This is a genomic window from Flavivirga sp. 57AJ16, from assembly GCF_028736925.1.
GTDB lineage: Bacteria > Bacteroidota > Bacteroidia > Flavobacteriales > Flavobacteriaceae > Flavivirga.
Map to the genome: position 1 here is coordinate 230,685 of NZ_JAQZAT010000001.1, position 115,343 is coordinate 346,027.

Annotated in this window: 100 protein-coding genes and 1 riboswitch (2 of these 101 cut by a window edge); of the genes, 45 read left to right on the forward strand and 55 right to left on the reverse strand. The window is 34.5% G+C overall.

Annotated elements, in window-relative coordinates; all coding sequences use genetic code 11:
* From PQO00_RS00955 to PQO00_RS00975, 5 genes are all read left to right on the forward strand, one after another.
* Positions 1 to 827, forward strand: partial view of a RagB/SusD family nutrient uptake outer membrane protein gene (locus PQO00_RS00955; protein WP_274182944.1) — the 3' portion only. 586 nt of this gene lie to the left of the window's left edge; only the last 827 of its 1,413 coding nucleotides appear in the window; the start codon falls outside the window, past its left edge; the stop codon is at positions 825 to 827.
* A 105-nt stretch (positions 828 to 932) separates the two neighbouring features.
* Entirely contained in the window at positions 933 to 2,051 is a 1,119-nt protein-coding gene (locus PQO00_RS00960; protein ID WP_274182945.1) for a TlpA disulfide reductase family protein, read from the forward strand.
* 922 nt (positions 2,052 to 2,973) lie between these two features.
* On the forward strand, positions 2,974 to 3,585 hold the full coding sequence (locus PQO00_RS00965; RefSeq protein ID WP_274182946.1) for an IS982 family transposase: 612 nt from the start codon (positions 2,974 to 2,976) through the stop codon (positions 3,583 to 3,585).
* Between the two features lie 68 nt (positions 3,586 to 3,653).
* Complete coding sequence (locus PQO00_RS00970) at positions 3,654 to 4,331, forward strand: ComF family protein (RefSeq protein WP_274182947.1); 678 nt, start codon at positions 3,654 to 3,656, stop codon at positions 4,329 to 4,331.
* A gap of 230 nt (positions 4,332 to 4,561) precedes the next feature.
* Positions 4,562 to 6,169: an Ig-like domain-containing protein gene (locus PQO00_RS00975; RefSeq protein ID WP_274182948.1), complete on the forward strand. Its 1,608-nt coding sequence runs from the start codon at positions 4,562 to 4,564 to the stop codon at positions 6,167 to 6,169.
* Here the strand turns inward: PQO00_RS00975 and PQO00_RS00980 are convergent.
* From PQO00_RS00980 to PQO00_RS01025, 10 genes are all read right to left on the reverse strand, one after another.
* On the reverse strand, positions 6,156 to 6,935 hold the full coding sequence (locus tag PQO00_RS00980) for an amidohydrolase (RefSeq protein WP_274182949.1): 780 nt from the start codon (positions 6,933 to 6,935) through the stop codon (positions 6,156 to 6,158). The genes PQO00_RS00975 and PQO00_RS00980 overlap by 14 nt on opposite strands.
* Before the next feature lie 4 nt (positions 6,936 to 6,939).
* Entirely contained in the window at positions 6,940 to 8,082 is a 1,143-nt protein-coding gene (locus tag PQO00_RS00985; protein WP_274182950.1) for a methionine aminotransferase, read from the reverse strand.
* A gap of 16 nt (positions 8,083 to 8,098) precedes the next feature.
* Positions 8,099 to 8,572, reverse strand: coding sequence for a GNAT family N-acetyltransferase (locus PQO00_RS00990; RefSeq protein ID WP_274182951.1), 474 nt, complete (start codon positions 8,570 to 8,572; stop codon positions 8,099 to 8,101).
* A gap of 85 nt (positions 8,573 to 8,657) precedes the next feature.
* Positions 8,658 to 9,353, reverse strand: a complete 696-nt coding sequence (locus PQO00_RS00995; protein WP_274182952.1) for a LytTR family DNA-binding domain-containing protein — start codon at positions 9,351 to 9,353, stop codon at positions 8,658 to 8,660.
* A 109-nt stretch (positions 9,354 to 9,462) separates the two neighbouring features.
* Positions 9,463 to 10,431 (reverse strand): sensor histidine kinase, encoded by a 969-nt coding sequence (locus PQO00_RS01000; protein WP_274182953.1) that lies wholly within the window; start codon positions 10,429 to 10,431, stop codon positions 9,463 to 9,465.
* Between the two features lie 372 nt (positions 10,432 to 10,803).
* Positions 10,804 to 12,573: a DNA mismatch repair protein MutS gene (locus PQO00_RS01005; RefSeq protein WP_274182954.1), complete on the reverse strand. Its 1,770-nt coding sequence runs from the start codon at positions 12,571 to 12,573 to the stop codon at positions 10,804 to 10,806.
* Between the two features lie 226 nt (positions 12,574 to 12,799).
* Positions 12,800 to 13,495 carry a zinc metallopeptidase gene (locus PQO00_RS01010; RefSeq protein ID WP_274182955.1) on the reverse strand — a complete coding sequence of 232 codons (696 nt, stop codon included), beginning with the start codon at positions 13,493 to 13,495 and terminating at the stop codon, positions 12,800 to 12,802.
* Positions 13,496 to 13,563: 68 nt separating this feature from the next.
* Positions 13,564 to 14,670 carry an alanine dehydrogenase gene (ald, locus tag PQO00_RS01015; protein ID WP_274182956.1) on the reverse strand — a complete coding sequence of 369 codons (1,107 nt, stop codon included), beginning with the start codon at positions 14,668 to 14,670 and terminating at the stop codon, positions 13,564 to 13,566.
* Between the two features lie 171 nt (positions 14,671 to 14,841).
* Positions 14,842 to 15,102: a SemiSWEET family sugar transporter gene (locus PQO00_RS01020; RefSeq protein ID WP_274182957.1), complete on the reverse strand. Its 261-nt coding sequence runs from the start codon at positions 15,100 to 15,102 to the stop codon at positions 14,842 to 14,844.
* 240 nt (positions 15,103 to 15,342) lie between these two features.
* Positions 15,343 to 18,699 carry a DUF559 domain-containing protein gene (locus tag PQO00_RS01025; protein WP_274182958.1) on the reverse strand — a complete coding sequence of 1,119 codons (3,357 nt, stop codon included), beginning with the start codon at positions 18,697 to 18,699 and terminating at the stop codon, positions 15,343 to 15,345.
* Between the two features lie 384 nt (positions 18,700 to 19,083).
* Here PQO00_RS01025 and PQO00_RS01030 point away from each other — a divergent pair, with 384 nt between their 5' ends.
* The 6 genes from PQO00_RS01030 (at position 19,084) to PQO00_RS01055 (ending at position 23,840) form a co-directional block, all read left to right on the forward strand.
* Complete coding sequence (locus PQO00_RS01030) at positions 19,084 to 19,998, forward strand: DMT family transporter (protein WP_274182959.1); 915 nt, start codon at positions 19,084 to 19,086, stop codon at positions 19,996 to 19,998.
* Positions 19,999 to 20,094: 96 nt separating this feature from the next.
* Positions 20,095 to 20,970: an ABC transporter permease gene (locus tag PQO00_RS01035; RefSeq protein ID WP_274182960.1), complete on the forward strand. Its 876-nt coding sequence runs from the start codon at positions 20,095 to 20,097 to the stop codon at positions 20,968 to 20,970.
* A gap of 154 nt (positions 20,971 to 21,124) precedes the next feature.
* Complete coding sequence (locus PQO00_RS01040; RefSeq protein WP_274182961.1) at positions 21,125 to 21,376, forward strand: DUF3098 domain-containing protein; 252 nt, start codon at positions 21,125 to 21,127, stop codon at positions 21,374 to 21,376.
* Positions 21,377 to 21,427: 51 nt separating this feature from the next.
* Positions 21,428 to 22,222 (forward strand): undecaprenyl-diphosphatase UppP, encoded by a 795-nt coding sequence (uppP, locus tag PQO00_RS01045; protein WP_274182962.1) that lies wholly within the window; start codon positions 21,428 to 21,430, stop codon positions 22,220 to 22,222.
* Positions 22,223 to 22,226: 4 nt separating this feature from the next.
* Complete coding sequence (truB, locus tag PQO00_RS01050) at positions 22,227 to 22,946, forward strand: tRNA pseudouridine(55) synthase TruB (protein WP_274182963.1); 720 nt, start codon at positions 22,227 to 22,229, stop codon at positions 22,944 to 22,946.
* Between the two features lie 207 nt (positions 22,947 to 23,153).
* Positions 23,154 to 23,840, forward strand: a complete 687-nt coding sequence (locus tag PQO00_RS01055; protein WP_274182964.1) for an energy transducer TonB — start codon at positions 23,154 to 23,156, stop codon at positions 23,838 to 23,840.
* Here the strand turns inward: PQO00_RS01055 and PQO00_RS01060 are convergent.
* Positions 23,824 to 24,441, reverse strand: coding sequence for a thioredoxin family protein (locus PQO00_RS01060; RefSeq protein WP_274182965.1), 618 nt, complete (start codon positions 24,439 to 24,441; stop codon positions 23,824 to 23,826). The genes PQO00_RS01055 and PQO00_RS01060 overlap by 17 nt on opposite strands.
* A gap of 95 nt (positions 24,442 to 24,536) precedes the next feature.
* Between PQO00_RS01060 and PQO00_RS01065 the strand changes: the two genes are divergently transcribed.
* Positions 24,537 to 25,103, forward strand: a complete 567-nt coding sequence (locus PQO00_RS01065; protein ID WP_274182966.1) for a DNA-3-methyladenine glycosylase I — start codon at positions 24,537 to 24,539, stop codon at positions 25,101 to 25,103.
* A 176-nt stretch (positions 25,104 to 25,279) separates the two neighbouring features.
* Here the strand turns inward: PQO00_RS01065 and aat are convergent, their stop codons facing one another.
* The 3 genes from aat to PQO00_RS01080 all read right to left on the reverse strand — a co-directional run bounded on the left by aat (position 25,280) and on the right by PQO00_RS01080 (position 27,266).
* Positions 25,280 to 25,903, reverse strand: coding sequence for a leucyl/phenylalanyl-tRNA--protein transferase (gene aat, locus PQO00_RS01070; RefSeq protein WP_274182967.1), 624 nt, complete (start codon positions 25,901 to 25,903; stop codon positions 25,280 to 25,282).
* Between the two features lie 89 nt (positions 25,904 to 25,992).
* On the reverse strand, positions 25,993 to 26,370 hold the full coding sequence (locus tag PQO00_RS01075) for a DUF3127 domain-containing protein (protein ID WP_274182968.1): 378 nt from the start codon (positions 26,368 to 26,370) through the stop codon (positions 25,993 to 25,995).
* A 26-nt stretch (positions 26,371 to 26,396) separates the two neighbouring features.
* Positions 26,397 to 27,266, reverse strand: a complete 870-nt coding sequence (locus PQO00_RS01080) for a flavin reductase family protein (protein ID WP_274182969.1) — start codon at positions 27,264 to 27,266, stop codon at positions 26,397 to 26,399.
* Between the two features lie 214 nt (positions 27,267 to 27,480).
* Here PQO00_RS01080 and PQO00_RS01085 point away from each other — a divergent pair, with 214 nt between their 5' ends.
* The gene (locus PQO00_RS01085) at positions 27,481 to 28,635 is read left to right on the forward strand and encodes a PAS domain-containing sensor histidine kinase (protein WP_274182970.1); all 1,155 of its coding nucleotides are present in this window, start codon (positions 27,481 to 27,483) and stop codon (positions 28,633 to 28,635) included.
* Positions 28,636 to 28,637: 2 nt separating this feature from the next.
* The gene (locus PQO00_RS01090; RefSeq protein WP_274182971.1) at positions 28,638 to 28,988 is read left to right on the forward strand and encodes a hypothetical protein; all 351 of its coding nucleotides are present in this window, start codon (positions 28,638 to 28,640) and stop codon (positions 28,986 to 28,988) included.
* On the opposite strand, the gene PQO00_RS01095 is transcribed toward PQO00_RS01090, so the two are convergent.
* Positions 28,983 to 29,372, reverse strand: coding sequence for an HIT family protein (locus tag PQO00_RS01095; protein ID WP_274182972.1), 390 nt, complete (start codon positions 29,370 to 29,372; stop codon positions 28,983 to 28,985). The two genes, PQO00_RS01090 and PQO00_RS01095, sit on opposite strands and share 6 nt — an antisense overlap.
* A 73-nt stretch (positions 29,373 to 29,445) precedes the next feature.
* Positions 29,446 to 29,919, reverse strand: coding sequence for a transcription elongation factor GreA (greA, locus tag PQO00_RS01100; RefSeq protein ID WP_274182973.1), 474 nt, complete (start codon positions 29,917 to 29,919; stop codon positions 29,446 to 29,448).
* Positions 29,920 to 30,181: 262 nt separating this feature from the next.
* Between greA and PQO00_RS01105 the strand changes: the two genes are divergently transcribed.
* Positions 30,182 to 30,610: a hypothetical protein gene (locus PQO00_RS01105; protein ID WP_274182974.1), complete on the forward strand. Its 429-nt coding sequence runs from the start codon at positions 30,182 to 30,184 to the stop codon at positions 30,608 to 30,610.
* A 48-nt stretch (positions 30,611 to 30,658) separates the two neighbouring features.
* Here PQO00_RS01105 and PQO00_RS01110 read toward each other — a convergent pair whose 3' ends face one another.
* From PQO00_RS01110 to PQO00_RS01145, 8 genes are all read right to left on the reverse strand, one after another.
* Entirely contained in the window at positions 30,659 to 32,914 is a 2,256-nt protein-coding gene (locus PQO00_RS01110) for a TonB-dependent receptor (RefSeq protein WP_274182975.1), read from the reverse strand.
* A 52-nt stretch (positions 32,915 to 32,966) separates the two neighbouring features.
* A riboswitch (TPP riboswitch) is annotated at positions 32,967 to 33,117 on the reverse strand.
* Positions 33,118 to 33,168: 51 nt separating this feature from the next.
* Positions 33,169 to 33,576: an alternative ribosome rescue aminoacyl-tRNA hydrolase ArfB gene (arfB, locus tag PQO00_RS01115; RefSeq protein WP_274182976.1), complete on the reverse strand. Its 408-nt coding sequence runs from the start codon at positions 33,574 to 33,576 to the stop codon at positions 33,169 to 33,171.
* Between the two features lie 3 nt (positions 33,577 to 33,579).
* Positions 33,580 to 35,127 (reverse strand): DUF4301 family protein, encoded by a 1,548-nt coding sequence (locus PQO00_RS01120; protein WP_274182977.1) that lies wholly within the window; start codon positions 35,125 to 35,127, stop codon positions 33,580 to 33,582.
* A gap of 3 nt (positions 35,128 to 35,130) precedes the next feature.
* Positions 35,131 to 35,694, reverse strand: coding sequence for an ATP-binding protein (locus tag PQO00_RS01125; RefSeq protein WP_274182978.1), 564 nt, complete (start codon positions 35,692 to 35,694; stop codon positions 35,131 to 35,133).
* On the reverse strand, positions 35,655 to 36,287 hold the full coding sequence (gene pnuC, locus PQO00_RS01130; protein WP_274182979.1) for a nicotinamide riboside transporter PnuC: 633 nt from the start codon (positions 36,285 to 36,287) through the stop codon (positions 35,655 to 35,657). The genes PQO00_RS01125 and pnuC overlap by 40 nt, the downstream gene beginning before the upstream one ends.
* A complete protein-coding gene (locus tag PQO00_RS01135) occupies positions 36,271 to 36,531 on the reverse strand; it encodes a thiamine-binding protein (RefSeq protein WP_274182980.1) in 261 nt (86 codons plus the stop codon). The genes pnuC and PQO00_RS01135 overlap by 17 nt, the downstream gene beginning before the upstream one ends.
* A gap of 102 nt (positions 36,532 to 36,633) precedes the next feature.
* Complete coding sequence (locus PQO00_RS01140; RefSeq protein ID WP_274182981.1) at positions 36,634 to 37,353, reverse strand: geranylgeranylglyceryl/heptaprenylglyceryl phosphate synthase; 720 nt, start codon at positions 37,351 to 37,353, stop codon at positions 36,634 to 36,636.
* Complete coding sequence (locus PQO00_RS01145; RefSeq protein WP_274182982.1) at positions 37,354 to 37,980, reverse strand: 4'-phosphopantetheinyl transferase superfamily protein; 627 nt, start codon at positions 37,978 to 37,980, stop codon at positions 37,354 to 37,356.
* 131 nt (positions 37,981 to 38,111) lie between these two features.
* Here PQO00_RS01145 and ahcY point away from each other — a divergent pair, with 131 nt between their 5' ends.
* Together ahcY and PQO00_RS01155 are read left to right on the forward strand one after the other, a co-directional pair.
* Entirely contained in the window at positions 38,112 to 39,428 is a 1,317-nt protein-coding gene (gene ahcY / locus PQO00_RS01150) for an adenosylhomocysteinase (RefSeq protein ID WP_274182983.1), read from the forward strand.
* A 153-nt stretch (positions 39,429 to 39,581) separates the two neighbouring features.
* The gene (locus PQO00_RS01155) at positions 39,582 to 40,058 is read left to right on the forward strand and encodes a very short patch repair endonuclease (RefSeq protein WP_274182984.1); all 477 of its coding nucleotides are present in this window, start codon (positions 39,582 to 39,584) and stop codon (positions 40,056 to 40,058) included.
* A 332-nt stretch (positions 40,059 to 40,390) separates the two neighbouring features.
* Here the strand turns inward: PQO00_RS01155 and PQO00_RS01160 are convergent, their stop codons facing one another.
* The 7 genes from PQO00_RS01160 to PQO00_RS01190 all read right to left on the reverse strand — a co-directional run bounded on the left by PQO00_RS01160 (position 40,391) and on the right by PQO00_RS01190 (position 48,438).
* Positions 40,391 to 40,663, reverse strand: a complete 273-nt coding sequence (locus tag PQO00_RS01160; RefSeq protein WP_274182985.1) for a hypothetical protein — start codon at positions 40,661 to 40,663, stop codon at positions 40,391 to 40,393.
* An 865-nt stretch (positions 40,664 to 41,528) separates the two neighbouring features.
* The gene (locus PQO00_RS01165; RefSeq protein WP_274182986.1) at positions 41,529 to 42,545 is read right to left on the reverse strand and encodes a phytase; all 1,017 of its coding nucleotides are present in this window, start codon (positions 42,543 to 42,545) and stop codon (positions 41,529 to 41,531) included.
* Positions 42,545 to 45,370, reverse strand: coding sequence for a TonB-dependent receptor (locus PQO00_RS01170; RefSeq protein ID WP_274182987.1), 2,826 nt, complete (start codon positions 45,368 to 45,370; stop codon positions 42,545 to 42,547). The genes PQO00_RS01165 and PQO00_RS01170 overlap by 1 nt, the downstream gene beginning before the upstream one ends.
* Positions 45,371 to 45,791: 421 nt before the next feature.
* Positions 45,792 to 45,938 carry a hypothetical protein gene (locus tag PQO00_RS01175; RefSeq protein WP_274182988.1) on the reverse strand — a complete coding sequence of 49 codons (147 nt, stop codon included), beginning with the start codon at positions 45,936 to 45,938 and terminating at the stop codon, positions 45,792 to 45,794.
* A gap of 395 nt (positions 45,939 to 46,333) precedes the next feature.
* Entirely contained in the window at positions 46,334 to 46,594 is a 261-nt protein-coding gene (gene rpmA / locus PQO00_RS01180; protein ID WP_274182989.1) for a 50S ribosomal protein L27, read from the reverse strand.
* A gap of 26 nt (positions 46,595 to 46,620) precedes the next feature.
* A complete protein-coding gene (gene rplU, locus PQO00_RS01185; RefSeq protein ID WP_274182990.1) occupies positions 46,621 to 47,235 on the reverse strand; it encodes a 50S ribosomal protein L21 in 615 nt (204 codons plus the stop codon).
* A 747-nt stretch (positions 47,236 to 47,982) separates the two neighbouring features.
* Positions 47,983 to 48,438 carry a DUF4199 domain-containing protein gene (locus PQO00_RS01190; protein ID WP_274182991.1) on the reverse strand — a complete coding sequence of 152 codons (456 nt, stop codon included), beginning with the start codon at positions 48,436 to 48,438 and terminating at the stop codon, positions 47,983 to 47,985.
* A gap of 518 nt (positions 48,439 to 48,956) precedes the next feature.
* On the opposite strand from PQO00_RS01190, the gene PQO00_RS01195 reads away from it, so the two are divergent.
* Positions 48,957 to 49,355, forward strand: a complete 399-nt coding sequence (locus PQO00_RS01195; RefSeq protein WP_274182992.1) for a heavy-metal-associated domain-containing protein — start codon at positions 48,957 to 48,959, stop codon at positions 49,353 to 49,355.
* A gap of 130 nt (positions 49,356 to 49,485) precedes the next feature.
* On the opposite strand, the gene gldD is transcribed toward PQO00_RS01195, so the two are convergent.
* The 4 genes from gldD to mutY all read right to left on the reverse strand — a co-directional run bounded on the left by gldD (position 49,486) and on the right by mutY (position 53,159).
* Positions 49,486 to 50,091 carry a gliding motility lipoprotein GldD gene (gene gldD, locus PQO00_RS01200; protein ID WP_274182993.1) on the reverse strand — a complete coding sequence of 202 codons (606 nt, stop codon included), beginning with the start codon at positions 50,089 to 50,091 and terminating at the stop codon, positions 49,486 to 49,488.
* A 45-nt stretch (positions 50,092 to 50,136) separates the two neighbouring features.
* Positions 50,137 to 51,465, reverse strand: coding sequence for a gliding motility-associated protein GldE (locus PQO00_RS01205; protein ID WP_274182994.1), 1,329 nt, complete (start codon positions 51,463 to 51,465; stop codon positions 50,137 to 50,139).
* Between the two features lie 26 nt (positions 51,466 to 51,491).
* A complete protein-coding gene (locus PQO00_RS01210; RefSeq protein WP_274182995.1) occupies positions 51,492 to 51,941 on the reverse strand; it encodes a single-stranded DNA-binding protein in 450 nt (149 codons plus the stop codon).
* 177 nt (positions 51,942 to 52,118) lie between these two features.
* Positions 52,119 to 53,159, reverse strand: a complete 1,041-nt coding sequence (gene mutY / locus PQO00_RS01215; protein WP_274182996.1) for an A/G-specific adenine glycosylase — start codon at positions 53,157 to 53,159, stop codon at positions 52,119 to 52,121.
* Positions 53,160 to 53,298: 139 nt separating this feature from the next.
* Between mutY and PQO00_RS01220 the strand changes: the two genes are divergently transcribed.
* Together PQO00_RS01220 and PQO00_RS01225 are read left to right on the forward strand one after the other, a co-directional pair.
* Positions 53,299 to 53,589, forward strand: coding sequence for an HU family DNA-binding protein (locus tag PQO00_RS01220; protein ID WP_019386001.1), 291 nt, complete (start codon positions 53,299 to 53,301; stop codon positions 53,587 to 53,589).
* Positions 53,590 to 54,060: 471 nt separating this feature from the next.
* Positions 54,061 to 55,605, forward strand: a complete 1,545-nt coding sequence (locus PQO00_RS01225) for a ribonuclease E/G (protein ID WP_274182997.1) — start codon at positions 54,061 to 54,063, stop codon at positions 55,603 to 55,605.
* Between the two features lie 236 nt (positions 55,606 to 55,841).
* On the opposite strand, the gene PQO00_RS01230 is transcribed toward PQO00_RS01225, so the two are convergent.
* The 3 genes from PQO00_RS01230 to PQO00_RS01240 all read right to left on the reverse strand — a co-directional run bounded on the left by PQO00_RS01230 (position 55,842) and on the right by PQO00_RS01240 (position 59,004).
* A complete protein-coding gene (locus PQO00_RS01230; protein ID WP_274182998.1) occupies positions 55,842 to 56,873 on the reverse strand; it encodes an NADP(H)-dependent aldo-keto reductase in 1,032 nt (343 codons plus the stop codon).
* A 301-nt stretch (positions 56,874 to 57,174) separates the two neighbouring features.
* Positions 57,175 to 58,137, reverse strand: a complete 963-nt coding sequence (locus tag PQO00_RS01235; RefSeq protein WP_274182999.1) for an OmpA family protein — start codon at positions 58,135 to 58,137, stop codon at positions 57,175 to 57,177.
* A 102-nt stretch (positions 58,138 to 58,239) separates the two neighbouring features.
* Positions 58,240 to 59,004 (reverse strand): exodeoxyribonuclease III, encoded by a 765-nt coding sequence (locus PQO00_RS01240; protein ID WP_274183000.1) that lies wholly within the window; start codon positions 59,002 to 59,004, stop codon positions 58,240 to 58,242.
* A 311-nt stretch (positions 59,005 to 59,315) separates the two neighbouring features.
* On the opposite strand from PQO00_RS01240, the gene PQO00_RS01245 reads away from it, so the two are divergent.
* The gene (locus PQO00_RS01245) at positions 59,316 to 62,738 is read left to right on the forward strand and encodes a hypothetical protein (RefSeq protein ID WP_274183001.1); all 3,423 of its coding nucleotides are present in this window, start codon (positions 59,316 to 59,318) and stop codon (positions 62,736 to 62,738) included.
* 142 nt (positions 62,739 to 62,880) lie between these two features.
* On the opposite strand, the gene PQO00_RS01250 is transcribed toward PQO00_RS01245, so the two are convergent.
* The 7 genes from PQO00_RS01250 to PQO00_RS01275 form a co-directional block, all read right to left on the reverse strand.
* The gene (locus PQO00_RS01250; RefSeq protein WP_274183002.1) at positions 62,881 to 63,795 is read right to left on the reverse strand and encodes a M28 family peptidase; all 915 of its coding nucleotides are present in this window, start codon (positions 63,793 to 63,795) and stop codon (positions 62,881 to 62,883) included.
* Between the two features lie 87 nt (positions 63,796 to 63,882).
* On the reverse strand, positions 63,883 to 64,626 hold the full coding sequence (locus PQO00_RS01255; RefSeq protein ID WP_274183003.1) for a succinate dehydrogenase/fumarate reductase iron-sulfur subunit: 744 nt from the start codon (positions 64,624 to 64,626) through the stop codon (positions 63,883 to 63,885).
* 251 nt (positions 64,627 to 64,877) lie between these two features.
* Positions 64,878 to 65,090 (reverse strand): four helix bundle protein, encoded by a 213-nt coding sequence (locus PQO00_RS20370; protein WP_369128008.1) that lies wholly within the window; start codon positions 65,088 to 65,090, stop codon positions 64,878 to 64,880.
* A gap of 24 nt (positions 65,091 to 65,114) precedes the next feature.
* Positions 65,115 to 67,127, reverse strand: a complete 2,013-nt coding sequence (locus tag PQO00_RS01260) for a fumarate reductase/succinate dehydrogenase flavoprotein subunit (protein ID WP_274183004.1) — start codon at positions 67,125 to 67,127, stop codon at positions 65,115 to 65,117.
* A gap of 16 nt (positions 67,128 to 67,143) precedes the next feature.
* Positions 67,144 to 67,815 carry a succinate dehydrogenase cytochrome b subunit gene (locus tag PQO00_RS01265; RefSeq protein ID WP_274183005.1) on the reverse strand — a complete coding sequence of 224 codons (672 nt, stop codon included), beginning with the start codon at positions 67,813 to 67,815 and terminating at the stop codon, positions 67,144 to 67,146.
* 111 nt (positions 67,816 to 67,926) lie between these two features.
* The gene (locus tag PQO00_RS01270) at positions 67,927 to 70,764 is read right to left on the reverse strand and encodes a sialidase family protein (protein WP_274183006.1); all 2,838 of its coding nucleotides are present in this window, start codon (positions 70,762 to 70,764) and stop codon (positions 67,927 to 67,929) included.
* 78 nt (positions 70,765 to 70,842) lie between these two features.
* Entirely contained in the window at positions 70,843 to 72,684 is a 1,842-nt protein-coding gene (locus tag PQO00_RS01275; RefSeq protein WP_274183007.1) for a T9SS type A sorting domain-containing protein, read from the reverse strand.
* Positions 72,685 to 72,883: 199 nt separating this feature from the next.
* Between PQO00_RS01275 and PQO00_RS01280 the strand changes: the two genes are divergently transcribed.
* Entirely contained in the window at positions 72,884 to 74,176 is a 1,293-nt protein-coding gene (locus tag PQO00_RS01280; RefSeq protein WP_274183008.1) for an aminopeptidase P family protein, read from the forward strand.
* A 63-nt stretch (positions 74,177 to 74,239) separates the two neighbouring features.
* Here the strand turns inward: PQO00_RS01280 and PQO00_RS01285 are convergent, their stop codons facing one another.
* Complete coding sequence (locus PQO00_RS01285; protein WP_274183009.1) at positions 74,240 to 75,562, reverse strand: aspartate kinase; 1,323 nt, start codon at positions 75,560 to 75,562, stop codon at positions 74,240 to 74,242.
* A gap of 97 nt (positions 75,563 to 75,659) precedes the next feature.
* Here PQO00_RS01285 and PQO00_RS01290 point away from each other — a divergent pair, with 97 nt between their 5' ends.
* From PQO00_RS01290 to PQO00_RS20305, 4 genes are all read left to right on the forward strand, one after another.
* Positions 75,660 to 76,316, forward strand: a complete 657-nt coding sequence (locus PQO00_RS01290; RefSeq protein ID WP_274183010.1) for a hypothetical protein — start codon at positions 75,660 to 75,662, stop codon at positions 76,314 to 76,316.
* A gap of 439 nt (positions 76,317 to 76,755) precedes the next feature.
* Positions 76,756 to 77,535 (forward strand): alpha/beta fold hydrolase, encoded by a 780-nt coding sequence (locus PQO00_RS01295; protein WP_274183011.1) that lies wholly within the window; start codon positions 76,756 to 76,758, stop codon positions 77,533 to 77,535.
* 58 nt (positions 77,536 to 77,593) lie between these two features.
* Positions 77,594 to 77,860, forward strand: coding sequence for a hypothetical protein (locus tag PQO00_RS01300; RefSeq protein WP_274183012.1), 267 nt, complete (start codon positions 77,594 to 77,596; stop codon positions 77,858 to 77,860).
* Positions 77,861 to 77,931: 71 nt separating this feature from the next.
* Positions 77,932 to 78,267: a hypothetical protein gene (locus PQO00_RS20305; RefSeq protein ID WP_337992821.1), complete on the forward strand. Its 336-nt coding sequence runs from the start codon at positions 77,932 to 77,934 to the stop codon at positions 78,265 to 78,267.
* On the opposite strand, the gene thiL is transcribed toward PQO00_RS20305, so the two are convergent.
* Positions 78,257 to 79,303, reverse strand: a complete 1,047-nt coding sequence (thiL, locus tag PQO00_RS01310) for a thiamine-phosphate kinase (RefSeq protein WP_274183013.1) — start codon at positions 79,301 to 79,303, stop codon at positions 78,257 to 78,259. The two genes, PQO00_RS20305 and thiL, sit on opposite strands and share 11 nt — an antisense overlap.
* A gap of 218 nt (positions 79,304 to 79,521) precedes the next feature.
* On the opposite strand from thiL, the gene PQO00_RS01315 reads away from it, so the two are divergent.
* From PQO00_RS01315 to PQO00_RS01330, 4 genes are read left to right on the forward strand one after another with little or no spacing between them, the layout of a single operon-like run.
* Entirely contained in the window at positions 79,522 to 80,787 is a 1,266-nt protein-coding gene (locus tag PQO00_RS01315; RefSeq protein WP_274183014.1) for a choice-of-anchor B family protein, read from the forward strand.
* A 47-nt stretch (positions 80,788 to 80,834) separates the two neighbouring features.
* A complete protein-coding gene (locus tag PQO00_RS01320; protein ID WP_274183015.1) occupies positions 80,835 to 82,181 on the forward strand; it encodes a hypothetical protein in 1,347 nt (448 codons plus the stop codon).
* Between the two features lie 4 nt (positions 82,182 to 82,185).
* Entirely contained in the window at positions 82,186 to 82,956 is a 771-nt protein-coding gene (locus PQO00_RS01325; protein ID WP_274183016.1) for an MbnP family protein, read from the forward strand.
* Between the two features lie 14 nt (positions 82,957 to 82,970).
* Positions 82,971 to 84,023, forward strand: coding sequence for a cytochrome-c peroxidase (locus PQO00_RS01330; protein WP_274183017.1), 1,053 nt, complete (start codon positions 82,971 to 82,973; stop codon positions 84,021 to 84,023).
* A gap of 2,256 nt (positions 84,024 to 86,279) precedes the next feature.
* Here the strand turns inward: PQO00_RS01330 and PQO00_RS01335 are convergent.
* Genes PQO00_RS01335 through PQO00_RS01345 form a run of 3 tightly spaced genes read right to left on the reverse strand, consistent with a single transcriptional unit; the run spans position 86,280 to position 93,737 of the window.
* Positions 86,280 to 86,534: a hypothetical protein gene (locus PQO00_RS01335; RefSeq protein ID WP_274183018.1), complete on the reverse strand. Its 255-nt coding sequence runs from the start codon at positions 86,532 to 86,534 to the stop codon at positions 86,280 to 86,282.
* Between the two features lie 10 nt (positions 86,535 to 86,544).
* The gene (locus PQO00_RS01340) at positions 86,545 to 90,354 is read right to left on the reverse strand and encodes a DUF6443 domain-containing protein (RefSeq protein WP_274183019.1); all 3,810 of its coding nucleotides are present in this window, start codon (positions 90,352 to 90,354) and stop codon (positions 86,545 to 86,547) included.
* 5 nt (positions 90,355 to 90,359) lie between these two features.
* Positions 90,360 to 93,737 carry an RHS repeat domain-containing protein gene (locus PQO00_RS01345; protein WP_274183020.1) on the reverse strand — a complete coding sequence of 1,126 codons (3,378 nt, stop codon included), beginning with the start codon at positions 93,735 to 93,737 and terminating at the stop codon, positions 90,360 to 90,362.
* A 395-nt stretch (positions 93,738 to 94,132) separates the two neighbouring features.
* On the opposite strand from PQO00_RS01345, the gene PQO00_RS01350 reads away from it, so the two are divergent.
* The 10 genes from PQO00_RS01350 to PQO00_RS01395 all read left to right on the forward strand — a co-directional run bounded on the left by PQO00_RS01350 (position 94,133) and on the right by PQO00_RS01395 (position 102,593).
* Entirely contained in the window at positions 94,133 to 94,462 is a 330-nt protein-coding gene (locus PQO00_RS01350; protein ID WP_274183021.1) for an iron-sulfur cluster assembly accessory protein, read from the forward strand.
* Positions 94,463 to 94,513: 51 nt separating this feature from the next.
* A complete protein-coding gene (gene sufB, locus PQO00_RS01355) occupies positions 94,514 to 95,965 on the forward strand; it encodes a Fe-S cluster assembly protein SufB (protein WP_274183022.1) in 1,452 nt (483 codons plus the stop codon).
* A gap of 162 nt (positions 95,966 to 96,127) precedes the next feature.
* Positions 96,128 to 96,880: a Fe-S cluster assembly ATPase SufC gene (gene sufC / locus PQO00_RS01360; protein WP_274183023.1), complete on the forward strand. Its 753-nt coding sequence runs from the start codon at positions 96,128 to 96,130 to the stop codon at positions 96,878 to 96,880.
* 149 nt (positions 96,881 to 97,029) lie between these two features.
* Positions 97,030 to 98,343, forward strand: a complete 1,314-nt coding sequence (gene sufD / locus PQO00_RS01365; protein WP_274183024.1) for a Fe-S cluster assembly protein SufD — start codon at positions 97,030 to 97,032, stop codon at positions 98,341 to 98,343.
* Between the two features lie 14 nt (positions 98,344 to 98,357).
* Positions 98,358 to 99,572, forward strand: a complete 1,215-nt coding sequence (locus PQO00_RS01370; protein WP_274183025.1) for an aminotransferase class V-fold PLP-dependent enzyme — start codon at positions 98,358 to 98,360, stop codon at positions 99,570 to 99,572.
* A gap of 142 nt (positions 99,573 to 99,714) precedes the next feature.
* Positions 99,715 to 100,143 (forward strand): hypothetical protein, encoded by a 429-nt coding sequence (locus PQO00_RS01375; protein WP_274183026.1) that lies wholly within the window; start codon positions 99,715 to 99,717, stop codon positions 100,141 to 100,143.
* 38 nt (positions 100,144 to 100,181) lie between these two features.
* Positions 100,182 to 100,604: a SufE family protein gene (locus PQO00_RS01380; protein WP_274183027.1), complete on the forward strand. Its 423-nt coding sequence runs from the start codon at positions 100,182 to 100,184 to the stop codon at positions 100,602 to 100,604.
* Between the two features lie 76 nt (positions 100,605 to 100,680).
* On the forward strand, positions 100,681 to 101,007 hold the full coding sequence (locus tag PQO00_RS01385; RefSeq protein WP_274183028.1) for a DUF59 domain-containing protein: 327 nt from the start codon (positions 100,681 to 100,683) through the stop codon (positions 101,005 to 101,007).
* Between the two features lie 86 nt (positions 101,008 to 101,093).
* Positions 101,094 to 101,600 carry a DUF2480 family protein gene (locus PQO00_RS01390; RefSeq protein WP_274183029.1) on the forward strand — a complete coding sequence of 169 codons (507 nt, stop codon included), beginning with the start codon at positions 101,094 to 101,096 and terminating at the stop codon, positions 101,598 to 101,600.
* Between the two features lie 63 nt (positions 101,601 to 101,663).
* Positions 101,664 to 102,593: a DUF3078 domain-containing protein gene (locus PQO00_RS01395; RefSeq protein WP_274183030.1), complete on the forward strand. Its 930-nt coding sequence runs from the start codon at positions 101,664 to 101,666 to the stop codon at positions 102,591 to 102,593.
* A gap of 147 nt (positions 102,594 to 102,740) precedes the next feature.
* On the opposite strand, the gene PQO00_RS01400 is transcribed toward PQO00_RS01395, so the two are convergent.
* Positions 102,741 to 103,094 (reverse strand): toxin-antitoxin system YwqK family antitoxin, encoded by a 354-nt coding sequence (locus PQO00_RS01400; protein WP_274183031.1) that lies wholly within the window; start codon positions 103,092 to 103,094, stop codon positions 102,741 to 102,743.
* 387 nt (positions 103,095 to 103,481) lie between these two features.
* Between PQO00_RS01400 and PQO00_RS01405 the strand changes: the two genes are divergently transcribed.
* Positions 103,482 to 104,672 (forward strand): porin, encoded by a 1,191-nt coding sequence (locus tag PQO00_RS01405; protein ID WP_274183032.1) that lies wholly within the window; start codon positions 103,482 to 103,484, stop codon positions 104,670 to 104,672.
* Between the two features lie 69 nt (positions 104,673 to 104,741).
* The gene (locus tag PQO00_RS01410) at positions 104,742 to 107,030 is read left to right on the forward strand and encodes an inorganic phosphate transporter (protein WP_274183033.1); all 2,289 of its coding nucleotides are present in this window, start codon (positions 104,742 to 104,744) and stop codon (positions 107,028 to 107,030) included.
* Between the two features lie 550 nt (positions 107,031 to 107,580).
* On the opposite strand, the gene PQO00_RS01415 is transcribed toward PQO00_RS01410, so the two are convergent.
* The 3 genes from PQO00_RS01415 to PQO00_RS01425 all read right to left on the reverse strand — a co-directional run bounded on the left by PQO00_RS01415 (position 107,581) and on the right by PQO00_RS01425 (position 112,114).
* The gene (locus PQO00_RS01415; protein ID WP_274183034.1) at positions 107,581 to 110,064 is read right to left on the reverse strand and encodes a ribonucleoside-diphosphate reductase subunit alpha; all 2,484 of its coding nucleotides are present in this window, start codon (positions 110,062 to 110,064) and stop codon (positions 107,581 to 107,583) included.
* A gap of 203 nt (positions 110,065 to 110,267) precedes the next feature.
* A complete protein-coding gene (locus PQO00_RS01420; RefSeq protein WP_274183035.1) occupies positions 110,268 to 111,248 on the reverse strand; it encodes a ribonucleotide-diphosphate reductase subunit beta in 981 nt (326 codons plus the stop codon).
* Between the two features lie 293 nt (positions 111,249 to 111,541).
* Positions 111,542 to 112,114 carry a DUF3109 family protein gene (locus tag PQO00_RS01425; protein ID WP_274183036.1) on the reverse strand — a complete coding sequence of 191 codons (573 nt, stop codon included), beginning with the start codon at positions 112,112 to 112,114 and terminating at the stop codon, positions 111,542 to 111,544.
* Positions 112,115 to 112,205: 91 nt separating this feature from the next.
* Here PQO00_RS01425 and PQO00_RS01430 point away from each other — a divergent pair, with 91 nt between their 5' ends.
* Genes PQO00_RS01430 through PQO00_RS01440 form a run of 3 tightly spaced genes read left to right on the forward strand, consistent with a single transcriptional unit; the run spans position 112,206 to position 113,672 of the window.
* A complete protein-coding gene (locus PQO00_RS01430) occupies positions 112,206 to 112,793 on the forward strand; it encodes a MarC family protein (protein ID WP_274183037.1) in 588 nt (195 codons plus the stop codon).
* Between the two features lie 12 nt (positions 112,794 to 112,805).
* Complete coding sequence (locus tag PQO00_RS01435) at positions 112,806 to 113,009, forward strand: hypothetical protein (protein WP_274183038.1); 204 nt, start codon at positions 112,806 to 112,808, stop codon at positions 113,007 to 113,009.
* Between the two features lie 54 nt (positions 113,010 to 113,063).
* Positions 113,064 to 113,672 (forward strand): NAD(P)/FAD-dependent oxidoreductase, encoded by a 609-nt coding sequence (locus tag PQO00_RS01440; RefSeq protein ID WP_274183039.1) that lies wholly within the window; start codon positions 113,064 to 113,066, stop codon positions 113,670 to 113,672.
* A 130-nt stretch (positions 113,673 to 113,802) separates the two neighbouring features.
* Here PQO00_RS01440 and PQO00_RS01445 read toward each other — a convergent pair whose 3' ends face one another.
* A protein-coding gene (locus PQO00_RS01445; protein ID WP_274183040.1) for a S41 family peptidase crosses the window boundary here: on the reverse strand, positions 113,803 to 115,343 show its 3' portion. Its footprint extends 52 nt past the window's final position; only the last 1,541 of its 1,593 coding nucleotides appear in the window; the start codon falls outside the window, past its right edge; it ends in the stop codon at positions 113,803 to 113,805.

Sequence of the window (115,343 nt, forward strand, 5' to 3'; positions counted from 1 at the left end):
ATGCGATAGAAGTTTTACCAGACAATTATGGAGCTTATGAAGGTAAAAAAACCAGAGCAACTACTTGGGCAGCAAAAGCCTTATTGGCAAGAGTGTATTTATATAATGCGGATTGGGAAAATGCAGAAATTGAAGCGACTCAAGTAATTAATAAAACGGCATTATTTGATCTAGAACCCGATTTAGAAAAGGTTTTTTTAGCAAATAGTCAAGAAGGAATCTTACAGTTTCCTCCGGCATTTAGTTCTTCTATTTGGATGGCTTCCACATTTTACCCATCATTTTCAGCTAATTTTGTGCTTAATGAAGAGCTTACAAATGACTTTGAAGCTGGGGATAAACGCAGAGATTCATGGACAATTAATTATAGTTCTCAAGGTGTTATTTATCCACATTCAGCAAAATATAAAAGAACTTTCTCTAATCCTTCTGCAGTTGAGTATAACCAAGTGCTTCGTATATCTGAACAGTATCTTATACGCGCAGAAGCCAGAACCCAACAAGGTAAATTTGATGAGGCAAGGGCAGATATTAATAAAATTAGAGAACGTGCAGATTTAGATGATCTAACAATCCCAAATACAAAGGAAGCCTTAATGGTAGCCATAGAACAGGAAAGAAGGGTTGAGTTATTTTGTGAATGGGGACATCGTTGGTTCGATTTAAAAAGATGGTCTGCACGTAATAATCCATCTCAAACTAGAGCGGAAGAAGTGTTATCTGTGTTAAAAGTTGATAATTGGCAATCAACAGATCTGCTGTTTCCTATCCCAGAAACCAGTATTGTAAATAATCCAAACTTATCCCAAAACCCTGGTTATAATTAAAATTTGAACATTACAATATGGAATACCTAATAAAATAAAGCTTTATATAAGTGTATAATTTATTAGGTATTCCATATAATTTTTAAAATAATAAATACAAATATTATGAAAGAAAAAATGTGTTTGTTATGGCTGGTATGCTTTTTTAGCACTGCTATGGCACAGAAAAAAGAATTTACAATTAAGGGGCATCTCACTGGTGCCAACGTACCTTTGAAAGTGTTTTTGTACTACCGGGATGGCAATAGCAAATTTGCAGATTCCACGATGGCCAAAAACAATACATTTACTTTTACAGGAACAATAGAACATGCTACCCAAGCTTCAATATATGCCCATTGGCTTTATCCAAATAAAGCAAAAGCTCCTGAGAATGCCAATGAAGGCATTGAGTTGATGTTAGACAACGGCGACATTTCCATTGAAGGTGAATATTTACGAACAGCTCAAATTAATGGAGGTAAAACTCAAGAAGAATTTATTGCATATAGAAAGAAAACAGATTCTTTAGGTAATGCCGTCTACCAAATATGGAAAGAGCAACAAGATGAACTTCCAGAAGACTCTATCGCTTCCTTTAAACGCTTAATTTATGCTAGAGGAAAATTGATTAAAGAAACCGTAAAGAGTTTTATAAATACACACCCAAAATCAGAACTGTCTTTTAGTATTTTACAATCGAATACATTGGTTATTGAAGATGTAGAATATGTGGAATCCATTCTTAATACTTTAAGACCAGAATTTGGAAAATTTGATAGATTTAAAGAAATTGAACAAAAGGTAATGCTTACTAAACGCCTATCCATAGGTCAAAAAGCTATAGACTTTACGCAATCTAATGATAAAGGAGACATGGTATCATTATCTGATATGAAAGGAAAATATGTGCTGATTGATTTTTGGGCTAGTTGGTGTGGACCATGTAGAATGGAGTATCCGTACCTTAAAAGTGCCTATAAAAAATATAAGAATAAGAATTTTGAAATTATTGGTATTTCGATTGATGACAAAGAATCCTTGTGGCTAAATGCTATTAAGTCTAATAATTTTGAATGGATACAACTTTCAGATTTAAAAGGAAAAGATAATGCTGTAGCAAAAATGTATGGTATTTCAGCTATTCCACAAAATTTTCTGATAGACCCTCAAGGGAAAATATTAGCTAAAAACTTGAGAGGTGATGAGCTGAATGATAAATTAAAAGGGATTTTTAAAGAATAATATTTTTTTAAAAAATGATGTATTGAAAATGAGTTTTAGATTGAAAAAGGAAATGGTTATTTAAAATTTTAATAAAACATTTAATAGTAGACAACATTCATTATTGCGTCATAGCATAAGAATAAGGTATTTTAAGGTAAAATAGAATTATTTTAGACCCATACTTTTAAATTTTGTTTTAAGTATTTGAATTGTCACTCGATATTGAATAAAGAAAGAAGATAAGGGCTGCTTATAAGCAGCCCTATTTTATTAAAACTATCTTAAAAAGATTGTCTCTTCGAAGCGACAAAATAGTGGTTCTTAATGGCTATAAGTCTAAAAAACTATATCCAGAACCTCTCAAGGCTGGTGGAGTATTATGATAAGAAAAAAGATGTTATTCTATTATTCTTGACTAACAATATGGAAGTATCTGCACTTGAAGTAGCAAAACTCTACCGGAATCGGTGACAAATAGAAATATTATTCAAATGGATAAAGTAAAACTTGACTATGAAAAAACTTTGGGGACATTTCAAAAATGCCATTAATATCCATGTTTGGATAGCTATCTGTACATATCTAATAATAGCCCATATAAAATCATTCTTTAAATAGTGAGCTTCCTATTTATAAAATAATACAAATATTGGGCGTATCCTCAATGGATAAAACACCAGTAAACGAATTGATTACTAATACAATTTCAAATCAAAATGTCAATGAACAAATAAAATTATTTGATGATTAAATTTTAACACATCAGTACTAATGTCGAAAAGTAAAATAGTTACCATAACCGTTTTATTTCATTTAAGTGGCTTTTAGAACATTTAAACACTTTTATCTTTTATATGTTCAAAAGCATTTAAGACAAGTATTTCCAAACACAGTATCTTATAATCGTTTTGTAGAACTTATGCAGAACAATATTTAGCCATTGGCCTTATATATAAAGACCTGTTGTTTAGGAAGATGCACAGGAATATCATTTATAGATTCTCCCCCCATACGTGCTTGTAAAAATAAACGGATAAAGCAGCATAAGGTTTTTGATGGTATTGCCACAACAGGTAAATCTACAATGGGGCGGTTTTACGGTTTTAAACTCCACATTATTGTTAATGACAAAGGTGAACTTCTGGATTTTATAATTACCCAAGCCAATGTGGATGATAGAACACCTCTAAAACATGATAATGTTTTAAAACGGATATTTGGTAGGCTATATGCAGACAAAGGTTATGTTTCTAAAGAACTTGGGGCTCTATTATTCCAACAGGGGATACATTTAGTTACTGGTATTAGAAACAATATGAAAAATGTAATGATGACCATGAGGGATAAAATTTTGCTTAGAAAACGTTCTGTAATTGAAACCATAAATGACCAACTAAAAAATATAGCTCAGGCTGAACACTCTAGACACAGAAGCTTTGCTAATTTTATAACAAATTTAGTCGCCAGTCTTATTGCTTATTCTTTTCTAGAACAAAAGCCTTGTATCAAATTTGAAACCCATAACACAACGCTATTAGCGCTTTTTTACTAAAAACTTACGCCGAACTCAGATTATTGGTTACTTTTAATCAAGTTCACAAACGTAATATTCTTAAATAAATGCTCAAACCAATCATCAACCTATTCTTCCCCAAAGTATGCTATGCATGCCATCATTTACTAAACGATAACGAAAAGATCGTTTGTGTTGATTGTAGACATGATCTACCTGTTACAAATTTCCATTTTAACAATGATGATACGGTTGCAAAAGTGCTTTATGGGCGTGCTAAAATTGAAAGCGGGACAGCTCTTTTTCGATTTGAAAAAAAAGGGATCGTTCAACAGCTCATTCATGGATTAAAATACAAAGGTTACGAAAACATTGGTTTTTTTCTAGGGAATTGGCTGGGAGGCGAATTAAAAAATATAGAACCCTATAAATCTATTGATCTAGTGATTCCCGTACCGCTTCATAAAAAAAAGCTTAAAAAAAGAGGGTTTAACCAGGTCGCAACGTTTGGACAACAAATTGCTGGGGCTATAAAAGCAGATTATAAAGCCGATGTGCTTTTAAAAGTAACCGCTACAAAATCGCAAGTCAATAAAAAACGATTGGCACGCTGGCATAATAGTGATGAATTATTTACGCTTGTCAATTCTGAATCCATTGAAAACAAACATATCTTGTTAGTAGACGACATTATTACTACTGGCGCCACTTTAGAAGCTTGTATAGCGGTATTAAATCAGGCAAAAAACATAAAAATAAGTATCGCTACTATGGCAATAGCTTAGTGAGTTTCGTCGTTATATCTATAAACTCAAAGTATGCACTAGAAAACCTATTACATCTTAAAACTACTGCAAAATATAATGTTTCACTACTTTTTAAAGTTTAACCATAAAGATGTTATGCTAAAACTTATAAAAAGTCATATTTTATTGTAGTTTTCACCTTCATAACGGCTTACTAGTACATATTTTGAGTTAAATTGCTTAGGTTTGTGCAAAATTTAAAATGGGTAATGAATAAAACACTTTCAAATTTTATTTTAATAGTTTTTTTAAGTTTGTTTTTTATAAACTGTGCCAACCGGGGTACTCCTGGAGGAGGCCCAAAAGATGAAGATCCTCCTGTTATTATTAAATCTATTCCAGAGAATTATTCTACCCATTTTAGCGGTAACGAAATAAAGATCTATTTTAACGAATATGTTAAAATAAAAGACCTACAAAAGCAGCTCATTATTTCACCTCCTATGGAAACACAACCTGAGGTGACGCCTTTGGGTGGTGCAAGCAAATATATTACCATTAAAATCCACGACACACTGCAACCCAATACAACGTACGCATTTAATTTTGGAAACAGTATTACCGATAACAATGAAGGAAACCCCTATCCGTATTATAGATATGTACTATCAACGGGCGATTATATTGATTCCCTTAGTGTAAACGGCAATATAGTAGATGCTCTAAAAAAACAACCGGAAACTTTTGTTTCGGTAGCTTTATATGAGGTCGATTCGACCTTTAACGATTCCATTATTTATAAAAAACCCCCTAAATATATTACCAATACATTAGACAGCGTTACGACCTTTTCTATTGAAAACCTTAAAGAGGGAAAGTACATGCTTATCGCTTTAAAGGATGGCAATGGCGATAATAAGTTTCAACAAAAAACAGATCAAATAGCCTTTTATAAGGAATTTATTGATGTGCCTACGGATTCGACTTATACTTTAAAATTATTTACAGAGGATCTGGATTTTAGGAGCACCAGACCCCGATTATTATCTGGTGAAAAAATCGCTTTTGGGTATGAAGGTGATTATTGGAATATGGCTATTAATATAACGTCTAAAACGCCTCCTGAGTTTGAATACCGCATCACAAAAGACCCAACGGCAGATAGTCTTTTGTATTGGTACAAACCACGTCTTGAGGTTGACTCCCTACTTTTTAAGGTAGCGCATCCTACACTTGAAAAAGACTACACTGTTAGAATTAGCGAGCAAAAAAGAGACTCTTTAACAATTCAAGCATCGCCATCTGGCACCATTCATTTTGATGAGCCTTTTAGAATTGCCGGTAGCACACCTTTTACCAGCATAGATCTTTCTAAAATTACGTTAATCGATAAGGATTCTACTCAAATTGCTTTTACGACCGACTTTGATACTATTACAAACACATATGCTTTTAATTTTGATAAAAAATTAGATAATGCCTACAGTATCCAAATACTTCCTGAGGCTTTTGTAGATTTTTTTGATAACAAAAACGATACTTTAAATTATTTTATTAAAACAAAAAAGGCTTCCGATTTTGGTTATGCACGTTTTACATTAGTGAATGTAAAATATCCAGTTATTATACAACTAACTAATAAAGATGGTGATGTGAAATTTGAAAAGTTTGTTGAAAACCCTGATCCTGTAGATTTTTTAAATTTAGATCCTGGCACTTATTACATTCGTGTGATACATGATGCTAATGGCAACAAAAAGTATGACCCGGGAAATTACCTTAAAAAAATCCAGCCTGAACGGGTTAGTCATTTCAAGGAAATGGAAATTAGAGCAGATTGGGGCAACCCTGAAACGCTTCAATTTATTTCAAAGTAAACGCATCTCTATCATCTAAAAACTTAAGTTTATTTCGATAAGCTTTAATATGTCTTTTTTCTAAAATGACTAGTTGGGTTTGCTCTTGACCGGGTTCTATGGAAGTGATTATATTTCCCAGTACATCATATGCTGCCGAATGTCCTGAATATTCGCTATTAACACCATCCATACCAACACGATTTACACCAAGGCAGTAACTCATGTTTTCAATGGCGCGTGCTTTTAATAAGGCATCCCAGGCCGACACTCTGGGTTTTGGCCAGTTGGCAACATATAATAAAACATCATAATCCTGTGTATTTCTTGCCCAAACGGGAAATCTTAAATCGTAACAGATTAACGGGCAAATCTTCCAACCTTTATAATCAATAATCAACTTTTCAGCGCCTGCTGTGTAAATTTTATCCTCGCCAACCAATGTAAAGGTATGTCGTTTATCGTAATGCTGCACAACTCCAGAGGGTTCTACAAAAAGCAATCGGTTATAATAGTTGTTTTCTTCTACAACCACAATACTCCCCACAATGGCAGTTTTTAATTTCGATGCCATAGATTGCATCCATTTAACCGTTTTTCCATCCATAGGCTCCGCGACATCTTTTGCATTCATGGTAAAACCAGTTGTAAACATTTCTGGAAGCACAATTAAGTCGACTGCTTCTGAAATGTCGTTTATTTTTTTAGAAAAATTCTCAAGATTCTGCTTAGGGTTTTCCCAAACTAAATCAGATTGCATTAATGCTATTTTAAGAATCTCTTTCATACGTTTAAATATTGTTTAATATCCCTGCTGCTTTTCTTAAGGTGTCATCGGTCTTCGCAAAACAAAATCGAAGGACTTTATGATCTAAATGATGACTATTAAAAACCGATAATGGAATGGAAGCAATCCCAGATTCAATGGTTAATCGTTTTGCAAAATCCACATCATATTCCTTGGTGATTTCCGAATAATCCAACACTTGAAAATAGGTGCCTTTTGATGGCGTAAATTTAAACCTGGAATCTTTAATAAGGTTTAAGAACAAATCTCTCTTCTCTTGATAAAAATCGGGCAAATCCAAATAATGACACGGCTCCTGCATATAATCTGCAATCCCTTTTTGTGTTGGGTGGTGCACACAAAAGACATTAAACTGATGCACTTTCATAAATTCTTCCATGAGTTCCTTTGGCGCACAACAATAACCAACTCGCCACCCTGTATTATGAAACGTTTTTCCAAAAGAAGCGACCACAAAACTCCGTGATTTTAAATCGGGAAACAAACAGGCACTTTGATGTTTTTTGGCATCAAAAACCATATGCTCATAAACCTCATCGCTCAACACAATAATGTTCGTATTTCTAGTGATCTCTTCTAATTGCAGCATGTCTTCTTTGGAGAACACCGTACCAGAAGGGTTATGTGGTGTATTGATAACAATCATTTTTGTTCGGCTATTTACTTTGGCTTTTACGGCATTCCAATCCACACTAAAGCTTGGTGCTTCTAATTGGATCGAAATCGTTTTACCTCCATTAAGTGTTATGGTGGGTTCGTAGCTATCGTAAGCAGGTCTAAAAATGATAACCTCATCATCTGGGTTTATAAATGCTGTAATAATGGTAAAAATAGCTTGAGTTGCTCCAGCTGTGACCATTACTTCGGTCTCTGGATGATAACTTGTATGATATAATGACCCTATTTTTTTAGCAATGGCTTCTCTTAGTTCTAAATTTCCGGCCATGGGCGCATAATGGTTGTACCCTGAATTCATCGCCTTACAAACTAAATCGGTTAATTTTTGATCACTATCAAAATCCGGAAACCCTTGAGATAAGTTAATGGCATGGTGCTCATTGGACAACTTGCTCATGATTGAAAAAATAGTGGTTTCTATATTAGGAAGCTTAGATGCATGCCGCATAACGTCTCTTTATTTTTTAGGAATGCAACGAATCGTGATCTAAATGCATTTTCATGCCTTCATGAGATTGAACAAATCCTAAATCGTTATAAAATTTAATGGCCTTGGGTCTTCTTTTATCAGTAGTTAACTGTAATAGATGTGCTTTTCGTTCTTTCGATCTTTTAATCGCCCATTCAAACATTTCTTTTCCAATGCCCAATCCCCTTTTATCTTTTTTAATTCGAACAGCTTCAATTTGAGCCCTAATGCTACCTCGGTAAGTTAGGTACTGGATAAATGTGAGCTGTAAAGTTCCAACAATTTCGGAATTTACATCTTCTACGACCATTAATTCCTGATTTTCATCTGAATTAATTTTATTAAATGCTTCTATGTATTCGGGGGCTAAAGACCCCTGAAAATATTCTCTTTGCTTTCCAAGTTCATCATCAACAAGCATCTCTATAATGGGTAGGACATCTTCCCTTGTTGCCTTTCTAAATTTCATATACTCGGTTTTAATCGTTACCTAATGTAAATATAACAACTTACAAATTGGTATCATGATGATTTTGAATGAATATATCTAAACTTTACACCCCTAATGCGCTCAATAATGCTTGCTTATAAGTTCTGCCAATAGGAATCTTATTGGCTTTTACAAAAATGGTGTTACCCGAAAGCTTATCTACAAACTTGCTGTTTATAATGTATGATTTATGGACTTGAATAAAATGAGTTTCGGGAAGTTTTACTGTCCAGTTTTTTAACGAGTCTATATAGGATAGTTTTTGGGTTTCTGTTACTACCGTGATATAATTTCTATCTGATTCAATGTATACTATAGAACCCAAAACAAGTTTATGAAGTGTCTTATCAACATTTAAAAAGATCGTTTCCTCAAGATCTTCTTCCAATATATTTTTTGGCACCTCTATTCTATTCTTTGCTTTATTGATAGCTTTTAAAAAGCGATCGAAAGAAAAAGGCTTTACCAAATAATCAACAATAGTTGGTAATTCAAAACTGCTTACCGCATACTCCGGATATGCGGTGGTCATTATTATTGCTGGTGGATTTTTAACCGTTTTTATAAAATCCAGCCCAGACATGTCCGGTAGGTTGATATCTAAAAAAATGATATCTACCTTACTTATATTTAAAAACGAATTCGCTTCAATGGCTGCTTTAAAGGTTTCAATTAAACTAAGGTTAGGTATTTTACCTATAAAATTCTTTAAGATTTTTTGAGCAGGAATTTCGTCTTCTATAATAATACAATTTATCATGTCTGTTTTAATGCCGTTAATAATTTGACTGTTGTAAAGGTCTCGATTGCGCTCGACCAATATGATTAAGTTAAGATTTTAATGTCATGATGCGTGTCCTAACCTTTTATTATAAATTAAGCTTTAAATACACTTTAAAATTTTTGCCTTTATCGATTCTAAATATATGCCTATCCTTATAAATAAGCGCTAGCCTTTTTTCTAAGTTTTGTAAACCAATTCTAAAATCGGTTGTACTTACTTTTTCTTTATCATAATCATTTTCACAAACACATTCCAAAATACCGTTTTCAACCTTAATAAAAATAGAAACATCACTATGCAGTACACTGTGCTTAAAAGCATTTTCTATAATGGTAATTAAAAGCAATGGGGCTATTTGATGACTATAAGAATCTATATTCTTTTTATAACTGACCTGCTTTGTCCCTTCTGTTCTTAGCATTTGGAACTTCATATAATTATCTATAAACCTAATCTCTTTTTCTAAAGAAATTGTTTTAGAATTGCTTTCGTACAATACATGCTTAAGATTATCGGATAACATTAAAATCATCTCTGGAACTTCCTTTGGGTTTTCTAATGCATATGAATAAATAGTATTCAGATTATTAAACAACACATGTGGATTTATCTGCGATTTTAAAAATTTCAATTCCATTTCGACATGCTCTTTTTTAATAGCTTCAATCTCATCCTCTTTATCAATAAAGCGATATAGAATCCATATAAAAGAAAGAAAAATCAAAGGCACCAGTGACTGCCATAAATAGTCGCTTAAACATTTAATAATAGTACACCCGCACTTAGCAAATGAATAGCAATATAACTGCGTTGCCAAAAAGGAAATTGTGGCAAATACAAGCGTATAGAGCAAGTACATTTTTTTCTTAACAAAAAAAGGAAGCAATAAAAAATGATTCCCGTAAACTATAATAACTAAAAGTGTGAGATATTGAAGAAAGGGATTTTCCTTCCAATAAAAATCTGAAAACAAAAACAGGGATACAAATACAAACAACATCCAAAATAGGATATGAACTAAAATTTGCGAGCTATGTTTTTTTACAAAAGTCATTGTTTACTAAATGATACCAATTTGAGTATAAAATGTCGTATTAAAGCCGATGTTATTTTTAAATTTAAAAACGCTGTGATTAGATTGCATAGTGTTGCTACGGAATTTATGAACAAGGCTTTTAAATTTAAAAAGAGCGAGTCGACATGCAACATTTTATATTCAAATTGGTATGAGTCCAATGAAAGTAAACAGAAAAGCTATAACTATCAAAAAATATGTACAAAAATCAGTTTTGTAGTTACAAACGCCAAAAACGTAGTTTGTAAACAGACCATGATCGTTTACATCATTAATTAAAATATTTTTTGTAGTGAAAGTAACGCTCGAACCAACCCCTAAGTGCTTTTTATACAGCCTCCTTAAATTGGTTTAAACAATATTCATTTTCTTCAAAAGAAAGGAAGCATTCATATTTTGACAAATTCCAACTTTTAATTTATAATCAAAGTGAAGCTCATCATTGATAATTTCGGCATCGAAATAATAATTTTTCACACCTTCCAATGCTTGTTCAATTTCACATAAGCTTAAATCGTGCGTAGCAATAATTCCTGTAGCGTTTGATGCGACTAGTTTTTCCACAAATTTTCTGGAACCTATAGCCTTATCGGTACTATTTGTGCCTTTTAAAATTTCATCTAAAACGATAAAATAAGGTTCTCTTTCAATGGCATCCACGATATATTTTAAACGTGTTAATTCTGAAAAGAAATACGAACTATCATCTGTTAAGGAATCTGTTGTTCGCATGCTGGTAATTAATTTAACTGGTGAATATTCACTTGCTTTAGCACAGATAGGAAGTCCGACATTAGCCATGACAATATGCAAAGACACTGTACGTAAAAATGTACTTTTCCCTGCCATATTTGCCCCAGTCACAATAAAAAACTGCTCACGCTCTATCGTTAAATCACTATCTACACGTTTGTTCTTGTCCAATAAAGGGTGTCCTAAACGATTCGCATTAATAACCGCCCCCTTTTCCTGTATTTCCGGATATATAAAATCTGGGTGATTAAAGGCAAAATTCCCTAATGAATTATAAGCATCAAAAAACGAGACAACTTCAAACCAATCGGCTACCTTATTCGCATATTGTTCCACCCATTTCTCTATTTTATAACTATTTTTTATATCTGTTAAAAACAGCCCATTGCCAAAAATGGCACCTATAATATTATTTCTATTGTCTAAGGCATCTAAAGATTTTGAAAGCTTTTTAAAACTATGAGAAGCTTTTTCTGTATCTAATTGAATTTGTCGTTGTTTCTGTTGCAATAATTCTGAAGTAAACGTTTCATGCTCTATTAAATCCAATAACAGCGCATATTGACGAAACGTGTCTTTAACCCTATCTGTATTTGAAGACAGCACATTCGTTTTTTTAACATAAATACCAGTAACCCCGAGCCCTAAAAGCAGCCAGTACCCAATAAATTCCGGGTTTATAAAATTTAAAACCGTGAATCCCAATATGACCATTGAAAATATAACAAAGGTTATTGGTAACCATCGCATCATTTTTGGTAAAAAAGAGTCATAATTTTGTAACCAATTTATAATATTCTTTGCAGGTGTTTCAACTTCTACCAAGCTTGATGTCGCCGAATAATATTGCCTCCATTTGGGTTTAGAACTTAGTTCCTTTATAGCTTCTTGGCGTAATTTAACGGCATCAATGTCGTTTGCTTTTAAGGTATCCGCCAGTTCTTGAGCGCCTTCTTTAATGGTTGTTCTGTTTATAAATTGGAAAAAAGAACCACGACCAAACAAATCAATATCCAAACTGTAAAAGTGATTAGGGTCTTGAAACTGCAAACCCTTATCCCGTTCGTGAAAATCGCCGGAAGCTATTTTAATTTCTTCTTTGTTTATTTCAACTAAAGCTTTATTGAAGTTTCTTTGTAATTTTATATCGGTGTATTTTGATAACAAATAAACAAATACAGCAATCCCTACCATAGCAATACTGATAGCAACCTGCCAATGCCCAAACGCAAAATAGATACCAAATCCTGTTGTAAAAAACACTAGCAACCTTAACATACTTAAGGCTGTCATTTTTTTGAATAATCTTTGAGCTTCAGATTTATATTTTTCCGAATGTTGTTTATAATATGATATTGGGCTATCCATTTTTAATTTTGATTTAGATTCCCGCGCTCGCGAGCATGCAATGTCATGGGGAATCTCGAAACATTTTTTAGAAATGTTTTTTGCAAAAAAACAAAAGAGACTCTCTAAAAAGTAATATGTTTTGTCATTCAGAGCACAGCGAGGAATCTTATATTTTTAAGAGATTCATCATTGAATTCAGAATGGTACTTTTTAGACAGCCTCCCAATTATTTATAATCTTACTATTAGTCTCGGCTTCCAAATACCTGAAGTCCCCAATATACTAAAGATGCTAAAGCACCAATAGCGGCAACTAAATAGGTTCTTGCTGCCCATTTGAGCGCTTCTTCCGAACCAGCATATTCTTGCTGAGATACCATATTTTTGTTTTTTAGCCATGCCAAAGCACGGTTACTAGCATCGTATTCTACAGGGAGTGTTATAAAACTAAATAAGGTCGCAAATCCCATCATTACTAAACCGGCAACTGCTACATAATACCCAAATCCTAAACCGGCCGCAGCCCCCAACATTAAGCCCCCAATCACGACCCATTGGGACATCCCTGATGTGACACTTACCACTGGAACCAACGTAGATCGCATTTGTAACCAACTATAGGCCTGCGCATGTTGTACAGCATGACCACATTCATGTGCTGCCACGGCTGCTGCAGCCGCATTACGTTGATTATAAACCGCTTCACTTAAATTAACCGTTTTATTTTTCGGATTATAATGATCGGTTAGACGCCCAGGTGTTGAAATAACTTCAACATCAGTAATACCATGGTCCGCCAACATTTTCTCTGCAATTTCGGCACCACTCATACCATTACGTAACTGTACTTTCGAGTATTTTTCGAACTTTCTTTTTAAAGTACTGCTCACTAACCAGCTTACTAAAGCAATAGCCCCTAATAATATATAATATCCTAACATTGTTTTCTTTTTTTAAATTATAAATAAATATAGCAAAAATAACGCCAATGTTGAGTTCTGAAATAATGTCAGTTTTGTAAAACTTTAGTATTCCAGTTAAAAGCTTCTGCTATTTCTCCATAAACGATCTCTCCTTTTACAATATTAAGTCCTTTTGCTAATAAAGGATTCGTATCACAAGCTTTTTTCCAACCCAGATTGGCCAGCTTAATAACATATGGTAAGGTTACATTGGTTAATGCTACCGTTGAGGTGTAAGGTACTGCTCCAGGCATATTGGCAACACAATAATGAACCACATCATCAATAACATAAGTTGGGTCTTCATGCGTGGTTGCTTTGGTAGTTTCAAAACACCCTCCTTGGTCTACTGCTACATCTACGATTACTGTTCCTGGTCGCATATCTTTAAGCATGTCTTTGGTTATTAATTTTGGGGCTTTTGCTCCTTTTATTAAAACGCCACCCACAATCAAATCAGATTCTTTAATGCGTTTTCTAATATTATACTCACTCGAAAATTCTGTAACGACATGATTTGGCATCACATCATTTACATAACGTAATTGTTTCATATTAATATCCATAATAGTAACATGAGCTCCTAATCCAGCAGCCATTTTAGCTGCTTGAATACCAACAACACCAGCTCCTAAAACTAAAACTTTACCTGGTGGCACCCCTGGCACGCCACCTAGCAATACGCCTCTTCCTTTTATAGGTTTCTCTAAATATTTAGCGCCTTGTTGAATAGACATTCTCCCCGCCACTTCAGACATAGGGATTAATAACGGCAAAGCACCGTTAGTATCCTCAACCGTTTCATAAGCAATACAAATCGCATTACTTTTTATCATAGCTCTTGTTAGTGTTTCACTTGAAGCAAAATGAAAATAAGTAAAAACGACTTGATCTGGTTTTATTAGCGTGTATTCTTCTTCTATCGGTTCTTTTACCTTCACGATCATATCACTAGATGCATATACCTCCTCAATGGAATTCAAAATAACAGCTCCAGCTTCTTGATAATCTTCATCGAAAAAGCCGCTTCCGAAACCAGCATTAGCTTGTACATAAACCGTATGACTATTTTTTGTAAGTTCAAAAACACCGGCAGGTGTCATACCCACTCTGTTTTCATTGTTTTTAATTTCAATAGGAATACCAATTTTCATAACTGTAATTTTTAGGTTATTTTACTCCTACAAATTACAATGAAATACAGAAATTAAGATACTAGACTAGGAAGATTGAATGATTTTTATGAATTTAATAAAACTATAAAAGCTATTTTATTAAATAGGAAATCTAGTACCAAAATTTAGCTTCGAAATTATCAAGTTGATTTATTTTTTATGGTATCTAGCTTTAAAATACACCAATAGAAATACAGATACGATGGTAATAGTATTTGCAAAAATTATAGGTGTGCTATTTTTTAGAAAACCATAAATTAACCACATTAAAACACCCACAAAAAAGATAAGTAGCATAGGGAACGATAAACTAGAAACATCTTTGGTTTTCCAAGTTTTATAAACTTGAGGTAAAAAGGCTGCGGTTGTTAAAATTGCCGCTATAAAACCTATTATTTCTGTGTAATTCATTTCGTGTTTTTTATAAATAATACCCGTTCTGCTACAAAGCTGTCATAATGAGAAGGTAGACATGATTATCTTTTTAATTAAAAGCATCTAATTAATTGATAGATTGCCACGTCGTACCTCCTCGCAATGACATTCCATTTGTATCTTCGAGTGTCCCGAACTTATTTCAAGGTGTATCGAGAAAATTTATTGAATGTTCTTAGTACTTAATTCTTTTCAGGAATTTCACTTGAACCGGCCTTAACCTACAATGTTGACAATTTTACCTGGAACGACAATTACTTTTTTAGGTTCGCGTCCCTGTAATTGTTCTTTTGTTTTTTCGTTTTCTAAAACTGTTTTTTCTATATCGTCTTTACTCATATCCAATGGCAACTCGAGTGTAAAACGCATTTTTCCATTAAATGAGATCGGATAATTTTTACTGCTTTCTACTAAATGACTGGCGTCAAATTTCGGAAAGTCTGCCGTTGAAATGGATGTTTCATGCCCTAACTTGTTCCATAACTCCTCAGCAATATGTGGAGCGTAAGGTGATATTAAAATCAACAACGGTTCTAGTATTTCTTTTGAAATACATTTTTGTGCTGTTAACTCGTTTACGGCGATCATAAAAGTAGACACCGAGGTATTAAACGAGAAGTTCTCTATATCTTCTTCTACTTTCTTAATTGTTTTGTGGAGGGTTTTGAGAGCTTCCCTGGAAGCCTCCCCTAGCCCCTCCGAAGGAGGGGAACTTGTAACGTAAAAAGCTCCGTTATCTCCCTGATGGTATAGTTTCCAAAGCTTTTTAAGGAAGTTGTGTACCCCTGTAATCCCAGCAGTATTCCAAGGTTTGTATTGTTCTAAAGGTCCTAAGAACATTTCGTATAGGCGAAGACTGTCTGCACCGTATTGTTCGCAAATGTTATCTGGATTAACGACATTAAACCAACGTTTTGACATTTTCTCTACTTCTCTGCCAACGATGTAATGCCCTGCTTCCAAAATAAATTCAGCATCATTGAATTGCGGTTGCCATTTTTTTAAGGCTTCAATATTAATTTCATCTGAGGCATTAACCATATTAACATCCACTCGAATTTCTTCAACATCATAACTGTCTTTTAATCCTTTAGAAACATATTTATTAGTTCCTGAAATACGATATACTATAGCACTAGTCCCCAAAATCATGCCTTGATTAATCAGTTTTTTTGCAAACTCATCATAAGGTACAAACCCTTTATCGAACATAAACTTTTGCCAAAAACGTGCGTATAACAAATGCCCCGTAGCATGCTCGCTTCCGCCTATATATAAATCTACTTGTTGCCAATAATCAATAGCATCTTTAGAGAAAATCGCATCTTCGTTATGTGGGTCCATATAACGATTAAAATACTGCGAACTTCCTGCCCAGCCTGGCATGGTGTTCAACTCTAAAGCCCCTCCTAGCCTCCCCAAAGGGGAGGAATTCTCAAATTCCTCTTTAGAAACTATTTCGGCTTTATCTCCATACTGTAACCAATGCCACTTTTTAGCATTTCCCAGAGGAGGCTCACCTGTTTCAGTTGGCAAGTATTTATCTACTTCAGGTAGCTCTAGTGGCAAAAACTTCTCATCAATCATTTGTGGCATGCCATTATCATCATAGTAAACCGGGAATGGTTCTCCCCAATAACGCTGTCTACTAAAGACGGCATCACGCAACCTGTAATTGGTTTTGCCTTCACCTTGCCCTAATTGCTCCAACTCATAAATAACGCGCTTAGTAGCTTTTTTATAGTCCATGCCGTTTAAGAAATCACTATTGGCTATAACGGTTTTTTCTTTATCGGCAAACGCTTCTTCAGAAATGTCTACACCTTCAAAAATATTAGGAATCGGAATATTAAAATGTTTTGCAAAATCATAATCACGTTGATCGCCACAAGGTACCGACATCACCGCTCCCGTACCATAACCAGCCAATACATAATCGCCAATCCAAATAGGAATAGGGGCTTTTGTAAAAGGATGTTCAGCATAAGCACCTGTAAATACGCCCGAAATGGTTTTTACATCTGCCATTCTATCACGTTCACTACGCTTTGCTGTAGCTAGGATATAAGCATCAACGGCTTCCCTTTGTTCCGGGGTTGTTATCTGCGGTACCAGTTCGTGCTCTGGAGCCAGGGTCATGAACGAAACCCCGAAAATGGTATCGGGTCTTGTTGTGAAAACGGAGATCCCCCTAACCCCCGAAAGGGGAACTTGCATCCCCCTAACCCCCGAAGGGGGAACTTGCTCACTCTGCTGTAATTTGCTCGCCTCTAAATCACTCTGAATTGATTCTCTTTCTGCTAATTCCTTTTTTATATTTTCTAAAACACTTTCAATATTTCCCAAAACTTCTTCGTTTGTAAAACGGATAACTTTGTAGTAGTCATTTTCAAGAATTTCTGTGCGTTTTGCATCTTCTTCTATTTGGGATTCATGGATTTTTCCATCAACTTCAATAATTAATCGCTTTTTTAAACATACAAAGTCAACAATATAGTCCCCTATTAAATGCTGTTGTCTAAATTTTGCTCCTAGATTTTTGTTTCTAAGCTGCTCCCATAATACTGCTTCCGCCTGAGTTGGATTAGCACGCATCTCTTTAGCTCGTTCCAATAATAAGTGTGAATTATTTCCCCCTGTCATATACCCCGCACGAGTATGCGTACCAGCTTTCTCTTCCCCTTGGGAGAAGGGTAGGATGGGGAACTCTACTTGGGCCCCAACCGACTTTCCAATCCAATTACGTTGGCTTTCTTTTAAAGAATCTGTCCAATCAATAGTATCCAATCCTTGAAGCAAGCGTTCTGCATAGGCAGAAATACGCATACTCCATTGGGTCATTTTTTTACGAATTACAGGATGCCCGCCACGTTCGGACACACCATTTACAATTTCGTCGTTTGCTAAAACAGTGCCTAATGCAGGACACCAGTTTACTTCTGTTTCCGCTAGGTATGTTAATCTATATTGTAATAATATTGTTTGTTGTTTTTCAGGTGAAAACCCTTGCCATTCATCTGCAGAAAACAGTTCGACACCATCATCGCAAACTGCATTCACCTTTGTATTTCCTTCTGTTTCGAAAATGCTTACTAAACCTGAAATATCTTCAGCTTTGTTAGTCTCATTATTATACCAGGATTCGAACAATTGAATAAAAATCCATTGTGTCCATTTGTAATAACTCGGATCTGATGTTCTAACCTCTCGGGACCAATCGAACGAAAAACCTATTTGGTCTAACTGTCTACGATATGTTTTTATATTCTCAGCAGTTGTTACAGCAGGATGCTGTCCTGTTTGAATGGCATATTGTTCTGCTGGCAAACCAAAACTATCATACCCTTGTGGATGCAGTACATTGAAGCCTTTATGACGTTTATAGCGTGCGTAAATATCTGAAGCAATATACCCTAGTGGATGTCCAACATGCAACCCAGCACCACTTGGGTAAGGAAACATATCTAACACATAATATTTTGGTTTTTCGCTATTATTAACAGCTTTAAACGTTTGGTTCTCTGCCCAGTACTTTTGCCATTTGGCTTCAATCTCGTTGAAATTGTATTTCATTACATCTCTTTTATAAGGCTGCAAATTTACGTTTTAAATAGAAAACGGTAAAGGGATTACTTTATGAAGTGGTTTAAATTTTTTTCAATTGGCTGCAACCTGCCGGCAGGCAGGCAGGAACGCTCCTTTTCATCCTTTTTTCGTCTTTTTATTACTTCGTAACGCTGCTATGAAGCGCAAAAAAGGCTTCAAAATGAATAAAAATTAGCTATTTTTCGCTTCAATCAAAAAAGTTCAGACCACTTCTATTAATACATTTGCTTTTGTTACTAATGAACTCATTTAAATTTTTTAGCCAATCCAAAAAGTTTAAATGAGTTCAATATGTGTTTGTAGAATAAATAGAATTACTTTTGATCCCTAATCGTTTTAATCAGCTAAAAATTGCCCATTAAAAATATCTATAAAGCACATGCGGCCCTACTTGGAGCTAATTTAATTTATGGTGTAAACTATATAGTAGCAAAAGGGATCATGCCCGACAAAATTGGTGCTTCGGCTTTTGTTTTTATTCGCCTTTTTTTTGGAACCATTTTATTTTGGGTTATAAAATCTTTTATTAAAGAGAAGGTCGCATCTAAAGACATGCTACGAATAGTTGCTTGTGGTTTATTAGGTGCGGCAGCCAATCAACTTTTATTTTTTAATGGCTTGAGCCTGACATCTCCTATCGATGCCTCCATTATTATGACCTCAACACCTGTATTGGTCTTAATTTTTAGTTTTATATTTCTTAAAGAAAAAATTACCCGCAATAAGGCATTAGGCTCTGCCATTGCTGGTATTGGAGCTGTATTCCTAATCTGGTATGGAAATAACGCAGGAGGAACCAGCTCATTTCTTGGTAACCTTTTTATCTTTTTAAATGCCTCTTCTTATGGTCTTTATTTAGTCATTGTAAAACCACTTATGAAAAAATATCATGCCATTACCATAATAAGCTGGGTGTTTTTATATGGATTTATTTTTATGCTGCCTTTTGGGTTAGGTGATTTTATAACTACAGACTTTACCGCTTTTAATTTGAACACCTATTTAGTGATTGCCTTTGTGGTTATTTTTACTACCTTTCTTGCATACCTGTTTAATATTTATGCTTTAAATTATGTATCGCCTTCGGTAAATAGTAGTTATATTTATTTACAACCGGCAATAAGTTTTATTATGGTAAGTATGTATGCTTACATTTTAATGCAAGACCAGTATTATAAGGATATTAATATCATTAAAATTTTAAGTTGTTTAATGGTGGTATCTGGTGTGTATTTAATTAGTAAAACGCCAAAAAAGTTGGTTTAAACTTTTTATTGTAGACAACAAAGTTGATATGTTTTTGTTTATATAAATAGAGATTGCTTATACTTTATTATTTTTACGTCATCAATCCGTTACTTTATGAGCTCATCATTTGAAAAACATCAAAAACGCAGACTTATCTCATCTTACTTCTCAGTGGTATTAAGTATTGCTTTAGTACTGTTTTTATTGGGTTTATTGGGGATGTTGATTCTAAATGCCAAAAAGGTATCTGATCATTTTAAGGAACAGGTGGTTGTAACCATTTATTTAAAAGATTCTGCCAAAGAAGTTGAAACGAAGCAACTTGAAAAAAGTTTAGCGATGGCAGATTATGTAAAATCTACCGAATACGTATCTAAAGATCAGGCTGCCGAATTTATGAAAGCTGAAAACGGAGAGGATTTCATGGATTTTGTTGGCTATAACCCGTTACAAAATTCCATCGATGTTCATTTGAAAGCTGATTTTGTAACTTCTGAGCATTTAGAGAAAATCTCCGCGGAAGCATTGAACAAAAATTTTGTTGACGAGGTAAACTACGATAATGACTTGGTTAATTTGATGAACGATAATGTAAAAAAGATTAGTTTTTGGGTGCTTATTATAAGTGCTATTTTCACCTTAATTGCTGTTTTACTTATTAATAGTTCCATAAGGTTATCTGTTTACTCTAAGCGTTTTACTATTAAAACCATGCAAATGGTCGGTGCCACAAAACAGTTTATTAGGCTTCCTTTTATTTGGAAAAGTGTTCGCTTGGGGATGATTGGAGCTGTTCTGGCATTAATAGGCATGGCCATTGTTTTATATTATCTTAATAGAACATTTTTAGAACTGGAGTTATTAAGCAACCCTATTTTAATGGCCCTGTTATTTATTTTTGTTTTTGCTTTAGGCATCATTATTACATGGATAAGTACACATTTTGCAACACAGCGTTTCTTGAACCTGAAAACAGATGAACTGTATTAACAATAACATGGATTAAATTTAGATGCTCTTAACATAAAAGTTTTAAATAAAACAGTTACTTTGCACTTAGCTAAAACCCTTGGAGGTGCAAACCTCCAGATATGTTTCGCAAATAGACCATTTAAAAGGATATTATAACTGAATCTAATTAGTTATGGGAGAAAAAAAACGAAAAGAAGAGACTAAAAGTATATTTGTTTTTGGAAAGAAAAACTATAAATTTATGTTTATTGGTTTAGCTTGTCTTGCTTTGGGCTTTATTTTAATGGCTGGCGGTGGCAGCGACGATCCCAATGTTTTTAATCCTGAAATCTTTCACTGGAGACGTATAAGACTTGCTCCTGCCATTATTCTAATTGGATTTGGTATTGAGATTTATGCTATTTTATTAAATCCTGATAAATAAAATTTAAAACTTTCTAAGTTTAGCTATTCCAATTTTAATATTTTTGCGCCCATGGATATAATCGATGCAATTATTTTAGGTATTATTCAAGGGCTTACCGAGTTTTTACCTGTATCATCAAGCGGTCATTTAGAGCTAGGAAAAGCCATTCTTGGAGACAACTCAATTCCCGAAGAAAGTTTATTATTTACAGTAGTACTCCACTTTGCCACAGCTTTAAGTACTATGGTTGTTTTTAGAAAAGATATTTTGGATCTTATTAAAGGAACCCTAAAATTTGAATGGAATGAAGATTTACAATTCGTTTCAAAAATTATAGTATCTATGGTACCTGCCGTTATTGTAGGGTTATTTTTTGAAGAACAATTGGAACAACTTTTTGGAAACAATATTTTACTGGTAGGTTGTATGCTGATCATAACAGCTATTTTGCTTTTTTTAGCAGACAAAGCCAAGGACACTAATAAAAAAGTATCTTTTAAAAACGCCTTTATTATTGGAGTTTCTCAAGCTGTCGCTATGCTGCCAGGTATTTCACGCTCTGGGGCCACTATTTCAACGTCCGTACTATTAGGAAACGATAAAACAAAAGCGGCCCGCTTTTCCTTTTTAATGGTCGTACCCCTAATTTTCGGTAAAATTGCCAAAGATATTTTTAGTGGTGATTTAACTTATAATAGTGGAAACTTTACCTCACTATCTATTGGCTTTATTGCTGCCTTTATTGCTGGGTTATTCGCTTGTACTTGGATGATTTCTTTGGTAAAAAAGAGCAAGTTAAGTTACTTTGCCATTTACTGTATTATTGTTGGTATTATTGCCATTGCATTTTCATTATTAAATTAATAGGATGATTACGAAAGAGGACTATCTTTCTGGACAGGTCTTGTTAATAGACAAACCTTTAAACTGGACTTCCTTTCAAGTGGTCAATAAATTGCGTTGGGAAATCCGGCAAGCTTTCAACATTAAAAAAATAAAAGTAGGGCATGCTGGGACTCTTGACCCTCTAGCGACAGGGTTATTGGTTATTTGTACGGGTAAAATGACCAAGCAGATCGATACCTTTCAAGGACAAGCTAAAGAATATACAGGAACTATTGTTTTGGGCAGTACAACACCGTCTTATGATTTAGAAACTGAAATTAACGAAACATTCCCTACTGGTCATATTACCGAAGCATCCGTGCTTGCTACAACGAAACAATTTATTGGGGATATTCAACAATATCCACCTGTTTTTTCTGCATTAAAAAAAGACGGGAAGCGATTATACGAATTTGCCAGAGCTGGCGAAACCGTTGAAATAAAACCAAGAACCGTGCATATTTCGGAATTCGAAATTACAAAAATTGATACTTCGGCCGCGCTCAGTACTGGCTCGATAAATATTGATTTTAGAGTGGTTTGTAGTAAAGGCACTTACATTCGTTCTTTAGCAAACGATTTTGGCAAAGCATTAAATTCTGGAGCACACTTATCTGTGCTAAGACGCACTAAAATTGGTGATTTCCATGTTGATAATTCGGTTACTATTGAAAATTTCATCAAGAATCTTGATTCGGAATAATTATTGATAGTTACTTAGCAAGAAAATAGTTTAGACATAAAATCTTATAAAAACAATAAATTATTAATACTTTTCTTATTTATTTATGCTGTTTTAAACTTTTTACTGCATTTTATCGTATATAAAGTGTATTTTGCCGTATATTACATTGAATAACTCTCAAGGATTAGACACGATTTGAACTTAACAAATCAACATAAAGCCCTATTGATTACTTTCTTTATTACAGGAACGGTGATTATGTCTGTATTTAATCTAAGCCTTAAAAAGCAGGACAAATTTGCTTCGGAAAGCTATTATGAAATAGAACCCGAAAAAGAGCTAACTGAAGAAGAAATCAAAGTATTGGAAGCTTTAGAGAAACTAAATGGAAGTAAGGCAGAAACAAATAAAGCTTTTAACGAAACAAGCAAAAACAAACATTTTGCTGAAGCTTTTAAACCTATTGCCCCTCCCGAAGATTATGTACCAAAATCCCATAGTGATTCAGAGGACGCGGAGTCTTATACTAAAAAGTATGAAGCCACCAATGATTCTAAAGTAAATCAAGACGAAATATCATCATTTAGTAAAGTAAATGATTTATTGAAAAAACAGCAACAAAGTGGGGCCAACACTAAAAGTACAATTAGTTTTTCGTTAGTGGATAGAGACAAAATATATATTCCTATTCCTGTTTATTTATGTGAGGTCGATGGTAAAATAGTTGTAAATGTTACAGTTAATGAAAACGGAAACGTTATAGATGCGTATATAAACACCTCTTCAACTTCAAATAACGAATGTCTTATAGAGCACGCCTTAGAGTATGCCAAAGATTCTCAATTTAGCAAAAGCCCTACAAAGAAAAAACAATTAGGAACTATCACCTTTCACTTTATAGGCAAACACTAGACTGCAATTCGCAAAGTATATCGATTAAATCGCCTATAATATTTTGTCCCTTATTGGCATTATACCAATGTTGTAGATCTTCTTTAAATTCAGGAGTCAACTGGCCATGTTTTGCCTTGAATCTATTAACATAATTAGTCGCTTCACTTGGTCTTGGCCCGTATGTACCAATAACTTTCCCTGTATTATTGTCCAACATGATCAATTTGGGAATGGCCTTGCTACCATGAGTTAAAAAGGCATCCATTAATTCAGGATTTTCGTCACGAAGTACCACTCTAAAATCAATATTGTCATTTAATTCAGAGACTTTGTTCAGAACAGGTACAATATGCGCAGCATCACCGCACCAACTTTCTGTAATGACCAACCAGGTAATTGGTTCTTTAAAAGCTGCTATCTTATTTAAGGCTTCATCGGTTACTTTAATAGTTTTATCCCAACGGTTCATACGTCGGTCATTAAGCTTTGTATAATTAGCTAAAGCTTCTGTTTTTTCATTTCCAGTAGTCGAATTGTCTTTGGCCAATTGCTTTACCAAAGCCCTATAAGCTTGATAAGAAATACTTTTATCTAAACTATTTTTAATAATGATGTCCATAATCTTCTTTTAATGAATACCACAAAATTAGCATCTTGATTTTTTAATTAAGATGATATTTGTCATACTTTTACGTGAAACATTACGAGATTTTCATGAAAACAAAACATAAATGCAATTGGTGTGTTGGGGATGATCTATACGAGGCGTATCATGATGAAGAATGGGGCAAACCTATTTATGATGATGACACCCTTTTTGAATTTTTAATTTTAGAAACGTTTCAAGCTGGCCTAAGCTGGATTACTGTTTTACGAAAACGTGAAAACTTTAGAAAAGCATTTGATCTTTTTGATTATAAAAAGATCGCCCGTTACAAACAGGATAAGATTGACTTACTGCTGCAAGACGCGGGCATTATTAGAAATAAACTAAAAATAAACGCCACAGTTACCAATGCACAAGCTTTTATGAAAGTTCAAGAAGACTTTGGCAGCTTTAGCAAATATATTTGGGGTTTTGTAAACGGAAAACCTATAAAAAATAGCTTTAAAAGCTTAAAAGAAGTTCCTGCCAATACGCCTTTAAGTGATACTATTAGTAAAGATCTAAAAAAACGGGGCTTTAAATTTGTAGGTACCACCGTTGTTTATGCCCATATGCAAGCTACGGGCATGGTAAACGATCATGTAACGGATTGTTTTAGATACAATGAGATCTAGTTTCTTATAACTATCCTAATATATCGATCTGGTCTTCAATTTTTTTAATACGCTGTTTCCAAACTTTATTTAAAAAATAAACTTATATAGCAATCGTAATAATAAAAAACACGGAACAAGTCCAAAGGAGAGGGATCGTTTTATATCCAACGTTAAACGAATTTAGCTTAAAGTTTTTATAAATACCCTAAAAAAGCAGCTCTTGAAATCTCTTCAGCTCCCAAACTTTCCAGATGATTCGTGTATATTTGACAATCTATAAGTTTATAATGCGTATTTTGGATAAACGTGATAAAACCCACTTTACTGGCATTACTTTCTTTAGCAAACATACTTTCTCCACTAAATACATTATTACCTAAATCGACGCCATAAAGTCCACCAACTAAAGCATCATCTTTCCAAACCTCAATCGATTTTGCATAACCTAGTTCGTAAAGCTTTATATAGGCATCCCTCATATGCTCTGTAATCCAGGTGCTTTCTTGGCCATCCCTCTTTATTTTGGCACATAACGTGATCACTTCTTTAAAAGCCTTATTAACAGTAACAGTATAATGCCTATTGCGCAAAACCTGTTTCATACTTTTTGATATTCTTAATTTATCTGGAAATAGTACAAAGCGAGGGTCTGGGGACCACCACAAAATAGGTGCTTCACCTTCAAACCACGGAAAAATGCCTCTTTGATAGGCATACACTAGACGCTCAACAGATAAATCACCTCCTATAGCTAATAAACCATCTTCGGTAGCTTCATTGATATCTGGAAACCAGATATTTTGTGTTAGGTATTGCATTATCGTTTTATTTTAAAAATAAAAACCTCCAAGTTTCAATAAACAAAGAGGTTTGTATCATAAGATTCCCGCCTTTGCGGGAATGACAATTAAAAAGGGAGATCGTCGTGATCGTCTTCTTTTAAATCTCCAGCAGGCTCAAAAGCATCTGCTGGTGGCACTGGCGGTAAATTTTCACCTGAAGCTTCAGCTTGCAAAGCTTCAATTCTCCAACCTTGAATAGAGTTAAAATATTTAGTTTCTCCTTGTGGGTTCACCCACTCTCTACCTCTTAGATTAATGCTAATCTTAACTTGTTGGCCTACCTGATAACTGTTTAACAATTCCGTTTTGTCCTGAACGAACTCCACCATAATATGCTGTGGGTACTGCTCTTCTGTAGTTACTACAATCTCTCTCTTTCTAAACCCATTACTCCCAAAAGTTTGAGTTTCTCCTATCATTTTTATTCTTCCTTGAACTTCCATTAATTATTATTTATATCTATTTAAATTTAACTTAGCAATATTTTCCAAGCACTTTCAATGTCACCAAAACTCAGGTAATTACGTGCCAACTTATGTTTTTGTCTATGAGTAGCCGTTTTAATATTCGAATACCGTTTCCCTAAATCTTCAACAAAAAGCTTTACGCTCTCAGCTGTGGGCAACGCTTCTATATTAGCCAGCATCCCTAAATCATTTCCGGTTAAAACCATACTGTTTTTAACATGGTCCGGAAAATTATCAACACCAATTCCTAATGTTGACAATGGTTTTGGTATCTCAAAAAAGCCTTTTTTAGCACGCGTATAATAACTACCACCTGCCCTTGCGACCAAATCTAGCTTTTGCTGATTTATAATACCATTTTCATCAAGCACATCGTTATCTATATGAAATTTAACAACTTCACAAATAATTAAATTTCCTGCACCTCCTTCTTGTCCTAACTTAACAATGTCGTTCACCTTGCATTCAAACTGTATTGGTGCTTCTGCAACACGAAATGGTTTAACAATATCTGATTTTAACATAGTTAATCCCGATTTGTCAAACTCATTAACTCCTTCAGGGTATTCCGTACTGCTTAACGACATTTGATGAACCATATCGTAATTCACCACATTAATAACCACTTCTTTTGTCGCTTCAACATTTTGCAATGTATGCTTTGTTGTATTGTCCCTAACACGTCTCGCAGGCGAAAATATCATAATAGGCGGATTCGCGCTAAACACATTAAAAAAACTAAATGGTGACAAATTTGGCCTTCCATTTATATCTACTGTACTTGCAAAAGCAATTGGTCTCGGTGCAACGGCACTCAATAAATAACCATGTAGTTTACTGGTAGATAAGCTTTTTGGCTCAAACGATGTCATTAACTTTTTTTAGTTTCAACAAAACTAATTAAAAAAATCGTTAAAACTTAATCTAGTGGTTATTATTAGTTTACCCACTATAAAAATAAATAATTTATCCCATCTGAAAAAAAATGCAAACAAATACCTTGTTCTACTAAAAACCAATTTACTAACATCTTGAACAATAATTTTAAGAGATTTGCATTATATTACAGGTTCAATCTGATTATTAATGATTTTCACAAAACATGGTAACGCATTTCGTTGGATTATTATAATAGCGTCTTTCGTTATTGTTTCTCTTATTTTATGGAAAACCTATGAGTTTTTTCAACACTTTAAAGAGGAAGAGCGCACCAAAATGGAAAATTGGTCTTTGGCTCAAAATGAAGTGATCAATTCTGATGTTGATTCTAACATGGGGGAACTTACATTACAGGTCTTAAGCAGTAACAAAACAACTCCAATGATCCTTATAAATGAAGATGGGAGTTTAGGAACTTATAATAATATAGATGCTACCAAAATTGCTGATCCTTTATATGTTAAAAAACTGATTTTAAGATTTAAAAAAGAGAACAGCCCTATTCCTATAAAAATAGGAAACAGTATTGTTAGTACTATTTACTACGGAAATTCCCCCTTGCTGAACAAATTAAAATACTATCCACTAGCACTGTTACTTATTGTCGTTCTGTTCGGTGCTGTTATTTTCTTTTTTTATAGCAGTAACAAGAATGCCACCCAAAACAAATTATGGTCTGGTATGGCCAAAGAGACGGCCCACCAGATAGGAACCCCTTTATCGTCTTTAATAGGTTGGACAGAAATTTTAAAAAGCGAACATGTTAATCCAGATTATATTGCTGAAATTGAAAAAGATGTAGACCGATTACAAACCATTACCGAACGCTTTAGTAAAATTGGCTCCCTACCTACTTTAGAAGTCACCGATATTATTAAAGAAACTATAGATTCTTACGATTATTTAAAAGCTAGGTCTTCAAACCTTATAGACTTTGAAATTATAACCCCTGAGGGAGATATTCCCGTAAATCTTAATAAACAATTGTACAGTTGGTGTATTGAAAATCTGGTTAAAAATGCTATTGATGCTATGAAAGGCAGAGGGAAGATTATCATTGAAATTTCTCAACTAGAAGACAATATAAAAGTTAGCATTACTGATACTGGAAAAGGGATCGCTAAAAAAGATTTTAATAAAATTTTTACCCCTGGGTACACTACAAAAAAGCGTGGCTGGGGATTAGGTTTATCGCTTACCCGTCGCATTATAGAAGATTTTCATAATGGAAAAATAAAGATTCTACAATCTCAAAAAGAAAAAGGAACCACTATACAAATTAGTTTAAAATGTGCTCCATGATTATGTCTGAAAAACTAGTTACCATAAAAGAAGTCGTATTAAAAAATAACTGCCCCGAATGTTATAATAATGAAGGCTTGCGCTTAATTTTTAAACAAAAAATAATTGACACTAAGCTTTATAGATCCACGACTTCCCAAATGAGTCATGAAATTGCCTGTAAAACATGCCATAACATTATTTATCCAGTAAAATGGACAGATGATATTGAACGTGTTTTCGAATATCAGAAAAAAGCATTTGTTCCCCAAAAGTCATCAATCTATTTAAAGAAAACATCATGGATTGCTATTATTTTAGCTATTATTATAGCTATTGCTGTCATCCTGATAGTCGTGTATCCTAATTTATAATTGCGCTTTGATAGCTTCTGCCAAGTTTTGGAATTCTTCTGTTGAAAGTTTCACCTTTTTAATAAAACGCGCATCTTCCATAGTATGTAATGGAATTAAGTGTACATGTACATGTGGGACCTCTAAACCAATAACAGACACCCCCACTCGCTTACAGGGTATGGCCTTTTCTATAGATAGAGCAACATGTCTTGAAAAGCTCATTAAGCCACTGTAAGTAGCTTCATCTAAATCAAAAATTTTATCAACCTCTTGTTTAGGAATACAAAGGGTATGTCCTTTACTATTTGGGTTAACATCTAAAAATGCTAAAAAGTCGTCTGTTTCGGCAACTTTATAACAAGGGATTTCTCCGTTAACTATTTTTGTGAAAATTGAAGCCATATCTTAGAGCGTGTTTTTGTTAGCATTTCTCGTCATCACTTCACCAAGTCTAATATGACGTGAGGAATATCAATTATCTGGAAATTTCTATGATATCAAATTTCATAACCCCATTTGGCACTTGAATTTCAGCAACATCTCCAACAGATTTACCAAGTAACCCTTTCCCAATGGGAGAATTTACAGAAATTTTGCCCGAAGCCAGATCTGCTTCACCATCGGCCACCAAGGTATAATTCATTTCCATGCCATTGGTCTGGTTTTTTATTTTGACTTTAGATAACACTAATATCTTAGAGGTATCCAACTGAGATTCATCAATAACACGAGCTCCAGCCAAGGCATCTTCTAATTTAGAAATACGCATTTCCAACATTCCTTGCGCTTCTTTAGCCGCATCATATTCGGCATTTTCACTTAAATCACCTTTATCCCTAGCTTCAGCTATCGCTTTAGAAGCCTTTACACGCTCCACATCTTTTAGCTGTTTTAGCTCTTCTCTTAATTTTTTTAACCCTTCTGGTGTATAGTATGATACTTTACTCATGACTTCATCGTTTTACTTTATAAAAGATGCTGAAAACACACGTCGACATTGCTCGGTGCAAGAGTTCAGCATAAAAAAAATCCCGCTTACACGAGATTGTATAACAAAAGTACAAAATTTTTAGTTAAATATTTATAAATGCTTTAAAAGTACTTTACCTCAGACTTTAGAATTAAAATAAATATACCCTGAGGAAATACACAAAATATTTAACTCAATTTGCTTTTTGTTGTAAATTGCATACTTAATTTTTAGAACTATTATGAAATCCTTTTTCTGCCTTATTGCCCTCATTATTTTATCATCTTGCAGTAAAAACTCTGTTGATAATGAAAATTGTAAATTTTTATTAGACTTAGGGGTCAACCTTAATATCAATCTTAGCTTACCACAATATAGTCAATTGCCCTTTGCAGGAAACTCCGTATATATAGAGAATGTGGGAAATGCGGGAATTATCGTTGCCAGTACGGGTAATGATTTTTTTGCATGGGATGCCAGTGACCCAAATCATGCCCCCAGTGCTTGTTCAGCGCTTGTCCCTTCTGGACTAAATGCTACTTGTGGCTGTGATGATAAAAATGAATATAGTTTAGTTACCGGACAACCACTAGGAAGTGATGACTTGCCATGTGGTTTAAAAAACTATAGAGTAGAAAAAAACGGAAATAACCTCTTAATATTTAATTAACACCTCCCCTAACCCCTCCAAAGGAGGGGAATTGAAGGATTTATTTTTTTATAATTTTAGTGTCATACCTAATAAGAAATTAGTGGTGGCCTGTGGGTAATAAAAATTCTCGGTCACTGGTGCATCAGAGGATCCTACAGGTCTATAATAATAACTGTAGGTATAACCGTTAGAAACATACTCTGAATTAAATAAGTTGTTCACTAACAAATTAAGCCCTATTTCTTTAATCCATTTTGGTTTCATTTTATAAGATACATTTAAATGATTCACAAAATAGGCATCCATGCTTTTGTCGTCACTGGATGTATTATCTAAATACTGCTTCCCAACATATTTGGACAATAATGCAATACTTCCATTTTTAACCGGGGCATAGGTTAATGTGCTTCCAAAAATAACACTTGGAGAAAAGGAAATATCGGTATCTTCAAATGGTGTGACTACAGGCTCATAAGAAACGCTTTCAAATGTATTTGGATCATATTGCGTATCATAAATAACATAATCGAATGCTTTTATTTTATTTTGACTGAGCGTAGCATTCGCATCAACCCTAAATTGATCGGACACTTTATAGCCCGTTTGTAATTCTATTCCTGCTCTATAACTCTTTGAGACATTTTGTCTAATAGGATCTCCTACATCGTCTAAATCCCCTGTTAAAACCAGCTGATCGTTATAATTCATATAATACAGATTGGCAGTGGCATAAAAGCTTGCCTTTTTTAGTTTGTAACCAAACTCAAGATCATGCAATTGTTCTGATTTTGGACGTACCGGGTTTTTGGTCAAATCATCTCTATTCGGTTCTCTGTTGGCAATAGCATAAGAACCATAAATACTATTATAATTATCTATGGTATATGTTAATCCTATTTTAGGATTGAAAAAATTATACGATTCCTTTACATTAATATTTAATAGGTCTGAGCTGGTTCCAACAGATTCATAATTTACGCTTCTATATTGTAAATCTAAAAGCGCAAATAAATGGTTTCCAATATTATATTCTGCTTTTGCATAGGTATTAAAATCTGTTTTATCCCCATAGCTAAAATAGTAGTTACTTCTAATCGGTATCGAAGCGGCAAATGAATCCCAAATAACCTCACCAAAATGATCGCCCTTATACGTATTATAACCACCCCCTAGATATAAGTTTAGATTATCTTTTGTATAGTTAAAAGAATATACCAGTGCATAAAAATCGTTATCTAACCAACGTCTCCTAACAACATCGCCCTCATCGGATGCGTTTGCATTATTAGGGAAGTAATCGCCTAATGTCTCGCCCTCTTTATACTGCTCAAAATAGCCTTTCCCCCTAGTAAAATTTCCCGAAATATTTGCAGAAAAATGACCGTTAAATCGTTGGGAAAAATGTAACTGATAATGTGTTTGCTCATAATTATCTACCTCATTGTCGTAAGTGTAAAAATTATATGTTCTTCCGGAATTTAATAAATTCTGAGCTTCTTCATCAGAAGGGAAATTTCTATCAATAAAATCCTGTATGCCATCTCTGTCGTTATTTACAACGGCTTCTGGTGTACCATACCAAGACTGATAGGTGACTTCTTTTCCTCCAAAAACAAGGGCTTTTAATGCCGTTTTTTCATTTAAAAAACCAGCTTCCAAATAATAGGAGTTTAAATCTGCGCTTGCTCTATCTATATAACCATCACTTTGAATATTAGACAACCTTCCTTCTGCATAAAAATTATTTTTAAGCCCCGATCCCATGCTAATGTTATGTTTTCTGGTTCCAAAACTTCCAACAGCATGCGTCGTTGTAGCATAACCTTGGGAGGAAGGGTTTAAGGTTTTTAAATTCAGGCTTGCTCCAAAAGCACCCGACCCATTTGTTGATGTGCCTACACCGCGTTGTAGTTGTATGTCTTCTACAGAGGATACAAAATCCGGCATATTAACCCAAAATGTCCCCTGGCTTTCCGCATCATTATAGGGGATACCATTAATAGTTACGTTTACTCGGGTGGCATCACTACCACGCACACGAATCCCTGTATATCCTACTCCTGCTCCTGCATCGCTTGTAGTAACCACCGATGGTAATTGATCTAACAAAATAGGTAAGTCCTGACCTAAATTGATAGATTCTAATTTCTCGTTTGTAATGTTAGTAAAAGCGACTGGCGTTTTATCTTTAGCCCTGGTCGCCGAAAGCAGCACTTCGTCCAGTTTTTCTATTTTAGTAGAATCTTGTTGTTTTTGATTTTCTTGTGCACTGGCGCTGACTGACAACACTAATAGTGTTAAAAAAAGAAATAAATTTTTCATTACGATTATATCTTATAATCGAATAAAAAGAGGTAATTATTCTTTATGGTTATTAATTAATTTTTTAAATCCCTAAACAGCATTACCTGTTCTAGGTTCATTGGGTATGATCTCAGCTCTTTCGTAGTTAAAAACCAAAAGTATAAAATCAATATGTTTTAAACTGATGGCTATTAACTTGAAAAGCACCCCTTTTTGAGAACGCCGCAAAGATATGTTCTATTTTAGAATTACGAATTACGATTTTAGATTTTTTAATCTAAATCTGGTTTCTTTCTATTTGCTTTTTTATTGGAAAGATTACGTTTGTTTTTTAATCGTTTTCTAATAACTGCTTTTGGAACTTTAGTAGGGATACGCTTTTTTGGAACAACCAACCCTAGGCGGATTAATTCTAAAAAGCGTTTTATAACAAGTTCTTTATTTTTATGCTGGCTTCGGCTTTCACCGCATTGTAATATTAAAACACCTTCTTTAGTTAACCGTTGCCTTAACTTATTTTGAAGACGTTTTTTTTGTGCTTCGTTAAATGCGAGTGATTCTGTTAAATTAAAGGTTAACTCAACTTTTGAAGACACTTTATTTACATGCTGCCCACCACTTCCTGAACTTCTAATGGCCTTAAAGCTCAATTCTTGCAGTATGGCTTCTTCATTAAACATGGTTTATACTTGGTGTGCAGCTTTAAGTAAGTCATTAACTGTTTTTACAGGATTGAAAGTACTTAAAGGAACCTCAACAAAAATAGAGTTCCAATAGGCCATACTGCCATTCCATAATCCAGGAAGTTCTAATGCTTTTATATCTATTCCATTTTGAGTTTTTAGGGTTATAAAAGCGGCCTCTGGGTCTACAAACTCTTTAAGGTTGAACTTTTCTCCTTTATAGTTTTTAACACCACAGACCAAATCTGTTGGATTAAAATGAGTGGCATTTTTCACAATGTCCTGCTGTGCTTTATCTTGAATATTGATTTGGGCAAACTCTACTATTTGTAATGATATTTCGCCACTTTCGTCTTTTACCCAAAATGGCCCTCCTCCTGGCTCCCCTTCATTCTTAACCATGCCACATACCCGAATGGGGCGATTTAGTTTTTCTTTTAGATATACTTTTTTCTCTTCCAAAGTAAAATCTTCAAAGTCTGCGTTAATGGTAACATGCATCTTATTAGATAAAAATAATGCTATATCTAGAAGTGCTTCTTCTAAAACAACAGGAGCATCAAGCTTGCGCAAAAAAGCAAAAACCTGTTCCTGAACTTTTATTAGAACGCCTGCAAGCAGTTTTTTGTACTCTGAAACCTCAATATTTTTATCAGAAACCACAATATTGTCTACATTTTTAATAAAAATAATGTCGCTATTTAAATCGTTTAAATTTTCCAATAACGCGCCATGTCCTGCTGGTCTGAATAAAACAGAGTCATCCCCATTTCTAAAAATAGCCCCTTTAGCTGTTAATGCAACCGTTTCTGTCGCTTCTTTTTGATATGAAAACGATACATTAAAAGTCGTATTGGTTTGTTGTTCCAAATCTTCCTTAAAACGATTTAACTCATCCATAAAATACGCATGGTGCTTTTCTGATACCGTAAAATGAAGGTTTGCCTTATTGTTTGATGATGCGTACAATGTCGATTCAAATAAATGCTCTTGAAAAGCTGTTATGGCCTTGTCTTCATATTGATGAAAAGGAAGTAATCCTTTAGGTAAAAAACCATAGTTAAGGCTATTTTCATTCAACATGGTTTTTACAAATTGCAAATATTTTTCATCTGGCGACAAGTTATCAAAATTTGACTTTTCTTGTTTGGCCTTCGATACTACCTGATTATAAAAAGGGAACTTTTCTAAATTGGATACAAAAGTTTTAATAGCTATATCATGGTGTTTTTTGGCATAATCTTCAATACTTTCTTTTGAAGGATCAAAGTTTTTCAAAAACTGAAATAAAAACTTAAACATTCTGGTGGCCGCTCCAGATGCAGGCACAAACTTTAATGAGGATAAAGCACTTCGCTTTGATTCGTACAGCCCTATAAAATCTTTCTTTTCGTGCTCACTAAAACTCTCAATCCCTTTTCCTATAGTCGCTGCGGCTGCTAAGTTAGAATAGGACATACCATTTTTTATACGGGACACCTGTGCATTAACTTGCTCTAAAGTCATGCCTTTATTTTGTATTTGTTGAAGATCTTTTTCGGTAAACATGCATTATTTTTTTAATAGCTTATCAATATGTTTAATGGCCGTTTCCAAGCGTTGTTTTTTATCACCTTTAAGTAGCACATAAGGTTTGTTGTTTTCTATTAATTCATTTTGAAACGCTTGAAACATCTTTTCCCTATGCTCAGGTTTATCTCGCAAATCATCAGCTTCCCAAGGCGTATCGGTATAAGTCAAAAAATATAAATGGTAAGTATTCTCTACTGCGTATTTTTCAAGTGTTGGGTCACAACTTCCTGAGTAATAAGCTTCAGAATACACTTTGGTTTCTAACAAATCGGTGTCACAGATTAAAATGGAATCGGTTTTTTTTGCCAACTCATTTTCTAATCTCATCTGTCCTTCTGCAATGGGCAACAAATCATCTGGCTCACAAGTTTTACGCTCATTATTCCATTTGTTTTGAAGATATTCCCGTGCATATTCTGGTACCCAAACAGAATTGTAATGCCTAGCCAACTGTTTAGACAAGGTTGTTTTACCAGTAGATTCTGGACCGAACAAAACTACTTTTATACAGTTTGCAGGTTCTTGTTTATATTTTTCTTCCATGCTAAATAACCAAATAGTGCTATAAATGTAAACATTAAATATTGGAGACTGGTAAACGTGAACCCTTTATAAAAATATAGTGGTACTGATATAATATCCCCCACTATCCAAAAAAGCCAATTTTCTAATTTTCTTCTTGCCATTAACCACATGCCAACAAAAAATATGGCTGTTGTAAGTGTATCTACATAAGCCACCCAACTGGTCCATTTATCAAAAGTTTTGTAAACTAAAAACACAAATAATAAGGTTGCTAAAAATATAAGCCCGCTAATCTTTTTTTCTTTGACTGTTGTTGTTGAAATTGGTGTTACGTGTGTGTCATCTGTTTTTCTTGTCCAAATATACCAACCATAAACGCTCATTATAAAATAATACCCATTTATCATCATATCTCCCAAAAGTTCCCATTTGAATAATAAATACACAAATATTATGGTACTGATCATACCTGTTGGAAAAACCAAAACCTTATTTTGTTTTGAATACCAAACAGAAAGAAACCCGAAAATAATCGCTATGACTTCTAATAGTATATCGATTGTCTCATAATCAGAATATTGTCCGAAAAAAAAATCAAAAATGGGGTTCATAATCGTGTCTGTCCGATTTTACAATCTTCATATATAACAAGCCTCTTTCCATAAGTTCAAAAGCTTCTTTAATCTCTGTGGTAAGGAGTTCCATCACCTCATCATAATCACCATACACTTGTGTACTTAAAGGGTTTTCTAAAACCTTAAAGTTTGAAGCTCTTAGTTTTTTTATAAAATGAATAATGGCAGGCTCAAAATCGTTCTGCAATGGGGTTATAGTTAACTCTACTGATATTTTCATTAAAATTTTTATTTTCATTTCCACGAAAGTGGAAATCTTTTACTTATCCTAATTATTACTTTTTATGAGATACCGAAACAAGTTCAGTATAACAATTTACTCTCATAAATTGTCAAAAAAAGACTCATCTTCTTCAAAAACTGTACCAATGACTACTAAATCGGCCCCCGCATGATATGCATTTTCTAACTGCTTTTTACTTCTAATACCACCACCAACTATTAACGGAATATTTACTGCTTTCTTTACACATGATATAATTTCTTTTGAAACCGCAAGTTTTGCACCACTCCCTGCTTCAAGATAAATCAATTTCATTCCTAGTAATTCGCCTGCTTTTGCCGTATCAACAATATTTTGAACATTAGTTCTTGATAGAGGTTCTGTTCCTGTTACTTTTTCAACGGCCGTTTCTTTTCCGCTTTCAATTAAAATATAACCTGTTGAAATGACCTCAAGATTTGTTTTTGCTAATTTCGAAATAGACCTTATATGTTTGCCTATTAGATACTCCGCATTTCTTCCTGAAATCAAAGAAAGGAATAAAATAGCATCTGCTCTGCTCGTAATTTGGGTGACATCTCCTGGAAATAAAACAACAGGGAGTTGGGTATGTCTCTTTATTTCTTCGACCAGAACACTAGTGGCATACCGATCAACAGTACTACCTCCCACAAAAATATGAGTCGCTATAGATACATTCACCTTTTTAATAATACCTGATACTTTATCAAGCTTTATTTTATCAGGATCTATTAAAACAGCCAGTTGCTTTTCTCCATTGGAAACCAATGCCGATATGTCGTTATAAATATGTTTCATTTAAGCAATGGCATAGGCACAGGTAAATCCTTCAAACTCTAAAAATCGAATATTATAACGATGCTTTTTTGCTTTATAATCAACCCAAGCGATCGTTTTATCATCATTATTAGAAAACGGAATGACCAAACAGTGTTTTTGAAAACTCAACCCAGGGGTTGCGAATAGTTTATAAAGTGATTCTTTTACACACCAAATAGCGGTCAACTTCTCTATATAATTTTTATCGTCCTTAACTAAATAATCATGCTCATAACCAATAAATTTATGAGCTATTATGGTAATCTTATCCCGTTGTTTTTCAATATCTATTCCAACAATTAAATCACTAATAATAATTGCCGAAAAATGAAAAGAATGCGTAATAGAAATTTGCTTGCCATCTTGTAAATGTGGCTTCCCATTTTCATCGTAAAACAAATCTGAATCTTCATACCCAAATTCAGCTAATAAACAGCGAACGCTTAAAAAACCGCGCCGATGTATGTCGCTTTTCATACCTAAAACACGCTCTAAACTTTTAGGTTTTAATCGTATGGATTGCATTAAATGATCATAAGACTCATCAATCTTCCAGATTTTAACAGTTGTTTGCGAATTTGGCCTTATGGTTTTATATAGCGGCATTTACTTTTGTAAAAGTTATTAGTTATCTTTGCACCTCATAATTAAGGTTGTGTTTTTTGATAAGCGAATTTAACTATTTAAGAGCTAATCACAATCTTGTTTGGGTTTAAAAACTAAAAGAAAATATTGATATGAGTACAAAAACAATTCCTTATATAGCCAACAAAGTAAAAGATATTTCTCTTGCTGAATGGGGGCGAAAAGAAATAGAATTAGCCGAAGCAGAAATGCCTGGGCTTATGAGTTTGCGTGAAGAATACAAAGACTCGCAACCTCTTAAAGGAGCCAGAATCGCTGGATGCTTACACATGACCATTCAAACGGCTGTTTTAATTGAGACTTTACAGGCTTTGGGAGCAGAGGTTACTTGGAGTTCTTGTAACATATTTTCTACGCAAGATCAAGCTGCTGCTGCGATTGCTGCTGCTGGAACGGCTGTTTATGCTTGGAAAGACATGACAGAAGAAGAATTTAACTGGTGTATAGAGCAAACGCTTTTCTTTGGTGAAGACAGAAAACCGCTCAATATGATACTGGACGATGGTGGCGATCTAACCAATATGGTTTTAGATAAATATCCAGAATTAACTTCTGGAATCAATGGTTTATCTGAAGAGACTACAACAGGTGTACACAGACTTTACGAACGTGTAAAGAAAGGGACATTACCAATGCCTGCCATTAATGTTAATGATTCGGTTACAAAATCGAAATTCGACAACAAATACGGTTGTAAGGAAAGTGCTGTTGATGCTGTTCGTCGTGCAACAGACATCATGCTTGCTGGAAAACGAGTAACCGTTTGTGGTTATGGTGATGTAGGTAAGGGCACTGCCGCTTCTTTTAAAGGCGCAGGAAGTATTGTTACCGTGACAGAAATAGATCCTATTTGTGCATTACAAGCTGCTATGGATGGTTTTGAAGTTAAAAAACTGGAAACTGTTATTGGTAATACTGATATTGTGATTACTACGACAGGAAATAAAGACATTGTTCAAGCACGTCACTTTGAAGCTTTAAAAGACAAAGCTATTGTTTGTAATATTGGGCATTTTGATAATGAAATAGATATGGCTTGGTTAAACAAAAATCATGGCCATACTAAAAATACCATCAAACCTCAAGTGGATAAATATACGGTAAACGGAAAAGACATTATCATTCTTGCCGAAGGTCGTTTAGTAAACCTAGGTTGTGCTACTGGTCACCCAAGTTTTGTAATGAGCAACTCATTTACCAATCAAACTTTAGCACAGATAGAGCTTTGGAACAATGCCGATGCTTACGAAAACAAAGTATATATGTTACCAAAAGCTTTAGATGAAAAAGTAGCTAAATTACACTTAGCCAAAATTGGCGTTGAGTTGACCGAGCTTCGTGAAGAACAAGCTGAATATATTGGCGTTACTGTTGAAGGCCCTTATAAGCCAGAGCATTACAGATATTAATCTGTTATTCCCACGAAAGTGGGAATCTCATGAATAAATTTAAATTATTGACCAGTCCTAAAAAAAACTGTAACGTTTTTTTTAGGACTGGTCACAACTTAGCTTTGGTTTATTTTTGATTGACTCATAGTTATTTATACTTTAGAAATAATTATGTCCTATGAAGATAAGAAAATAAAAGTCCCTAGATTCAATGAAGCATCTGGGTTTTATACCACAAAGAAACGCTCTAAAATAATGAGCAGGATCCGTGGTAAAAACACCAAGCCCGAAATGCTCTTTCGCAAAACACTTTGGAAAAAGGGCGTTCGGTACAGAGTGGATAACAAACAACTTCCCGGACGGCCAGATGTAAGCATAAAAAAATATAAGCTTGCTATTTTTATCGATGGCGAATACTGGCACGGTTATAATTGGCATGAGCGTAAGGACAAGTTAAAAACAAATCGTGATTTTTGGATTCCTAAGATCGAAAGAAATATGCAACGCGACAGGGAAGTCAACCAACAATTAAAAGATATGGGGTATACCGTATTTCGATTTTGGGCTTACGAAATAAAAGACAATCTAAAAACCTGTATCAATGATGTTATGGTATATTTAGATATTGAAAAGTTTAAAATTTATTAAATTCCCTTTTACTTATAAATAAACTTTTTAAATCACATTAATAAAAACTGAATGCCCGTAATCATACATAGTGCCCTTTTTTCTTTCGGAACGACGTGAAGAATCTCTTAAAAATTCAATATATTGTTTTACAGCAACATAAGATGCTTTTCTCTGAAAGACAAATTATCCCTTGGTTTATATTATCGCACAAGGCTTCATAAACATGGATTGTTTTATTCTGAGCCAAGACTAAACCATGTAAAAAAAAACGATTTTTTTCATTTTATTTTAACGAAAAACCAGAAAATATCGCAAGCATTTAAGAGCTTGTTATGTCATAAAAATACTCGTTAATCATCAACGATATCCTTCTCAAAATACCACCACAAACTAGATTCAATAGACGTTTTCATTTTATTAATATCTACATCATCTTTTAAAAACACAGTAATGTTTTCGTCCGCTCGATTTTGACCAACACTTTCCCTTATTTCTATAAAATCTATTTCAACAAAATGCTCTAAATGAGCTTTAATTTCATTGTCTAAAGATTCATCAGCTAAAAAAATTTTGATAGTTTGCTGACTCGGCGAGTTTCTTATTTCAGATCTAAAAGGTAGCATACTATATAGTTTTAAGTAAGACAATTTACATATTGCGACTACATACCCCCAAGTTAAGAATTTATTCCTATTTTTTATAATTATTTTTAACAATGCACCATAAAAAAACAGCTATTTTAAATATACTTTTATCTCAAATAGGACAAAATATTCCCTATAAGGATAAAAGCAACTCAATAGTTTCTAAAGCTAATATATAGCTAAATCCATATAAAATAACATGAACCTTCAGAGTAAAAAACCGAATTTCTTCGTTAAAAATACTCGCCGTAACTAAGTTATGCCTACGCTTTTTATCTTGAACTTCAATTTTTTATTTCTAAATATTCTATGCCATTTTATATCGACCTAGCTATAGGTTGGCAATTAGACCATTCTTTAAAAGTAATAAATAGGGTTTGCGAGTCTTTAGAGCGATCTGACCCTAAGGTATTACAAAAAAAATAATGCCATAAGAAGTATATTATTTGCTTTCTGTTACATACCAAGAGGCCGAGCTAAAGCCCCAAAAATTGTGAAGCTTCCAAATTTAATTTCAACAAGCGATTTGCAAACACAACTCGATGAAGCAAAGAAACATATAAACAACATACCCTTTCTTGACAAAAACGCTCATTTTAAACATTTTATATTTGGAGTTCTATCAAAAAATAAAACGCTTCGCTTTTTAGAAATGCATACGAAACACCATTTAAAAATAGTCTATGATATTTTGAATAGATGAAAGAGACCTGAAAAGTAAAACACATGTCATATTGAGCGCGTCGAAATATTTTATCTTTTTAGATCATCAATATCGGGTTTCGACAAGCTCCTTTAGATTTGTATAATACCTTTTCAGGTCTTTAAAACAAACTTGGGTATTCTATTCCAATAATTTAAGTTTTTTTAAATCGTGATAAAAGAAATTCTTTTCATCGTTCATGGAAACAAATAATCCATTAGGAAACTTATTTCCTAATGCGGTAGTTGTAACATCGCACCCATCAGTCTCGATAGTTCCTAAATTAATTTCCTTAATAAATGCATTCGTCTCTAAATCGAAAACATTAAACGTATGTGCTTGCTGGTTTGACACAATTAAAAATCCCTTATCCTGATATTTAGCAATAGCTATCCCTTCAATATCCTCTTTAAAGTACTCGCTTCCAAAACAGTAAATTTCCTCATCTCCTTTAGAGGGCTCTGCATGATATTTACGAATACAATGCATCTCATCGGAATAATACACAATGCCTGCCTCGTTATCTACAGCTATAGCTTCTATTTCTTTTTTACCACTAAATTCGCCAAACTTTCTAACGAGTTTAGAGTGCACACCTAAGCTATCTGAAGTTAAATAATATTGATATAAATACCCCTTTTTAGGACCTGTCTTTCTACCCACAATAGCATACAATTTTTGGGTTTCTGGTGATTTGTAAAGTGCTATGCCCATTGGTAAATTTGTTTCAGGTTCTTGTGCATCTGTAAAAACAGGAAAACCGCCATGATCCAACGGTTTCATATCTGGGACAGAAAACAAGCGTATTTGTTGACGTTCTCTTTCTGTAAATGCAATAACATCGACTTTAGTGGAGTCATTCAATTGAAAACCATATTCCAAATCAATATTATTTGGTCGCTTTAAATTCCTTATTGTTTTGTCTTCAATAATTTTACCATCTAAATCAAAGGCATAAATAGCACCTTCTGTATTTTTATCGGTGCCAAAAACAATACTCTTGGAGGCATCTTTCGAATTAATCCATATAGCAGGATCGTCTGTATCATACAATGTTGTTTCGGTAATGACATCGGCTATAATTTCAGGTAATTTTTTAGCGCATGCCATTACTATAACAAAACAAACAAAAATAATGTTCACTCTAAGCTTTTCCATTATTGTTTTTTATTAAATAAGTCATATTTTATACCAAACGTGATGCGTCTTCCATAATACTCTACTTGCATGGTTCTATTTTTAACACCCTGAAAATAACGTAACGGCTGGTCGGTGATATTATTTAAATCGAAGTAGATACTAAGTCCTTTGTTAAATGCATAAGAAACATTAAAATCCAACAAGAATTGTTCATCGTAATACCTATCTTCGAAAGTACTTCCTCCAATTTCATCTATATAAGCATCAGAATAGTTAGCTGATAAACGTAGATTTAATTTTTTATCAGAATAACCCAAAGATCCATTAAACATATTAGGCGCTGTACCTGGTAAATCCAAATCTGTTCTTTCTTCTCCATCAGAATTCCTAATACCATCTGCACTTGATGTTAAATAAGTATAATTTAACATCAAGCTAAAGTTTTTAGCAAACCCTGGCAAGAAATCCAACTGACGCTGAAAACCAACCTCTGCTCCAAATATATTAGCATTATCACCATTTTGTGGCTGGAAACTATCAAATCCTGTCCCTGCATCCTCAAACTGAAAGGTATAAATAAAATCTTTTATGCTTTTTTGAAATATACCTCCAGAAATAATGCCAACACTACTAAAATAGTGCTCCATCATTAAATCAAAGTTCATAGATGTCGTAGCACTTAACTCTGGGTTTCCTAAGAATATTTCTTCATCATCTGCAACAATATCTATACTAGGTACAACATCTACATAATTTGGTCTAGCTAATGTGTTAGTCCATGCAAATCGTAAAATCGTATGATCATTTACATGATATTTAAAATGAACCCCAGGCAGTACATTTATATAATTCTTATTGGCAGTTATAAGCCCTAAAACATTTTCTTCATCTTCAATTTGGTTTCCCGTAGCTTCAGTCTTGGTACTTTCTACTCTCACACCAACTAATACATTCAATTTATCTGATAGTTTTTGATTTGTCATGATATAACCAGCATAAACATGTTCTTTTACTTCATAATTAGCTCTAACATATTCGCTTGGTACATCTGAAATATCAAATAGCGATGTATTGTTTAAATCTAATTTCCCTAAAAATGCAGGATCTACAAACATGCCTGCCGCATACTTACTTCCTGCTAAAAAATCGGGATCTGTTTGGTCTGTTAATGGTAAAGCACTTAAATCATCAAATGCAGCGTTTGTAGGTTCGAATTCGAAAAAATTATTAGTTCTTTCTTTATCCTTTATTTTTAAACGCCCTCCAAATTTTACGAAACCGTCTCCTTTATTAAAAAAATCGGCCTGAAGTGTAAAATTTGCAAAAAAGTTAAAATCTTTTTCTTCCGTGAACTGATTTTCTTCTGTAATTTCTTTTAGACTAAAGTTACTTAATGCAACATCACTAGCATTTACTGGTGTAATTAATGGGAATTTTTGATTGGCAAAATCTGTATTAAAAGGAATAGGGTCGCCTCCGTTGGTTTCCTCTAATTCATATTCAACATAACGCTCGTTTAATCGCTCTTCTGAGGCACTTGCGTAAGATGCCAACCAATCAAATTCTATTTCCCCAAATAAATGCTCCCCTCCCAAGCTATAATTTTGCATACGCTGATCTTCAAGACGTGCATTTTTATTTCTGTTATTATCGATGCCTCCTTTTGTTTGTCTACTTATTTCTCCCTCGTAACCAGTAATAGTTTCTGTACCACTAGCAAATATTGGTTCAATACTTCCATATTGAAGTGCAAAACGATTTTCCCTATCATCCCTCCAATTATACATTGATTTTAGATGAATCGTATTATTAACATCGAAAGCATAATCTAAATTCGCAGAAAAACTTCTTCTAATACGTTGTACCAAATACGTTCTAATATCCGATTCTTCTACAAATGGATCTACCTGGATATCTTCTCCAGAAACTGGGCTTTCTACTTCATTTACCCATTCTGCTTCTACGTTGTCCGAACCAAAATCACTATCATTGATAGATGTAGAAAGCATCCATCCAAATTTATTATCTTTTGATCTATCTCCTACTAAAAATGATCCGTTTATAATTCTTTTGTCTGTAATAAAATTAACTCCAGAGCCTACAGTTGCCGCTACCCTAAATCCGTTTGGAGATGTTCTTGTTACCAAATTTACAGAGCCCCCTAGCGCATCGGCATCCATATCTGGTGTCACAGCTTTATTAACTTCTATAAGCTGAATCATATCTGATGGAATTAAATCCATTTGTACATTTCTGTTATCACCTTCGGCAGAAGGAATTCTACTCCCGTTTAACGTCACCGAATTTAATTGAGGCGCTAAACCTCTAACAATAATATTACGTGCTTCTCCCTGATCTACTTGCATTGTAATTCCTTGGATACGCTTTATGGCATCTCCAATATTTGCATCGGGAAACTTACCTATCTGGTCTGTTGAAACGACATTTGTAATATTCTGTTTATTTTTTTGAGCATTAAGTGCTTTTGCCTGGCCACTATTATACCCTGTTATTAGAACATCATCCAACTCCAAGTTTTCTGGAGATATGGCTATGACAACTTCTGCTGTTGTTCCTGCTTCAACATGAACTTCTTTTTCTGTATCTGCATATCCTAAATAAGTGATTTTTATTGTTTGGGTTCCGGAAGGAATATTAACCAACAAAAAGCTACCATCAAAATCTGATGTAGTCCCTTTATTCAGTGATTCGATCAATACATTTCCAAAAGGAATTGATAAGCCATTTTCGTCAATAATTTTCCCTTGAATATTCCCTCCTTGAGTGAATCCAAGAAAGCCAAACGATAATGTAATAAATAATAATACGTAATTTTTTCTCATGATTTTTTGTTAGTTGAATACTAGGCGAAATAACAAAAATGATGAGCAAAGAATTTTAAGTGTTTTTTATATAATTGTTATGGATACATATAAAAAAATCTTGTTTTACTATTACTTAACATTAAAATTAACTTTTAGAAATGTGCCAATAAAAAATTTCTAACAGGTTACTTCAAGATAAATTCAGGCTACTGAGTACACAAAAAAAGATTGGACACGAATGGCACAAATTTTCACAAATTATTCAGACTATTGACAGGTTTCAAGGGATCAAGAACAAAAGTTGTGTGTGCGAATTAATTTAAAAAGTCATACTCTAAATGAATCATGCTGTTTAATGATTAACTTTTCTTTGCTCGTCCAAAGAAAAGTAACAAAAGAAAGGACGCCCCTTCGTAGGAATTTCTTCTTTTGCTAGCGCTCAAGAAGAACCAAGCCCAAAACTTGGCGTCGCCCCATCGCTCCATCCTAGGCGGTGCTCCTGGTTTTCCAAGTTTTGGGCTTTATTCTTACGAAGGGTCTGGCTTGCCTCATGGCCTGTTCTTAACGATGATCTTGGAGTCTTCATCGCGAGGACGTTTAGGACGTAGAAATCTGTTTTTTTATAAACACAACAATTAGTCTTGATCCGTTTCAAGCCTATATAGTCTAGGGATTCTTATTCATGCCATGTCCAATCTATTCCATAATGTATTGGATTCGTGTGAATTTGTGCCATTCGTGTCTTTTTTATAGATGTGTACTCTCGGTAGTTTTGAAAAGGGAGGATAATTTCGATCTTGTCGAAATTTAGGAGGGTCAAACCAAAATAGGTCAATGACAGGTTTTCTCTTTAGATAAACCAAAACTTTTACCTGCACACAACTTTTTGAGCATGGTCCCTTCTGTGCAACAAACGTGGGCCAATAAAAAAACCCTTCCTGTTTCCAGAAAGGGTTTATGCTTTAAAAAGAAAATGGTTTCTTAAGCCTCAAAAGGCTCAATAGAAACATAAGATTTATTGTCTTTTTTCTTTGTAAACTTTACAACACCATCAACTCTAGCGTGTAATGTATGATCTTTTGAAGAGTAAACATTCTCACCAGGGTGGTGCGTGTTACCTCTTTGTCTAACGATAATGTTTCCAGCTATTGCAGCTTGACCACCAAATATCTTTACACCTAAGCGTTTCGATTCTGATTCTCTACCGTTTTTCGAACTTCCGACTCCTTTTTTATGTGCCATTTTATTTCGATTTTAGTTTTTTAAAATTAACTTAAAGCAGCAATTAAATCAGCTTTCTTCATAGAAGAAATTCCTTCAACACCTTTAGCTTTAGCCATCTCTTTTAATTCAGCAACAGTAAGTTTACTTAAATCTTGAGTAGCTTCTGCCTTTTTAGCAGCAGGCTTTGCTTTAGGTGCAGCAGTTTCTGCTTTTTTAGTTGCTTTTGCCGGAGCAGCTTTTTTAGCTCCCTCGCTTTCAGCTTTGGCAGCTTTCTTAGCTCCCTCGCTTTCAGCTTTGGCAGCTTTCTTAGCTCCCTCGCTTTCAGCTTTGGCAGCTTTCTTAGCTCCCGAAGCAGCAATGCTTTCTATTACGATTTCTGTTAAAGATTGACGGTGACCATTTTTAACACGGTATCCTTTACGTCTTTTCTTCTTAAAAACTATAACTTTATCACCTTTAAGGTGTTTTAAGACTTTTGCTCCTACTTGAGCTCCGTCTATAGCTGGGGCGCCTACAGTTACTTTGTCACCATCTGCTACTAGAAGTACATTATCGAAAGAAACTTTCTTACCTTCTTCTGTTTGTAAACGGTTAACAAAAACTTTTTGGTCTTTTTCAACTTTAAATTGATGCCCTGCTATCTCTACAATTGCGTACATAGCGTAACGTTTTTATTAATTAATTTGTTCAAAAAATGAGTGCAAATATACTGCTAATTAATTAAACTGCAAACGTTTTATTGATTTTGAACGATTATTTCTGCTTGTTTTTTTACCAAAAAAACTTCTAAATAAAAAGTATGATCCCAATTCTAATTTAAAATGGCTCAAATATAAGGTACTAAACCCGAGATCCTACGTGAATACTGAAACAAGTCCAGCACATGAAGCAGGGTTAACTCTACGATCTGTTTCGAATACTTTGCTTTGCAACTTTTCCAAACCAAGTTTTCCTGACACGCAATAAGCGTGGACTCATAATTTACCAGCATAGAAAATAAAATCCCCTAATAACGAAGAGGGATTTTTTATTATCAGTCGTTTCATAGATAAAAATGCTATTATTGAACTCATCTTGACTTTTACTATTTCCTAAAACCTGCCGGCAGGCAGGAATGGCTAAAATCTGTCCTTATTTCGTTACTTTTATTATCCGTAGCGATGCTATGCCTTTCTAAAAGTGCCTCATCTGGACAAATTTTATCTCATTTTAATTCACTAAATTCTTATTATCATAAATCGGAGTTCATGAATCTTCGATTTCGGTAAAACACATAAAGTCAAGATGAGTTCGTTATGAAAAACTTAAAAGAACAACTCAAAGTAAAAACAAAAACAATTAGTGAATTTATTAAAGGGCTACCTGCGGCAGCTTCTTACGTCTTAAGACATTAAACTGGAAACCACTTATAGGTGGTTTTGATTGAGATTACTGGTCTTTTTAAAAAACTGCATAACGGCAAGCACAACTACTATTGTTGTTGCAAATCCCATAATGGCAACTATAAAAGTCACCATACCAATGTCTATATTAAAACCACCTTTTATAGTTTGGAGCAATTCCGATAAAAAAGTAGGATGGATTTCTGTAGCATAAAGCAAGAAAAAAACAGTGAAGACCAATGTAGCGATAAAGCCTGTAACAACGCCCGTTTTAAATCCTTCTCCATAAGTAAAGGTTTCCAGGTTCTCATTTTTTTTCAAACGTACAGCTTCACAAATTCCGAAAGCAGTAATAACAGCATTAAAAAAACTAAAAGCTGGATTAATATGCTTATGGAATGCTGCTAAAATTAAAAAATAAGCAATTAACATAGAACTTGTAAGGAGTCCAAATCGAATGGAGTGCGGTATTCTTTTCATCTTTTTTACAAATTTATATGTACTTAAATTTCGTAAAAATTTATGTATTAAAATAATTTTGAAGCTGTTTTTTCAATTTAACCCATTGTTTATGAAGATAACTAACTACAATTTGGTGGTTTTTTGTACAATAAATATACCTCTCAAAAAGTAAAAATCTTGCCACTATTAATGTACTCAATAAATAGGGCTTAATTCTAACAATGGGGTTTTAATAAAGATTTTTTTGAAACGAACTCTCTCTTCTAAGCAGACGGTCACAGGTTCGAATCCTGTCGCGATCACTTCAATCCTCACTAGGTGGGAATTTGTTGTTTTTACAGGTTTCTGTACATGGGTACAACATTTTTTGAATTCCGTATTATTTAATATACTTTGTTATTTTTGATTTTCTAATACTTAATCTGGGCTTAATGCCATTCCTTCAAATCAACTTTAGTAATCACAAAATTTTGTTTTTTAATACAATAAACAGCTTTATTTAGTAGTTTTGTAAATAAATTAATACTTACAAAATAATGAATACATTAAAAAATATTATGGGCATAGCAATGATAGCATTCATGACTATTAGTTGCAAAAATGAAACAAAGCCAGAAGTAAAAACTATAGAAATTGCTAACGAGGCTTATAAAAAACTGGATCCAAATGCCACTTATGCTAAAGCTGAATTTACTATTGAGGGTATGACATGTGCTATTGGATGCGCAAAAACCATAGAGAAAAAAATTGCAAAAATGGAAGGTGTGAAATCTGCTACTGTAGATTTTGACAGAAAACTTGCCATGGTTGAATATAACGACGTTAAAGTAACCCCTACTTCTCTTGAAGAAACTGTTACAAAAGTCGCCGATATTTATAAAGTTAGCAACATGAAAACTGTTAATGTCTTTTCAGAAAAAGATGCTGCACAATAAATGACCTCAAGGTAAGGTCACGAGGCACTAAATTCCAAGAAAAGAAAAACAAGGGGGTTTTTAACTATAAAAAAATGCCTTATAAAAACAGTCCCGTTAAGCTTCCAGGTTTTATAAATCTGGAAGTTTTTTATTTCCATTCAATGGTTTCCATAATATGCTTGATGTCTTTTTGTAAATAATCGGCTGCAGGCAAAATCGAATCGTAATTAGGCTTTGCATAAAAATATAAGGAACCTGTTAAAAAGTGATTTACACTATCGGTTACATAAAACTGTGCGGGTGATGCTACATTTCCTTTAACTTCAACAAAACTCCCAAACACCTTCTTTTCTTTATCAACATATGGATACTCAGGAATTTCATCTGCTTTTGCCATATGTTTTTCTGTAAATTTTCTGGCATCACGTAAAAAACTCATTAAGTTTTTTTTATCATTTTCAATAGCCTTGTATGTTAAAAAAATCGTTCCCTTCATGGTTGGATATTCTAAATTTAGACCGTAGCTTTTAGTTGTAGCAACAACACTTTTTGAGTTAATTTTGCTAGCCAACATATTTCTTTCAAAAGTAAAAGGGGCATCGACCTTGGCTTCTATATATTTTGCTCTGGGGTAATCTAATCTTAAATACCCTTTTGGCTTTGGCACATAATCTTCTCCACACGACACAAACATCAAACCCCCTATGATTAAGGAGATTTTTAATAAAAAATGGAAAGCTGGCTTTAAAATCATATAGTGCTTAGTTTGCAGTGACAATATTCCGTCTTTTATAAAAGATTAGGTTATTGTAAATTTCACAAGTTTAATTCTCTTCTTGTCCAAAGCTTCTATTGTGAAAACGTAATTTTTAAAATTTATTTTACTATTTAGTTTCGGAAAACTTCCAGATATTTCCAATACAAAACCTGCAATGGTTTCCGCTTCTCCTTTATTCTCTTCAAAAACAGTCTCATCTTCAACTCGAATAACTTTATAAAAATCTTTTAAGGCCGTCTTTCCTTCAAAAACAAAATTATTATCATCTAGCTTGGAATACATCAAGTCCTCATCATCAAATTCATCGCTTATATCCCCCACAATTTCTTCAATAATATCTTCCAAGGAAATCAAACCGGAAGTACCGCCATATTCATCTACCACAACAGCTAAATGTACTTTTTTTTCTTGAAACTCAACCATTAAATCATCTAACTTCTTATTTTCAGGTACAAAGAAAGGCTCTCGTATTAAGCTTGCCCAATCAAACTGTTTTCTATCTATATAGGGCAATAAATCCTTTACATAAAGAATCCCTTTAATAGTATCTACATTATCCTTATAAACAGGAATTCTGGAATAGCCATTAGAAATTATTTCGGGCATGATCTCTGTATACTTTTGCTCTATATTTAACGCAAAGATATCTATTCGAGGGCGCATCACCTGTTTCGTATCTGTATTGCCAAAAGACACAATGCCCTGTAATATTTTATGCTCTTCTTTGGTGGTATCTTCTTCACTTGTTAACTCTAAAGCTTGAGAAAGCTGGTCAACACTTAAATTAGATTTTTGTTTTCCTAATTTATTATGAATCGTTAGTGTGACGCTCCGCATAGGCAAACTTACCGGAGACAATAACAAATCAAGAACTTTAAGAGGATATGCCATAAAAGAAGCAAATTTCACATTATTTCTACTGGCATAAATTTTAGGTAAGATTTCACCAAAAAGTAAAATTAGAAATGTTACAAGTATAACTTCCAAAAGGAATTTGAAACTTATTTTGAAAAAATACAGATCAAAAACCACATCTATCTTGTCAAAAATAATCTCACCTAAAAAGGCAAACAAAATAACAATGGCTATATTTATAAAATTATTTGCAACTAATATAGTAGCCAATAATTTTTTTGGACGTTCTAATAATTTTGATATAATTTCTATGCGTTTAGATTTCGCCTCTAAACGTTCATCAATATCATTTCTATTAAGAGAAAATAAAGCCACTTCTGCTCCTGAAATAAGAGCGGAACAAACTAAAAGCAAAAACAACAGGACAAAACCAATAACAACTGAAAAATCAATTGCAATTAATAAAGACTTAAAACTCGGGGGGTCAGGATCCAAATATTCTCTTTTTGGTTTAACTTAAATTAAAATGGAAGATCATCGTTTTCTTCTCCAACAGGCTCACTATTTGATGGCTGGTTGGCAGCAGGGGTTTGAGTTGCGGGCTTATTAGCCACTGCATTATTTTCACTCTCCTTTTTGGTTGAAAGAAATGTAAAATCGTGACACTGTACCTCTGTAGAATATCTTTCATTGCCACTATCGTCTTGCCATTTTCTGGTTTTTAACCTACCTTCAACATACACCTTATCGCCTTTACTTAAATACTTTTCACATATTTCAGCCCCTTTATTTCTAACAACAATGTTGTGCCATTCTGTATTTGTAACACGCTCGTTGGTTTGTTTATTTGTATACGTTTCATTTGTGGCCAAAGGAAACCGGCCAATACAGCCGCCTCCTTCAAAGTAATGCATTTTTACTTCATCTCCTAAATGCCCAATCAGCATGACTTTATTCAATGTTCCAGACATAATTATTATTTGCTTTTGAACGCAAAATTACAATATTGCATTTCATTTCTTTAAAATTAATAAAAAAATATGACTGTCCCATCCAAACTAATCAAAAATAAAAAATTCACCAATATTGTGATTTCCCAAGACAATTTTTGCAGACCCCTTAAATACCAAGGTGTTTGAAGATCATTTTTAAAAATTAAAAGCTTCAATAAAATTTCCTATTAGAATGGGTACTGCATAATGATGTATTTCATTTGTTGAAATACCTTGATCCAAAAGTCTATTTACATTTACAATCCAAAATTTGGTGTGTAAATGCTGATGGGACAATTTATGTACAACAACGTCTTTATTATATAGGGCTAATTTAAACGACATCCCTTTTATTAAGTTGTGCTCCTTAATAAGAGGCTTCAAAGTATTTATATCTACGTTCGTTTTGGTTTCAATTAAAGGGAATTGATATAGATTTTGCCAAATACCCTTACCCTTTCTTTTTTCTAAAACAGTCTTCCCATCTTCTGAAATAAATACCAAAAAATTAAAATACTTGTTTTTCGCTTTTGCGGATTTAATCTTAACTGGTAATTCATTTATTATATTTTTATTGAAAGCCATGCACCCTTTATTAAAAGGGCATACATTGCAATCGGGATTTTGGGGCTTACATTGCATGGCTCCAAACTCCATAATAGCCTGGTTAAAATCTGCTGGTTTTTTTTTATCGATTAATTCTTGGGCCAGTGCTTTAAACTCTTTTGCTCCTTTTGAAGAATTTATAGGTGTGTCAATTCCAAAATACCTCGACAATACCCTATAAACATTCCCATCAACAACTGCAGCAACCTCGTTAAAACAGATAGACGCTATGGCACTTGCTGTATAATCGCCTACTCCTTTTAACTTTAGCAAGTCTTTATAATTATTAGGGAACGCTCCTTTTAATTCTTTTACAATATATTTAGCCGCGGTATGTAAATTCCTGGCTCGTGAGTAATATCCCAATCCCTGCCATAATTTAAGTACATCACTTTCATCTGCCCTAGCAAGGTCAAAAACCGAAGGAAACTTTTCAATAAATGAGATATAATATGGAAGCCCTTGATTAACTTGTGTTTGTTGCAAAATAATTTCCGATAACCATATACAGTAAGGATTTTTTGTTTGTCTCCAAGGAAGCTCACGCTTATTATTTGAATACCAGCGAATTAAAATTTCTGAAAATATCATTTATTGAATATATATAGCACACAAAAATAAACGTTTATAATCTTAAATTTTAATGAATTAGGTTTGAAATATTGAATATTAAATTCCTATATTTGCATCCCTCGAAATTGATAGTAACCTAAAAAAATAAAAAATTAAAATGACGAAGGCTGATTTAGTAGCAAAAATTTCTGAAAAATTAGGAATTGAAAAAGGAGATGTTCAAGCAACTGTTGAAACATTTATGGAAGAAGTAAAAACTTCTTTAGAAAGTGGCGATAATGTGTACTTAAGAGGTTTTGGAAGCTTCATTATAAAAACAAGAGCCGAAAAAACTGGTAGAAATATTTCTAAAAATACAACCATAAAAATACCTGCTCATAATATTCCTGCATTTAAGCCAGCAAAAGTTTTTGTTGAAGGCGTTAAAACAAATGTAGACGTTAAATAAAGCATTAAAATAAATTATTAATTTAAAGACAGTATTTATGCCAAGTGGTAAAAAACGTAAAAGACATAAGGTTGCAACGCATAAGCGTAAAAAACGAAGACGCGCTAACCGTCATAAAAAGAAAAAATAAATCAAAGAAGTAGTTAGATTAACTACTTCTTTTGGTTTTAGAAACAACAAAGTTCTTTGAAATGAGTTCATTAAAAATATTAAACTTTTTTAGCGTTTTATGAACTCCACGGATTTAAAAATCCTGTGAAATGTCTTAGCTAAAGTTAGTCTTGAATAACTAACATTAATTAAGGCATTCTATCTGGTAATAGGAAACAATTTTTATTATCAGTTAAAAAATAATGTATAATCCATCTGTACAACTTGGTTTTTAGTTATTGGTTTTTAGTTTATAGTATTAAAACTGTGAACTGCTAACAAGTACTGTAAAGCTAGAAAGTATGGATAAAAATTAACTAAATGGATAAAGAATTGATTATTCGATCTAGTTCCGACAATGTTGATTTTGCCTTATTAAAAGATGGAAAACTTATTGAATTACAAAAGGAAGAAGATAGTAATGACTTTTCTGTTGGTGATGTGTTTATAGCCAAGATAAGAAAAGCCGTTCCTGGCCTGAATGCTGCATTTGTTAATGTAGGTTACGAGAAGGATGCATTTTTGCATTATCACGATTTAGGACCAAAACTACCTTCCCTTTTAAAATTCACAAAACGTGTAAGCACAGGTAAATTAAAAGATTTTTCTTTAAAAGACTTTCCATTTGAAAAAGATATTGAGAAAGACGGCAAAATTGTCGACGCCTTAAAATCTAATCAATCGCTATTGGTACAAATAGTTAAAGAACCCATATCTACAAAAGGCCCTAGAATAAGCTCAGAGCTTTCTATTGCTGGTAGATATATTGTTTTAGTTCCTTTTTCCAGCCGTATTTCTATTTCTCAAAAAATAGAAGACAAAGAAGAAAAAGACCGATTAAAACGATTGGTAAAGAGTATAACTCCACCAGGTTTCGGTATTATTGTACGCACCGTAGCACAAGGCAGAAAAGTAGCTGAACTAGATAAAGATTTACAAAATTTGCTTAGTCGTTGGACGGCAATGTGTAAAAAGCTACACAAAGCACATCATCCAAGTAAAGTACTAGGAGAAATGAATAAGGCCTCGTCTATTTTACGAGACATATTCAATGATACCTTTACAAGTATTTATGTTGATGATGAAGAGCTTTACATTCAAATTAAAGATTATGTGCAGGAAATTGCACCAAAAAAAGAATCAATAGTAAAATTGTATCAGTCTAAAGTTCCAATTTTTGAAAAATTTGGAATTGAAAGACAAATAAAAACTTCCTTTGGCAAAACCGTTTCTATGGCAAAAGGGGCATATCTCGTTATTGAACACACCGAGGCTCTACATGTTATAGATGTAAACAGCGGAAACAGATCCAATAAAGCCAATAACCAAGAAGATACAGCATTAGAAGTTAATCTAATAGCTGCTACCGAAATGGCCCGTCAATTACGTTTACGTGATATGGGAGGCATTATAGTAGTAGATTTTATTGATATGACAAATGCAGAAAACAGGCAAAAATTATTTAACCATCTTCGTGATGAAATGAAAGATGACAGAGCAAAACACAAAATATTGCCTCCTAGTAAATTTGGATTGATACAAATAACAAGACAACGTGTTCGCCCAGAAATGAACATTAAAACCCGAGAGGAAAACCCTAACGGCTTAAATGGTTCTGAGGTTGAAGCACCCATAGGATTGGTGCAAAAAGTAACACACGATCTTGAACAACTATTAAAAAAAGACTATAAAAAGTTGACTTTAAACACACATCCTTTTATAGCAGCCTTTTTAACAAAAGGTTTTCCATCGATACGTTCAAAATGGTTTTTTGAACACAAAAAATGGGTCAAAGTTTTACCAAGAGATGCTTACACATATTTAGAATATCATTTTTTTGATAAAGATGGTAATCAAATTAAATAATTTAAAAGCCTTACTATTTATTTAGTAAGGCTTTTTTATTTTGAATTAAAAAGGTTCATGATATTGATAAGTATTCATTAAAAGTCGAAAGACCATTAAAACCTGCTATTTAAATAGGTTTCGACAGAGCCTGTGCTGAGTTTACCGAAGTACTCAACCAGACAACCTGGATTAAATTATTGATAGCCTGTTCAATAATGTTATGCTTACATCGAACTCTCGTTAAACACATTTCATTATGGTGCCGGGTTAGGCATTATTGAATGCTGTTCGTTAATTTGATTCAACACCTCGTCACTCAGCTTTATGTTAATACTACCTATATTTTCTTTGAGCTGCGCTAAATTGGTGGCTCCAATTATAGTGCTGGTAACAAAGGGCTGTTGGGTTACAAATGCTAGCGACATTTGTGCCAATGACAAACCATGATCTTCAGCTATTTTCAAGTAAGCCCTTGTGGCATCTGCTGCCTGTTTTCCACTATATCTAGCAAACCTTGGAAATAATTTGAGTCTTGCATTAGCGGCCGCTTTACCTTTAATGTATTTCCCGGAAAGCACTCCAAATGCCATGGGTGAATATGCCAGCAAGCCTACACCTTCTCTCAAAGCTACTTCTGCGAGATCCGTCTCAAATGTTCTGGTCAACATAGAGTAAGCATTCTGAATAGTTATCACTTTGGGTAAATCGTGCTTTTTAGATTCTTCCAAATAACGCATGGTTCCCCATGAATTCTCATTAGAAACACCAATATTCCTTATTTTCCCTTCTTTTATGGCATTATCTAAACTATGAAGGATTTCATTAAAATTGTCTTTCCAATTACTATCATGCTCATAATTTCTAACACCAAATCGATTTGTATCTCGCTCTGGCCAATGTAATTGATATAAATCTATATAATCTGTTTGCAATCTTTTTAGCTCTAAATCTATAGCTTCTTTAATGGCATTGGGGCTGAATCCTGTTTTACGAATATGCGCTGTATAATCTCCTGGTCCTGCAATTTTAGAAGCTAAAACAACCTTATCCCTATTGCCAGTTTTTCGTAACCAAGTTCCAATAATTTTGCTAGTACGCCCACTTGTTTCTGCGGTTGCTGGCACTGGGTACAACTCGGCCGTATCTATAAAATTAATACCTTGATCTAAAGCATAGTCTAATTGTGCATGCCCCTCGGCTTCTGTATTTTGGTTTCCCCATGTCATGGAACCTAGGCAAAGTTCACTAACTTTTATATTGGTATTTGGTAGTGTTGTGTATTTCATAGTAAGCTTTTTTTGTCATTCCTGCGAAGGCAGGAATCTTTTTAATTGAAACTTCTGACTTTCTAGTGGATTCCTGCTTTCGCAGGAATGACAAATCCTTTGGTTTTTTTTAGACGAAGCACAAAGATAAAAAACCTTTCAGGATCAAATAATTCTGAAAGGTTTAAAATAATGTTAAGGCTTCTTCTAAAACGTCATCCTGAGCTTTCGAAAAAAGCGTGAAAATCTTTTGTTCTTAAATTAATCTTAACTTCAATCGAACAGATCGTCACAGTCGTCCCTTCTTCAAAATGACGTCATATTATTGATCCTCATTTAACAGTTTAGATAATTCATCTAACTTTGGCGTTAAAATCACCTCAATACGTCTGTTTTTTGCTTTGCCTACTGCCGTATCATTTGAAGCAATAGGAGCAAATTCACCACGCCCAGCTGCTGTTAAATTTTCAGGATTTATGGCCGTATTTTCTCTTAATATATTTACAATAGCTGTAGCACGCTTGGTCGATAAATCCCAGTTACCGCTTAATTGACCGTTCCCTTTATAGGGTACATTATCTGTATGCCCTTCAATTAAGACCGCTATATCTGGATTATCACCAAGCACATTTCCTAATTGTTGTACGGCTCTTCGCCCTTCATTACCAACGGCCCAACTACCAGAACTAAATAATAACTTGTTTTCCATGGACACATATACTTTTCCGTCGCGTTGTTCTACGGTTAAACCTTTGCCTTCAAAATCTGTTAAAGCCCTAGAAATAGCCTCTTTTAGATGTGTCATCGCTGCATCTTTTGAAGCTATAACCCGCTCTAGTTCTGCTACCCGGTTTGATCTGTCTTCCAATTCTTTTTTAAGTTTTTCTAAACGTGCATTTTCGGCAGCCAATGCTTGTTTTTTTGCTTCTAATTGTGCCAATAGCTCTCTGTTCTTTTTAGAATTTCTTGCTATGGCACTAGAACTATTTTTTTCTAAAGCATCGTAGGAGTTTTTTAGATTATCGTAATTGGATTTTGTGGCATTATAATCTGCTTGTAGTTTATCGCGCTCCTGAATAGCTTCATCATAGGCTTTCTGAATTTGTTTCAATTCATTTTCTGCGGCATTTTTAGCACTTAAGAGCGCATCGTTTTCGCTAGAAAGCTTTCGGTTCTCCTCCTTTAAAGCACTATATTTATCTTCTAATTCTTTATATATTTTTGGTGACACACAATTCATTAAAAAAAATGAAGTAACTACTAAAATTAAAATGTTTTTTTTCATAATTTGATTTATTATCTTATTTATTTGAGTATCCAGTCTCAGTATTCAGTAGTTCTATAATTATACTTTTTTTGCTTACTGCGACTGCAAACTGTTTACTGTTTACTTATTTTCAATTTCCAATAAAATTGGGCAATGGTCACTATGTACAGCGTCAGAGAGTATAACGGCTCTTTTTATTTTTTCTTGTAATGGTGCTGCGACCATGGCGTAATCCAATCGCCAACCTTTATTATTCGCACGGGCATTAGCACGATAACTCCACCAGCTATATTGCTGAACATCTGTATTTAAATATCTAAACGAGTCTATAAACCCACTATTAATAAAACCTCCTACCCATTCGCGTTCTACTGGTAAAAACCCAGACACGCCTTTCATTTTAGGGTTATGAATGTCTATTTCTTCATGACAGATATTATAATCGCCACAAATAACAAGATTTGGCACTTCTTCTTTAAGATTGTTTATATAAGCTTGAAACAGATCCATATACTCTAACTTATGATCTAAACGGGCATCATTGGTTCCAGATGGTAAGTACAGACTCATAACAGATACACCGTCAAAATCGGCACGTATATTGCGCCCTTCAAAATCCATCGACTCAATGCCTGTACCATATTCTACATGGTTGGGTTTTATTTTACTTAAAATAGCAACCCCACTATAGCCTTTTTTTTGGGCACTAAACCAGTAGTTATACTTATACCCCGCTTCGATAAAAACATTTAAATCCAACTGTTCTTTTAATGCCTTTATTTCTTGTAAACAAATAACATCGGGGCTTGCGCTTTTCAACCAATCTACAAAACCTTTATTTATGGCCGCTCGAATACCGTTTACATTATATGATATGATTTTCATCTAATATGGTTATTGTTTTTAATTGTTAGGTGTCATTTGCACAGCAAAGATCTTGCCAAGTATCAAAATCCTTAAAATATGTTCATTCCATCTAGCTAAAATAAATAATACGCTACTTTTATACCATCAAATAAAAATAAATTTTTATCTAGATTTCTTATTTACTGAAACTAGTTCAGCATAAATCTCGGGAAAGACAAATTTATTGGGACGCCTTTAAATTGCTTTAAAGGTATTATATTCGTTATTACGGCAGATTTAGCAAATCATACTAACAAAATATTTTAAACTATTTGTAGTTTAATTATCTCATGAGGTTTATTTTATCAATTCTTATATTTTTAATTGGCTTTTGTGGATTTACCCAAGAGCCAGCTTCAAACTATAAAACTATAAGGGTTGCTGTAAAAAATACTATTCGTATTGATAGTGTTAGTATAAACCCCAGTTCGTTTTCAATTAAAAGAAAAGACCATACTGTTATTGATTCTACTTACTATTCGGTAGATTTTTCCAAAGCCTTCCTTACTTTTAAAAAACCTATTGAAACAGACTCCATTATTATTGACTATTTAAGGTTTCCCGATTTTTTAACCAAAACCTATAAGCAATTAGATGAAACTATTATTGTTGAGAATAATGATAATCTCGAAAAATTGTACAAACTATCGCAACCAAGCGATCCTAAAAATTTTGTTCCTTTTGATGGCTTAACAACTTCGGGAAGTATCTCAAGAGGTGTGACCATTGGCAACAACCAAAATTCGGTTTTAAATAGCGAACTAGACCTACAGATAACTGGAAAACTTAATGATAAGGTATCATTAAGAGCATCTATACAGGATGCCAATATTCCATTGCAGGAAAGTGGCTATTCGCAACGTTTGGATGAATTTGATCAGGTTTTTATTGAGTTGTTCAGTGATCGTTGGAATATTAGGGCGGGTGATATTGATTTACAAAATACCGATTCTTATTTCGCAAGCTTTTCCAAGCGTGTACAAGGGTTGTCCGTTAATACCAAATTAGGGGATGAAGCTTCTCAAACTAATCTATTTGCTTCTGGTGCTATTGTACGCGGACAGTTTACAAGAAGTCAGTTTACTGCCCAGGAAGGAAACCAGGGACCTTATAAATTACAAGGGCAAAATGGCGAATTATTTGTACTTGTTGTGAGTGGCAGCGAAACGGTTTATGTAAATGGTGTTGCCGTAAAACGTGGTGAAGATCAAGATTATATTATAGATTATAATGCGGGCGAAATTATATTTAATGCGACATACCCCATAACTTCCGAAATGAGGATTACTGTCGATTATCAATTTAGCGAACGTAATTATTCGCGTTTTGTCGCTTATGGCGGGGGACGCTTTGAAAGTGACAAACTGAGTATTGGCGTTTCTGTATATTCTGAAAATGATGCAAAAAATCAGCCTCTTCAGCAAAACCTATCCGAAGAACAGATCCAGATATTATCTAATGCTGGCGATGATAGAAGTTTAATGGTAGCACCTTCTGAAATTCAAGAAGCCTTAAATGAGAATAGAATTTTATATAAAAAAGAACTTATTGATGGTGTTGAGGCTTTTGTGTTTTCCAATAACCCTGACGACACATTATACCGTGTTACCTTTACACAGGTGGGGGCCAACCAGGGGGATTATGTTTTAACCAATACAACAGCTATTAATAATATTTATGAGTTTGCAGGTGTTTCCCAGGGAAATTATGCGCCCATAGTTCAATTGGTAGCTCCTACCAAACTTCAAATAGCCGTAATAAATGGAAGCTATAAACCATCAGAAAAAACGAGTATTAGTTTTGAAGCTTCTGGCAGTAAAAATGATTTAAACCTATTTTCTAATTTAAACGATCATGATAACGATGGTTTTGCCGGAAAATTAAATATGGAGCAAAAACTTATCAAAAATGATAGTCTTTGGAATTTAAGTGCTTTTGCCAATACAGATTATATTCAACAAAATTTTAAAACTATTGAGCGTTTATATAATGCCGAGTTTAATCGCGACTGGAATTTAGGTCTCCCTTCAGGAAATCAAACCGCAACAAACTTGGGAGATCAAATTTTGCTAAATTCAGGCTTTCGAATTTTCCATCCTAAAAAAGGAACTATTGACTATCAATTTGAACATTTAGGTTACGCTGAAAATTTTAACGGTAATAGACATAGTACGAATGTTAGTTTACTTCTAAATAAATTCAACTTGATGTCTTATTCCAGTTTCTTAAATGCCCATTCCAACATAAATACCTCAACCTTTTTAAGGTCTTATAACCGTATTACCTACGGTATGAAAAAAAGTTGGTTAGGTGTTAAATTAGCTATCGAGGATAATGAACAAAAGGATATTTCAACGCAAACATTAACACCTTTAAGTCAAAAGTTTAAATCCTACGAACTATTTGTTGGCGTAGGCGACAGCACTCAGGTTTTCGCTGAAATAGGATATAAAAACCGCGTAAATGACAGTATAAGAAATAACGAATTACAAAAAGTGAATACTTCTAACACCTTCTATTTAGATTCGCGACTGGTTCAAAATAAAAATACCAATCTATCTTTATATGCAAATTATAGAACTTTAAAAAGTGAAGGTAATGATGCTGAAAACGAGCGTTCTATAAATTCCAGGCTTCAGTTTAATCAAAAACTTTTTAAACAAATAGTACAATGGCATACCATTTTTGAAACCAATTCGGGCACACTGCCACAACAGGATTTCACCTATGTTGAAGTTGAAGCAGGACAGGGCACTTATACCTGGATCGATTATAATGAAAATGGCATACAGGAACTTGAAGAATTTGAAATTGCGCAATTTCAAGACCAAGGGAAATACATAAGAGTTCTTTTACCTAATCGGGTTTTTATTAAAACACATCAAAACAGATTGAGTCAAACGCTCACGGTTAACCCTGCTCAATGGACCGTTAGCAAACATAAATCGAAAAGATTCTGGTCACATTTTTATAATCAAACCAGTTATTTAATTGATAGAAAAATAAAAAGAGAAGGCAATAGCTTTGACCTTAATCCTTTTAAAAGCACCAAAGCCAATCAATTAGGCCTGCAATTAAATTTTAGAAATGTATTGTTTTTAAATAGGGGAAAGCAACGTTATACAACCTCATATACCTATCTTAATAATACAACCCGAAACATACTTTCAATTGGGTTTATTGAAAACGGTTTAAATAGTCATCAGATTCATTTTAACCATAAATTTGCCGAAAGCTGGTTGATAAATATCCTTTCTTCTTTTAATAGCAATGAAAGCATTAGTGAGAACTTTGCAAGTAAAAATTACAATTTCGAGGAGGCTCGATTAAATCCAAAACTATCGTACTTATTTAATGACAATTCCAGTTTTGATGTATTTTATCAATATGCAGGCAAAGACAATACCATAGGTGGCTTAGAGTCTTTAAAGCAACAAAAATACGGTATGTCATTTACTATAGCCAACAGTCAAAAAAATGTTATAAACGGGGAGTTTAATTATTTCTCAAATATCTTTAATGGTAACCCAAACACCCCTGTTGCTTATCAAATGTTAGAAGGCTTACAACCTGGAAAAAACTTTACATGGACCTTATTGGCTCAAAAAAAACTAACTACTTTTCTTGATCTTAATCTGAGTTATTTTGGAAGAAAAACAGAAACCAGTAAAACCATACATACAGGTTCTATTCAATTAAAGGCTTATTTCTAACTGTTTGGAGGAATTCTAAAAAAGACACGAATTGCATAAATTTACACGAATCCAACAGCTTATGGAACTGATATAAACATAGGCAAGAATCCACACCCTATACTATACTGGTTAGAGGGAGCAAAATCCAAGCTAACAATCTTTAGAATCTTAAATCATCTATTTTTTCAAAAACCGAAATAATAACCTTCACGGCTTCTATATAAAATTCTTTGTGAATGTTTTCATAATCATCTGTGGGTTCATGATAATCTTCGTGGTCTTCTACTCCAAAATATAAAAACGGAATGTCTTTCTTATAAAAGTTTACATGATCTGATGAATAGGTCCAATCCTCTAGGTCATCATAACTATTGTGTCCCGCTATAAGTTTGACTTTTTTAGAGGGTTTATAGCCTACCAGATGTTTCAATTTTCTGTCACGTTCTGTTCCAACCATATATAATTCGTTTTTTTCGCTCCTACTAATCATATCCATATTAATATTCACTTTTATATTTTTTAATGGAATGATCGGGTTGTTTATAAAGTATTTAGACCCTTGAAATTCCAGCTCTTCTCCATCGAATGCAGCTAAAATAACGGAATGTTTTGGTGGGTTATTGTTAAAATATTCGGCAAAACTAAATAATGCACTTAACCCAGAGGCATTATCATCGGCCCCATTGTAAATAACTCCATTTTTAATGCCTTCATGGTCATAATGCGCACTAATAACTATATACTTCCGTGGATTTTTAGTCCCTTTTATTAATCCTAAAACATTGGTCGCTTTATATTCCCTTCCTTTTTTTTCAAACAAAAAACGCTGTTCGTAGCTTTTTTTTAATGGTTTAACGTTTAGCGAATAAAACTGGTTAATTATATATTTTTTAGTTTTTAAAGCGCCTCTAGTCCCCGTTCTTCTACCTTCAAAAAAATCTGATGATAATGATTTTACATGTCTTAAAAGTGTCGTTTCACAAAACAAACTAGCTTCTTTTTTATATGTTTGTGCATCAACATTTATATATGTAAGGTAAAAAAAGGAAAATAGGGCGACGAACTTTACTTTCATTTGTAAGATTTATTTTCTTAAATCTAAACAAAAAACCCAAGCAAATAGCTTGGGTTGTAAAATTTTAAGATATAATTACCAAATTATTTACGAGATATCGGCTTTTATTAACTCTCTATTCATTCGAGCAATATTATCTAAAGAAATGCCTTTAGGGCACTCAATTTCGCAAGCTCCCGTATTGGTACAGTTACCAAAACCTTCTAGATCCATTTGAGCAACCATATTTTTAACACGATCTGCCGCTTCTACTTGTCCCTGTGGTAATAATGCATATTGAGATACTTTAGCCCCTACAAACAACATCGCAGATGAATTTTTACAAGTAGCTACGCAAGCGCCACAACCAATACATGTTGCTGCATCCATAGCTTCGTCTGCAGCATGTTTTGAAATAGGAATTGAGTTGGCATCTTGGGTATTTCCTGATGTATTTACAGAAATGTACCCTCCTGCTTGTTGAATACGCTCAAAAGCCATTCTATCGACTACTAAATCTTTTATTACAGGAAATGCTGCTGCCCGGAACGGCTCGATAGTAATAGTATCACCATCTTTAAACATACGCATGTGTAATTGACATGTAGTAACCCCTCTGTCTGGACCATGGGCTTCTCCGTTAATATACATAGAACACATCCCACAAATACCTTCACGACAATCATGATCGAATGCTACAGGCTCTTCGCCAGTATTAATCAATTGCTCGTTCAAAACATCCATCATTTCTAAAAAAGACATATGCTCTGAAATATCAGTAACTTTATAATCGACCATTTGACCCTTGGCATTTGAGTCTTTTTGTCTCCAAATTTTAAGTGTAAGATTCATATTCTTTAAGTTATTTGGTTATTGAGTTATTTGGTTATTGATCCATAGGTTTTACGGTACAATTTCTAATTAACTTAATAACTTTATTTTTTCTTTTGGCTTTTTAAATATTTAATATATCCGTTTAAAATCAAAAGCGTTTTATTATGTATTATTCTTAATTCATTTAAATTTTCTTCTGAAATATAGCCTTCATCAAAAGCTATAATTCCATGATCAAGAGTTTCAAACAAAGCCCCCCCCTTGCTATTCTACAAAACTGAATGTTCTCTTGAAAGTGAAACCTTCCATACCCCTTCAGAAATATTATTTCCAACAGAACGTGATGAACGTTTAATTTGATCAATAAGAGCAAATTTTTCAGAATCAGGTATCTTATTAATTATCTGGGTCTTTACAAACAATCTCAAATTTCTTGCTTCTTTCCAGCAAGCCAACTCTTCAAAAGATTTAAAATTACCCACCCCAAATAACTAAATATTTAATAACTATTTATAAGATCTCTGTTTCAACTCAATATCTTTAAATTCTAATGCTTCTTTATGTAAAACCGCATCTGCAGGTTCGCCTTTATATTCCCATGCAGAAACAAACGCAAAATCTTTATCATTACGTTTTGCTTCTCCTTTTTGCTCACCTTCTAATTCAACAGACTCTTCCCTAAAGTGGCCTCCACAAGATTCTTCCCTTACTAAAGCATCTTTAGCAAATAATTCACCCAACTCCAAGAAATCGGCAACACGGCCCGCTTTTTCAAGCTCGGGATTCATCTCATTTGCATTTCCGGGGACTTTAACTTCTTTCCAAAACGCCTCACGAATAGCCTTAATTTCAACCATGGCCTCTTTTAAGCCTTTTTCATTACGTGCCATCCCTACTTTATCCCACATCACTTTGCCTAGTTTTTTATGGAAATAGTCAACAGATTTTGTTCCTTTATTATTGATAAAGAAATCTATACGATCTTTCACTTCTTTTTCAGCTTCATCAAATTCCTTAGTGTCCGTTGGTATTTTCCCCGTTCTAATATCGTTCGATAAATAATCCCCAATGGTATAAGGCAATACAAAATAACCATCGGCCAAACCTTGCATTAATGCCGAAGCTCCAAGTCTGTTTGCACCGTGGTCCGAGAAGTTTGCTTCACCAATACAGTACAGCCCTTCAACAGTTGTCATTAAATTATAATCAACCCAAACACCTCCCATAGTATAGTGGGTAGCTGGATAAATCATCATAGGGGTTTCATAGGGGTTCTCATCAACGATTTTCTCATACATTTGGAACAGGTTTCCATATTTCGCCTCAACAATTCCCTGCCCTAGTTGGTATATTTTTTCTTTAGAAGGATGCTCTATATTGTGAATCTTCGCTTGTTCTTTTCCGTAACGCTCAATAGCAGAAGCAAAATCCAAATAAACAGCCTCACCTGTTGCATTGACTCCGAAACCAGCATCACAACGTTCTTTTGCAGCCCTTGAAGCTACATCGCGAGGTACCAAGTTTCCAAATGCCGGGTAACGCCTTTCTAAATAATAGTCTCTATCTTCTTCAGCTAAATCTGTTGGTTTTAGTTTACCTTGCTGAATGGCCTGAGCATCTTCAATTTTCTTAGGCACCCAAATACGACCATCATTACGCAAAGATTCAGACATCAATGTTAATTTAGACTGATAATCTCCTGAACGTGGAATACATGTTGGGTGGATTTGTGTATAACAGGGATTTGCGAAATACGCGCCTTTCTTATGAATTTTCCACGCGGCAGTGGCATTACTTCCCATCGCGTTTGTTGATAAGAAATATACGTTTCCGTAACCACCCGTAGCTATAACTACTGCGTGTGCCGAATGTCTTTCTATGTCACCGGTAATCAAATTACGGGCGATAATTCCTCTTGCTTTTCCGTCAACTTTTACAACATCAAGCATTTCGTGACGGTTAAACATTTCAATTTTACCACGGGCAATTTGCCTATTCATTGCGGAATAAGCGCCTAACAACAATTGCTGCCCCGTTTGTCCTTTGGCGTAGAATGTTCTGGAAACCAAAACACCACCAAACGAACGGTTATCTAATAACCCCCCATAATCACGCGCAAAAGGAACGCCTTGTGCGACACATTGATCAATAATATTGGCAGATACTTCTGCCAAACGATGCACGTTTGCTTCACGAGAACGATAATCACCTCCTTTTACGGTATCGTAAAATAATCTATATGTTGAATCACCATCTCCTTGATAGTTTTTTGCGGCATTAATACCTCCTTGTGCAGCAATAGAATGCGCACGTCTTGGAGAATCTTGATAGGCAAATGCTTTTACATTATATCCTAACTCTGCTAAGGTTGCAGCAGCTGATCCACCTGCTAAACCTGTTCCTACTACAATAATATCTATATGACGCTTATTAGCAGGGTTTACTAAATTTATATGATTTTTATAATCTGTCCATTTATCTTTAATTGGACCTTTTGGTACTTTTGAATCTAAAGCCATACTTAACTATTTAAGATTAATGGTTAAAGTGATGAAAAAGAGCAATTATTATAAACCCAAGAGGAATAACAATTGAATATATTTTTCCAAATGTTTGCAATGCTTTTTTACGTCCTGCAGTAATTCCTACCGACTGGAATGCCGATGTGAATCCGTGCAACAAGTGTAACGCCAACAGTATAAATGCAACCACATAGGCACCTACCCTAATCGGGCTTAAAAATTTGTGCTGTAATTCATGGAAATACCTAAAACCGCCATCATGCATTCCGGTCATATCACCCTGAATGTATTTAGTATTTATTTCTGGAAACCAGAAATCGATAAAATGAAGTACAAGAAAAGCTAATATAACAAGCCCACTATAAATCATATTTCTACTCATCCAGGTAGAGTTTGCGGCACCATTGTTTTTGACGTATGGAACGCCTTTCGCTTTTTTGTTTCTAAGTTCTAATACAAAGCCCATTAAAAAATGAAATACAACACCAAATATTAAAACGGGCTGTAATGCAAACTGGACTAAAGGGTTTGTTCCCATAAAATGGGACAGCTCATTAAAAACATCTTCACTGAATAAAGATGTTATATTTACTGCTAAATGTATTATTAAAAAAAACATGAGGAAGAAAGCAGAAAGTGCCATAGCAACCTTTCTTCCAATCGAAGATTTAAAAAATCCACTCATTATTTTGAAGTTATTTTGTGTTTTTACAAAGGTACATGAGGTTGTCGTTTTAGACAACTAAGATTTGTCATGTTTTTGTTATTTATAATGATTTTAAGTTACAAAAATAGTTTATTTTATTATTAAAGTTTGTTTCTCTTCGCCTATTTGAATGTAGTACGTTCCTTTTGGCACATAATATTTATCATTCTTAGCCTTATTAATACCCATAGCAGTATTTTCTTTAAGGAGTGCTTTCCTCCCTTTTTCGGTTAGGGTCAAATCATAACTTGTATAGTTATAACCTCTATCTGCATTTACTTTAAATTGATTGAGTAAAGCGCCCTTTTCAGAAAATACTTTAATCGTTTTTTCTTCAGAGGCATTTGAATAGAACGCCACATCAACTTTAGGTTCAAAGGTTGCACGCCATTGGTTTGAAGTATTTCCCCAACGAGACGAATATCTTACCTCTTTAACTTTAAAAAGCGTTGTTGTTTTCAATTGTATATTGGCATTCATCTGTTGGAGTACCGCAATATCTGTTCTGTAAATACTCCTTCCATGTGTTGCGAGCAATAAATGTTTAGCATGGGGCTGCACAACCAAGTCATGCACAGCAACATTTGGCAATCCTTTGCTAAATGCTTCCCAACTTTGACCTTGATTAAACGAAACATAAGCCCCGTTGTCTGTTCCTAAATATAAAATATTCTCGTTTGTAGGGTCTTCCTTAATGACGTTAACCGGAGACATGGGGATATTGGAACCAATAGCCTGCCATGTTTTACCGTAGTCATTGCTCATATAGGCATATACCGTAAAATCGTCCCAACGATAGCCATTTAAGGTTGCATAAACACGCTCTTTTTTATGCTGCGATGCCACAACCCGACTTACCCAGAGGTCTTTTGGTAAGGTATTTGAAATAGTCTCCCAGCTTCCACCAGCATCTTTGGTCACTTGAATTAATCCGTCGTCACTACCGGTATAGATCAACCCGAATTGAAAAGGGGATTCACTAATCGTTGTTAATGTTCCGTAGGCAACGTTTCCTTTTTTACCTCCATTGGTAAGATCATCACTAATGGCCGTCCAATCGGTTCCCTGATTCATTGAGCGCATTAACTTGTTGCCTCCTAAATACAAAATATCCTGATTATGAGGTGATAATAAAATGGGGGTTTGCCAATTAAAACGGTACGGCTGCTCTCCCAATTCATGTTTTGGCTGTATATAAGTCTCTGCTTTGGTCCCTAGATGCAGTCTATAGTAATTTCCGAATTGATAACCTGTGTATACAACATTATGATCTCTATTGTCAATTTGAACCTGCATCCCGTCTCCGCCCATAATACTTTTCCAAGGGTATTGCCCACTTTGATGCCAGCTTTTATCCTCTCGAGCATTATTTGCACCAACCCAAACGCCATTATCTTGTAAGCCACCATAAACATGGTATGGTTTAGCGTTGTCTACGTTTATAGCATAAAACTGACCAACAGAATTAACATTGAGCTTTTCCCAGGTCCCTCCATCATCATAGCTCATGTTTAATCCACCGTCATTACCATTTATTAAATGTCCTGGTTTTTTAGGGTTTACCCACAATGCTTGGTGATCTGCATGAACATTTTCCCTGCTTATAGAGGCAAAAGTTTGTCCGCCATCCTTAGATTTCAAAATAGGAACTCCTAAAACATAGATCCCTTTTTCATCTTGGGGATCTACTCTTATTTCCCCAAAATAATACCCATAGCTATAGTATAAATCATCTATATAACCGTTATGTGTTTTTTTCCAAGTTGCGCCACCGTCCTCACTTTTGTAAACTTCGGCACCAATAACGGGTGTATCAAATAACATAGCATTGGCATTTTCAAGATATTTTGCAAGATCGATTGGTTTTACATTACCACTTCTTACCATTTGCTTTACATTTTCAGCTCTGTATTTTTCTTGAAATCCATTTGTTTTTAAAAATCCGTTGAGTTTTTTGTCATCAAGTTCAAAAAAGGTATCAACGGTCATGGTCTTGAAATCCTCTTTTGTGAGTCCATGTTTTTCTTTTTCTTCTTCAGGAGCTCTTCGAAATTGATTATCATGTAAAGCATAAATAATATCATCATTAAAAACAGCCAACCCAATTCTACCAACGCCTTGACCTGTTGGAAACCCACTTTTTTCAGTAGAAACCTTGGTCCATGTATTTCCAGCATCTGTGCTTTTATAGATAGCAGAATTATTCCCACTGCCATCAAAATTCCAGGCTTTACGATCTTTAGTCCATGATGTTGCAAACATGAGGTTAAAATTATCGGGACTACATTGCACATCAATAATACCACTCACATTATCTACGAATAAGTTTTGCTTCCAGGTTTTTCCTCCATCCGTCGTTTTGTAGATCCCACGTTCTTGGTTTGGGGAATATAAGTGTCCAGTAACACCAACAACCACTTCTTCGGGATTATTTGGATTGATTAAAATTCGACCTATATGGTGCGAATCTTTAAGACCCATATTTTGCCAGGTCTTTCCATGATCTGTGGATTTTAAAATGCCAATACCTGCATAACTAGATCGGGACGCGTTATTTTCTCCAGTCCCTACCCAAATCGTTTTATTTTTCCAATCGACAGCAATATCGCCTACGTTTTGGGTATTCGATGTGTCCAATATCGGATTGAAAGAAGTACCATTATTATTAGTATACCAAACACCTCCTGAGGCATACCCCACATAAAATTCGGTTGGATCGTCTGGATTAACAGCAACATCCGTAACCCGACCGCTCATAACTGTCGGCCCCATATTTTTAAAAGCAACATTTTTTACTAATGATGTTTGGGTAAGCTGCTCTTTTTTGATGTGTGCATCTTCTATTATTTTTGAAGCTGTTGCCGGTTGCTGCGCGGCTATTTTTAAAAAAGAAATGACAAAAGGTAAGAGAAGAATTTTAAATTTCATGCTGGTCGATTTTAATTTTTGAAAATAATTAAAACTGACCAACTTTACACTATTTTAATATGCTATAGTTTTGTTAAATTAATCCAGCACCATCTTTCTAGTAATCATAGCATCCTCTGAATGGATATTTACAAAATAGATACCTTTGGAGACTCCTACCACATCAATAGCCTTAGTTCTTGAGGTATTAGAAATGTCATATTCATTAATAAGTCTTCCACTTAAATCGTAAATCACGGCTTTCTCTAAATTAATAAAGGAATTATTAGCTATAAAAAATTGATCTTTTGCTGGATTAGGGTATAAGGTAATTGCTTTATTTAATTCTTCCTCTTCTACGCTTAATGAACAAGCGTGTGCAGTCATACTTGATTTTCCTGCAAAACACGAAGGAACACTAGATTCGCTTCTATTTTGCACATTGTTCCCTGCTATAATATTATTAGAACTTAAAGCCCTTAATTGTTCTGATGGGCCAATATTAAAATGCATAACATCATTATTTGTATCAATCACATGGCCCAATTGATGCGCATGACCTAATTCATGAAGTGCGACACTCTCAAAGTCAAACGCAGCACCAGGAAAACCATCACCATAAAACCAAGTTTCTCCATCATCAAATACAATATCCATTTCTGTTGGATACGATTGAAAATCGTCCAAAGTGATTCCACATCCTGAAAAAGAATATGTAGTTTGTCCAAGTGTTCCAACAGGCAACTCAGCTCCATTGTCAAACCTAATAACATTCACCTCATCAAAAGCGGCTACATCTATAGATGTAACCTCTCCTATAGTAAAGTTTACACCTGTTTCACAACGCCAAGTTTCTAAGGCAGATAAAAAGGCGGCTTTAGCTCCCGATTCTTCAACATCAGCATTAAAGCTTGTTTCCATTTGCCAAACATAACCTCCACTTCCATCATTATCAACATGTCTGGTTGGATACGCATAGCTTTTTGTTTCTCCGGAAACGGTTAAATCAAAAACTGCATTAAGTTCAGAATATGTAACCGTTAAGTCAGAAGAAGAATCTACAACGTTTGAAGCCGCGTCTGTTACCCTAATATTTCCAGTTCCAGCCTCAGAAGGCACTTCAACCGTGATAGATGTAGAAGTCCAATTTAAAACTTGCGTATCTAAAGCATCTATATAATCAGGAGATCCCATATCTACTCCTCCAGAATCTGCATTTCTAAAACTAACCTTACCTTGAGCACTGCCAAAATCTCCAGAAGCTCCGTTTGAAACAGTGATGGTTATTGTAGATTTTGTTCCAGCAGAAACACTTGTTGGAGAAAAAGATATGGCACTTGGTATTAAAACGCTTTTCTTTTCGTTTAATTTTTTACTTGCAACTTCAACATTAAAAGGAGCGATCTCTTTATAACCAGACTTTGTGTAGCCGATAATTTCTTTATAAAACGAGTCTGCAATTCCTTTTTTACTACTGAAAAAATTTAAAGCAATATCATTATATAAGTTATATTTATAAAAACCTTGTAAAGAACTGTATACACTAAAATATTTATTAGCGGGTTTGTGTTTTTCTGTAATAGAAATGTTATTATCATACAAGGTAAACATTCCTAAATCGCTAATGTTTAATTTTAGACTATGTGTTACTACTTGGCAATTTAATCCGATGGTTCCTCCTTTTGTTATAACATCAACATAGCTTATTGGTTCTCCCTTAAAAACCTTATATACTTTAACTGTATTCACAGTGTAAATATTATTATCTAAACCTCTAAAGGGCTTTTTTGAAATCACTTTGCCTTCAACGACCAAACTTGAGTTTTCGATTTGTTGTTGTAATGAAATCTCTCTAATAAGCTGTTGAGCAAACAAAACGGGCGAATTAAAAAGACAAATTAGTGTAATAGCAATTAAACGGGAGGGTATGTAAGTTTTCATCTGATATTTTTTTGATAAACATTCGAGAGTACTGTTTACTGATATATACGTAATATTAGGTGTTAGACGTTAAATCTTATGTCCCCTAAGACAAGCCTAATCCTACAAAACTTTAACAGAAACTATCAAATATAACAAATTATAATCTAAATGATTTATTTAGCTTTGTCACATTTAGCAAACTTAATTTATAATTAACATGAAATACCTCCCAATTAGTAATAAGCTCTTTATAAAGAATCGCAAAAACTTTACTACACAAATGACACCTAAAAGTTTGGCTGTTTTTAATTCAAACGATATCTACCCCATAAGTGCCGATAGTACCATGCCCTTTGAGCAGCATCGAGACATCTTTTATCTAAGTGGTGTAGATCAAGAAGAAAGTATGCTTGTATTATTTCCAGATTGCCCAAAAGAAAAGCATCGTGAGATCTTATTTTTAAAGGAAACGAATGAACATATAGCTATTTGGGAAGGAGAAAAATTAACCAAGGAAAAAGCTTTAGAGACCAGCGGCATTAAAACTGTTTATTGGCTACAGGACATGGAGAAAATCATGTTTGAGATTATGACGCAGTGCGATACGGTCTATATTAATACTAATGAGCACTACAGGGCTAATGTAGAGGTAGAAACTCGAGAAGATCGTTTTACAAAATGGTTAAAAGAAAAATATCCTGCACATGCTGTTGCTAAAAGCAATCCCATATTACAAAGGCTTCGCTCTATAAAAGACAACATTGAAATAGATTTAATTCAACAAGCCTGCAATATTACCGAGAAAGGATTTAGGCGCATCCTAAATTTTGTAAAGCCCGGTGTTTGGGAGCATGAAATTGAAGCTGAATTTATGCATGAATTTTTACGAAATCGCTCTAAAAAATTTGCTTATACACCCATTATAGCTTCTGGAAATAATGCTAATGTATTGCATTATGTAGAAAACAACCAACAATGTAAAGCCGGCGATTTAATATTAATGGATATAGGCGCAGAATATGCTAATTATTCTAGTGATATGACACGTAGTGTTCCTGTTTCCGGAAAATTCACGCCCAGACAAAAAGACGTTTATAACGCAGTGAATAGAGTAAAAAAAGAAGCTACAAAAATGCTGACTCCCGGAACTATTTGGGAAGACTACCATATTGAAGTCGGTAAAATAATGACCAGTGAGTTACTTGGCTTAGGACTGCTGGATAAAAACGATGTACAAAACGAAAATCCAGAATGGCCTGCGTACAAAAAATATTTTATGCACGGCACGAGCCATCATATGGGACTGGACACACATGATTATGGTATATTAACAGAGCCCATGCAAGCTAATATGGTATTTACGGTAGAACCCGGAATTTATATTCCAGATGAAGGCTTTGGCATACGATTAGAAGACGATGTGGTTATTCAGGAAAAGGGGGAGCCATTCAATTTAATGAGACATATTCCTATTGAAACAGACGAGATAGAAGACATTATGAACTCATAAAACAAAGAAGAAAGGGTCGTTTAAAAACGACCCTTTTTGCTAACAACACTAAAATTTTGCAATTTAAAGAGTGACTAATTCAAATAAATAATCATTTAGTTTTTGCAGCGAATTAATTTTGTCTTTTGTATCTACCAATAGAGAAATATTATTTTTGCTTCCTCCATAAGAAATCATTCTAATTTTTACATCCTGTAATATTTGAAATAACTTATATGTGTCTTGGTGATTAACCACAGAATGTCCTACCAAACAAATAATACTTTGGTTTTTATCAACTTCTATGACAGCTATTTTTTCTAATTCCTCAATGATCTTATCCAAGTTTCTATCGTCATCGATCGTTAAAGAAACAGCTACCTCAGATGTTGTAATCATATCGATAGGGGTTTTGTAAATTTCGAAAATTTCAAATACCTTTTTTAAGAAACCATGTGCCTGCAACATTCTCGCAGATTTAATTTTTATGGCTATAATATGATCCTTGGCAGCTATGGCCTTAATACCATTTTCTGAAGTGATATTTGAAATCAATGTTCCATGAGCATCAGGATTCATGGTATTTTTTAAACGTACCGGAATGTTATCTGCCCTAACTGGTGTCACTGTTTGTGGATGCAATATCTTTGCCCCAAAATAAGCCAATTCTGCTGCTTCATCAAATGACAAATTCGAAATGGGCTTCGTATTTTCAACATATCTAGGGTCGTTGTTGTGCATCCCGTCAATATCTGTCCAAATTTGCACTTCCTCAGCTTTAATAGCAGCACCGATTAAAGTTGCCGTATAATCACTCCCACCACGCTGTAAATTTGAAATCTCATCGTTATCATCCAAACAAATAAACCCTTGAGTGATATATATTTCTGAATTTTCTACAGAATTTAAAGCAATTTCAAAGTGTTGTTTTATATAACTTATATTCGGTTCTTTATCGGCATCTATACGCATAAAACTTAAAGCTGGCAATAAAGTGGAACTTATGCCTTCTTGTTTCAAATAACAGTTAAGCATATATGTAGAAAGCAATTCTCCTTGAGCAACGATATTATTTTCTAAACTAATAGAAAAGGCTTTATAAGTGCATGCTACTAAAAAGTCAAAAACACCAGAAGTATAATCCTTAACCTCGTTGTTCAACACTTTGTTAGTTAAAAGTTGATCTATGGTAATAGCATACGCTTCATGGAGCTTATTAATTTTATCAACAGCCTCATTTGGTACTTTGTTTGCAATATCATTTGCAATGGCAACTAACTGGTTTGTAGTTCCAGACATGGCCGAAAGCACAACTATCTTCCTATCTCCATCATTAATAATATCTTTAACGTTACATATATTTTCTATAGAACCTACAGATGTACCACCAAACTTTAATACTTTCATTTACATAAATTTAAGTGTAAAACTAAAACTCCTTTATTCAATACCTATATTTATTTAAAAAAAAGATTATTTTTGCACATATTGTTAAATATTTAACATGAAAACCGTATCTAACTGTGTTGAAGACATTTTAATAACGCAGCCTTATTTGGAAGAGGCACTGTCTAGAAACATCATAAACTTTAGCGCCTTAGCTATAGAATTAACGGAACCTATTAGCAAAATGCTAAAAAAGGATGTTAAACCTGGTGCCATTATGATGGCCTTAAGACGTTACAATCCACCTACAGCGTTAACCAATTCAATAAAAATGAAACGGGTTATTCAGAATTTAGGAGACATCACTGTACGTTCTAACTTAACAGATTTTACAGTTAAAAATTCTGATACTATTATCGATAACCATTCTAAAATTCTAGATAGAATAAATCAAGAATCTAAATTATTCTACACATTTACAAGGGGTATCCACGAGAGCAACATTATAATTTCCAGTAGCCTAAAGGATTTTATTACTGATCGATTAAAAAACGAAACCTTTTTAGCAATACAAGGTGGATTGTCTGCAATTAGCATAAACTTGCCTCAAGACAACTCTAAAGTTGCCGGTTTATATTATCATTTTTTTAAACGCTTAGCATGGGAAGGTATTGTTCTTTACGAGGTCATCTCAACCACAAACGAATTTACAATTTTAGTAGAAGATCAATATGTAGACAAAGCCTTTACTGCCATTAAAAAAGTAAAATCCTAGTCTTTCTTATTTGAATGATTTTTACCTTTGCATAAGATTAATAAAGAATTTCTTGAAACGAGCGAAATACCTTTACAGCTTGCCTCGAGGATAGCTCGTTTCAGGAAATTCTTTTATTTAGATGCCCGCTTTATTCATTGTTTTCTATTTTATATTAATGAATTCATGAATCTTGCGATTTCACGGGAATGACAATCCTACCTAAGAGCTGGCAGGCAGGTTAAACGGAAACCCGAGGCTTACCCAATGTCATTAAGTTAAGACCGTAATGTCAGTCTGAGCCTTTCGGCTCCGCTCAAGACAGGCTAAAGTCGAAGACCTATTGGAATTCTAGTTTTTATTAGTATTTAGGACTGCGCTCAATGTGACAAAAAATGAACAAATTACCTTAACTTAATGACATTGAGGCTTGCCTCGGAGAATCCTTTTCAATTTAAAAATGAATTTACTATACAAAGACATTAATGTTTTCTATACCGATACAGGGAAAGGTCATGCCATTGTCCTACTGCACGGATTTTTAGAAAACGCTTCCATGTGGAATACTTTTATTCCAACACTATCAAAAAAAAACAGGGTTATTTGTATCGATTTGTTGGGGCATGGAAAAACCGATTGCCTAGGTTATATACACTCTATGGAACTTATGGCCGACGCTGTTCAAGTGGTCTTAAAGCACTTAAGAATTCGTCGTTCTACTTTTATTGGACACTCCATGGGAGGCTATGTAGCACTCGCTTTTGCTGAAAAAAACCCTGATGAACTAAAAGGCTTATGCCTCATGAATTCCACAGCAAGTGCTGATACTATTGAAAAGAAAAAAAATAGAGATCGAGCCATCATAGCAGTTAAGCAAAACCATAAAATGTTTATTAGAATGGCTATCTCTAATTTATTTAGGCCAAAAAACAGAGTTATTTTTTCAGAAAAAATAAAGCAGCTAAAAAAGGAAGCCTTAAAAATGCCATTACAAGGTATTGTAGCATCTCTCGAAGGTATGAAAATTAGAAAAGATAGAGAAGCCCTTCTCCATTTCACACCTTTTAAGAAAATGTTGATTATTGGCAGAAAAGATCCCGTACTTGACTATAATTCATTAATTTCCCAAACAAAAAACACTACTGTAGACGTGGTGGAATTTCCCGATGGACATATGAGCCATATTGAAAATGAAAGTGAATTTTTGCATATCATTATGCATTTCGTCGAAAATATATAGCATTTTATCGTTTTATTAAGATTTTTATTTTAGATTTATTGCACATAAATTTTTAACCATGAATAAAAACTCTAACAAACCTACTTTTATTCCTAAAATGTATTGTTCCCTTTTCGGCCATGATTATCTAGTAACCAAAAAAGTCACGTACCATGTTAAGGAATACACATGCTCTCACTGTAAAAAGCAATTAACAACCAATAGTAATGGTCAATTAATTGAACTTACACCCAAATTTAAAGAGATAAACGACATCTTAGAACGGATACATGCCTCTAGAACAGAACGTTTAAAGAAGAAAACGCTCGCTTCGTCGATTTATTAACATCTTTTTAATTACATCTGATTGTTTTTATATATTTTAATAAGCTCTAACTAATTAATCTAATAACCTTAATGAAAAACATTCATTGTAAGGTATTCGGACATGATTACCGAGTATCAAGAAATGTTACATACCACGTAAAAGAGTATACTTGTAGAAACTGCAAAAAAGAACTCACTACCAACGGAAGTGGTTACTTGACTGATCTTACGCCTAAATTTAAAGAAATAAATGATGTTTTAGAGCGTATTCATATCAAGCGACATATGATGAAATCGAGTGGTGCGCAATACTCTAATGCAAATGATAATGAACTAGAGTATATCCATATTAAGCATAAAGTGAAACCAAGCCATAAGCAACCTTCAACTATAAACCCTGCCAATTTATTAGTATTTAGGCATTAAAATTTTTCCAGCCCTGTGCTTTAATAGGTATTTTAGTATCTGCTCTAGTTACTAAATGTATTCCTGCTTGCTCTTCTTTCATATAACCAATGACGGTAAAATTTGGATTCGCTTTAATTTTAGAATAATCATCTTGGGAAATTGTAAATAATAGCTCGTAATCTTCCCCTCCATTTAAAGCAACTGTAGTACTATCAATATTAAACTCCTCACATGTAGAAATCACTTGAGGGTCTAACGGAATTTTTTCTTCATATAAATCACACCCCACTTTACTCTGTTTACATAAATGCATAATTTCTGAAGACAACCCATCACTTATATCAATCATCGAAGATGGTCTTACCTCCAAATCCTTCAATAATTTAATAATATCCTTTCGCGCTTCAGGTTTTAATTGACGCTCTATAATATAAGAATAGCCTTCTAAATCTGGTTGGCTGTTAGGATTTACTTTGTACACCTCCTTTTCGCGTTCCAAGACCTGTAACCCCATATAGGCAGCACCCAAATCTCCAGTAACCACTAATAAATCAGTAGGTTCTGCACCATTTCTATACACCTCATCGTTACTTTCAACGACCCCAATAGCCGTTACAGAAATTAATAATCCTGTTGTTGACGATGTAGTATCTCCACCAACAACATCAATATTGTAAATCTTTGCAGCTGTTTCTATGCCTGCGTATAATTCTTCAAGAGCTTCCAACGGAAACCTATTGGACACCGCTATAGAAACCGTGATTTGTGTAGCTTCAGCATTCATAGCGTATACATCAGATAAATTAACAATAACCGCCTTATAGCCCAAATGCTTTAGAGGCATATAACTTAAATCGAAATGAACACCTTCAACGAGCAAATCGGTTGTAACAACAATTTTTTTGTTTTTAAAATCCAAAACAGCAGCATCATCTCCAATACTTTTTACTGTCGATGCATGGCTCGCTTTAAAACTCTTGGTCAAGTGGTCTATAAGTCCAAACTCCCCTAAATCACTTAATTGGGTTCTCTGTTGATTTTTGTCTTCTATCATAGTGCAAAAATAAGAAGCTTGAATAGATAAACGAATAAACTTTCAAAAAAACCAATAAGGTGGAACACTTTTTGATCCATTTATTAAACTAATTTTATTACTTTACACTATGTAACGCATAACAATATATTTATTATAACATTCGTTTTTCGATCAAAGACATATCAAATCTTACTAATGGTATCATTCAATAAAGATTAATTAAAAAAATTGTAAACATGAACTACTTAAAAAAAAGTATTCGTTTTATTAAGCTATTTGTTTTTGGTTCCTTATTATTTTTATCTGCACAATCTTGTGAAAGAAATAATAATGAGCCCATTGTTAGAGATGATACAGACACTTCTGGAACCAATATATTAGCACCTTGTGAAAATGGTTTCGCAGATATCTATCCTTGTAATGATTATGATTTAATGGCGCAAATACCGTTGACTACTTTTGGAGCTGCCGAAGGAAATGACTCTTGGGGCTGGGTAGATCCAACTACTGATAAGGAATATGCATTAATGGCAACAGATACCAATGTATCTTTTGTTGATATCACCAATACAAACAACCCCATATACTTAGGCAATGTTCCAACCGCAACAACGAGCAGTCCATGGCGCGATGTGAAAGTTTATAAAGACCATGCCTTTATTGTGGCAGATAATGCTGGAAATCACGGGATGCAAATATTTGATTTAACACGCTTAAGAAACGTTACCAATCCACCCGAAACATTTACTCCCGATGCCCATTTTACTGGGTTTGGAAGTGCACATAATGTGGTAATAAATAATATGAGTGGGTACGCTTACATTGTGGGTACCAACAGAAGTGGACCGTTTGCTGGCGGTCCATTATTTATAAATATTCAAAACCCAACAGCACCCGTTTCTGAAGGTGGTTTTGGAGCAGGAGGTTATTCTCACGATGCTCAAGTTATAACTTATAATGGTCCAGACACAGATTATACAGGCCGCGAAATATTAATTGGAAGTAATGAAAATGAAGTTGTTATTGCTGATGTCACCGATAAATCCAATCCAATAAAGATTTCAGATATAAGCTACTCCAATGTTGGATACACCCACCAAGGTTGGTTCACAGAAGATTCTAATTACTTTATCTTAGGTGACGAGTTAGATGAAAGGGATATTGGCACCAATACACGCACCATTGTTTTTGACTTTTCCGATTTGGATACGCCTAGTTATCATATGGATTATTTTGGAGCCTCAACAGCAATTGATCATAACGGCTATGTAAAAGGCGATATATTTTATCAAGCCAGTTATAGGGCAGGCGTGCGAATGATAGATATTTCGCAAATTGCAGGCAGTACTATGACAGAAATAGGATTCTTTGATACACATCCAGAAAATGACAATACAGGTTTTAATGGTGCATGGAATGTCTATCCATACTTACCAAGTGGCAATATTATAGTAAGCGATATTGAAAGAGGTTTATTTGTCATTAAAAAAAGCGGTTCTTAATAAACTACCTTGGAGTATTAAACCATGAAAAATCAATAAAAACCGCTATGCAAATCGCAAGAACAAAATTTTTTTTAGCATTTGGTATTGCCTTTTTTTGTAGTTGTTCTAATAACGATGACTCACCATACGAAACACCCAATGACATAAAAAAAGAAATAGATTTTGTAAAAACCATTGGAGGCACCAAAAATGAAAGTGCACAATCTGTTGTTAAAACTTCAGATGGCGGTTACGTTATCTTAGGGCATGTGCAAAGCATAGACGGTGATGTTGAAAATAAACAAAATGAATCTTTTGATTATTGGTTAATAAAATATGATCAAAATAATACATTGCAATGGCAGAAAACGTATGGAGGTAGTGATGACGATCGTGGTAGTGATATTATCCATACATCAGATGGTGGATTAGCTATCTTAGGTTATAGCAAAAGTAATGATGGTGATGTCACTGAAAATAATGGATTTAACGATTTTTGGGTTTCTAAACTAGATGCTTCTGGCACTATTTCTTGGGAAAAATCTTTTGGTTTTTCTGGAGCAGATCATGGTATTTCAATGATTCAAACCATCGATAATGGCTATCTTTTAACTGGTGTTTTAGATGTATCTGCCTCAAATGGCGAAGGAAACAGTAAATCTTTTGCTTCAAAAAGACATGCTGGCGGCGATTATTGGGCCATTAAACTAAATGCTTCTGGCGAAAAACAATGGAGCAGATTTTTTGGTGGTACTTTCACAGATACCCCTTACGATGTTATTCAAACAGAAGATCATGGTTATATCATTGTAGGATCTTCAGATAGTGATGATGTGGATATAAAGGGCAACAAAGGGTCTTACGATTTTTGGGTTATTAAAATATCTGATATAGGCAATCTTGTTTGGGAAAAATCGTTTGGTGGCTCTGAAACTGATGAGGCTAGAGCCATTGTAAAATCATCCGATGGTAATTATGTTATTGTTGGAGACACTAGAAGTCATGATTTAGACGTTTCGTATAATAATGGTGCTGCCGATTTATGGATAATTAAAATAACACCGACAGGAAATTTAATCTGGGAAAAAACGTTTGGAGGCACTAGTTTTGATGTTGGTCGCTCTATCTCTAAAACTCAAGATAACGGATTCATTATTTCTGGAAGTTCCAGAAGTTCGGACGGAGATATTTTAAATAATAACGGACAAAATGATGCTTGGATTATAAAAATTGATGACCATGCAAATCTAGAATGGCAAAAAATCGTTGGTGGCTCCGATATCGATTTTGCTTATGATGCTGTTGAACTTGATGATAAAAGCGTTATCGCAGTCGGAGAATCTAATAGCGCAAACATTGATATTCCAAGCAATAAAGGATTTACAGATTTATTAATCTTTAAAATAAAATAAGAAGATGCGAAATAGACTCCCTATACTCGTTTTTAGTATTATTACGTTATTATCCTGCGGCTCGGATAATGATGATAATGTTTCTCAAGCCAATGTTACATTTAATTTTAACCATAATTGGGATGGGTCTGTAGTTACAAATGCAAATTTTAATACTGTTCAATACACAAATGCAAACGGTGAAGAATTAAGTATTACAAAACTAAGATACCTTATTTCAAGTATCACTTTTCAAAAATCAGATGGAGAAATAATTGTCCTTGATGGTTATAATTTAGTTGATGTTACCAACAATGCCAATCTGTCCTTTACGCCAACTACAACCATTCCAACAGGAACTTTTAGTAAAGTGCTCTTTACTTTTGGCTTTAATAATGATGCTAATTATAATGGTAATTATCCTGATTTAAATGCAGCTTCCTGGAATGTTCCAGCCATGTTAGGAGGCGGTTATCACTTCATGCAGTTAGAAGGTAAGTTTATTGATAATGCAACTACCGAAACAGGTTACGCTTACCATGCTATAAGAGCTGTCGACACTACTGGAGCAACACTGAGTTTTGAAGACACTTTTTTTGAAGTTGATTTGGGTGAAGTTACGATCACCAATAATGCCACTTTTGAAATTAACATGAACATTGCCGAATGGTTTAAAAATCCAAATACATGGGACTTAAATGTTTTAAACAATATGCTCATGCCAAACTTTAATGCTCAGGTCATGATGTTTGAAAATGGACAAAATGTATTTAGTTTAAATGCAGTGAATCAATAAAAATGCTTAAATGGATGTCATATTATATGCTGCTTTTTTTCATTTGTGTGTCATGTTCAAATGAAAGTGTAGATACATATGTCCCTACATCAAGTCCGTTACAAATTCCCCAACTTTTTCAAGACAACATACTTGATCCCGTTGTACCCATAAATAATCCACAAACTGTTGAAGGTATTGCTTTAGGTAAAAAATTATTCTTCGACCCCATATTATCGGCAGATAATACACAGGCATGTGCAGACTGTCATGCCCCAGGAAATGCGTTTTCGGATACAGACCGATTTAGCGATGGGATCGATGGTTTTTTTGGCAAGCGTAACACCATGCCCCTCTTTAATTTGGCTTGGAATTACGACGAGAAATTCTTTTGGGATGGCCGCGTGTTCAGCTTAGAGCATCAAGCTTTTCAACCCGTAACAGATCCTTTAGAAATGCATAATACCTGGGAACAAGTAGAACAAAAATTACAACAGCACTCAGAATATCCTAAATTATTCGAACAGGCATTTGGAGCTTCAACCATAGATTCTACTCTTATTACCAAAGCCATTGCACAATTTGAACGCATTTTAATCTCTTCTAATTCAAAATTTGACAAGTATCTTTTAAACGAAACGACATTAACACCTCAAGAGCTTAATGGCTTTAATGTTTTTATGGATGAAACAAAAGGGGATTGCTTTCATTGCCATGGTAGTGATAAAAACCCATTATGGACAGATAACATTTTTCATAACAATGGTTTAGATGCTACTTTTGCAGATTTAGGATTAGGCAAAGTCACCGGAGATCCCGCCGATAATGGAAAGTTTAAAACCCCTTCTTTACGAAACCTGGCATTCACCGCACCCTATATGCATGATGGCAGGTTTACTACACTTGATGAAGTTATTGATCATTATAGTGAAGGTTTACAAAACTCCCCGACTATTGATCCTTTAATGAAAAAAGTAGCTCAAGGCGGCGTACAACTTTCAGCTCAGGATAAAGCAGATTTGAAAGCTTTTTTACTAGCTCTTTCTGATGATGAATTTATAAATAATCCTGCTTTTTCAAATCAGTAAAGGCATCAATCCCACTCAAATACAAACTGTACTGTTTTTGGTTATCAACTAATTAATAAAAAATTTCTTGAAACCGACTATCCCCGAGACAAGCCTCGAGCGATTCCTTATACCAATTATGAATTAAAATGAGCTACAGAAAACGACATTGCTTATTTGTTTTGGCCTGCTACGTGTTATTTGCATAGCCTAAGCTATGGAAATGAGGAGTAAAGTGATAAAACGAATTAATGAATGTGTTTGAATTGCGTATTTTAATTCATAATTGGTATTAGATTAAATCATCTTCATTTTAAGGTACCACGGCACCATGTATTTCATCGAAAAAAAAATCGTTTAATCAATTTTGTATGATTTTTTACGATATTTGGATTCCCAAATTTCCTACAACCATGACATATGAAAAACCTATAAATAGATTTTGCTCCATATTTGGACATAACTATTTACGCGTTGCAAAAATAAATAATGAAACTTCAGAATTAATCTGTAAATCATGTCAAAATCGCTTCATTTCAACCAATAATGGTCATATCATAAATCTATCTGTGTATAAAGAAATGGATGATTTCCACAGTTATCTTAAAAAGAGAAGAGTCTCTGAATTTTAAAAAACCCATATTATAAACCCTTCTATATTCTATTTTAATTGGAAATAGTGCTGTTCGTTTAAAATGAACTAACCTAGTTTAAAGTCCAGGTATAGCTATATTAGAAAAACTTTAGAATTAGATACCTGCTTTTAAAGGTAGTAAGACTGTCTGAATGATTCCGATTTATGGAAAGCAATAGTTTCATTTCTATTTCCTAGTTAATTAAAACAAAGCTTTCATGCCGTATTCTAAGCGAAGCGGTCTTATGTCTTTAATCTGATGCAGATAGAATGAACTACTTTCACATCAAAATAAAGAAAGTTTAAAATCTTTTCACTTATACCTGTTCTGCTATAAAATGCGATATAAATAATTTGAATTAGTTTTTGCTAGTTCAAAGCATGAAAATCTATCATAGCCTTAGCTACGATTTATTTTTATAATGTAGAAATAGTGAAAAATAAACGAATTATATGTTGTATTTTATGGTAGAAATGGTATTATACCAATTATTACTCAAAACAACCCATATAATTTGTTTCTATTTTGCTCATATTTCAATATAAAACATGTGCTCAGCTTGACTGGGTATAAAACCATAACTAAGGCTATGATTGAATTTTCTATCTTATCTGATCAAAATATAATTCAAATTATTTATAGCTCATTTTAAATAATAATTGGTATTATTCTTTCAAACGATCCTTTTATCGTTAAAAAATGATTTTAAAGACATAAAACACCATATTACCCGTTAAATAAATAGCATTTTTCTTTTATATATGTAAGATTTTACTTAATTTATCCTAAGTAAATACCAGATTTATGAAAACGAATGCAACTTCAACCTTATTTTGCGCTACTTATGGACACAATTATTTTCGCCTAAATAAAACAAATGCAAACGCTCCCGAATTGATTTGCAAGTGCTGTAAGAACTATTTTGAATTTGACAAAAATGGAGAGATTATAAAGATCATACAAAAACCAAACATTTTCTCTATCAAAAAAGCAAAAAGAATGGCTTAATCCATTAATCTTTATAAGCCTGAAAACTGCATAATAATTCAGATTTTCTGCTTTTGACTAATACCAAAATATGTTAAAAGGTCGGTCATACATGACACCTAAGTTCTTTATTAGGTTCCTTCTAGATATACTTATAAGGATGATTGGTTATTATAACTATAACTGCGATGTTTCATGTTTCAATCCAAAGGGATAGTAGTCTATGCGCTTTTTTCAACTACGGTCACCTTTTACAGCCTATTACTCCAAAGAGCAGCTACAAAAATTTTATTTTTAAGAACGTATACTAAAACCACACTTTATCGCTAAAGCGCGGCTTCTTATTTTTATTTATTGCCTACTCGACACGGCACTCGTCAAAGACGAAGCGCTAGCGCATACGAGGACTAGCAGGGCTATAAACAAGAACCACACTACAACTATCTAATGTGGCTTGTTTTTTTTCTTACTCGGTACGCCACTAGTTTTTAAAACTAGCGGGAGCGGGGCCTTTATCTCTAAACGTAAAATTCAATCTATTTTATAAATAAAAAACCACCTTGTTAAAGGTGGCTTCTCTCTTTTTTCTTACCTATGGAAGTCCGAGTTGCAAACTCGAACTAGCGCAGACTATAACCCAACGAGGCAGAAGACCTTACTTTTCATCTTCATATATATATTCAATAACAGATTGCTCATTATCATACAAAACGAACTCTATATCAGGATTATTTGATTTTAAGTTTTTTATGTAACCCTGAGCTTTCGTTAGATTTTCAAAAATTTTGTAAACAGGGCCATTGTCTATATCTTCCCTATATGTATCTAAATTTGTATTTAGCACAACGCCCGTAGCTTTTTCTGCAATTAATAGAGCTACTTGTTGTTCATTTATAACTGGAAACTTCATTTTTTAATAATTATTGATTAACATGTGTTGTCTTCGCTTTTTTAACTGTGCCTTTTACCAATACCTCTGCTTCATTCACAATAGTACCTGGAGATTGTTTCAAATTGACACTTTTTACACTTGGACTAGATACTGTTGAGCTTTTCGGAACATTTGCTTCAAGAACGACACCGTTACCATTCTTTCTTAACGCAAAATTTTTAGCAACTTCTTTATTTGTTGTCCATGAAGTATAATTACTACTTGTATTTCCCGCATTATGTTCTGCTGCCGTAGCATCACCTCCTCTAGGTTTAGCAGTTCCTTTTGTAGCATTATTATAAGCAGGACTTTCACTATTAACTCCTCTATATAGTTTTTGTGATGATGAACTACTAGTTTTAATAGATCTAGATCCTAATTTTTTAGTAAGAACAGCCGTTAAAACCACCCCTGTCACTTGCCCTAATGATCTAGCATCTCCACTAGCAGCACCTTTAGCCGTTTCAATCATTCCTGGAATACCAGTAGAATTAAGTGCTATTTCAGTTGCCTGATCTGGATTATTATACATATCTATTCCAGTTCTAACCTGACTATAAGCTTGGCTTATATGGTTTGCTGATGCTAAGCCTAGAGCGACATCGCCAAGACCTTTTGCAAAATCAACTAACCCGTCGCAACACATAGCCACTTGATTCCCATCTGGGTCAACAAAGATGATAGGGTTATTTAATGTATAAACATATATGGATTGGTCATAATACTTTTCAGCCATTGCATCGGGCGTAAACCATCTTCCTGTTGCAGGCTCATAGAACCTTGCTCCATAGTCATACATATTAAGTCCTAGCTCATCTTGGAACTCTTTGCCATTGTACTTGTATTTCTGGGCTGGATTTGTGCTTGCAACGTTTGCATTGTATCCTTTATGTTCAAGCCCAAAGGGGTAGTAGTGGTTTTCCTCCAATATCTCTGTCGAGGCAGAGATCTGTCCGTTACCGTCCGTATCACTATAAGAAAGCCTTACATTCCCCAAATGGTCTTTATATTGGTAAATATAATTAAACCCTTGTGATAAATCAAACTGATTTTTTGGTTCCAGATAGCCTTCAGGGTGGTTAATGAATTTTAAACCCTCACCTAAAGGTACATAACACTGTACATTATCTGTATCTAAACCAGTACAGGATTGTGTTATTTCATAAACATAACTACCTGCATAAAAAGTTTGTTTGCTAGAACTTGTTGAACTAGTTTGTTGACTTACAATTTTAGAAAGTTTAATTCCTAATGCATCATAAATATAGGAAATATTTCCACCCCCTAACACAACCTGCGTCGGTAAATTTAAATGGTTGTATATAATATCCGTCGAAATGCCCTTATTGGCATCGGTCAGCATATTGCCATTGGCATTATAGGTATAATCATCCACACTGTCGGTAGCCGTGTTTACGGCATCGTCCTTAAACCCGAACTGGTCCAAGGGAGCGGCATCGGTCACTTTCATGAGCTTATTTCCCGCATTATAGCTGTAGGTCAGGTCATCCATCACCCCAAAGGTCGTCGCACCACTATTGGTATGCCCGCGCCTAACAAGATTGGTAATGTTACCGTTCTTATCGTAGGCTATAGAACTTAGGTCATAGTTGCTCGTATTGCCAGTAGCTGCCGTAATCCTGTTCAGGGCATCATACCCATAGGAATACTTATTGGCAACAGGATTCCCAGTAGTATTGACACTGGTGGACTTCCACAAGGTCTGGCTAATGTTTCCGTTAAACAATGCTGTTCCACCAGTATCGGATGCATTGTAATTTATTTGAAAGCCAAACAGATCGTTTGCGCCCAGTGCAATGGCAGTGTTGCTACCACCAGTATTATTAATGCCCCTTAACCACCCCCGAACATTATAAGTGTAATTTACTTCTTGCAGCCTGTTCGCGTTCGATGACCTGCCACCGACCCCTTTGGCTTCCAATTGCCCAAGGTCGTCATAGGAGTTGTCCACGATGGTTTCCTGATCAAGGTCGTTAATGGCCTGTTTTTGTCTCAGCAGCCTGCCCTCATGATCATGTACAAAATCATCCTGGATCGTAATGGCATTTTGGCCGGTTTTGGTATGGGTCGCCGTAGACCTATCCACCTTGCCGACAAAGTCGAGTTTACTGGTGACCACATCCGTGGTCGATAGATAATTGTTCTTACTGGCTACATAAACAGGCCGCCCTTTGACATCATACCCCGTAAGACTCGTAATCCAATCATTGGTGGTCAGCACCCTTACCTTGGAGCCAGTAGCAAGACCATTGGTCAATACCTTATTCGCATCATTGTAATTGATGACCGTTTGGCCGTCGGCATTGTCAGGTAAGCTCAAACCATCCTTATCAAAGCTATAATCGTCATAATAGTTAACGGTATGTAGCTCTATGTTAGAATCGGGAAAGTTAGCATTGGTATAATAGGAATTGTCATAGCCAGTGCCAGATGTTACTTTGCTTTCGTACAGCTCAGTATCTAAATTGTTAACAGTATTAAAATGCGTCTGCATGTCCGCCCGTGTGGTCTGCACCGTGTTTGTATGCAGACCCGTATAAACAACTCTGCCAAAGATATCATACTTGGTAAACAACCATTGGTTTTGAGCTTTTAAATTAGCATCCTGGGTCATAACAGGCCTATCAAGATTATCGTATACAATATACTCCATGTCTTTACCGGGAATTTTTTTTTCCACCAGTCTGTTCCGATGATCATACCTATATTGATAACACAGCTCTAAAAACTCAAAAAGAGACACGCCATCAGAGGTATCTACCTTTGGAGGGATAACAAAGGAAAGGTTTCCGTAATCATCATAGACATAATACGTATCGTGAGCTGTTGATACACCACCTATATCGGCATAGGTACGCTTAAGAACAACCCGTCCCTGTTTGTCCTTAAATTCCTCAGTAGTACGGTTTTTTGATGTTGTCCCATCATGGTTTTCATCTTTGGTGATGGTTTTGTACAGCTCTCCTTCGCCATAATAGGTGCTCCCCCCAGTTAAGGTAGGTTTATAGACAAGAAGTCCGTTGCTGCCCAAGGGAGTCAATGTAACCTGGTAGAGACGTACCTCATTAGTAGCATTGGCCCCATAAACAAACTCGATTTCGTTGTTGCCACCCAATCTCCAGTCCTTACCGGGAGCGCCCTGTTGTAAGGTCCTGCTCAAAGGCGAGGCCTCAAAGCCCTTCTGTGAATAGGCATTGATGTCCGGCAGGGTCACCCCTGTAAAGTCATCGGCATAATTGTCCATATAGTACTGTTTGGTGGCCGTGGCCCTATCGCCCCGGTACGTGCCCAATGTGCCCGATGTTTCATGATAGGGCAGCCAGTCCTTGTCCTGCCTGCCATAGGCGTCATAATCGATGTGCGTTATGATATCCTTTTTGTCGGGGGCAGCCTTTATCCCGATGCCCTGCATGGGCCTGCCCAGACCGTCAAAATAAGTGATGCTTTCCACAACATCCCCCTCTTTGGCAGTAACCGCATTAAAAGTGGCCATGGGCACCTGAAAACTCCGCGTGAACACATAGTTCTCGTTACTAAAGGAAAAGGGCGTATAATCGTCCAGCGCCGTCGTGGGCTCTACGATCTGCGCCAAAAAGGTACTGCCGCTCTTGATCCATGTATCTGGTTTTAGGGTAATGCTCTGGGTGGCCGTTAGTGTAACGGTCCCGCTACTCGAATCTACCGTATAACTGCCGTCCTTGACTATCGTTGCTGGTGTTTGCGATAGGGCGGCCTGCGATACCAATAAAAACAGAAAGGTGTATATATAATGTCTCATGGGGCTTAGTTTTTGTAGTTGTACTTGTTCTCGCTCAATAGGTTGCCATCGGCATCCCTTACGAACTCCAAACGGTTAAAGTCATCGTATTCATAGAACACGGTGTACCCTTTGGGGTCGGTAGTACTCGTAACGCCTATTAAAGGATCATAGGTGTAGGTCGTGACCATGGCATTGGGGAGCCCGGTCCTGATCTTATTTAAAGTACTTATCATGGTGCTTTGGTTGTATGTGCCAGCTTTGACCCCTGCTAGTTCCGCGGATGTCAGAGTTGCTGTCACAGCTGCATGGGTCGCATTTTCTATTTTGGCAACCGGGTACTCTTCACCATACCCCCAGAGGTAGACTATGGCCATGCCATCAGATTTTTTTACCTCCAGAACATGCCCCAAATCATCATATTTGACAAACTCGATCCTGTTGACCAAAGGATTGTTTGTCGCATGATAGTCCCCTTTTAGGGTTTTAATAAACTCGGGGAATACTTTATCTGTATACCACTCTTTATATTGGGTCACTTGACTTGATAGTTGTTGCTCCGGGTTTACCCCTGTTTTCTTAAATATTTTTACTTCGATAGGTTCTGATATTCTATGCTGATCCAGGAGTTTCTGTATAGGAACCGAAGGACTTACAACATCTTCTGGATATAAGGTCTCCGTTCTTATGATATCATTTTTACTATCCTTTAATGTTTGTTCTGTTAAAAAATAGGATGGATTATTATAAGAAAATGTTTTTTCTGTGACAATAGGGTTTGTGCCGTTCTCATCATATTGCGTTTCAATAGATGAACTTAGGAGTTTTTTCCCAAAGGAATAAAACCCTTTATTATACATAAAAGTGTAATTTGCAAAATTACAGGCATTGTTAAAATCACTAGAGGAAACCTGATGGTTAGTCCAAGGGAAAATGTCATTCACATAATTAATATGTAAGCTTGCCTCATCAACCAAAGTGTAGTTGTTTTCCAAACTTCTTAGTTTTGTGTATGTATTATCAGAATTCCTTTTATAAAACTCCTGTTTTTTTAAACTACCGCTCGTCCAGCTTTTTGTATAATAGTTACTAAAGTTACCATAACCATGTATTCTTATCATTTCAAAATATGGAATTGTAGCAGGTACGGTTTGTCCTAAACAACTTCCTCCGTGAAAACTTGGATGCACAAAAACGTCAAATAACGGCCCTGTCCCTGGAGAGCCATCTCCTATAATGCGGTCTGAATAGGTCGACTTATATTCATAAACCGTTTTACCACTGTCTTTGTTATTATGGTCCATATCATACTCAACAACTGTCAAATACTCTATTGAAGGCCCTCCGTTAATATTAAGGGCATACCCAGGAGAAGAAGAAACCGTATTTATATAGCCTCCATTGCCGTTGGATTTCAATGTTTGATAATCTCCATTAATAATTGGAATTAACACTTGCGGCGTACTATATTCAAATTCTTTTCTAGAAGTAAAATTGGCATTAACCCCATCATAATTTGTAATTGATTTAATGCGTAATCCGCCTACTAGTTCTTCAACTATCTGACTGGTTGTACCCGTTAATTCATCCCAAGTGACTCTCACTTGAACGAAAGGACATCCAGATGCACCTGGAGCACCGTCACCATATTCCATAGCTTCAATGGTGTAATTAGTGTTCTGGTGTAGTGTCAAATCAACATCGTGTGTTGTATAGGGATATAATGTGGTTGGAGGGTCTCTAAAATACTTCTGTCCATCAAATTCACCATAGGACTGGTTCCCATTACCTCCTAAAGCATCTGTAAAGGTTATTTTTAATTTCTCATTATAAGGTTTCGTTGCAGGGCTAAACGTTAATGTTTTCAAGCCCGTATCGCAAGTCCCAAACCCTCCTGTTCCTTCTGAAATAATACTCCGGGAATGCCCTGTATAAGTTGGTACGGAAATAGTTGTTTCATATTTATTAGCCTCATATTCAAGCATGGTATAGCCTCCTGTTGGATAGGTTATCTTTGTTAAGATACCAGCCTTGGATTTTTGCTCATTTGCTTCCCTGTCACCTGTACCTACTGTATCTGAAAAAGACCCCACAGAAATATCCCATGACCAAGTGCCGTTTTGGGTTGCTGTGTAAAATGATGCTTCTCTTTCGTGAATGTAACTTCCATTGTTATTATTTGCATAACCCCAAAAATCCTGCCCTGATGAATTTTTTATAGGTAAAGCCGTGTTGTCATAATCGAACGTATAAGTTTGAGGTGCTACATTATTTGAAAATATATCAACTGAATTTAATTTTAAGGATTTATTATGGTGGTCGGTTACATAAGGAATATAACCGGAGTATGTTTTACCTCCTGATCTGTTATAATAACCATAATTAAATGTTATTTGTTTTATTAAACTCGCCGTTCCGTTAATCAGGGAATAAACTTTTATATGATTTAGCTTAGGTGAATAGCTATCAACTCTATCCAGACTATAATCGAATAACACATAACCATTTTTAAAATTAATTTGCTTAAGAATTTTGGTATTTAACTTATAAGCATCACTTATTATTGGAGTGGGCAATGGCACAGAGGACTGTGTCCCCGTAGAAACAGTAGAAACATCTGCCATGATTTCTTTACCCAGATTTAATAAATAATTGTCATAATCAAAAGTCACATGATCCGTTTGATTAGCCGAGGTAACCTTTGTTAAGTACGATGTTGATTTGTATTTTCGATAATGAACTGGTAATTGGGTGTTAGCCCATTTATCCATGGTTTCCTGGGCTCCAAAATCAAGTTGCAAACCATTCTCTAAGATCGCTATAAAACTATATCCGCCAAATCCGATTGGAGTATCATCTTGATAAACATTTGTTCCTGTTATAATTTTTATAGGTTTATAATCAGTAAAAACAAAGTCCGATTTATTTTGATCGTAATAAAATTTGCCTGAAACCCCGGAATAATTAAACAAGTATTCGTCTTGAGCAGTATCTGCCCAACCACGTGCTACATCATACATATAATTGTAGTTAGCCTGATTGAAATCTAAACTTCCAAGATCGGGAATATCGCTAGTGCCAGGTTGTCCTTTTACACTTCTCACAATCGCGCCTCCCGCATTAAGAGTCCAACCTAAACCAACCCATGATGCTTCTTCATTTACCCTGATCCCCGAAGCTGCATTATAACTCAAACTAATAGGAATTTCTATATCGCCCTGCTTAATAGTATATAAGGGTACAGAAATGTTCGTGGTTCCCAAATTAGTATTCACTGGAAACGATCCAAATTTCCCTAAACTAGCCGCATTTGGAGAAACTGGGGCATAACTTGGTAAATTTTGTGCTACAAGGGCACTAAAACAAAATAAGAAAAAGAATAGAGATAATAAACGTGTACTCATTTAGATAAATAATTAAAGATTATTTTAAAACAGAAAGAATTTTATTAATTTCTTTCTTAACGTTACTCAAAAAAAGTTGCTATAAATATATTTGTTTTATAAAAAAAACACTAATATTTCACCTTAGTATTTCTAAGGTAAAATATTTTTTCGTGAGTAAAATTATCATTACAAGAGGATTTAACTCTATTTTGTTTTATAATACCATTTAAAAAAGATGTAATATTTCCCTTATATTCAAAACCCATAACAAAAGCCTATAAAACCATATATTAATATAATGTTAGGTTATATGGTAATCCATGACTTATATTGTATATTTGTACTCTATTTAGAAACTGTCTTAATTAAATTACTGTTAACAAATACATTTCTAAATTTAATAAAAAAGCAATATGATAAAAGTTTCTGAAACAGCTAAAAAGAAAGTTATTGAGTTAATGACTGATGATGGCTACGATCCTTCAACAGACTACGTACGGGTAGGCGTTAAAAGTGGTGGTTGTTCTGGGCTGTCTTACGATTTAAGATTTGACAAAGAAAATAAAGAAGATGATAAGGTCTTTGAAGATAATAATGTAAAGATTATCGTAGATAAAAAGAGTTTTTTATATCTAATCGGGACAACACTTGAATATTCCGGAGGATTAAACGGAACAGGTTTCGTATTTAATAATCCTAATGCAAATCGCACCTGTGGTTGTGGCGAATCATTTTCGCTTTAAAAAATCCCATCTAAATCTTCCCAAAGGGAAGACTTATATAACTAAAAAACAATGAGTAATAAATATACAGAGGACGATTTAAGGGAAGAACTAAAAACCAAGGAATACGAATACGGTTTTTATACTGATATAAAGTCAGACACCTTTCCTAATGGTTTAAATGAAGATATTGTACGGGCCATTTCCAAAAAGAAAGAAGAACCACAATGGATGACCGATTGGAGACTGGAAGCATTTCGTGTTTGGAAAGAAATGGTCGAACCAGAATGGGCAAATGTGCGTTATGAAAAACCGAACTTTCAAGGTATTTCATATTATTCTGCACCAAATAGCAAACCTAAATACGATAGTTTAGATGAAGTTGACCCAGAGTTATTGGCTACTTTTAAAAAACTGGGAATCTCTTTAGATGAGCAAAAGAAACTTGCCGGTGTTGCTATGGATGTTGTTGTAGATTCTGTATCGGTAGCAACAACATTTAAGAAAACCTTAGGTGAAAAAGGCATTATATTCATGAGTATTTCTGAAGCCATAAAAGAGCACCCCGAATTAGTGAAAAAATATTTAGGTACCGTCGTACCACAAAAAGATAATTTTTATGCCGCTTTAAATAGCGCCGTGTTTAGTGATGGTTCTTTTTGCTACATCCCAAAAGGGGTAAAATGCCCCATGGAATTATCAACTTATTTTAGAATTAATCAAGCAGGTACAGGGCAATTTGAAAGAACATTGGTGATTGCCGACGAAGGCAGTTACGTAAGTTATCTTGAAGGTTGTACCGCACCGAGTAGAGACGAAAATCAATTACACGCAGCTGTAGTAGAACTCATTGCCTTAGACGATGCCGAGATTAAATATTCAACAGTACAAAACTGGTATCCGGGTAATGCAGAAGGTATAGGCGGTGTTTACAACTTTGTAACCAAACGTGGGTTATGCGAGAAAAATGCAAAAATCTCCTGGACACAAGTTGAAACAGGCTCTGCCGTTACTTGGAAATACCCATCATGCGTATTAAAAGGCGATCATTCTGTTGGTGAATTTTACTCCATAGCAGTAACAAATAACTATCAGCAAGCCGATACAGGCACCAAAATGATTCATTTGGGAAAAAATACCAAATCGACCATCATTTCAAAGGGAATTTCTGCAGGAAAATCACAAAACAGTTATCGTGGTCTGGTTCAAATAAATTCCAGAGCAGAAAATGCCCGTAACTTTTCGCAATGTGATAGTTTACTAATGGGAAACGAATGTGGCGCGCACACCTTTCCTTATATAGAAGCAAAAAATAAATCGGCTAAAATAGAACACGAAGCAACCACCAGTAAAATTGGAGAGGATCAAATATTCTATTGCAACCAACGTGGTATTGATACAGAAAAAGCCATTGCTTTGATTGTAAACGGATTTAGTAAAGAAGTTTTAAACAAACTCCCTATGGAATTTGCAGTAGAAGCTCAAAAATTATTAGAAATAAGTTTAGAAGGAAGTGTTGGGTAAAATAGTATTCAGTCGCAGTTTGCAGTTCGCTCACTCTTGACTGAATATGAAATAACAACGTTATAAAACTAGGAAACTAATTGATATAGAAAAAAGAATCGAGATACAAGAAAACAAACTCAAAACTTTGGATCTTGAATTTAAAACTTTGAATTAAAAAGTATGTTAAAAATTGACAATTTACACGCTAGTGTCGAAGATAAAAATATTTTACAAGGTATAAATCTTGAAGTAAAAGCTGGCGAAGTGCATGCTATTATGGGACCTAATGGCTCTGGAAAAAGCACATTAGCTTCTGTTATTGCTGGAAAAGAAGAGTATGAAGTTACAGAGGGCCATATTGAATTTGACGGTGAGAATATTAATGAATTAGCTGCCGAAGAACGTGCGCATAAAGGCGTATTTTTATCATTTCAATATCCCGTTGAAATTCCTGGCGTTTCTGTTACCAACTTTATGAAAACAGCCATTAATGAAACCAGAAAAGCAAAAGGTTTAGAAGACATGCCTGCCAAAGACATGCTTAAATTAATACGTGAAAAATCTGAGCTTTTGGAAATCGATAGAAAATTTTTATCGCGCTCTTTAAACGAAGGGTTTTCTGGAGGGGAGAAAAAGCGTAACGAAATTTTTCAAATGGCCATGTTAGAACCTAAACTAGCCATCCTTGACGAAACCGATTCAGGTCTTGATATTGATGCCCTGCGTATTGTAGCAAATGGTGTAAACAAACTTAAAAACAAAGACAATGCAGTTATTGTTATTACACATTACCAGCGTTTATTAGACTATATCGTTCCTGATTTTGTTCATGTATTGTATAATGGGAAAATTGTAAAGTCCGGAACAAAAGAATTGGCTCATGAGCTTGAAGAAAAAGGTTACGATTGGATTAAAGAAGAAGTGAACGCTTAGCCAGTTAACAGTATTCAGTGTGCAGTTGGCAGTCGCTCACTCAAACCCTGATTACCCATGCTATGCTATTTAAAATAAAACAGTAATAATACACAGGTTTAGTAATCCTTTGACTGCTTACTGAAGACTGAACACTGAAGACTGAAACAATGGATTTAAAAGAAAAATTATTATCATCCTTTTTGGTATTTGAAAACCACGTAGACATTGACACTTATGTTCACGATGTAAGAAACGATGCTATTAAAATATTTGAAGAAAAAGGCTTTCCAACGAAAAAAGAAGAAGCCTGGAAATACACCTCTTTAAATAAAATATTAAAAGAGGATTATTGCATGTTTCCTCAACAGGAAAATACCATAGAGTATAGAGATATTAAAAAATATTTTATCCATGATATAGACACCTATAAAATTGTATTTATCGATGGTAAGTATGCGTCTCATTTATCGCAAACGACTCACGATGGGATTGATGTTTGCCTAATGTCATCAGCACTTTCAAAACCTAAATATCGTATTTTAATTGAAAACTATTTCAATAAAGCAGCAACAAAAGATAGTCTATCGTCACTAAATACAGCATTTTCAAGCGAGGGTGCCTATATCCATATTCCTAAAAATAAATTGGTAGAAAAACCAATTCAAATCTTACATTTTTCAACAGGAAATGAATCTGCGACCATGTTACAACCACGAAATTTAATTGTGGTTGATGAGAATTCACATGTGCAAATTATAGAACGTCATCAAAGTTTAAACAACAACGCTATACTCACCAATAGTGTGACCGAAATTTTTGCAAACAAACGCGCCATTGTAGATTATTATAAAATTCAGAACGATAATTTAAACGCATCGTTAATAGACAATACCTTTATAAAACAAAAGCGAGAAAGTGTCGCATCTGTACACACCTTTGCATTTGGTGGCAAATTAATACGCAACAACCTAAACTTCTTTCAGGAGGGCGAGCGTATTGATTCTATCTTAAAAGGAGTGACCATTATTGGTGAAAAACAACATGTAGACCACAATACATTAGTACATCATATAGAACCAAATTGTGAAAGTCATCAAGATTACAAGGGCATTTTCGGAGAGAATTCTACGGGTGTTTTCAATGGAAAAATTATTGTTGAAAAAGAAGCTCAAAAAACCAATGCCTTTCAAGCAAACAACAATATTTTAATAAGTGATAAAGCCACTATAAACACCAAACCACAACTCGAAATTTTCGCAGACGATGTGAAGTGTTCACATGGATGTACCATTGGTCAATTAGACGAAAGCGCTATGTTTTATATGCGTTCACGAGGTATTCCAGAAAAAGAGGCCAAAGCACTTTTAATGTATGCTTTTAGTAATAACGTGTTAAGTTCGGTTAAGATTCCCGAAATGAAACAGCGCATTACTAAGATTATTGCGAATAAGCTAGGTGTTAATATTGGGTTTGATCTATAGATTTATTCGAAGTCATGTTTAACGTACAAGATATAAGAAAAGATTTCCCCATTCTTTCACGTAAAGTAAACGGCAAACCGCTGGTGTATTTTGATAATGCAGCCACATCCCAAACACCGCAACAAGTTATTGATGTTATTGTGGATTATTATACAAACTACAATGCCAACATTCATCGCGGTGTACATACTTTAAGTCAAGAAGCAACCGATTTATACGAACAAGCACGCCAAAAAGTACAAACACACTTTAATGCTAAGTTTTCGCATGAAATTATATTAACATCGGGAACAACACATAGTATTAATTTGGTAGCAAATGGCTTTTCTTCACTTTTAAAAAAAGGCGATGAAATCATTGTTTCGGCTTTAGAACATCATAGCAATATAGTGCCATGGCAAATGCTTTGCGAACGTACCGGAGCTGTTCTTAAAGTCATTCCAATGAATGAAGATGGCGAATTGGTGATGAACGATTTTAACAATTTACTATCTAAAAACACAAAGCTAGTTTTTGTAAATCATATATCGAATGCTTTGGGAACTATTAACCCTATTGCATACATTATAGAAAAAGCACATCAAGTTGGTGCAGCTGTTTTAATTGACGGCGCACAAGCTTGTCCACATATAAAACCGGATGTCCAGGCCTTGGACGTTGATTTCTATGTAGCATCTGCCCATAAAATGTGTGGACCAACGGGCGTTGGTATGCTTTATGGAAAAGAAGCATGGCTTAATAAGTTACCGCCTTATCAGGGAGGTGGCGAAATGATTGCCGAGGTTACATTTGAAAAAACAACCTATGCCGGTTTACCGCATAAATTCGAGGCCGGTACACCAAACATTGCCGGAGGTGTTGCTTTCGGAGCTGCTATTGATTATATAAACAATATAGGGTTCGATACTATCGCAGCTTACGAAAATGACCTGTTGGATTATGCTACAGAAAAATTACTTGCTATAGAAGGCTTAAAAATATACGGAACCTCCAAAAATAAAACATCCGTCATTTCTTTTAATTTAGAGAACATACACCCTTACGATATTGGTACTATTTTGGATAAATTAGGCATTGCTGTTCGTACAGGGCACCATTGTGCGCAACCGATCATGGATTTTTACCGTATCCCAGGAACTGTTCGAGCCTCGTTTTCATTTTACAATACCAAAGAAGAGATTGACGCTTTAGTTGAAGGCGTTAAAAAAGCAAAAATGATGCTATCGTAATCTTGGCTTCTTTTTTGTAATAGTTTTATAAAAATCAATAATTATATAGGTATTACAGCACTTTAGCTTGTCTTAAACGGAATCGAAAGGCCCAGCATAAACCAAATCGAAGTACGACCATTAAAAACAATAAAGCAAACACATGAAATTCTTTTTCATATTCTTTTCCCTTGTATTTCTAGACAATCACTGTTCAGGGTCCAAAATAAATCAAACCACCATTTCTTTTGAATATTCAACACAGTCGAGAGGCAGCTATAAAAATATCAAAATCAGTAAAAAACATATTTCTGTTGTAAACAAAAGAGACGCCCTGCCTAACACTAAAACATGTAGTGAAGTACATTGGAATAAACTCCTAAAAGCAGTAAAACCTATCGATGTCGAAAACATGTCTAATCTTAAAGCACCATCAGAAAACCGTTTTTTTGATGGAGCCGCTATAGCAAAACTCAAGATTATTTATGATGGTACCGCTTATGAGTCTCAAAGCTTTGACCATGGAAATCCACCAAAAGAAATAGAAGTACTTGTAAAAGAAATACTATCTATTTCAGAAAACATTGAATAGAAAGTTTTCTTATTGTATTTTTGTATAAAATTGTAACTGTGACTATTGAAGATATACAAAACGAAATTATAGACGAATTTTCCATGTTTGATGATTGGGAAGAACGTTATCAATATATGATTGACCTAGGTAAGGATTTACCGTTAATCGACGACCAATACAAAACAGAAAGCAACATTATTAAAGGTTGCCAAAGTAAAGTTTGGGTACATGCCGAAATGAAAGGCGATAAAATAACTTTTACGGCAGATAGTGATGCGATAATCACTAAAGGTATCATCGCTATTTTAATACGAGCCTTTTCAGATCAGCACCCAAAGGATATTATTGACGCTAACACTGATTTTATAGATAAAATTGGTTTAAAAGAACATTTGTCTCCTACAAGAGCTAATGGTTTAGTAAGTATGGTAAAACAACTTAAGATGTACGCCATCGCTTACCAAACACAACTTAACTAGTTTATTTACTTGTAGCTTAGTTAATTTCAACGAATTCTAAACGCATTAACAAATAAACGAATAAACATTTTTTAAGATGAGCGAAACAGCAATAGATACAAACGCCTTAGGCGAAAAAATAGTAAATGTTTTAAAAACTATTTACGATCCAGAAATCCCAGTTGATATCTACGAATTAGGATTGATTTATGATGTCTTTGTTAATGAAGATTACGATGTAAAAATCTTAATGACCTTAACGACACCCAATTGTCCGGTGGCAGAAACATTACCTCTAGAAGTTGAAGAAAAAGTAAAATCTTTAAACGAGGTAAAAAGTGCCGAGGTTGAAATTACATTCGACCCACCTTGGACACAAGAACTTATGAGTGAAGAAGCCAAGCTGGAATTGGGGATGCTTTGATTTAGTTGACAGTATTCAGTGCCCGATATACAGTCTCAGTGTTCCGTCACAGTGTGTAGTATAGCTAATAAACATCAAATAACTTAATGAAAGACGAAATTATAAATCGCGTAGCGAATAGTAAGCTAATAACAGTGGATCTTGAAGATTATTATCCTGAAGGACCGCGCGTGCTTTTCGATATTAAAGATTGGCTGTTTGAAGGCTTCGTGTTACGTGAAAAAGATTTTAGACGCCAAGTTTCAGATTTTAATTGGTCTCAATATCAAGGTTTTTATGTAGCTTTAACATGTAGTAGTGATGCCATTATTCCAGGATGGGCATATATGCTTCTTAGCATGCACTTAGAACCTTTTGCAAAAAAGATCATAGTGGGCGATTTAGAAACACTGGAAGCTTCCATCTATCAAGACATTTTAAATCAACTGGATATTACCGAATTTAAGGACAAACCGATCATTATAAAAGGATGTTCTAAAAAACCGGTACCTCAAAATGCCTATATTATGCTTGCCAACAAACTAAAGCCCCATGCAAAGTCTATTATGTATGGAGAGGCTTGTTCTTCTGTTCCTCTTTACAAAAACAAATAATCTGACCTAAAACCTAGTTACGAAATGGACCTGATTACTAATTCAAATTTTAACAAACTAAACATGAAAAGACTATTATTACTATTTACCTTTTTCCTTGGAATGACTTCAGTACATGCACAGGAAACTTTAGAAGAATTAAAAGCCATTCAAGGTTCTAAAAAAGATTCTATTGCAGCCATTCAAAAGCGTGTTAAAGCTATTCAAACAAAAATTGATGCTCTACCTGGATGGAAAAAAGGTGCTTTCGGTACTATTGGTGGTAGTATATCCAGTTTTAAAAACTGGTATGCACAAGGGACTCCTAATAACAATTCAGGAAATATTGGCTTTACGGTCAACGCCTTTGCCAATTTAAATAAAGAAGCATTCTTTTGGAGAAATAGCGCTAATATAAACTTATCTTGGGTAAAGCTAGATGATAAAGACGACCCAACAGATAGTGACTCGTTTAGAGAAGCCACAGACGTTTTTAACATCACTTCCCTATACGGACATAAACTAAGTGATAAATTCGCAATTTCTGGATTGGCTGAATACAGAACGACTATATTAAACAATTTTAATGATCCTGGATATTTAGATTTGGGCGTTGGTGTTACCTGGACACCAATAAAAGATTTGGTTGTGGTAATGCACCCTGGAAACTATAACTTTGTTTTTAGTAAAGAAGATACTGTTTTTGAATCTTCATTGGGAGCAAAAATCCTTATTGACTACACCAGACAGATTAATGCTATTAGTTTTAAAACGAACCTTTCGATGTTTCAAAGCTATGAAAGCTCGAATTTATCAAACTGGACATGGACAAACTCTTTTGGGTATACCTTATGGAAAATGATCGGTGTAGGTTTTGATTTTGGATTAAGGAACAACAAACAAGAAGCTCTTAATTATGCTTTGGCTCAAACACCTCCTACAGCAACTTCTTTTGAAGATGTTGATAATGATTTACAAAGCTATTGGATGTTTGGATTAAACTATAAGTTCTAAAACATAAAGGTGTCTAAATTGAGTGTTTCAATATAATATCGAACTTACTTTTTAGACACCCCCATCTACAGACAAAAGTTAACAAAAAAGATCGTCTAAAAATTACTTTTTAGACGATCTCTTTTCTTTTGTATTAGCTTTTAAAGTTTAAAAATCTTTGTTTTTCTTAATTTCAGATTCCTTTAAACCGGCTATAACATTAGCACTATAATCTACTTCTTTTACAGTTTTATCATTCCAATAAAACCATTTGCCGACTTTTTTACCATTATCATAATTTGCAGAAACTACTTTTTTGCCTTCTGTGTTAAAACTTAACCACTCACCATGTAGTTTACCATCTGTTGTGTAAGTTCCTGTTTGACTTACAGCACCATTGTCATGATAATAAACAACTTCAATTAAGTTCGTGTCTTTATTAAGTTTTAAATCTCTCTTTTGCTGAGCAAAAGATACCACAGTAATTAAAAAGGCAAAATAAAATAACATTGAGTTCTTCATAATTATGGGTTTTAACATTATATATCAAATATACAAATAAGTTAACGTTTAATCAACATTTACGTAACATTAAATTAACATTAAGTCTATAAATATTTGATTTACAATATTTTAACAAATAAAATTTAACATTGCAATCTTAATAATTACTTAATATTCACATCACATTCAAGTTACTTTAAACCGAGACATTTGCACTTGTCTTAAGACAAACAATTAGTATTTCATTATAATCTATTAGTTTTTGTCGACTACATTATTATGATTTCTAATGAGGACTGCCTTAGGCCAAGGCAGTCTTTTATTGGTTTTTATTTAATTTTTAGTTAACATTAAATTAACATTAGTGTTGGTTATTTGCAGCGACAAAAACTGATACTGATAATAATGGAATTTAGAACTACCCTGGTAGCAATATCTTTACTTGCTATTACTACTTTAAATGCGCAAGAATCAAACGCGCCAAAATTTGGGAAGGGGTTATTTAATTTGGTAGGCAAAGACAGTTCTTGGACCATGAAAATTGGGGCTAGAATGCAGTTTTTAGCAATTTCTAATTGGGAAGACAACGCAGCTAACGAATCAAATTTCTTAGTAAGACGGGCACGTTTAAAATTTGATGGTTATGCATTTACACCTAAACTTAAATATAAATTAGAGCTCGGATTATCAAACAGGGATATTTCTGGAGCTTCACCTTTTACCAGTAATGCTCCTAGATATATTTTAGATGCGGTCATGAAATGGCATTTTGCACCAAACTTCGAGTTGTGGTTTGGTCAAACAAAATTACCTGGCAATAGAGAACGTGTTGTTTCATCTGGAAACCTTCAACAAGTAGACCGTTCTTTATTGAACAGAAGATTTAACATAGACCGTGATTTAGGGATCCAATTAAGACATCACTTTAACCTTTCGGACACCTTTGTTGTTAAAGAAACCTTATCAATATCCCAGGGAGAAGGAAGAAATATAACTACCGGAAACTTAGGTGGTCACCAATATACAGGCCGTATTGAACTATTACCTTTTGGGAATTTCTCTAGTAAAGGCGACTACAAAGGAAGTGATTTAAAACGTGAAAAAACGCCTAGATTAGCCATTGCTGCTACTTACGATTTTAATAATAATGCCGTTAAAAATAGAAGTAACCAAGGTTCTTATATGGTTACGGACACTGGTTTTTATGAAACCAATATAAGCACTCTTTTTATTGATGCTATGTTTAAATATCAAGGGTTTTCTTTAATGGCTGAATATGCCCATAGAGATGCCAATGACCCATTAGCCAAAAACTCCGATGGAACTTTTACCGGTGATGCCGTTCAAGTTGGAAAAGGTTTAAACCTACAAACTGGTTATTTATTAAAAAGTAATTGGGAAATTTCTGGTCGATACACAAATATAGAATTAGATAGAACCATTACCGGTAAAAATCCAGAAAACCAATATACTTTGGGAGTTTCAAAATATATTGTAGGTCACAAATTAAAAGTACAAACAGATATAAGTCATTTAGAAGTTGAAAACGGAAACAATGAACTTATGTATCGATTACAGTTCGATATTCATTTTTAAAACATAACAATTACGTAACATATTACTTGGAAACACTTAAGATATTTGCAAACTCATTCAAATTAAATTATGGATCATAATATATATTTACTAATGCTGATTGCCATTACAGTTTTAGCAGTTGCTGATATTGTTGTTGGTGTAAGTAACGATGCTATAAATTTCCTAAACTCAGCCATTGGCTCTAAGGCCATTTCTATGCGAACTATTATGATAGTTGCCAGTTTAGGTATATTTATTGGAGCTGTTTTCTCAAGCGGCATGATGGAAGTTGCTCGTAAAGGGATCTTCGTTCCGGCCATGTTTAACTTTGAAGAAATCATGTATATTTTTATGGCAGTAATGATTACAGATATATTACTGTTAGATTTCTTTAATACAATAGGATTACCAACATCTACCACAGTTTCTATCGTTTTTAACTTATTAGGTGCCGCTGTGGTCATGTCATTAATAAAGGTCACTGCCTCAGATTCTCAAACTTTTGCCGACCTGGGAGATTATATAAATACAAAGAAAGCTTTTGAAATTATTCGAGGTATTTTAATGTCTGTTTTCATTGCTTTTACCGTTGGGGCTCTAGTGCAATGGATCTCTCGTTTAGTTTTCACCTTTCATTATGAGAAAAAAATAAAAAATTTCGGTGCTATATTTGGTGGTATTTCTTTAGCTGCCATCACCTACTTTATCTTTTTAAAAGGATTAAAAGGAACCCCATATTATAAAGACCTTAAAGGGCTTCTTGAAGGCAATGAGTTATTTATAATATGTGGCAGTTTAGTTTTTTGGACTTTGTTTTCCTATGGATTCCAAAAGGTATTCAAAAAAACGATCTTACTTTTTGTCATTGCTGTTGGTACTTTTGGTCTAGCACTGGCTTTCTCCGGAAATGATTTAGTTAACTTTATTGGTGTACCTATGGCAGCCTATCATTCTTATGAAGCATGGGTGGCTTCTGGTGTTGATGCTTCCTTGTTTTCAATGGAAGTCCTTGATAAAAAAGTACCTGCCGAGCCATTATTACTATTCATATCTGGTGGCATTATGGTATTAACGCTATGGTTTTCCAAGAAAGCTAAGACTGTTGCAGAAACTGAAATAAGCTTATCTAACCAAGGAGAAACACATGAAAAATTCGAACCAAATATGTTATCAAGAAGTGTTGTAAAAGCATCATCTTGGCTTTCTGATATGTTTGGCAATATGGTACCTGTATCTACTCAAGAAAAAATAGGCAAGAGTTTTGAAAAACCAAATACAGCTGCATTGAGAAAAGACCAAAGTGTTGATGCTCCTGCTTTTGATATGATTAGGGCTTCTGTAAACTTAATGGTTGCAGGTGTACTTATTGCTATTGCAACATCAATGAAACTACCTTTGTCTACAACCTATGTAACATTTATGGTAGCCATGGGGACATCGTTTGCAGATCGTGCTTGGGGAAGAGAAAGTGCGGTTTATAGAGTTGCTGGTGTCCTAAACGTTATAGGTGGATGGTTTGGTACTGCGATTGGTGCTTTTGTAGCCGCAGGAATCGTTGTATTCTTGATTAAATGGAATCCTAGTGTTATGACACCTATATTGTTGTTATTAACTATTATTTTATTAGTTAGAAACTACTTGTCACATAAAAATAGCTCAAAAAAGATTATTGAGGAAGATAGCCTTATACATGCTGAAAGTAGTTCTATTCAAGGTGTTATTCATGAAAGTGCAAATAATATAGCCAATGTCGTAAAACGTGGTAACAAAATTTATTCCAGTGCCATTAACGGTTTAGCAAAACAAGATTTAGTTCTATTAAAGAAGAATAAAAAAAACATCGTAAAATTATCTAATGAAATTGATGAATTGCGCGACAATATTTTCTATTTCATTAAAAATTTAGATGAATCCAGTGTTGGTGCAAGTAATTTCTACATTAACATATTGGGCTATTTACAAGACATGACGCAATCTTTAGAATACATTTCCAAAGTAAGTCATAAACACGTAAATAACAATCACAAGAAATTAAAGTTCAACCAAATTAAAGAACTTAAACAAATCGATCAGTATCTTGAGTCTTTATTTAACAATACAAAAAAAGCTTTTGACTCTCAATCTTTTGAGCAAATCGGTGCTATTTTAGATAACAAAAATGAAGTTTTTAATCTAGTTACCGAAAAAATACAAATACAAGTAGAGCGAACTAGAACTGAAGAATCCAGTCCAAAAAACACCACTTTATATTTCAGTCTCCTTTTAGAAACAAAAGATCTATTAACGGCAACTATGAATCTCTTAGAAGAATATCATAATGCTCACGATAGTTCTGTAGCACCTGCAACTCTTGCAAGTCTAGAAGAAGAAGAATAGAAAAAGAAAGTATCTCAAGCGAAAAGAGGCTGTCTGAAAAGTGTCATTCTGAATATTACCGAGAAACAAAATATATTTTGTTAAGAAGGAGCAGCGAAGCTGTGAAGAATCTCTTAAAAACATAATATATAGAATTACAAAACAATAAGATTCTTCGCTATGCTCTGAATGACATTGCCCCCAAACAAAACAAAGCCGCCATGTCATTCAGAAGGAGGCACGACTGAAGAATCTAAAAACTCTCTTTAGTCTCTTTGGCTGGTACATAAACATAATTATCTTTTGCTTTCATTCGACCCTATCATGATGAGATTCTTCGCTGTGAGATTCTTCACTTCGTTCTGAATGACAAAACATATTACTTTTCAGACAGCCTCTTTTGTTTCCCTCAGTTGAATGGTATCATACAAAATATAACCTAACACCAAATAAACTTCAAAATAACTGGTTAAATCCGTTTCTATTTTCTTTAGATGAGATATAAAACAAAAAGCACCCTAAAAAGGGTGCTCTGCGCCTGATAAATCTATTTTTCAAATGAACTTATTAGTTAAGATCCACACATCAAGCAATCATCGCCTTCTCCAGCTTTCGCCTGAGCAATGAGAGCTTTCATTTCCTCTGCAGTCATGGGCTCAACTTCTGGCACATTCTGTTTTGCAAATTTCTCTGCATTTTTAGCCGCTACCTGTTTCTTTTTTGCCTGTTCTTGTTGCAAATTAACATCATTAACCTCTACAACTTCGGCTACTGGTTCTTCTTTCTTAGTCGTTTTTAAGGTAAACTTAATAGCATCTACAGCACTTTTAGTACGCAAGTAATACATACCTGTTTTTAAACCGCTTTTCCATGCATAAAAGTGCATGGATGTTAGTTTAGCCATAGTAGCGCCTTCTAAGAATAAGTTAAGCGATTGTGATTGATCTATAAAGTAACCTCTTTGACGGGACATATCTATAATATCTTTCATACTTAACTCCCAAACCGTTTTATACAAATCTTTAATATCTTGAGGAATGATATCAATGCCTTGTACCGAACCATTGGCCCTCATAATGTCCTGCTTTAAATTTTCATTCCAAAGCCCAAGGTCGACTAAATCTTCCAATAAATGTTTATTGACCACAATAAACTCCCCAGATAATACACGACGTGTATAAATATTAGAAGTATAGGGTTCAAAACATTCATTGTTTCCAAGAATTTGAGACGTTGATGCTGTTGGCATAGGGGCAACCAATAACGAGTTGCGCACACCATGTTTAAGCACTTGCTTACGTAGCTTCTCCCAGTCCCAATTGCCACTTAATTCTTCATCCTTTAAATTCCATAAGTTATGTTGAAACATACCTTTACTTATTGGAGAGCCTTTGTAGGTTTGGTAAGGCCCATCAACTTTCGCTTCTTCCATACTTGCAGTGACTGCTGCATAGTAAAGTGTTTCGAAAATATCCTGATTTAACTTTTTAGCTTCTGCACTGGTAAAAGGCATACGCAATTGTATAAAAGTATCTGCCAATCCTTGAACTCCTAAACCAATTGGTCTGTGGCGCATGTTAGAATTTTCGGCTTCTTTTACTGGATAATAATTTCTATCGATGACTCTATTTAAGTTTTTAGTAACTCGTTTAGTTATGCGGAATAGTTCTTTATGATCGAATTCTCCGTTTTTAACAAACATTGGTAACGCAATAGACGCCAAATTACATACTGCAACCTCATCTGGAGAGGTATATTCTAAAATCTCTGTACATAAATTTGAAGAACGAATGGTTCCTAAATTTTGTTGATTGGATTTACGATTTGCTGCATCTTTATAAAGCATATAAGGGGTCCCTGTTTCAATTTGAGATTCTAATATTTTTTCCCAAAGGTCACGCGCTTTTATTGTCTTTCTGCCCTTGCCTTCTGCTTCATACTTTAAATATAAGGCTTCAAAGTCCTCACTATGTTTCTCATCCAGGCCAGGACATTCGTTAGGACACATTAAGGTCCAATCGCCATTTTCTTCAACACGTTTCATAAATAAATCTGAAATCCACATGGCATAGAACAAATCACGAGCACGCATTTCTTCTTTACCATGGTTTTTCTTTAAATCTAGGAAATCAAAAATATCTGCATGCCAAGTTTCTAAATAAATAGCAAAACTTCCTTTACGTTTTCCGCCTCCTTGGTCTACATAACGCGCCGTATCATTAAATACACGAAGCATAGGCACAATACCATTACTCGTACCGTTAGTACCTGCTATATAACTACCGGTGGCACGCACATTGTGCATAGCCAAACCTATACCTCCTGCAGATTGCGAAATCTTGGCTGTTTGTTTTAAAGTGTCATAAATACCATCTATACTGTCTTCTTTCATTGTTAAAAGAAAACAAGACGACATTTGCGGTTTTGGTGTACCTGCATTAAAAAGTGTTGGTGTAGCGTGTGTAAAATATTTTTTAGACATTAACTCATAGGTTTCAATGGCCGCATCTAAATCATTTAAATGAATTCCTATGGAGACACGCATAAGCATATGTTGAGGGCGCTCGGCTATTTCACCATTCAATTTTAAAAGATACGAACGCTCTAAGGTTTTAAAACCAAAATAATCATAACCAAAATCACGATTATAAATAATGGTAGAGTCCAGACGCTCTTTATTTGCCATAATCACTTCATACACATCGTCTGCTAAAAGTGGCGCATATTTGCCCGTTCTTGGATTTACATATTTGTGTAAATCTTCCATAACATCGCTAAATGTCTTTTTGGTGTTTTTATGTAAGTTAGAAACAGAAATACGTGCAGCTAAACGTGCATAGTCTGGATGCGCCGTAGTCATAGTTGCTGCAATCTCTGCCGCAAGATTATCAAGTTCGCTCGTGGTAACGCCATCGTATACCCCTTCAATAACGCGCATTGTTACTTTTAATGGGTCAACTAATTCGTTTAGACCGTAACATAATTTTCTCACTCTGGCCGTGATTTTGTCGAACATGATCTGCTCTTTTCTGCCGTCTCTTTTTATTACATACATATTTATTACACTTTTTAGGTTTTCTGATACACCTTCAGAAAATTGGTTAGATTATTATTCCAAAATTTAGTTCTAATGATTAATTAGACAAAAATCAGTTGTTTAGGTTACTTTAATAAAAGGCTATTAATTTTCCATTTATAATGGAAATGTCATTTTAATCGAATTTTCAAAACGGGGCTCTTTGAAAACTAGGGGCTCAATTAAAAATCGGCGTCAAAACTGAATTTGTCCTTTTCTTCTTCCTTATTAAGGACACCCGCTTTTTGATATTCGGATACACGTTTCTCAAAGAAATTAGTTTTTCCTTGTAGAGAAATCATATCCATAAAATCAAATGGGTTTGCTGTATTGTATTCTTTTTCGCAGCCTAATTCGCTTAACAATCTATCTGTTACAAATTCTAAATATTGTACCATCAAAACCGCATTCATACCAATTAAACTTGCCGGTAAGGATTCTGTTATAAATTCGCGTTCAATATCTAAAGCATCCACTAATATTTCTCTAATACGAGATTTAGGCACTTTATTTATTAAATGTTCATTATGTAAATGCACCGCAAAATCGCAGTGAACACCTTCATCTCGAGATATTAGCTCATTAGAAAATGTTAAGCCGGGCATTAATCCTCTCTTTTTTAACCAAAAGATAGAACAAAATGCTCCAGAAAAGAAAATACCTTCAACTGCTGCAAATGCGATTAAACGCTCTGCAAAACTTGGAGATTCAATCCATTTTAAAGCCCAATCTGCTTTCTTTTTAATAGCAGGAAAGTTTTCAATAGCATTAAATAACAGGTCCTTTTCTTTTTCGTCTTTTACATACGTATCTATTAAAAGTGAATATGTTTCACTATGAATATTTTCCATCATGATTTGAAATCCGTAAAAGAATTTCGCCTCACTATACTGTACTTCGTTAACAAAGTTCTCAGCTAAATTTTCGTTTACAATACCATCACTTGCAGCAAAAAATGCCAAAATGTGCTTTATAAAATAGCGCTCATCATCATTAAGCTTTGTAGCCCAATCTGTAAGATCTTGATGTAAATCAATTTCTTCTGCAGTCCAGAAACTAGCTTCCGATTTTTTATACCATTCCCAAATATCATGGTGTTGAATTGGAAAAATAACAAAACGATCTTTGTTTTCTTGTAGAATCGGTTCTATAGTCTGAGACATTGTTTCTTTAAATTTTTATAAAATATTGGACGAAAATTTCTTTCGATTTGGGAGTAACAAAGATTGAAAATAGAAGTTAAAAATGAAAGGTATAGTTATAAACATTGTCAACAAGTTTTTAACAAAAGTTAGCAAATCACCTCTTTTAAAGATAATCCTACAAATAATTAAAATGTTGATTATCAATTATTTATACAAACAACTATTGGCTTAAGCCCTATAGAACAAGCGTTCTTTGTTTACAAAAAATGTTAAGATTAGGAAAGTCATATTTTAAAAAACCGAAATAAATTTTAGTTTGTTTTTCTGGAATTTGCCACCTTTTCTAATGCCATATACCAATCTTCTCCAAATTTTCTAATTAAGGCTTCTTTTACAAATTTATAGATAGGTATTTGCAATTCCTTTCCTAACGCACAGGCATCATCACAAATTTGCCATTTGTGGTAATTGATCGCCGAAAATTCACTATAATCCTGAACTCTTATAGGGTATAAATGGCAAGACACTGGTTTTTTCCAAGAAATCTGACCTTGGTTATAGGCTTCTTCAATGCCACAAAGTGCTACTTTTTTTTCGTCAAAAATAACATAAGCACAATCCGCCCCATTAATTAAAGGGGTTTCCAGTTCACCGTCCTCAGTAGTTGTGTATACACCTTGAGATTCGATAGCATCTATACCTTCTTTACGCAAAAAGGGTTTTACTTTAGGGTATATCCCTTCAAGTATTTTAGCCTCGTCTGCATCCAAGGGCGCCCCTGCATCTCCATCAATACAACACGCTCCCTTACAAGCCGAAAGGTTACACATGAAATCCTTCTCGATAATATCTTCGGATACTATAGTTTTTCCTAATTGAAACATCGTGCAAAAATAGACAATCTTAAGAATTATTTAATGCAATAATTTGATATTTAATACCGAACTTTGCCCGCAAACTTAATAACCAAAAAAAATGCAATTAAACTTTAAAGAAATCTTTACGGCTTTTATGGTATTATTTGCCGTTATAGATATTATTGGAAGTATTCCGATAATAATAGATTTACGAAAAAAAGCGGGACATATACAGAGCGAAAAAGCCTCTGTAATAGCAGGTATCATACTTGTTTTGTTCCTCTTTTTAGGAAAAAGTATTTTAAATCTCATTGGTATTGATGTAAACTCATTTGCTGTAGCTGGATCTTTTATTTTGTTTTTCATTGCTTTGGAAATGATTCTAGGAATTACCTTGTACAAACAGGAAGAAAGCACGGCTATGACAACAGCCGTATTTCCTTTAGCTTTTCCGTTAATTGCTGGGCCTGGGAGCTTAACAACCTTGCTATCGTTGAGAGCCGAATTTAGAACTGAAAATATTGTTGTTGCCGTAATAATGAATGTTATTATTATTTTTATAGTGCTTAAAACATCTGCCAGAATAGAACGCCTTATTGGGCAAAACGGCATAAATATAATACGTAAGGTATTTGGGGTGGTTTTATTAGCCATTGCGGTTAAGCTGTTTGCCCATAATATTAAAGCCTTATTTGAAGTTACATAAACACTATTTAGAATGAAATACTTAACGATTATTATAAGCATTATTGCCTTAGGGCTCATGATTTTCAACTTCACAAAAGTAGACTTTAACGCTCCTTTTAAAGATGAGAGCTTAATTGCTTTAATTACGATTGTAGCATCCCTGTGCGTTATCCTTATGATGCTTATTTTAAGGGTCTCTAAACGTATTGAGCAAAAAATAAAAGAGCGCAACTAATACCAATTAAACTTCAAAAAGACACATGTATAATTTTAAAATTCAATTGGTATAATGTACGATACCTTAATTATTGGAGGAGGTGCTGCGGGTCTGTCTTGCGCTTTGGTTTTAGGCTCTGCTAAAAACAAGTCTTTTGCTAAGAATAAACGTATTGGCATCATTGCGCATCAAAAAACATCACACCTTCAAACCGCTTTGTTTAATAACGTATTGGGAGTGGCTCCCAAAACTACCGGAGCTTCTATTTTAAAAAATGGAAAAGAGCAATTAACAAGCTTATACCCGCATGTTGATCAGATTGAAAAAGAAAAAGTCTTACAACTATCAAAACTTGAAGACCTCTTTAAAATAGAAACCAATAAAAACACTTATACGGCAAAAATTGTTGTTATTGCTGTTGGTTATACAAACTTAATGACAATTAAAGGACTTGAGCATTACGTGGACACTCACCCAAGAAGTGCTATTGAAAAAAATCGTATTTGGTTAAAAAACACAGATCATTTAATTGAAGAAAATCTATATGTTGCTGGCACACTAGCTGGATGGCGTAGTCAGTTTGCCATAGCTTCTGGTAGTGGTTCGCATGTGGCTACCGATATTTTAACGCTTTGGAATGACGGGAAAGATACTAAGGTGCATGATAAGATTGACGTTTAATCGAAAAAATCGATTAGGTGTACCTTTACTTTCGTGAAGTAGGCACTCTTATTATCCTTACATGGTTTATTGAGATTCTGTAAAATAGGTATGTTTATAAAAAAACCATTGAAGGAGATGATGAGGCTGATTACTCTGCCCCTTCACTCAACCGAATAACCTCATCGATCACAATATCATCTTGATTGAATACCTCCTCGAAAGCACCATCGCCATAAAGTTGACTCGCCAATGTTGCTTTGATATATTGCTTTATTTCTTCATGATACGCCACAAAAGTGATTTTAGAGCCAGTGCGTACATTTATGTAATCTTGAAAAGCAAGTACTAAGTCATCACTCACTTTAAACGAATCAATAAAATCCTGCCTCGAAATGCCATCATAAAGATGCCTGTCCTTTTCTAGTTCTTCGAATACAAAATAGCCAACAAACCCACGTCTTTGTATAAAGGTAAGTGTTTCATTTTGCATACTGTTATCTATGGGCACAAATACATCAGGAATAATACCACCGCCACCATATACAATTTTGCCTCCTGGCGTTGTAAATTTTAATGAATCGGCTACCTTAATCTTTTCGGGATCTAAAAGTTCACCACTTTCCAACCTGTTAAAATACTCATCATAATAATCCTTGTTACCATTTTTATATGAGCGCTGAATAGAACGACCTGTTGGCGTATAATAGCGTGATACGGTTAAACGAACGGCACTACCATCACCTAGGTCCATTTCACGTTGCACCAACCCTTTACCATAAGAACGACGTCCCACTATGGTCCCTTTATCATTGTCCTGCAATGCACCTGCAACAATCTCACTTGCCGATGCCGAATTCTCATCTATAAGCACATACACATGGCCATCTTCAAAATCACCTTTACTTGTAGCAAAACTCTTTTCAATATTTCCACGTTTATTTTTAGTGAACAAAATAAGTTTATCGTCTTCTAAGAACTCATCTACTATTTGCTCTGATATACTTAAAATGCCGCCTGGGTTGTTTCTTAGATCCAGTGCAATTTCGGTAGCTCCTAATTTTAAAAGTTTATCTAAACCTTTTTTAAATTCTTTATAAGTAGATTCTGCAAAGCGATTCACCTTTATATACCCTAATTTTTCGGTGAGCATATAAGCAGCATCTACACTTTTTATAGGGATATTGTCTCGCTTCACTGTAAAGTTTAAAAGCTCTGGTTCTCCTTTTCTATATATTTTTAACCTGACTTTGGTATTAATAGGGCCTTTTAATTTTTTAACCATTTCACCATCATTCAATCTGTCTCCAAAAAGGGTATCATTATCTGCCATAATAATCCTATCGCCTCCTTTAATTCCTGCCTTTTCACTGGGACCACCTTCAATAGCCCTAATAACAGCTATCGTATCTTTATAGGGATAAAAACTAATGCCAATACCCACAAAATCACCCTTCATCTCTTCGGCGACCCGTTCCATGGCTTCTTTGGGAATATATACAGAATGTGGATCCAGGTTGTCTAAAATGCCATTAACCGTTACATCAACAATACTATCGGTATTGACGTCATCAACATAATCATAATCAATGTAATCGATAAGCCTGTTAAGTTTATCCTTCTTACTATTTGTAGAAAATAATTTATCTGGTGAGTCTCTAAAATCCAGTTTTCCCCCAATAAAAATGCCCG

What these genes read in the sequence shown, in the direction of transcription:
- PQO00_RS01300 (WP_274183012.1), top strand. Translation starts at nt 77,594, where the DNA reads ATGAATAAAAACTCTAACAAACCTACTTTTATTCCTAAAATGTATTGT.
- PQO00_RS01345 (WP_274183020.1), bottom strand. Translation starts at nt 93,737, where the DNA reads ATGAGTACACGTTTATTATCTCTATTCTTTTTCTTATTTTGTTTTAGT.
- PQO00_RS01260 (WP_274183004.1), bottom strand. Translation starts at nt 67,127, where the DNA reads ATGGCTTTAGATTCAAAAGTACCAAAAGGTCCAATTAAAGATAAATGG.
- PQO00_RS01425 (WP_274183036.1), bottom strand. Translation starts at nt 112,114, where the DNA reads ATGTTTCAATTAGGAAAAACTATAGTATCCGAAGATATTATCGAGAAG.
- PQO00_RS01405 (WP_274183032.1), top strand. Translation starts at nt 103,482, where the DNA reads ATGGAATTTAGAACTACCCTGGTAGCAATATCTTTACTTGCTATTACT.
- PQO00_RS01400 (WP_274183031.1), bottom strand. Translation starts at nt 103,094, where the DNA reads ATGAAGAACTCAATGTTATTTTATTTTGCCTTTTTAATTACTGTGGTA.
- ahcY (WP_274182983.1), top strand. Translation starts at nt 38,112, where the DNA reads ATGAGTACAAAAACAATTCCTTATATAGCCAACAAAGTAAAAGATATT.
- PQO00_RS01420 (WP_274183035.1), bottom strand. Translation starts at nt 111,248, where the DNA reads ATGTCTCAGACTATAGAACCGATTCTACAAGAAAACAAAGATCGTTTT.
- PQO00_RS01430 (WP_274183037.1), top strand. Translation starts at nt 112,206, where the DNA reads ATGCAATTAAACTTTAAAGAAATCTTTACGGCTTTTATGGTATTATTT.
- PQO00_RS00980 (WP_274182949.1), bottom strand. Translation starts at nt 6,935, where the DNA reads ATGAAAGAGATTCTTAAAATAGCATTAATGCAATCTGATTTAGTTTGG.
- PQO00_RS01270 (WP_274183006.1), bottom strand. Translation starts at nt 70,764, where the DNA reads ATGAAATTTAAAATTCTTCTCTTACCTTTTGTCATTTCTTTTTTAAAA.
- sufC (WP_274183023.1), top strand. Translation starts at nt 96,128, where the DNA reads ATGTTAAAAATTGACAATTTACACGCTAGTGTCGAAGATAAAAATATT.
- PQO00_RS01395 (WP_274183030.1), top strand. Translation starts at nt 101,664, where the DNA reads ATGAAAAGACTATTATTACTATTTACCTTTTTCCTTGGAATGACTTCA.
- PQO00_RS01110 (WP_274182975.1), bottom strand. Translation starts at nt 32,914, where the DNA reads ATGAAAAATTTATTTCTTTTTTTAACACTATTAGTGTTGTCAGTCAGC.
- PQO00_RS01250 (WP_274183002.1), bottom strand. Translation starts at nt 63,795, where the DNA reads ATGAAAGTAAAGTTCGTCGCCCTATTTTCCTTTTTTTACCTTACATAT.
- rplU (WP_274182990.1), bottom strand. Translation starts at nt 47,235, where the DNA reads ATGTACGCAATTGTAGAGATAGCAGGGCATCAATTTAAAGTTGAAAAA.
- PQO00_RS01265 (WP_274183005.1), bottom strand. Translation starts at nt 67,815, where the DNA reads ATGAGTGGATTTTTTAAATCTTCGATTGGAAGAAAGGTTGCTATGGCA.
- PQO00_RS01350 (WP_274183021.1), top strand. Translation starts at nt 94,133, where the DNA reads ATGATAAAAGTTTCTGAAACAGCTAAAAAGAAAGTTATTGAGTTAATG.
- PQO00_RS01385 (WP_274183028.1), top strand. Translation starts at nt 100,681, where the DNA reads ATGAGCGAAACAGCAATAGATACAAACGCCTTAGGCGAAAAAATAGTA.
- truB (WP_274182963.1), top strand. Translation starts at nt 22,227, where the DNA reads ATGATTACGAAAGAGGACTATCTTTCTGGACAGGTCTTGTTAATAGAC.
- mutY (WP_274182996.1), bottom strand. Translation starts at nt 53,159, where the DNA reads ATGATATTTTCAGAAATTTTAATTCGCTGGTATTCAAATAATAAGCGT.
- PQO00_RS01230 (WP_274182998.1), bottom strand. Translation starts at nt 56,873, where the DNA reads ATGAAATACACAACACTACCAAATACCAATATAAAAGTTAGTGAACTT.
- sufD (WP_274183024.1), top strand. Translation starts at nt 97,030, where the DNA reads ATGGATTTAAAAGAAAAATTATTATCATCCTTTTTGGTATTTGAAAAC.
- PQO00_RS01040 (WP_274182961.1), top strand. Translation starts at nt 21,125, where the DNA reads ATGGGAGAAAAAAAACGAAAAGAAGAGACTAAAAGTATATTTGTTTTT.
- PQO00_RS01335 (WP_274183018.1), bottom strand. Translation starts at nt 86,534, where the DNA reads ATGAAGTTTCCAGTTATAAATGAACAACAAGTAGCTCTATTAATTGCA.
- PQO00_RS01245 (WP_274183001.1), top strand. Translation starts at nt 59,316, where the DNA reads ATGAGGTTTATTTTATCAATTCTTATATTTTTAATTGGCTTTTGTGGA.
- PQO00_RS01225 (WP_274182997.1), top strand. Translation starts at nt 54,061, where the DNA reads ATGGATAAAGAATTGATTATTCGATCTAGTTCCGACAATGTTGATTTT.
- PQO00_RS01435 (WP_274183038.1), top strand. Translation starts at nt 112,806, where the DNA reads ATGAAATACTTAACGATTATTATAAGCATTATTGCCTTAGGGCTCATG.
- PQO00_RS01010 (WP_274182955.1), bottom strand. Translation starts at nt 13,495, where the DNA reads ATGTTAGGATATTATATATTATTAGGGGCTATTGCTTTAGTAAGCTGG.
- PQO00_RS01075 (WP_274182968.1), bottom strand. Translation starts at nt 26,370, where the DNA reads ATGGAAGTTCAAGGAAGAATAAAAATGATAGGAGAAACTCAAACTTTT.
- ald (WP_274182956.1), bottom strand. Translation starts at nt 14,670, where the DNA reads ATGAAAATTGGTATTCCTATTGAAATTAAAAACAATGAAAACAGAGTG.
- PQO00_RS01035 (WP_274182960.1), top strand. Translation starts at nt 20,095, where the DNA reads ATGAGCTCATCATTTGAAAAACATCAAAAACGCAGACTTATCTCATCT.
- greA (WP_274182973.1), bottom strand. Translation starts at nt 29,919, where the DNA reads ATGAGTAAAGTATCATACTATACACCAGAAGGGTTAAAAAAATTAAGA.
- uppP (WP_274182962.1), top strand. Translation starts at nt 21,428, where the DNA reads ATGGATATAATCGATGCAATTATTTTAGGTATTATTCAAGGGCTTACC.
- PQO00_RS01440 (WP_274183039.1), top strand. Translation starts at nt 113,064, where the DNA reads ATGTACGATACCTTAATTATTGGAGGAGGTGCTGCGGGTCTGTCTTGC.
- PQO00_RS01410 (WP_274183033.1), top strand. Translation starts at nt 104,742, where the DNA reads ATGGATCATAATATATATTTACTAATGCTGATTGCCATTACAGTTTTA.
- aat (WP_274182967.1), bottom strand. Translation starts at nt 25,903, where the DNA reads ATGCAATACCTAACACAAAATATCTGGTTTCCAGATATCAATGAAGCT.
- PQO00_RS01175 (WP_274182988.1), bottom strand. Translation starts at nt 45,938, where the DNA reads ATGAAGACTCCAAGATCATCGTTAAGAACAGGCCATGAGGCAAGCCAG.
- PQO00_RS01125 (WP_274182978.1), bottom strand. Translation starts at nt 35,694, where the DNA reads ATGGAAGAAAAATATAAACAAGAACCTGCAAACTGTATAAAAGTAGTT.
- PQO00_RS01140 (WP_274182981.1), bottom strand. Translation starts at nt 37,353, where the DNA reads ATGAAACATATTTATAACGACATATCGGCATTGGTTTCCAATGGAGAA.
- PQO00_RS01210 (WP_274182995.1), bottom strand. Translation starts at nt 51,941, where the DNA reads ATGTCTGGAACATTGAATAAAGTCATGCTGATTGGGCATTTAGGAGAT.
- PQO00_RS01005 (WP_274182954.1), bottom strand. Translation starts at nt 12,573, where the DNA reads ATGGATAGCCCAATATCATATTATAAACAACATTCGGAAAAATATAAA.
- PQO00_RS01105 (WP_274182974.1), top strand. Translation starts at nt 30,182, where the DNA reads ATGAAATCCTTTTTCTGCCTTATTGCCCTCATTATTTTATCATCTTGC.
- PQO00_RS01080 (WP_274182969.1), bottom strand. Translation starts at nt 27,266, where the DNA reads ATGACATCGTTTGAGCCAAAAAGCTTATCTACCAGTAAACTACATGGT.
- PQO00_RS01290 (WP_274183010.1), top strand. Translation starts at nt 75,660, where the DNA reads ATGAAAACCGTATCTAACTGTGTTGAAGACATTTTAATAACGCAGCCT.
- PQO00_RS01315 (WP_274183014.1), top strand. Translation starts at nt 79,522, where the DNA reads ATGAACTACTTAAAAAAAAGTATTCGTTTTATTAAGCTATTTGTTTTT.
- PQO00_RS01160 (WP_274182985.1), bottom strand. Translation starts at nt 40,663, where the DNA reads ATGCTACCTTTTAGATCTGAAATAAGAAACTCGCCGAGTCAGCAAACT.
- PQO00_RS01190 (WP_274182991.1), bottom strand. Translation starts at nt 48,438, where the DNA reads ATGAAAAGAATACCGCACTCCATTCGATTTGGACTCCTTACAAGTTCT.
- gldD (WP_274182993.1), bottom strand. Translation starts at nt 50,091, where the DNA reads ATGATTTTAAAGCCAGCTTTCCATTTTTTATTAAAAATCTCCTTAATC.
- pnuC (WP_274182979.1), bottom strand. Translation starts at nt 36,287, where the DNA reads ATGAACCCCATTTTTGATTTTTTTTTCGGACAATATTCTGATTATGAG.
- PQO00_RS00960 (WP_274182945.1), top strand. Translation starts at nt 933, where the DNA reads ATGAAAGAAAAAATGTGTTTGTTATGGCTGGTATGCTTTTTTAGCACT.
- PQO00_RS01375 (WP_274183026.1), top strand. Translation starts at nt 99,715, where the DNA reads ATGAAATTCTTTTTCATATTCTTTTCCCTTGTATTTCTAGACAATCAC.
- PQO00_RS01240 (WP_274183000.1), bottom strand. Translation starts at nt 59,004, where the DNA reads ATGAAAATCATATCATATAATGTAAACGGTATTCGAGCGGCCATAAAT.
- PQO00_RS01120 (WP_274182977.1), bottom strand. Translation starts at nt 35,127, where the DNA reads ATGTTTACCGAAAAAGATCTTCAACAAATACAAAATAAAGGCATGACT.
- PQO00_RS01275 (WP_274183007.1), bottom strand. Translation starts at nt 72,684, where the DNA reads ATGAAAACTTACATACCCTCCCGTTTAATTGCTATTACACTAATTTGT.
- PQO00_RS01025 (WP_274182958.1), bottom strand. Translation starts at nt 18,699, where the DNA reads ATGAAATACAATTTCAACGAGATTGAAGCCAAATGGCAAAAGTACTGG.
- PQO00_RS01170 (WP_274182987.1), bottom strand. Translation starts at nt 45,370, where the DNA reads ATGAGAAAAAATTACGTATTATTATTTATTACATTATCGTTTGGCTTT.
- PQO00_RS01340 (WP_274183019.1), bottom strand. Translation starts at nt 90,354, where the DNA reads ATGAGACATTATATATACACCTTTCTGTTTTTATTGGTATCGCAGGCC.
- arfB (WP_274182976.1), bottom strand. Translation starts at nt 33,576, where the DNA reads ATGTTTAATGAAGAAGCCATACTGCAAGAATTGAGCTTTAAGGCCATT.
- PQO00_RS01370 (WP_274183025.1), top strand. Translation starts at nt 98,358, where the DNA reads ATGTTTAACGTACAAGATATAAGAAAAGATTTCCCCATTCTTTCACGT.
- PQO00_RS01295 (WP_274183011.1), top strand. Translation starts at nt 76,756, where the DNA reads ATGAATTTACTATACAAAGACATTAATGTTTTCTATACCGATACAGGG.
- PQO00_RS00990 (WP_274182951.1), bottom strand. Translation starts at nt 8,572, where the DNA reads ATGAAATTTAGAAAGGCAACAAGGGAAGATGTCCTACCCATTATAGAG.
- PQO00_RS01255 (WP_274183003.1), bottom strand. Translation starts at nt 64,626, where the DNA reads ATGAATCTTACACTTAAAATTTGGAGACAAAAAGACTCAAATGCCAAG.
- PQO00_RS01065 (WP_274182966.1), top strand. Translation starts at nt 24,537, where the DNA reads ATGAAAACAAAACATAAATGCAATTGGTGTGTTGGGGATGATCTATAC.
- PQO00_RS01220 (WP_019386001.1), top strand. Translation starts at nt 53,299, where the DNA reads ATGACGAAGGCTGATTTAGTAGCAAAAATTTCTGAAAAATTAGGAATT.
- PQO00_RS01330 (WP_274183017.1), top strand. Translation starts at nt 82,971, where the DNA reads ATGTCATATTATATGCTGCTTTTTTTCATTTGTGTGTCATGTTCAAAT.
- PQO00_RS01235 (WP_274182999.1), bottom strand. Translation starts at nt 58,137, where the DNA reads ATGAAAAAAAACATTTTAATTTTAGTAGTTACTTCATTTTTTTTAATG.
- PQO00_RS01135 (WP_274182980.1), bottom strand. Translation starts at nt 36,531, where the DNA reads ATGAAAATATCAGTAGAGTTAACTATAACCCCATTGCAGAACGATTTT.
- PQO00_RS00995 (WP_274182952.1), bottom strand. Translation starts at nt 9,353, where the DNA reads ATGATAAATTGTATTATTATAGAAGACGAAATTCCTGCTCAAAAAATC.
- PQO00_RS01155 (WP_274182984.1), top strand. Translation starts at nt 39,582, where the DNA reads ATGTCCTATGAAGATAAGAAAATAAAAGTCCCTAGATTCAATGAAGCA.
- PQO00_RS01000 (WP_274182953.1), bottom strand. Translation starts at nt 10,431, where the DNA reads ATGACTTTTGTAAAAAAACATAGCTCGCAAATTTTAGTTCATATCCTA.
- PQO00_RS01095 (WP_274182972.1), bottom strand. Translation starts at nt 29,372, where the DNA reads ATGGCTTCAATTTTCACAAAAATAGTTAACGGAGAAATCCCTTGTTAT.
- PQO00_RS20305 (WP_337992821.1), top strand. Translation starts at nt 77,932, where the DNA reads ATGAAAAACATTCATTGTAAGGTATTCGGACATGATTACCGAGTATCA.
- PQO00_RS00975 (WP_274182948.1), top strand. Translation starts at nt 4,562, where the DNA reads ATGAATAAAACACTTTCAAATTTTATTTTAATAGTTTTTTTAAGTTTG.
- PQO00_RS01415 (WP_274183034.1), bottom strand. Translation starts at nt 110,064, where the DNA reads ATGTATGTAATAAAAAGAGACGGCAGAAAAGAGCAGATCATGTTCGAC.
- sufB (WP_274183022.1), top strand. Translation starts at nt 94,514, where the DNA reads ATGAGTAATAAATATACAGAGGACGATTTAAGGGAAGAACTAAAAACC.
- PQO00_RS01060 (WP_274182965.1), bottom strand. Translation starts at nt 24,441, where the DNA reads ATGGACATCATTATTAAAAATAGTTTAGATAAAAGTATTTCTTATCAA.
- PQO00_RS01320 (WP_274183015.1), top strand. Translation starts at nt 80,835, where the DNA reads ATGCAAATCGCAAGAACAAAATTTTTTTTAGCATTTGGTATTGCCTTT.
- PQO00_RS01285 (WP_274183009.1), bottom strand. Translation starts at nt 75,562, where the DNA reads ATGAAAGTATTAAAGTTTGGTGGTACATCTGTAGGTTCTATAGAAAAT.
- PQO00_RS01195 (WP_274182992.1), top strand. Translation starts at nt 48,957, where the DNA reads ATGAATACATTAAAAAATATTATGGGCATAGCAATGATAGCATTCATG.
- PQO00_RS01325 (WP_274183016.1), top strand. Translation starts at nt 82,186, where the DNA reads ATGCGAAATAGACTCCCTATACTCGTTTTTAGTATTATTACGTTATTA.
- PQO00_RS01390 (WP_274183029.1), top strand. Translation starts at nt 101,094, where the DNA reads ATGAAAGACGAAATTATAAATCGCGTAGCGAATAGTAAGCTAATAACA.
- PQO00_RS00985 (WP_274182950.1), bottom strand. Translation starts at nt 8,082, where the DNA reads ATGCGGCATGCATCTAAGCTTCCTAATATAGAAACCACTATTTTTTCA.
- PQO00_RS01085 (WP_274182970.1), top strand. Translation starts at nt 27,481, where the DNA reads ATGATTTTCACAAAACATGGTAACGCATTTCGTTGGATTATTATAATA.
- PQO00_RS01280 (WP_274183008.1), top strand. Translation starts at nt 72,884, where the DNA reads ATGAAATACCTCCCAATTAGTAATAAGCTCTTTATAAAGAATCGCAAA.
- rpmA (WP_274182989.1), bottom strand. Translation starts at nt 46,594, where the DNA reads ATGGCACATAAAAAAGGAGTCGGAAGTTCGAAAAACGGTAGAGAATCA.
- PQO00_RS01145 (WP_274182982.1), bottom strand. Translation starts at nt 37,980, where the DNA reads ATGCCGCTATATAAAACCATAAGGCCAAATTCGCAAACAACTGTTAAA.
- PQO00_RS01020 (WP_274182957.1), bottom strand. Translation starts at nt 15,102, where the DNA reads ATGAATTACACAGAAATAATAGGTTTTATAGCGGCAATTTTAACAACC.
- thiL (WP_274183013.1), bottom strand. Translation starts at nt 79,303, where the DNA reads ATGATAGAAGACAAAAATCAACAGAGAACCCAATTAAGTGATTTAGGG.
- PQO00_RS01165 (WP_274182986.1), bottom strand. Translation starts at nt 42,545, where the DNA reads ATGGAAAAGCTTAGAGTGAACATTATTTTTGTTTGTTTTGTTATAGTA.
- PQO00_RS00970 (WP_274182947.1), top strand. Translation starts at nt 3,654, where the DNA reads ATGCTCAAACCAATCATCAACCTATTCTTCCCCAAAGTATGCTATGCA.
- PQO00_RS01090 (WP_274182971.1), top strand. Translation starts at nt 28,638, where the DNA reads ATGTCTGAAAAACTAGTTACCATAAAAGAAGTCGTATTAAAAAATAAC.